This is a genomic window from Streptomyces sp. NPDC090088, from assembly GCF_044747345.1.
Lineage (GTDB): Bacteria > Actinomycetota > Actinomycetes > Streptomycetales > Streptomycetaceae > Streptomyces.
The window spans coordinates 626308-717692 of sequence record NZ_JBIVDZ010000007.1 but is presented as its reverse complement, the minus strand read 5'-3'; the positions used below and the strand labels follow the sequence as shown (position 1 = coordinate 717692).

Here is a 91385-nt window from a genome sequence, read left to right as displayed (position 1 = left end):
GTCCGTACCCCGCGCCTGAACCTCCCTGCCTCGCGTCCGAACAGCGGGAGAGGGGCGGACGGCTGCTGCCGTCCGCCCCTCTCCGTCACTCCCCTCAGCCGCGCTCCACCCGCACCGGCACACCGTGCCGCCGCAGCACCGCCGCGTCCCGCTCCCCGCCCACCAGCTCGATGCGCGCCTCGGCCGGGGTGTCGCCGCTCGACGCACCCGCGTACAGCACGATCTCGCCGGGCTCGACGATCCGGTGCCCCGCCAGCCCCGTGAAGGCCAGCCGGTCGGTGTGCACGTCGAAGCGGACCGTCGCCTCCTCGCCGGGCCCCAGCCGCACCTTGGCGAAGCCGAGCAGCGCCCGCACCGGCCGGGTGACCTGGGCGACCGGGTCGGTGAAGTACAGCTGGACGGTCTCGGCACCGGGCCGCGAACCGGTGTTCCGCACCCGCACCGAGGCCGTGAACTCCCCGTCCGTCGGCACCAGTTCGTCGTCCACGGCCAGGCCGTCGATCTCGAAGGTGGTGTAGGACAGTCCGTGCCCGAAGGGGAAGGCGGGGGTGGGGTCGAGGTTGGACAGCCAGCTCTGCCGGTCACCGAGCGGCGGATGCAGATACGTGTACGGCTGCCCCGCAGGCGAGTTGGGGATCTGCACGGGCAGCTTGCCGCTGAAGTCGGCCGCGCCGGAGAGGAGTTCGGCGACCGCGCGGCCACCCTCCTCGCCCGGCAGGAAGACCTGCACCAGGGCCGCCGCGTCCGGCGCGAACCGGCCCACGGCGTACGGCCGTCCGCTGCTGACCACGAGCACGACCGGGGTGCCGGTCGCCAGCACCGCCGCCACCAGCTCCTCCTGCACGCCGGGCAGCCGCAGATCCTCGACGTCACACCCCTCGCCGGAGGTGCCGATGCCGAACATGCCCGCCTTGTCGCCGACGACCAGCACGGCGAGGTCCGCCCCCGCGGCCACGGCGATCGCCTCCGGGATCCCGGCCCGGTCCTCGTCCCTGATCGGGCAGCCCTGAGCGAACTCCCATTCCACGTCTGGGAGTTCGGTGCCGAGCGCGGTGCGCAGCGACACCGCCTCGACACCGTTGCCGAGGTCGTCGCGGTCGGAGAGCACATGGTTGGGGAAGCTGTAGCAGCCGAACATCGTGCGCACGTCGTCCGCGCACGGGCCGATCAGGGCGATGCGGCCGGTGGACGGGAGGGGCAGTGTGCCGTCGTTCGACAGCAGGACGGCGCCGGACCGCGCGACCGCGTGGGCGAGCCGGCGGTTCTCCGGCTTGTCCAGGTCGAGTTCGCCCGCGCGCAGGGCGGGCGGTACCGGAGTCCAGCCGGGGTCCAGGAGACCGAGTGCGACCTTCTGCCGCAGTACCCGGCGCACCGCCCGGTCGACATCGGCCTCGTCGGCCGCACCGGCGCGCACGGCGGCGACCAGCACGGCGCCGAAGCCGCGCTGGTCGGGCAGTTCGACGTCCATCCCGGCGGTGAGGGCCAGTGCCCCGGCCCCGGCCAGGTCGGCCGCGACCCGGTGCGCGTTCACCAGGAACGGCAGCGACCAGTAGTCGGAGACGACCGTGCCCTCGAAGCCCCACTCCTCGCGCAGCACCCCGGTCAGCAGCCGACGGCTCGCGGCGGGGGCCTCGCCGTCGATCTCGGCGTAGGAGTTCATGACCGAGCCCACTCCGGCGGCGACGATCCGTTCGAAGGGCGGCAGGATGACGTCGTTCAGTTCGCGGCGGCCGATACCGACCGGGGCGTGGTTGCGGCCGCCCATGGAGGCGGAGTACCCGGCGAAGTGCTTGAGGGTGGCGTACACCCCCGCGCTCTGCAGGCCCAGCACATACGCCTCGCCCATCTCCCCGACGAGGTACGGGTCTTCGCCGTACGTCTCCTCGCAGCGCCCCCAGCGGTAGTCGCGGACGACGTCGACGACGGGGGCGAGGCCCTGGTGGACCCCGGCCGCGGCCATGTCGGCGCCGATGGCCGCGCCGACCCGCCGGATCAGGGCGGGGTCGAAGGTGGCCGCCATGCCCAGCGAGGTGGGGTAGATGGTGGCGCCGTAGGCGGTGAAGCCGGTGAGGCACTCGTCGTGGGCCATGGCCGGGATGCCGAAGCGGCTCTGTGCCGTGATCTGCCGCTGGCGTTCGGCCAGCAGGCGGGCGTGGTCCAGGGCGGGCCGGGGCAGGGTGCCGTAGGGGCGGGTGAGCTGGCCGAGGCCGTGCCGGGCGGTCTGGTCGAGGTCGCCGACCCGGCCGAACAGGTTGGTGCCGGGGGCGACCTCGGGGCCGGCCGGCTCCACGTCCTCCCAGGTGCTGCTCAGCTGGGCGGCCTTCTCCTCCAGGGTGAGCCGGGCGAGCAGTGCCTCGACGCGTTCGTCGGCCGGGCGGTCCGGGTCGGCCCAGGGGCGCTCGTCACCCGCCGGGGAGGGCGCGGAGTGGTCCGGCGTGGTGGTCGTCATGCACGACTCCTCGTGGGGGTTGTTCGTGGGCATGCCGAGGGAGGCCGGCGCGTCACGGCACCGGCCGACTCCTCCGCGGTATGCGTTACTTGGAGAATCCGGCGGTCAGTCCGGCGACCAGCTGCCGTCGGGCGAGGACGAAGACGACCAGCATGGGCAGGGTGGAGAGGACCACCGCGGCCATGGTGGCGGGCACGTTGATGCCGAACTCGCCCTTGTAGAGGGTGAGGGCGAGTGGCAGTACGGCCTTGTCGCCGCTCTGGGTGAGGATCAGCGGGAAGAGGAAGCCGTTCCAGACCTGGAGGCCGTCGTACACGGCGACCGTCACCAGTGCGGGCCTGGCCATCGGCGCGGCGAGCGAGAACAGCATCCGCCAGTCGCCGGCGCCGTCCACGACCATCGCCTCGAACAGCGAGCGCGGGATGTCCCGCAGGAAGCTGACCAGGATCATCACGGTGACCGGCAGCGCGAACGCCGCCGAGGGCAGCACGATCGCGAGCAGGCTGTCGTACAGGTGCATACGGATGATCAGCAGGTAGACCGGGATGATCACCGCCTGGAGGGGGATCGCCAGGCCCAGGAGGTAGAGGCGGAAGGTCAGGCGGGACCAGCGGTCGGTGTGGCGGACGATCGAGAACGCGGCCATCAGGGCGACGACGATGACGATCGCGACCGTGGCGGCGGTGACGATCACGCTGTTGACCAGGTAGGTCGTGAAGTCGCCGACGAGGACGGTCCGGTAGTTGGCGAGGCTCGGGTGGGCGGGCGGCGCCAGCGGGTTGCCGGTGGTGAAGTCGGCCTGGCCGCGGAGGCTGGTGACGACCACCCAGTACAGGGGGACGACAACCAGCGCGGTCCACAGCAGCGTGGCGCCGCCGGCGGCGGTACGGCGCAGGCTCGCGACGACGGTGCTCACATGCCCTCCTGCTGGCTGTCCATCCGGGTGAAGCCGGACAGGCGGGTGGTCAGCAGCGACAGCGCGAGGCCGAAGACCACCAGAAGGGTGGCCAGCGCGCTGGCCCGGCCCATGTCGTGGGTCTGGAAGCCGGTGATGTACATGGCCAGCGGCAGCACCCGGGTCGCGGTGCCCGGACCTCCGGTGCCGCCGGACAGGACGTAGATCAGGTCGAAGTAGGTCAGCGAGCCCACCAGCATGAGGGTGCTCGACGTGACGAAGGTGTACTTCAGCTGCGGCAGGGTGATCCGCAGCAGGCGGGTGACGGGGCCGGCGCCGTCGATGGCCGCGGCCTCGTACAGCGACACCGGGATCTGCCGCACGCCCGCCTGGTAGAGCAGGGCGTGGAAGGGCACGAACTGCCAGGCGATCACGAAGATCACCGTGTAGAGGGCGAGGTCGGGCGAGCCGAGCAGGGGCCTGGCGAGCCAGTGCAGTCCGGGGGCGGCGCCGATGCCGAAGGACGGGTCGAGCAGGGCCTGCCAGGTGAGACCGATCGCGACCGCGGAGAGCAGCAGCGGCAGGAACCACACCACGGCGAGGAACGCCCGCAGCCGGCCCCGGGGTGCCTGGAAGAGGCCGAGCGCCAGTGAGACGGGCGTCTGGACCAGCCAGCTGACCACCATCACCTTGAGGGTGAGCCACAGGGCCTGCCAGGTGGCGTCGTCGGTGAGGACGCCGGTCCAGTTGGCGAGGCCGGACCAGCCGATCGAGCCGAGGCCGTCCCAGCGGGAGAGGCTCAGCACCAGCACACCGCCCAGCGGGACCAGGCCGAACAGGCCGAACAGGAGCAGGGCGGGCGCGGCCATCAGCAGACCGCCGCGGCGGCGCCCGGAGCGGCCCGTGGCCGGGCGCGCCCTGTGGGACGCGACCGGCCGCGGGGTACGAACCACGGTGGTCACTACTGCGCCGCCTTGCTCATGTTCGTGCCGAACCCCTCGGGCGTGATCTGCCCCAGGAACGACTTGTCCACATTGGTCAGCAGCGGGTCGGCCTGGTCGGAGGGGAGCGCCTGGTCCCAGGAGAGCTGGAAGTTCGGCGAGTTCTGCACCAGGTCGTACACGAAGGTCAGCCACTTCTTGTCGTCGGCCGACGACACCGCCGCCAGCTTCGAGTCCAGCTTGTTGACCGGGGGCACGCTGCCGGCCGCCAGGTAGGCGTCGACCTGGGAGTCGTCGAGGACGTAGTCCTTGAGGTAGGTGAGCGCCGCCGGCTTGTTCTTGCTCTTCGAGTTCAGCGAGAGGAAGTTCGACGGGTTGCCGACGATGTCCTTCGGGTCGCCCTTGCCGCCGGACAGGGACGGGAAGGCGACATAGCCGAGGTCCTTCTTCGCGAAGTCCGGGGCGGCCTTGACGATGTTGGCGTACTCCCAGGTGCCCATCAGCTCCATGCCGGCCTTGCCGGTGTAGAGGAGGGCGGTGGAGGCGCCCTGGTCGTAGCTGACGGAGGAGGCGTTGTCGCCGAAGGCCCCCGCCTTGGCGAGTTCCTGGAGGCGGGTGTTGGCCGCGGTGACCGAGGCGTCCTTCCAGCCGGCGGCGGACCCGGCGGCGATCCGGTCGAACACCTGGGATCCGCCCTCGCGGTCCAGCAGGTACTCCAGGTACATCAGCGTCGGCCACTTGGAGTTGGCGGCGAGGGATATCGGGGTGACGCCGGCGCTCTTGATCTTCTTCACGTCGGTCAGCAGGTCGGCGTAGGTCTTCGGGGGCTGGACGCCCGCGTCCCTGAAGACCTTCTTGTTGTAGTAGAGGACCACCGGGGCGAGGCCGTTGGCGGGGACGCCGTAGACCTGGCCGTCGAAGGTGGCGCTCTTCAGGACGCTCGGCGTGAACCGGAGCAGGTCCACCTGGGCGTCGGTCAGGGTGTCGACCTTGCCGGCCTTGACGTAGTCGTCGAGCGCTCCGCCGCCCCAGCTGAAGAAGATGTCCGGGGCCTGGTCCGCGCCGAAGGCCACCCGCAGCTTCTGCTTGTAGTCGTCGTTCGCGAACAGCCGCAGGGTGATCTTCGCGTCCGGGTGGTCCTTGTTGTAGGCGTCGACGGACTGCTTGAGGATCGTCTGGTCGTTGAGCGCCCACATCGTCAGTCCCTTGGCCGACGAGGCCGCCGAAGGGCCGGAGCTCCCGCAGGCGGCGAGGCCGAGGGCCGCCATCACGGTGACCGCCGCCACGGCCGCGCGTCGGCGTCTCGGCGCCCCCAGGGTGCCGGGCTGTGAAACTGCGGGAATTCCGCGCATGCTCTGCCTCTCTTCTTTCGGCATGCCGTATGGGTGCCAGGGCAGAAGGGCTCCGCAGCGAAATGCTTTCGCGGTGCCTCACCACACGGTGGTCTGCCTGCTGGACCGGGACACTGGCATGCCGTTCATGGCAGGGACAAGAAGGGGAAATCGCTCGGTTACGAAACTCTTTCGGCTTCGAGGCCGTGACCTGCCCGGCCCGCGCCCGGCCGCTCGGTTCCGGACCGGATGCGGATGTCCCGCCGGGCCCGTCGGGACATGCGGGCGGCGAACGGGCACCCGTCCGCCGCGGAGCGGGCATCCGGCCCCCGGTCCGCGGGGCCCCGCACCCCCGCGTCCAGCGCCTCCGCGCTCCGGGAAGCGGGCACATTCGGTCAGCAACCGGCCTACGGCGCACCTGGTCAACGCCCGTGCTCGCCTTGTACAAATTTGGCCACCGGAGCCCGGGCGGGCCGGACTCCGGGTGCTGAGCCGGCGCGGGCGTCCTGCGCGGAGCCGGGGAACGGAGGTGTCGACGTGGACGCCGAGGAACGAAGACGCGGGATCCTGGCGACGGCGCGCCGCTCGGGTTCCGTCGACGTCGGGAAGCTCGCCGCCGGTCTCGGGGTCTCCAAGGAGACCGTGCGGCGCGATCTGAACCTCCTGGAGAACCACGGGCTGGTCCGCCGCACCCACGGCGGCGCGCACCCCGTGGAGAGCGCGGGCTTCGAGACCACGCTCGCCTTCCGCACCACCGAGCACATCCCCGAGAAGTCCCGGATCGCGGCCGCCGCGGCCGCGCTGGTCGGGGACGCCGAGACCGTCTACATCGACGAGGGCTACACCCCGCAGCTCATCGCCGCCGCCCTCCCCCGCGACCGGCCGCTGACCGTGGTCACCTCCTCGCTGGCCACGGCGGGTGACCTGGCCTCGGCCGAGAACATCACCGTGCTGCTGCTCGGCGGCCGGGTGCGGGGCGGGACGCTGGCCACGGTCGACCACTGGGCGCGGCGCATGCTGTCCGACTTCGTCATCGACCTGGCGTACGTCGGCGCCAACGGCATCTCCCGCCAGTGGGGACTCACCACCCCCGACCCCGGGGTCGGCGAGGTGAAGGCCGAGGTCATGCGGATCGCCAAGCGCCGGGTGTTCTCCGGCGTCCACACCAAGTTCGGCGCCGTGAGCTTCTGCCGGTTCGCGAACGTCACGGACTTCGAGGCCATCGTCACCGACACCGGGCTGCATTCCTCCGAGGCCCGCCGCTACGCCCTGCTGGGTCCCCAGGTCATCCAGGCCTGAGCCGCACCTCCCCTCCCCCCTTTCCGTCCCCGCAAGGCCGGGGCCCTGGTTCCGCACGCCCTCGAACACTCTCGTTGGAGTCAGTCATGCGCACACGAAGAATGGTCCACGTCCTGCTCACGGCCACCGCCGCGGGCTCGCTGCTGGTCGCCTGCAGCGGAGCGGGCGGCACCTCCGCCTCCGGGGGCGGCGGCAAGAGCATCAACGTGCTGATGGTCGGCAACCCGCAGATGGAGGACATCCAGAAGCTGACCAAGTCCACGTTCACCAAGGACACCGGCATCAAGGTCAACTTCACGATCCTCCCCGAGAACGAGCTGCGCGACAAGGTCACCCAGGACGTCGCCACCCAGGCCGGCCAGTACGACGTCGCCACCATCGGCGCCTACGAGGTGCCGATCTGGCAGAAGAACGGCTGGCTGCACGAGCTCAGCTCCTACGCCGACCAGGACACCGCGTTCGACACGGCCGACCTGCTCAAGCCGATGGTCACCGCGCTGTCCGGCTCGGACGGCAAGCTCTACGCCCTGCCGTTCTACGGCGAGTCGTCCTTCCTCATGTACAACAAGGACGTCATGAAGGCGAAGGGCGTCACGGTGCCCGAGCACCCGACCTGGCAGCAGATCGCCGGCATCGCGGCCAAGGTCGACCACGCGGAGCCCGGGATGCGGGGCATCTGCCTGCGCGGCCTGGCCGGCTGGGGCGAGCTGGGGGCGACCCTGACGACCGTGGTCAACACCTACGGCGGCACCTGGTTCACCAAGGACTGGCAGGCCCAGGTGAACAGCCCGGCCTTCAAGAAGGCGACCGACTTCTACGTCGACCTGGTCAGGAAGCACGGCGAGGCGGGCGCCGCGCAGTCCGGCTTCACCGAGTGCCTGAACGCCATGAGCCAGAAGAAGGTCGCGATGTGGTACGACGCCACCAGCGCGGCCGGCTCCCTTGAGGACCCCAGCACCAGCAAGATCGCCGGTCATGTCGGGTACGCCTACGCGCCGACCGCCGAGACCAAGAGCAGTGGCTGGCTGTGGAGTTGGGCGTGGGCCATGCCCAAGACCACCAAGAACGCCGACGCGGCCTCGAAGTTCATGCTGTGGGCGTCCAGCAAGAAGTACGAGAGCCTGGTCGGCGAGAAGCTCGGCTGGTCGCGGGTCCCGGCCGGCAAGCGGGCCAGCACGTACGCGATCCCCGCGTACCAGAAGGCCGCCGGGTCGTTCGGTGACATCACCCTGAAGTCCATCGAGCAGGCCGACCCGGCCGACCCCGGCACCCAGCCGAGGCCGACCGTGGGCGTCCAGTACGTGGCCATCCCCGAGTTCCAGGACCTGGGCACCAAGGTCACCCAGGAGATCTCCGCCGCCATCGCCGGCAGGACGAGTGTGGACAAGGCGCTCGACGACGGCCAGAAGCAGGCCGAGGACGTCGCCAAGAACTACCGGTGACCGTCACCGCCCGGCCGGCCCCGACGGCCGGCCGGGCGCCCCTCCCCCACCCCGGCTGTCACCGGCAGAGGAACTCTCCATGACCACGCTCACCGCTCCACCCCGGACGGCACCACCGCCCAACCGCGCCCGCACGTCCGCCGGCTCCGGCAAGTGGAAGCGCCGCCTCCCGCTGCTCCCGGCGCTCGTCTTCACCATCGTCGTCACGCAGTTGCCCTTCGTGGCCACCATCGTGATCTCCACGCTCCAGTGGAACATCCTCAAGCCCGGCGAACGGCACTTCGTCGGCCTGTCCAACTTCACGTTCGTCTTCACCGACGAACGGCTGCGCACCGCGGTGCTCAACACCGTCGTGCTCACCGCGTCGGTGGTGCTGATCAGCGTGGTCCTCGGCCTCGGTCTGGCGCTGCTCCTGGACCGCCGGTTCGCCGGCCGGGGACTGGCCCGGACGATGCTGATCGCGCCGTTCCTGGTGATGCCGGTCGCGGCGGCGCTGCTGTGGAAGCACGCCATCTACAACCCCGACTACGGCCTGCTCAACGGCACCCTCAACGCCGTCTACCGGCTGTTCGGCGCCGCCAACGGCCCGACGGTCGACTGGGTCTCGTCGTATCCGATGCCCGCCGTCGTCGTCTCCCTGGTGTGGCAGTGGACGCCGTTCATGATGCTGATCCTGCTGGCCGGTCTGCAGGCGCAGCCCGGTGACGTCCTGGAGGCGGCCCGCGTGGACGGCGCGTCGGCGATGGCGACCTTCCGCTTCATCACCCTGCCGCACCTGCGCCAGTACATCGAGCTGGGCGTCCTGCTCGGCACGATCTACGTCGTGCAGACCTTCGACGCGGTCTACACGATCACCCAGGGCGGCCCCGGCTCGCAGACGACGAACCTGCCCTACGAGATCTACCTGACCATGTTCCGCAAGTACGAGTACGGCCAGGCGGCCGCCGCCGGAGTGGTCGTCGTGCTCGGCTCGATCGTGATCGCGACGTTCGCGCTGCGCACCATCGCGTCGCTGTTCCGCGAGGAGGTGTCCCGATGACAGGTCTCGCGACGACCCGGGAGGACCAGGGGGCCGCGGCACGGCTGTCGCCGCTGTGGACCTTCGTCGCCTGGCTCGCCACGCTGGCGTTCTTCGCGCCGGTGGCGTGGATGGTGCTCACCTCCTTCCACCAGGAGGCGGACGCGGCGACCAACCCGCCGACGCCCTTCGCGCCGCTCACCTTCGACCAGTACCGGCTGCTGTTCAGCCGGGACATCACCCCGTTCCTGCTCAACTCGGCGATGGCCAGCGTGATTTCGACACTGCTGGTGCTGGCCCTCGCGGTGCCGACGGCCTACGCGCTGTCCATCAAGCCGGTCCGGAAGTGGACCGACGTGATGTTCTTCTTCCTGTCCACGAAGTTCCTGCCGGCCATCGCGGCCCTGCTGCCCGTGTACCTGATCGTCAAGGACGCCGGGATGCTGGACAACGTGTGGACGCTGATCGTCCTCTACACCGCGATGAACCTGCCGATCGCGGTGTGGATGATGCGCTCGTTCCTCGCCGAGGTGCCCAGGGAGATCCTGGAGGCCGCCGAGGTCGACGGCGCCGGCCTGCTGACCGTGCTGGGGCGGATCGTCGCCCCGGTCGCGGCACCGGGGCTGGCGGCCACCTCGCTGATCTGCTTCATCTTCAGCTGGAACGAGTTCATGTTCGCCGTGAACCTCACCGCGACCAACGCGTCGACGGCGCCGGTCTTCCTGGTCGGTTTCATCACCAGCGAGGGCCTCTTCCTCGCCCGGCTCTGCGCCGCCGCCACCCTGGTCTCCCTGCCGGTCCTGATCGCCGGTTTCGCCGCCCAGGACAAACTGGTCCGCGGCCTGTCCCTAGGAGCAGTCAAATGAGAGCCGCCGTCATCGAAGCCCCCGGCAGGGTCACCGTCACCACGGTGCCCGATCCCGCCCCCGGGCCGCGCGAGGTCGTGGTCGAGGTGGCGGCCTGCGGACTGTGCGGGACCGATCTGCACATCCTGCGGGGCGAGTTCGCCCCGACCCTGCCGGTCGTGCCGGGCCACGAGTTCGCCGGGCGGGTCGTGGAACGCGGCCGTGAGGTCACCGAACTCGCGATCGGCGACCGGGTCGCCGTGGACCCCTCGCTGTACTGCAACGAGTGCCGCTACTGCCGGGCCGGACGCAACAACCTCTGCGACCGCTGGCAGGCGATCGGGGTGACCGTGGCGGGCGGCGCCGCCGAGTACGCCGTGGCCCCCGTCGCCAACTGCGTACGGCTGCCGGACCACGTGGACGTCCAGGACGCGGCCCTCGTCGAGCCGCTGTCCTGCGCCGTGCGCGGCTACGACGTGCTGAGCGGCAGGCTCGGCTCCCATGTGCTGATCTACGGCAGCGGCACCATGGGCCTGATGATGCTGGAGCTGGCCAAGCGCACCGGCGCCGCCTCGGTCGACGTCGTCGACATCAACCCGGAACGACTCGCCACGGCCGCGAAGTTGGGCTCCTCGCGGACGGCTCCCTCGGCCGACGAGCTCGAACGGCCGGGCGGCTGGGACGTGGTGGTCGACGCCACCGGCAACGCGGCCGCCATCCAGGACGGCCTGGAGCGGGTGGCCAAGGCCGGCACCTTCCTCCAGTTCGGCGTCGCCGACTACGCGACCCGGGTGACCATCGACCCGTACCGCGTCTACAACCAGGAGATCACCATCACCGGCTCCATGGCCGTACTGCACAGCTACGAACGCGCGGCGGAACTCTTCGCCAACGGTGTCCTCGATCCCCAGGTCTTCATCAGCCACCGGCTGCCGCTCGCGGAGTACCCGCAGGCGCTGGAGCGGTTCGCGGCAGGGGTGGGACGGAAGATCCTGGTGGTGCCCTGACCGTCCGGCCGACCGCTCCGTGACGGTCCGTCACCCGCCCCAGATCTTCCGGTACGCCTCGCGGTAGCCCGTCGGGTCCCAGGAGGTGGCGCCGTCGGTGTTGTCGGCGGTCGACACATGCACCGGTGCCGCGTATCCACTGGCCGGGTCGCCGGCGAAGGCGCGGTTGAACTCGTCGACGATCTGCCAGCCCTGCTGGGTCAGCGGCTCGGGGACGGTGGCGGACTGGTACTGACCGCTGTTGACCCGCTGGAAGGCGGACGGGTCGCCGTCCCCCGCGCCGATGTTGTACGGCGGCCCCGCACCCGGTGCGCCGGCCGCGCGGAAGGCGGGGGCGGCGTCGGCGAAGTACAGGTCGTTGATGGCGACGGAGTGGGTCCACCGGTCGCCGAACCGGGACAGGAGGGAGGCGACCTCGCGCGGGGTACGGCTGCTCGCGTCCGGGATCGGGATGTTCTCGTACGCCAGGACGCGTACCCCCCGGCAGGTGGCGAGTTCCTTCCTGATCAGATCGGACTTGGTGCGGGCGAACGGGATCGACGCGTCGGTGAAGACCACCGCCCCGGCCCGGCCGCGCGAGTGTCCGATGATCCACTGGGCGCTGATCCGGGCCACGTCCTGGACGCGCGTGGTGACGTTGCTGAACAGCGGGGGCCGTCGGCTGGGGCCCGGCGCGGCGACCGCGTGCCAGCCGACCAGCGGGATGTGTTCGGCGCCGGCCCGGGACACCTGCTGCGAGGTGGAGTTGGGGTCGAAGCCGCCGATGACGATCCCCGAGGGCTTGAGCGCGACCGCCTGCCCCATCGCCGCCTGGATCCCGGCCGGGGTGCCCCCGCCGTCGATCACCCGGACATTCCAGCCGACGACCCGCGCCGCCTCCTTCACGCCCTGCGCGACACCCGCGACACCCGGGTTGGTCATCGTCTGCGCCACGTACACCAGGGACTTCCCCGGCACCGCACGCGGCCCGGTGGTCGGCCCCCGCCACGGCGCATCGGTCCGCTCCGCCCGCGCGACGGCCGCACGAGCGGTGTCGTAGACGGCGGGGCAACCGCTCGGACCGGTCGCCGACTCCCCCGGCCCGTCCGGCGACGAACCACGTTCACAGCCGGCCAGCACCACCACCGCCGTCACCAGCAGAACGGCGGCTCGGCGGAGGCTCCGCGAGTGGACGGTCATGCGGCGCCCCCCTCCGCCGGTTCCGGTGGGTCGGGCGGGAGGCCGGTGTCGGTGCGGAGGCGGCGGCGGGAGGCGTAGCCCGCCAGGCCGACGGCGATCAGCAGGGTGCCGCCGTAGAAGAGGGGGACGGTCCAGAAGTCGGCGCCCAGCTGGCCGATGCCGGTGAGGCCCACGGCGAGGACGGCGACGGCGACGACCGTGCCGAGGACGTTGGGGCGGCCGGGCCTGATCGCCGTCGAGCCGAGGAGGGCGGCGGCGAAGGCGGGCAGCAGGTAGTCGAGGCCGACGCTGGGGTTGCCGAGCTGCTGCTGGGCGGCGAGCAGCACCCCGGCCAGACCGACGATCAGCCCCGACGCGGTGAACGCGTACACCGTGCAGCTGCGGGTGCGGATGCCGACCAGCTCGGCCGCGCGCGGGTTGGAGCCGACGACGTACAGGTACCGGCCGAGCGGCAGCCGCTCCAGCACCAGCCAGAGCACGGCGGCCAGCGCGAGGACGTAGAAGGCGGGGATCGGCAGGCCGAGGAACCGGGAGTCGTAGAGGTCGGTGAAGGCGGGCGGCAGGCCCTGCGGTCCGGGCACGATCCGGCCGCCGCCGGTGACCCAGCCGGTGATCGCGTACATCATGCTGCCGGTGCCGAGGGTGGCGATGAAGGAGTCGATCCGCCCGAACTCCACCACGATCCCGTTGAGGACCCCGGCGAGGCCGCCGCCGACGACCACGGCGGCACAGGCGAGCGGCCAGGGCCAGCCCTCCTCGACGATCAGCTTCATCACCATGACGTGGGCGAGACCGAGGCCGTAGCCGAGGGAGAGGTCGAAGGCGCCGGTGACGACGGGGACGGTGGCGGCGAGCGCGAGGACGGCCGGGATGGACTGGGTGGACAGGATCGAGTCGGCGGTGTCGAGGGTGGGGAAGGTCCGGGGCAGCGCGAGCGAGAAGACCAGGACGAGGAGGAGGGTGAGGACCGGCAGGCCGTAGGAGCCGATCAGATGGCCGCCCGGGCGGGGCGTACGGCGGCCGGTCATGGCCGGCCGCCGGTTCCGGGCGGGGCAACGGCCGACGCCGCCCGGGTGAGTTCCGCGGCCGTGAGAGCGGCGCCGCTCAGCTCGGCCGTCACCGAACCGCGGACGAGCACGACGGCCCGCCGGCACACCTCCGCGACCTCCTCGAAGTCGGTGGAGACGAGCAGCACCGCGAGGCCGCCGGCGAGCGCCTCGTCGAGCAGCCGGTGGATCGCGCCCCGGGCGCCGATGTCGACGCTCGCGGTGGGCTCCTCCAGGATCAGCAGGCGGGGGCCCGCGCGCAGCCGGCGGCCGATCATGACCTTCTGCTGGTTGCCGCCGGAGAGCGTGGCGACGGGCGCCTCGGTGTCGCGCGGGCGCACCGCGAGCCGGTCGACCAGCGCGGCGGCCTCGGCCCGTTCCCGGCGCGGGCGGATCGGGCGCAGGGCCGGGACGCCGTCGGCGCGGGGGTTGGCGAGGAGGTTCTCGCGCACGGTCAGCCGGGGGAGGCAGCCCTCCCGCAGCCGGTCGCCGGGGACCAGGCCGACCCCGTGGGCGACGGCGTCGGCGACCGTGCGGGGGCGGTAGGGCCGGCCGGCGAGCGTGGCGGTGCCGCCGAGGACGGGCAGGGCGCCGGCGAGGGCCCGGCCCAGCTCGACGTGCCCGGCCCCGGAGAGACCGACCAGGCCGAGGGCCTCACCGGCGCTCAGCGTCAGACTCACCGGCCCCGTGCCGCTGGTACGCAGGCCGTCGAGGGTGAGGACGGCCGGTCCCTCGGCGGGGGCCGGGGCGGCGGGGTGGCGGGCGGGGGGCTGCGCGCCGACGATGTCGTGGACGAGGCGGGCGGTGCTGTACCCGGCGAGGGAGCCCCGGCTGACCAGCCGCCCGTCGCGCAGGACGGCGAAGGTGTCGGCGACCTGGTGGACCTCGTCGATGCGGTGGCTGACGTAGAGGATCGCGTGGCCGCGGTCGCGCAGCTCGTGCAGGACGTGGAAGAGCCGGGCGCAGTCGGCGGCCGGGAGCCGGGCGGTGGGCTCGTCGAGCACGATGAGACGCGCGTCGACCGCGAGGGCCCGGGCGATGGCGACCAGGGAGCGTTCGGCGGGCGCGAGCCGGGCGACCGGCGCGTCGGGGTCGAGGTGCGCGGCGACGGTCCCGAGCGCGGCGGCGCAGCGCTCCCGGGTGCGGCGCCAGGAGATCAGGCCGGCCCGGCGGCTGTAGCCGGTGCTCAGGGCGATGTTCTCGGCGACCGTCATCCAGTCCACGAGTCCCAGGTCCTGGTGGATGAAGGACATCGCGCGGGTGGCGGCATGGCTGCCGAGCGGCTGTCCGACGACGGTGATCCGTCCGGCGTCGGGGCGGTGCACACCGGCGAGCACCTTGATGAGCGTGGACTTCCCGGCGCCGTTGGGCCCGAGGAGGGCGAGGACGCTGCCGGCGGTCACGTCGAGGTCGACACCGTCCAGTGCGACGGTCCCGCCGAACCGCTTGACGAGCCCGCGGATGCCGACCACGGGGTCCGCCGCGGAGGGGGAAGCCGCATCCTGGCCGTCACGCACGGTAAGAAATTACATCAATCAGTACGATCCATACGATATGACGCACCCGACGGCGTCCCCCACCTCGTCTCACGCGCCGTCGAGTCCGCATTCGGCCCAGATGACCTTGCCCTCGGCCAGATGCCGGGTGCCCCAGGCCCGGGAGAGCTGGGCGACCAGGAAGAGGCCGCGGCCGCCCTCGTCGGTGCTGGCCGCCCGGCGCAGGTGCGGGGCGGTGTTGCTGGTGTCGGAGACCTCGCAGATCAGGGTGCGGTGGTGCAGCAGCCGTACCCGGACCGGGCCGGCTCCGTGCCGGATGGCGTTGGTGACCAGCTCGCTCAGGATCAGCTCCATCGCGAACGCGGGCTCGTCCAGGCCCCATTCGGTGAGCTTGCCGAGGGCGGCGGCGCGGACCTCGCCGACCAGGGCCGGGTCGGCGGGCAGCTCCCAGGTGGCGATCCGGTCGGGGGCCAGGGCGTGGGTGCGGACCACGAGCAGGGCGATGTCGTCGCACGGGTGGTCGGGCGCCACGCCCTCCAGGATCGCCTGGCAGGTCTCCTCCGGCGTGCGCTCCGGGCGGTGGGCCAGGGCGGCGCGCAGCCGTTCGAGTACGTCGTCCACGTCGCGGTGGCGGTCCTCGATGAGTCCGTCGGTGTAGAGGACCAGCCGGCTGTCCTCCGGCAGGTCGACCTCGACGGCGTCGAAGGGCAGCCCGCCGAGCCCGAGCGGAGGTCCGGCGGGCAGGTCGGGGTAGGAGACCACGCCGTCGGGGCGGACCAGCGCGGGCGGCGGATGGCCGGCCCGGGCCATGACGCAGCGCTGCGCGGTCGGGTCGTAGATGACGTACAGGCAGGTCGCTCCGATGATGCCGGAGCCCTCGCCGTCGGGGTCGTCGCGGTCCAGCCGGCCGACCAGGTCGTCCAGATGGCTGAGCACCTCGTCCGGCGGGAAGTCCAGCTCGGCGAAGCTGCGGGCGGCGGTGCGCAGCCGGCCCATGGTGGCCGCGGAGAGCATGCCGTGCCCCACGACATCGCCGACCAGCAGCCCGATCCGGGCGCCGGGCAGCGGGATGACGTCGTACCAGTCACCGCCGACGTCCGATTCGGCGGGCAGATACCGGTGGGCGATCTCCACGGCGTCCTGGTCGGGCAGCCCGTGCGGCAGCAGCCGGCGCTGGAGGGCCAGGACCATCGAGCGTTCGTGGGTGTAGCGGCGGGCGTTGTCGATGGAGAGGGCGGCCCGGGTGGCCAGTTCCTGGGCCAGCGAACGGTCGTCGTCGCCGAAGGGGGCGGAGTCCAGCGCCCGGTAGAAGCTGGCGATGCCCAGGACGACGCCCCGGGCCACCAGCGGTACGGCGATCAGCGACTGCACATGGGCCAGCAGCCGCTCGGTGTGCTCGGGATCCTGGGCCAGCCAGCCCGCGGCGACCTGCAGGTCCGGCTCCAGCTCCGCCCGGCCGTTGGTCAGGCAGCGCAGCTGCGGGGTGGCAGGGCCGAAGTCGATCCGTTTGCCGACCGGGGTGAAGGGCAGCCCGTCCCGGACCCCGTGCACCACCGTCCGGCGCAGGTCGCTCAGCGGGTCGTCGGCCTCCTCACCGCGCAGCACGGCGTCGGGCAGATCGACGGTCACGAAGTCGGCCAGCTTCGGCACGGCCGTCTGCGCCAGCTCCTCGGCGGTGCGGCGGACGTCGAGCGTGGTACCGATCCGCGCGCTGGCCTCGGACAGCAACTCCAGCCTGCGCCGCGCGGCAAGGGCGTAGGCACCCACCCGCGGCTCACCGAAGAGAACCAGCCGACGGGGGGCATCGGGACTCCCGGCACCGACTTCGGCACCGGCACCGGCACCGGCACCGGCCCCGGCGCCGGCGCCGGTTTCGACCCCGACTTCAACATCGGCTCCGGTTCCCGCTTCGGCTCCGGCTCCCCCTTCGGCATCGGCTCCGGCTTCGACATCGGTATGAGTTCGGGCACCGGTGCCGGCGGAAACTTCTGCGTCCCACCCCGGCCCCGGTTGCAGCGGCGGGGTCGTGGCGTGCTGGGGCTGGGGCTTGGACCGGGACTCGGACGGCCTCGTCGGTGGGGCGGCGACAGCCGGTCCGCCGTCGGGAGCGGCGGGCGGCTCCGGGCCGCCGCAGCCCACGAGAAGGCCGGGCGCGGAACGGTTCGGCGCCCCGGCCCCCGCCGCCCGGCCGGCCGGAGGCCCGAGCAGGCCCCCCTGCGCCGCGCGCCCCGGCGCCCCGAGCCACTCCCCCGCGGCGGGACCGAGCACCTCGCCCAGCCGCAGCCGATGCTGCGAGACGAGCACCGACGACCCCGCTCCCGCACCGGCTCCCGCACTCGCCTCCGCCCCCGGCAGCAGCATCTCGACCGCGAGGCCCTGCACACCGGAGGGACTGGTCACCGGGCGGCTGACGAGCGTGACCCGGCGGCCGTCGGACAGCGAGACGCCCACGGCGGCGTGCTGGGCGTGGGAGATGAGTTCGGCGGCCTTCTCCATGAGGATGGCCCGGTCGTCGGGACGCAGGTCCAGGGCCGGTTCGTCCAGGGAGAGTCCGCGGCCGAGGCCGGCGGCGGACTCGTACGCCCTGAGCAGGACGCGCTCGCGTGCGGAGCTCTGCCGCAGCAGCCGGCGTTCCACGGCCCGTGCGGCCCGGCGGATGATGTCACCGAGGACCGGGGACTCGGCGCTGCGCTGGTAGCCGAAGCAGAGCACGCCCTCCATCCACCCGCTGAGCGGGTCCCGGACCGGCAGGGCGATGCAGGCGTTGCCCTGGGCGCGTTCCGCGAAGTGCTCGGCGCCGTAGACGCGGACCAGGCCACGCTCGGCGAGGGCGAGCCCGATGCCGTTGGTGCCGGCGAACCGCTCGGCGAAGACGAAGCCCGGCTCCACCTGGATCGCGGGCAGGCTGCGGGGCATCGACGGGTCGCCGAAGCGGCGCAGCAGGACGATGCCGCTCGCGTCCGCGAGGGAGATGTTGATCTGGCTGCCCGCGAACCGGACCTGCAGCCGGTCGAGCACCGGCGCCGCCGCCCGCACGATCCGCCCGCCGGGGTCGAAGTCGTCGCGGAAGGGCAGGTCGGACCGGTCCGGCGAGAGACCCAGGGACCGGCAGCGCAGCCAGGAGTCCTTGATCGGCGCCCGCACGCCGCTCTCCACCGGCTCACCCTGCAGGAACCGCTCGCGGAAACGAGCGGGTCCCGTGTCACCCTCCCGATGCCACACAGGCACCAGTTGCCTGCCGGACCGCATCACGCCCTGCCTCACTCACGGTCGAATCATCATCATTTCGTAAAGAAACCGATATAAAAGAGAATACGGACATTGACCGCTGGAGTCATGGCCGGCCGTCACAGCACCGCCACCGGATTGACCGGCGATCCCGTCCCGCCCGGGATGTCGAGGGGCGCCACGACCAGCATGAACGTGTACCGACCCGCCTCGGCGGTCGCGGCGGACAGCGCCTCCAGGTCGAGGTTGTCCAGCAGTGGCACGCCCATCGCGGCGACGGCCAGTGCGTGCACCGGCGAGTGCACCCCGGGCACGGGCGAGGGCCGCACGTCACTGTCGCCGTCGCCGCCGAGCAGCGCGATACCGCGCTCGGCCAGCAGCGGCAGGGCATCGACATGGAAGCCCGCGCTCGACGCCCCCGAGTCCCAGGCACCGCGTTCCCGGCGGCGCCGGGCGTGCCCGGAGCGCAGCAGGACGGCGTCGCCCTCGCCGACGGTCACGCCGAGCGCCCGTTCGGCGGCGAGCACGTCCGCCGCGCGGACCGCCCGCCCCGGCTCCAGCCAGTCGACGCCGAGGACGGCGGGGATGTCGAGCAGCACGCCCGTCGTGACCAGCGGCCCGAGCGCCGACACCGATCCGAATCGGGCGCCCCCGGCATCGATGTGGTCGCGCGCGCGACGGCCGTCGTACAGCTCCCCCCGGTAGGCGACATGGCTGAGCGCGTCGAGGTGCGAGACGCCCTTGCCGTGGTAGTCGGCGGCGAGGAAGTCCTTGTGGGTGGCCGGTTCCGGGCTCTCCACGTCACCGAGGTCGGTCATGTGGTGCAGGGCGGGCTTGGGGTTGTCCGGTCCGGGCCGGGTGTTCCAGGGCAGGGCCGTCGGTACGACCGTCCCGGACCGCACCAGGGCGGCGGCCCGGCGCGCGTGCCCGGCGGTCACCCGGTTGAAGGCCCCGCGATCGGCCGGCCGCCAGCGCCCCCAGGTACGCAACGACGCGAACAGCGCGTCGAACTCCCGCCGGGAGACGGCCGGGCCGGACAGGTCAGAGGCCATCCGCTTCCGTCCCTCCGACGATCGGAACCCGGCGATCGCAACCCCGGGCCACCCCGGCTCCCCAGGCTGACATCCGTGGATGGGCCCGGCCACTCGGGCGGGGCCCGGGCGGGGGCCCGGGGCACATCTCGGCGACCTGACCCAGGACGCCGACCCCCCGTCCTTCCGGCAGGCCGACAAGACGGTGGCGGTGCTGGACGCGCACACCATCTCGACGCCGCCGGAATCCCGACCGGGCGCGCGCCGTCGGCCGAGGGCCGGCCGACGTTCCCGAGCCGGTTCGGCGCGTGGATCAGCGTGGGGCGAGTGCGGCGAAGGCCTCGTCGAGCAGGGCGACGAGGTCCAGCCGTCCGTCGGAGTCGCTCCAGTGGTCGACGGCGACGTTGAGGCAGTCCAGGGCGGCGGAGGCGCGGACCCAGTGGCCGACGGCGGGAGGCAGGGTCGAGCCTTCGCGTTCGGCGAGCGCCCGAGCCAGGGCCGGCCGCCAGCCATGCTGCTTCTCCAGCTGCCGTGCGCACAGTGCGGGGGTGTCGCGGACCAGGCGGGCCATGGCCAGGGAGGCGTTCGGGTCCTGATGGTAGGGCTCGACGGCCGTCCCGAAGGCGCGGCGCAGCGCGGTCCAGTCGTCCTCGTCGGCGGGGCGGGCGCTCAGGGCGCTCGCGACCCGTTCGCCGTGGGTGTCGAAGGCGCTGAGGACGGCGTCCTCCTTGGTGCCGAAATAGCGCAGGAACGTGCTGCGGGAAACCCCGGCAGCCTTGGCGAGGTCGTCGATGGTGACCTTGTCGAAGCCGTCGCGGCTGAAGAGCTCGAAGGCCACGAGGCCGAGTTCGGTTCGAACGGCGGCCCGCGCGATGTCCCTGATGTTCGTACGTGCTGCTGCCTCCACCGCACAATCGTACCTCCCGCAGCGGACTTCGCTTGCAGTTATGAATCCTCGTAGCTAGCCTGACACTCAGTTTCAGTAGAGATATCAGATTCCAGAACAGATGGGGTGTACGGGCGATGACGCGAACCCTCGGGCTCATCGGCAGCGGGATGATCGGCGGCGGGCTGGCCAACCTGGGAGTGGCCGCCGGACTGGACGTCGTACTGAGCAACTCCCGCGGACCGGAAAGCCTCGCGGACCTCGTGGCCCGACTCGACGGGCACGCCCGGGCGGCCACCGTGCGGGAGACCGCCCAGGACGCCGAGCTGGTCGTGGCGACCATCCCGTTGAAGAACTACGGTCTGCTGCCGGCCGACGCGCTGGCCGGCAAGATCGTGATCGACACCATGAACTACTACCCCGATCGCGACGGCCGGATCGATGCCCTGGACCTGACCGAGGTGACGTCCTCCGAGCTGGTCCAACGGCACCTGGCCGGTGCGCGGGTGGTGAAGGCGTTCAACAACATCGACTTCCGGCGGCTGTCCACCAGCGCCCGCCCCGCCGGCGCCCCGGACCGCAGCGCGCTGCCGATCGCCGGTGACGATCCGGAGGCCAAGGAGGCGGTGACCCGGCTGCTGGACGTACTCGGCTACGACGCCGTCGACACCGGCAGCCTCGCCGACAGCTGGCGCACCGAGCCGGGCACGCCGGTCTACGTCCAGCCGTACATGGCCGAGCGCCCCGAGGGGCTGGGCGCGGAGGAGACGAAGCGCTGGTTCTGGGAGACGCCGGGGGTGCCGGTGCCGGCCGCCCGGGTGCGGGACCTGGTGGGGCAGGCCGTACGGCGTCGCGCACAGGACGCCACCACCGGCGGCACCGCAAGCTGAGGAAGCGACTGCTCTCGAAGGAACGTCGGGCGCGACCGTTCAGCGGCTCGGAGTGATCAGCTGTTGCACGGCCGCGCCGTAGAGCCGCACGAGACGGCTTCGCCCGTCCCCCGTGGACGACTCGGGTTCGATGGCGTCCCAGGCCTGCACCAGACCCATCAGCTGCGCCGAGACGAGCCATGCGCGAGTCATCGCGTCGGCCCCTTCGAGGCGCGCACCGAGTTCCTCCACCATGAGCCTCGACATCGCCGCGACGAGCTCCTGCCGGAGGACAGCGTGGTCGGCCGCGCGCAGGAGGACCGTGAACGTGCGGCGCATCTCCGCGTGTTCGGGAGCGAGGAGGTAGGCGACGAGACGCTCGCCCATGGTGTCGAGCGGACCGTCGAGCTGCGGCCTGAAGTAGGTGTCGAAGCCGATCACCCTTGCGAACAGCTCCGCCTTCGAGTGGAAGTGCCGTATCACGATCGACGGGTCGACTCCGGCGGCCGAAGCGATGTCCCGGATCGACGCACCCGAGAAGCCGTGTTCGTGGAACAGGCGTTGCGCCTGTTCCGCTATCGCGCGCTGGGTGGGAGTTGCCGGAGCCCGGTTGAACTTCGAAACCGCCGAGGAAACTTCTGACACAGCTGGAGCCAACACCGTTGACACACCCTCTGTCAACAGTGTTGGCTCCAGCTGTCAACACTGTTGACACGAATCTCGCCGGCAGCGCGCCTTCGCTGCCCGCCCTGCCATGGCCTGCCGCAAAAGAACAACCATTTCGAGAGGAACGACCCATGAGTGGACGTCTTGACGGCCGTGTCGCCATCGTCACCGGTGCCGCCGGTGGCATAGGAGGAGGCGCCGCGCGTCGCTTCGCCGACGAGGGTGCCCTGCTCGCCCTGTCCGACATCAACGGCCCCGCGGTGGAGGCGGTGGCCCAGGAGATCCGGGACAAGGGCGGCCGCGCGATCGCGGTGCGGTGCGACATCGCCGTGCCGGAGCAGATCGAGGCCGTTGTCGACGCGACGATCCAGGAATACGGAACCGTGGACATCCTCGCGAACATCGCGCAGGGCGGCCTCGACGAGCACCACCTGCTTGAGGACGCCACTCCGGAAGAGGGCCTGACCGCCTACCAGACCGGTCCGCTGCAGAGCATGATCTTCATGCAGAAGTGCCTGCCGTACATGAAGGAGCGGCGCTACGGCCGCGTGATCAACACGGCGTCCGGCGCGGCGGTCAGCCCCCGGCCCGGATTCGCCACCTACGCGATGGCCAAGGGCGCCGTCATGGCCCTCACCCGAGTCGCTTCGCAGGAGTGGGGCCAGTACGGAATCACCACCAACACCTTCCTCCCGGTCGGCCGCAGCGACGCCTTCGGCCTCACCGAACAGGGGCGTGCGGCAGCCGCGCAGATCGAGACGCACAGCCCGCTGCGCCGGTTCGGGACTCCCTACGACGACGTCGCCCCGCTGCTGGTCTTCCTGGCCAGCGAGGAGGCCGGTTACATCAACGGCCAGGCGATCGGCGCGGACGGCGGGATCACCTTCATCGCCTGACGAACCTCACCTCAGGTGCGGACAGGCGGCACTCGGTCCTTCTCGGATGAAACCTCACTGGTCACGTAGCAGAATGGGTCCATGGCCCAGCGGAGAGCCCGGTCGGCGGCAGGGGCTTGCCGCACACGCTGGAGGCGAGGCCGTATGGAGCAGGGGCACGCTCCCGATGCCGAGGAGGCCGATACGGCCACCGCGGCCGTGGGTGACCACGGCGTCGTGACGAGCTGGAGTGCGGGGGCGCGGACGCTCCTGGGTTACGAGCCCGAGGACATCGTGGGCAGGTCGGCCGACGTTCTGCTCGACGCCACGATCAGCTCGGAAGAACTCCAGGAGATACGCGCGTTGCCCAGATGGGCGGGACACCTCGCGCTGCGCCACCGCGACGGGCGCAGAGTGGTCGCGTACGTCCTCGCCCACCGCCGCACAGCAGCACCGACGCCTCCGGAGTGGCTCTTCGTCGCGGCGCTCCCGACCGGCGAAGTGAACGAGGACGACGACACGCTGGCACTGGGGGGCTTCGAACAGTCCCCTTGCTGTTCCTTGTCCGTCTACGACACACACCTGCGCATGCGCAGGTCCAACACCTACTCCACGGACGCCGTGGGTCTCCCCGAGACGGGGATTCGCGGTCTGCGGATCTCCAGGATCCTTGCGAACCCGATCGGGGACAGCCTCGAAGAGGCCATGGCCCGGGTCCTGGAAACCGGTGAGTCGCAGTACCGGGAATTCGGCCGCCGGGCGTCCGCGAAGGCCCGGGCCCAGGCCTGGTCCGCCCATCTCTACCCGGTCCGGGACCGGGACGGGACCGTCCGCGGTGTGGGCGTGGCCTGCCACGACACCACGGAACAGGAACGTGCGCGCAAGCGTCTGCAGTTGCTCGACGATGCCAACAACCGCATGGGACGCAGCCTGGATGTGACGCTCACCGCCGAGGAGCTGACGAACATCGCCGTACCGCGATTCGCCGACTTCGCCGCCGTGGACCTGTTCCCGGACCCGGGCCCCACCCCTCTGGGTGCTCCGGAGGATCTTCGCGCGACGACCGTGCCGTCCCGGGTCCGGCTGCGTCGGACGGCCCATCGCTCCGTACTGTCCGGCACTCCGGAAGCCGTGGTCGCGGTCGGCGAGGTGGATCGTCACAGCGCCACGTCGGCGACGGCGGAGTGCCTGGCCACCGGCCTGCCCGTGCTGCGCTGCGCGTACGACGAGTTCTTCTCCGGCTGGCTGACGGAGGACGCACAACGCGAGGAGGTGGTACGGACCTTCGGCGTTCACTCCGTGCTGGTCGTACCGTTGCAGGCCAGAGGCACCACGCTCGGCGTCGCCCTCTACGTCCGGCACCAGCGTCCCGAGCCCTTCGGGGAGGAGGACGTGCTGCTGGCCCAGGAGATCACGACCAGAGCCGCGCTCTACATCGACAACGCCTTCCGGTACACCCACGAGCGGGGAACCGCGGCGGCGTTGCAGCGGACGCTGCTGCCCCAGGGGCTGCCCCGGCACGCCGCGGTGCTGGCCGCCTCCCGTTACCTCCCGGCGGGAGTGCGGGGCGAGGTGGGCGGTGACTGGTTCGACGTGATTCCCCTGTCCAGTGCGCGCGTGGCCCTGGTCGTCGGGGATGTCGTCGGACACGGCATCCAGGCCGCCGCCACCATGGGCCGGCTGCGGACCGCTGTCCGCACCCTCGCGGATGTCGACCTTCCACCGGACGAACTGCTCACCCATCTCGACGACCTGGTGATCCGTCTGTCGGCGGACACCGACGGCGCCTCGCCACCCGACCCGATGTCGGCCACGGCAGGCGGCTTCGGCGCCTCCTGCCTGTACGCCGTCTACGATCCGGTCTCACGCGTGTGTGTCCTGGCGAACGCCGGACACCCACCGCCCGCGCTCGTGCCCCCGGGTGGCACCGTCGACTTCCTCGACGTCCCCGCCGGTCCCCCGCTGGGCCTGGGCGGCCTGCCGTTCGAGGCCGTGGAGTTCCCCGTGCCGGAGGGCAGTGCGCTGGTGCTCTACACCGACGGTCTGATCGAGTCCCGTGAGCAGGACATCGATGCGGGCATGGCACGTCTGCGTGCGGCGCTGCACAGGTCGACCACGTCTCCGGACGAACTGTGCGACGCGGCACTGGACGTACTGCCACCCCATCACAGTGACGACGTCGCCCTGCTGATCGCCGTCACCAGGGCCCTCGACTCCGGCCACGTCGCCAGCTGGGACCTGCACGCGCAGCCGTCGGTCGTGGCCCGGGCGCGCAAGCTCGTGACCACGCAACTGACCAGCTGGGGGCTTCAGGACCTCGCTTTCGAGGCCGAACTCGTGATCAGCGAGCTGGTCACCAACGCCATCCGCTACGCCGACCCCCCGATCCAGCTCCGCCTGATCCACTCCGAACCCCCGGAGGCCCCTTCGGACGCCTCACTGCGCCGGCTCATCTGCGAGGTCTCCGACGGCAGCAGCACGGCTCCGCACCTACGCCGGGCACGCACCTACGACGAGGGCGGCCGGGGACTCCTGCTCGTAGCCCAGCTGACCCAGGCCTGGGGCACCCGCTACGCGGGTTCGGGCAAGACCATCTGGGCCGAGCTGGGCATCAGCGAGTCGGCCAGGTGAACGGCCCGCACCGGACAACGGCCATCGACAAGGGGGCCGTCTCGACATGGCAGCGTACCCAGTGTGCGTGAACCCGCATCATCGAGGCGGCCTTGGACCTGCTCGCGGAGCGGGACCGTGGCTGTCACTTCCGCCGCATGCTCAAGGCGCGACGACGCGCACGGCGGAGTCAGGCAGGGGGCGCGGTCCGCGGTGAGGAATAGAGGAACTGGTTCTTGCCCAGGGGTTGTTCCTGGACCTTGCCGCGCCACAGGAGTACGCCGTGGCGCCGCTCCCAGAAGAACGCGTACACGCCCTTGACGATTCGCTCCGGTACGAAGAAGACCGCCCACCCGATGGCCCACGGACCCCAGAGCAGGCCGAAAACCAGGGACGGCACCGCGACGATGACCATGAAGACTCCGTCGAAGCCGCGGCGGAGGGACTGACGTGGCGTGGGAAGTATCGCTTCGGGGTTGCTCAAAGGGACTGCGCACTCGAAATCGCGTCTCTCACCACCCAGCCAGGACAACCGCGTGGAAACCGCCAGCAGGCCGAAGAATGCACTGGCCCCTGCCAAGCCCAGCAAGGCAGCCACTTGGGCGCCTTCGACCTGCGGCAGGCCACGCACGCCGAAAACCACAGGCGCGGCGACAGCCATGGCTACCCCCGCCTCAAAGACGGCCGCCCATTGACAGTGAACGTAGCGCACCACGGCTTTCCCCCCTCCGCGCGCCCACCCGCGACGGACTCAGCACTCACTATGCACACCACATTCAGCCATCTCTGCCGGGAGTGCATTGCACAGCGTGCAATGGATGCCGCCCCGGCTCAGGCCCAGGCCGTCGCCGGTACGAACGAGCTGTCCTGGCGGAAGAGATCTGTGCCGGGCGTGATGTCCAGGCGGAGTTGGTAGTTGTAGTGGCGCAGGTAGTAGCCGGGGTAGTTGTAGGACTCGAAGCGGACGGCGCCGCTGGTGGAGCCGGTGCGGGCGATGAAGGTGGCGTCCTTGGCGAAGGTGGTCGTGCCGTCGTTGGTGTCGAAGCGGGCGCGGAAGTCGTAGTGGCGGAGGTAGTTGCCGGCGGAGTCGCGGAAGGAGTACGCGTTGGAGTCGGCGAGACCGGCGACGACCGTGAAGGTGGCGGCCGTCTTGTCGGCGGAGGCGCTGGAGCTGGTCACCACGGGGAGGTTGAGGAGGGAGGACTGTTCCTCCCAGTAGCGCGTGGTGTAGTTGGCCGACTGGAAGGAGCGCGTCGCGTTCTTCGTCACCGACGGGCCGCCCGACACCGTCTCCTTGATGACCGTGAAGTGGCGGGCCGTGCCGGAGAGCGTCGGCAGGGCCGTGGGAGTGCTCCAGGTGGCGAAGGTGTCGTAGCTGTCGCTGTAGTAGTAGGTGCCGTCGCCGTAGCCGTCGAAGAAGATGCGCCAGCCGCCGTTGTCGAGCTGGATGACGGACGGGCCCTCGCGGTAGCTGCCCCAGCCCGCCCAGTCGCCGGTCTCGGAGATCGTGTAGGGGCCCTTGAGAGCCGATGCCGTGCCGTACTCGATGTACTTCGCGGTCTCGTTCTTCGTGAACGCGTGATAGGTGGAGCCCACCTTCACGATGTACGTGTCGATGTGGTTCAAGCCGATGCCGGAGAGGGCGGCCGGTGACGTCCAGGCCGTGAGGGCCGAGCCGGTGGCCGTCAGGAGGTACGGGGTGAAGATCCACTCGTCGTCGGTGGTGGAGCAGGACACGATGATGTTGACGCTGCCGTCGCTGTCCACGAACCACTCGGGCGCCCAGGCCCGGGACAGGTTGGTGATCGGGACCGTGTAGTCGTACAGGAAGGTCCAGTTGACGCGGTCGGCGCTGCGGGCGAAGCCGATGGTGGTGCTCTCGTCCTCCCAGGTGTGGGTGGTGTAGGTGAGGTAGTAGTAGCCGTCCGTGTGCTTGAAGACACTGGCGTCGCGGATGCGGTTGCTGGGCGGGGTGTAGGCGGAGGACTGGAGGAGGCGGAAGTCCGTCGCGTCGTCGGACTGGTAGACGTTCACCGTGCCGTCGTCGCTGTCGAGGAACGGGACGATGGTGTAGCGGGTGGCGTAGCCGCTCGCGGGGGCGGCGGCCTCGGCCGCGCCGAGCAGTCCGGGCAGTTCACCCAGGACCAGGGCGGTGGCCGGCAGGGCGGCCAGCGCGCGCAGCAGGGTACGGCGGGACGGCGTGGGACGGGACGGGGTGGGGGGACGTGTGGTCACGGCGGCTCTCCCGGGGGCTCGTGCAGACGCGGACACAGTGCGGCGCGTCCGGTATTTCGAACTGAGTTCGAGAAGTCGCGCAGAAAGTAAGAGGAGCGACAGGTTCACGTCAATGCTTTGAACGGGACTGGGGCACAGCTGGATGCCGGCTGTGCGAAACCTGTACTGCGGGGACCGGATCGACGTTACTCTCCGGTAAATGCCGTACCGCCGGAGGTGGGTTGCCCCTATGCCGTACGACCGTTCCGCAGGTCTCGCCGAGTCCGTACGCGCCCTGGCGGCGGGTGAGGTGACGTCACGTCAGCTGGTCGAGGCGTGCCTGGCGCGGATCGAGGCCACCCAGGGTTCCCTCAACGCCTTCCGGATCGTGCGCACTTCGGCCGCGCTCACCGAAGCGGACGCCGCCGACCGGGAGTTGGCCGACGGGGTGCGCCGTCCGCTGCTCGGGGTGCCGGTCGCGGTCAAGGACGACATGGACGTGGCCGGCGAGCCGACCGCCTTCGGCTGCCGGGGCGACTTCCCGCCGGTGGCCGAGGACGGGGAAGCCGTGCGACGGCTGCGCGCGGCCGGGGCGGTGATCATCGGGAAGACCAACACCTGCGAGCTGGGCCAGTGGCCGTTCACGGAGGGGCCGGCCTTCGGCGACACCCGTAATCCGTGGCAGCTCCGGCACACCCCGGGCGGGTCCTCGGGCGGGTCGGCGGCCGCCGTCGCGGCGGGGCTCGTGCCGGCCGCGCTCGGCTCGGACGGCGCCGGATCCGTGCGCATCCCGGCCTCCTGGACGCATCTCGTCGGCATCAAACCGCAGCGCGGCCGTATCTCCACCTGGCCGCGCGGCGAGTCCTTCCAGGGCATCACCGTCAACGGCACCCTGGCCCGGACGGTCGCCGACGCCGCGCTGCTGCTCGACGCGGCGAGCGGGAACCACCCCCAGGACCCGCATCAGCCGCCCCGGTTGACCCTCGCCGACGCGGTGGGCCGCGACCCCGGGCGGCTGCGCATCGCGCTCTCCCTGAAGCCGCCGTTCACCGCGCTGCCCGCCCGCCTACAGCCGGACGTCCGCGCCCGGGTTGTCGAACTCGCCGAGAAACTGGCTGCGTTGGGCCACACGGTGGAGGAGGCCGACCCGCCCTACGGCCAGATCGGGCTCTCCTTCATGCCGCGCGCCACCGTCGGGATCGCCGAGCGCGTCCGGGAGGCACCGCACCCCCGGCTCCTCGACAAGCGCACCCTGGAGGCGGCCCGCCTGGGCCGGCTGCTCGGCGGGGTCCCGCTGCGGGCCGCCCGGCGCGCGGAGGCCGGACTGCGGCGCCGGATCGGCGGCTTCTTCACGTCGTACGACGTGGTCCTCGCGCCGACCACCGCCGCTCCCCCGCCCCGGATCGGCGCGCTGCTGGGCCTCGGCCAGTTCGCCACCGACCGGGCGATGATCGCCGCCTGCCCCTACGCCTGGCCGTGGAACGTACTGGGGTGGCCGGGGGTCAACGTGCCCGCCGGATTCGTCGGCGACGGGCTGCCGGTGGGCGCCCAGCTGCTCGGACCGGCGGACAGCGAGCCGCTGCTCGTCTCCGTCGCAGCCCAGCTGGAGGCCGCGCTGCGCTGGCACGAGCACTGGCCGCCGCGGGCCGTGCCCGCAGACTCCCCGGCCGCGTGAGGGCGGGCGGCTTTCCTGCCGGTTGACCTGCCCGTACCCTCTGACCATGGACGATGCGTCGATGGTCGGGCTCATGGGGCGGGTCACCGGAACGGTCGGGCCCGGACTCGTCGGCGAGGTGATCGTCAGGGTACGTGGGGGCGCCGAGCACTTCCTCGCGTACGCCGCCGACGGCACCGGCCGGTTCGAGCGGGGCACGGTGGTGATGGTGGTCGAGTACCTGCCGCCGAGGACGGTCTACGTCACTCCCGCATACGACAGTTGAGCGCCTGTAGCCCCAGGTGAGGGGCGTATGCGTTAAGACTGCAACAAGGATTCACCGGCGTCTTCACCCGGCGCCCACGCGGGCGCACACTCCCTTCGTTCGGTGCCGAAAGGGCACCATGCAAAGGGGGCGTATGCCGATGGTTGTCGGCGTCGTTGCGGGGGCGGCGGTTGTCGCCGTGCTCGTGTTGATCGGTCTGTTCAAGATGATGTGGCGGGTGGCCGAGCCGAACGAGGCGCTCATCATCTCCGGTTCGAAGCACCGGACCGAGGGGCTCGAAGAGGGGATGGGGTTCCGCATCGTCACGGGGCGCGGCACGCTGGTGCTGCCGGGCGTGCAGGCGGTGCGCAAGATGTCCCTCGACCTGAACGAGACCGAGTTGTCGGTGGACTGCGTGACCCAGCAGGGCATTCCGCTGAAGGTGCGGGGTGTGGTCATCTTCAAGGTGGGCGACGACTTCGTGTCGATCGCCAACGCGGGCCGCCGTTTCCTGGACCAGCAGAAGATGATGTCCGAGCGGGTGCACAACGTGTTCGCCGGTCATCTGCGGTCCATCGTGGGCGGGTTGACGGTCGAGGACATGATCCGCGACCGGGACAAGCTCACCGGGCAGACCCGGGCCGCCTGCGGCACGGAGATGGAGAAGCTGGGGCTCATCGTGGACTCCCTGCAGATCCATGAGATCGAGGACCCGACCGGGTACATCCAGAACTTGGCGATGCCGCACGCGGCGGCCGTGCAGCGGGACGCGCGGATCGCGCAGGCGGAGGCGAACCGGCTCGCCACCGAGGCGGAGCAGCAGTCGTTCGCGCGGATGGCGGAGGCCACCCGGGACAGCGAGATCCTCCAGGCCGGCTACCAGGCCCAGCGGGACAAGGCGGCGGCCCAGGCCCGCCAGGCCGGTCCGCTCGCCGACGCGGCCGCCCGGCAGGAGGTCGTCGTCCAGGAGACCCGGGTCGCCGAACTGGAGGCGCACCGGCGGGAGCAGCAGCTCCAGGCGGACGTCCGCAAGCCGGCCGACGCCCGGGCCTACGAGAAGCGGACGCTGGCCGAGGCCGAGCGTGACGCGCGGATCTCGGCGGCCCAGGCCAAGGCGAAGGAGACGGAGCTGGCGGCGGCGGCCGAGGCGACCCGGGTCAAGGCGGCCGCGGGTGCCGAGGCCGAGGCGACCAAGTCCCGGGGTGCGGCCAGCGCGGCGGCGACCCGGGCCACCGGTGAGGCCGAGGCGGCCGCGGCGCAGGCCAGGGGCCTCGCGGACGCCGAGGCGACCAAGGCCAAGGGTCTCGCGGAGGCGGAGGCGATCAAGGCCCGTGCCGCCGCCCTCGCCGAGAACCAGGAGGCGGTCGTCGCCCAGCAACTCGCCGAGAACTGGCCGGAGATCGTCAAGGCCGGCGCGTCCGCCTTCGGCAACGTCGACAACATGGTGTTGCTCAACGGCGCCGACGGCATGGCCGAGATGTTCGCCAAGGCCCTCACCATGGGCGGCACGGGCCTCGGCCTCGCCCGCCAGCTCCTGTCGTCGATGAACCAGAACGGCCAGCCGGCACCCGCCGGAAGTGCGCCGGTCCTCAACGGTGCCGCGACTCCGAAGTCGCAGAAGGTCCCGCTGGAGCAGGAGGGCGGCGAGTAACCGACAGCGGTGGGCCCCCGTTCCGATCGGGAACGGGGGCCCACTCGCGCGCACGACGCCCGCGGCCTGTCCGACCCGGCGTTCACTCCTGCGCGTTGAGCCGCCTCAGCAGCCCCAGCAGCGTCTCCCGCTCCCCCGCCGACAGCCCGGCGAAGCACTCGGCGAGGACCTCTCCGGCCACCCCGTGGCCGGCCTCCAGCGTCCGCTCCCCGTCGGCGGTGAGGTGGTGCTGGATCCGCCGCCCGTGGCCCGGCCGCCGCTCCACCAGCCCCTGTGCGGCCAGTCGGCCCACGAGCGTGCCGAAGGCCTGCTCGCTCTGGAAGGTGGCCGCGGCCAGTTCACGGGCGGAGGCGCCCGGTGACCGGTCGATGGCGCGCAGCGCGTCCCACTGCGCGAGGGTGGTGCCGACGGCCGAGAGCGCGCTGTCCATCGCCCGGTGCTGCCGGTACTGGGCCTGTTTCACCGCTCTTCCGAGAACTTGCAGGTCATCGTGCATGGGTCCACCCTACCCGACGACTAAGCTTGTTTATATAAACATCCTTAGTTAGGGTGACCGGCATGACGACGAACCGCATCGCCCAGGTGTACCCCGACCTCCCCGTCTCCCTGACCGAGGACGGTTCCGGCCGCCCCGTGCTCGTACTGCACGGAGGCGGCGGCCCCGCCACGGTCGCCGGCCTCGCCGCCCGCCTCGCCGGGTCGGCCCACTCCATCGCCCCGGTCCACCCTGGCTGGGACGGCACACCCCGCCCCGACTGGCTCACCGGCGTCGACGACCTCGCCGTCGCCTACCTCCACCTGCTCCAGGACGACGAGTTGAACGACGTCCTGGTCATCGGCTCCTCGCTGGGCGGCCGTATCGCCACCGAGATGGCGATACGCGACACGGCCGGACTCATCACCGGCCTGGTCCTCATCAACGCGGTCGGCGCGGACATCGAGGGCGAGGAGGTCACCGACTTCTTCGCGCTGGACCCGCGCGCCCAGGCCGAGCACTCCTGGCACGACCCGGACCGCTTCTACGTCGACCCGGCCGCCCTTCCCGCAGCCGAACTCGCCCGCCGCCAGGCCAACATGGCGACCATGCGGCTGCTCACGGACGGCGGCCGGATGACCGACCCGAAGCTGCTCCCCCGGCTGGGCCGGGTGCGGCAGCCCGCGCTGGTGATCTGGGGCGAGAGCGACCGCGTCGTCACGCCCGCGTACGGAGCCGCCTACGCGAAGGCCTTCCCGCAGGGCCGGTTCGAGCCGATTCCGGAGGCCGGTCACCTGCCGCACCTCGAACGCCCCGAGGTCACCGCCGAGTTGATCGAGGCCGAGCTGCGCCGTACCGGCACCCCGCCTGTTCTCGCAGGCTGAGGCCCCTTAGGGTGCCCTCGTGACTGCGTTTACCGACGACGAGAGCGTCCCCGGCCGTTACGGCCCCACCGCGACCACCGAGGCCGACCCGCAGAAGGTCGGCAGGGTGCGCACCGAGTACTCCCCCGCCCACGACGGCGACCCCGACCCCGGCGAGATCGTGTGGACCTGGGTGCCCTTCGAGGAGAATGACGGGCGGGGCAAGGACCGGCCGGTGCTGGTCGTCGCCCGCGAGGCGGCCGGCACCCTGCTGGCCGTGCAGCTGTCCAGCAAGCGGCACGACAACGACCGCGAGTGGGTGGCGATCGGCAGCGGACCGTGGGACCGCTCCGGCCGCGACTCCTGGATCGACGTGGACCGCGTGCTGCGGCTGCACGAGGACGGGATGCGCCGGGAGGCCTGCGCGCTCGACCGGGGCCGCTTCAACCTCGTACGCAACCGGCTGCACGAGCGCTACGGCTGGAAGTGAGGCCTCAGCCCGCGGCCAGAGCCTGAAACGCGTCGGCGAAGGCCGCCCGGACCGCCGATCCCGGCGTACGGTCCAGGACCCCGAACACCACGTGGTCGAAGGTCCCCGCGAACCGTCCGCCGGGGGCGATCAGCCCCCGGAAGGCCCCCGCGACCTGCGCGGGGTCGTTCTGGAAGACCCCGCAGCCCCAGGCGCCGAGGACCAGCCGCCGGTAGCCGTGCGCGGCGGCCACCTCCAGGACCCGCTCGGCGCGTACGGCGAGGGCGCCCGGCAGCGCGCCGGTGCGTTCCGGGGCCGTACGGCGGACGACCCCCGCGTTGGGCGCGGCGGCCGTCAGGAAGCCCACGCGGTAGGGCTCGGCGAGGAGCCGGCCCCGGTCGTCGCGGAAGACCGGGACGGCCGGGGAGTGGATCACGCGGTCCGTGTAGAAGGGGTCGCGGTGGGCGCGGTGATGGTCGTAGTACTCGGGGACCTCGCGCAGGCACGTGTAGAGCGCGGAGGCGCGGCACAGGGCCTCCTCCTGGGCCTGGGCGCCGTTGAGGTATCCGCCACCCGGGATGGGGGTCCCCCCGGCTCGAACGTAGTTGAGAGCTGGGGGAGGGCGGAGGCGAAGTTCAGGACGGCCACCGGGGCGTCGGCCAGCCGGCGGGCGGCCTCCAGGCTGCTCTCGCCGGTGACCTCGACGACCGGCTCCACGGGAGCGGCGGGCGGTTCCGGTACGGGCACCGGTTCCGGGCCGTACATGCGCGTGCCCTGCCGCGCGGCCGCGATGCCGGCCGCCAGGACGATCTCCCGGCCGTCGGGTGCGGGATAGCGCCCCGCCGCCACGATCCGTTCGTTCTGCTGGGCGATGCCGCGCAGGCGCGCACTCATGGCGCCACCCCCGTGGACGCCATGACCGCGGCCCGCGCGGCCTCCCCCGTCGTGCTCATACCAGCATCCTGAGCGATGCTGGTGATGCCGTGCAACGGAGTTTCCTGCGCCCAAAACGGTCGGAAACGCACAAGGAAGCAGAGGTTACCGATCTAGAACGTCCCCATGGGCACCCTTGTGCGAATCGACGCGAAGGTCTTGGCTGGGACGGACGATGCCGCCCCGGACCCCTCCACGGCCGGGCCGGCGACATGGTGGAATCTCAGGAGGATCCCGACATGTCCGACTCAATATCCGACAGCGGCGACTGTACCGGCGGGTCGGTGCGAACCGACTTCTCGGACGACCGCACCGCCGTCACCGAGGCCGAGGTGGAGGCCCTGGTCAAGGGCATCTGCTTCAAGACCGGCCCGCCCCGCACCCTCGGGGTCGAAGTGGAATGGCTGGTCCACGAGCTGCGCCGGCCGCAGCTCCCCGTCACATCCGAACGACTCGAAGCGGCCTACGCCGCACTGCGCACGGTGCCCCTGGGGTCGGCGCTCACCGTCGAACCCGGCGGCCAGCTGGAGCTCAGCTCGCCGCCCGCCGCCTCCCTCACGGAGTGCATCGGCACCGTCTCCGCCGACCTGGACGCCGTCCGTACGGTCCTCGCCGAACAGGACCTCGGGCTTGTGGGCGTCGGTCACGATCCCTGGCACACCCCCCGCCGCTTCCTGCGCGAACCGCGCTACGACGCGATGGAGACCTGCCTGGACCGCACCGGCCCGGCGGGCCGCCACATGATGTGCGCCTCCGCCTCCGTCCAGGTCTGCCTGGACGCCGGCCACGAGGAACCCGGCCCGCTGGGGCACACCCGACGCTGGTGGCTGGCCCATCAGCTGGGCCCGGTGCTGGTGGCCGCGTTCGCCAACTCCCCGATGGTCGGCCGTCGTCCCACCGGCTGGCTCTCCACCCGCCAGCTGCTGTGGCTGGAGATCGGCGCGGGCCGCGCGGGCGCACCCCCGCTGGACGGCGACCCCCGGGCCGCCTGGGCCCGGCACGTCCTGGACTCCCCGGTGATGTGCGTACGGCGGGACGACGGCCCCTGGGAGGTGCCCGAGGGCCTGACCTTCCGGGAGTGGACCCGGTCGGGGGCGCCCACCAGGGCGGATCTCGACTACCACGTCACCACGCTGTTCCCGCCGGTCCGGCCGCGCGGCCACCTGGAGCTGCGGATGATCGACGCGCAGCCCGGCGACGACGGGTGGATCGTGCCGCTGGCGGTGACGGCGGCGCTGTTCGACGACCCGGTGGCCGCCGAGACCGCCTACCGGACGGTGAAGCCGCTGGCCGAGCGCGCGATGGCGCTGCCCGCCCCGCACAACCCGCTGTGGATCGACGCCGCCCGGTCCGGGCTCGGCGACCCGGAGCTGCACGAGGCGGCCGTCGCCTGTTTCGCGGCGGCGCTGGAGGCCCTGCCCCGGCTCGGCGCGACTCCCGAGGTCGTGGCGGCCGTTCGGGCGTACCGGGACCGGTACGTCCTGCGGGGCCGCTGCCCGGCCGACGACCTGCTGGACCGACTGCGCGGCACCGCCGGTCGCGCCCAGGGGAAGGAAATCAGCGCATGAGCGAGACCGAGACCGACATCGATATCGAGACGCTGCGTGACCGGGCGCTGAAGTCCCTCACCACCGCACGCGACCGCACCACGCTGCTGACCAGCTGCGTCGAGGAGCCCGATCTCACCGCCCAGCACTCCCCGCTGATGTCCCCGCTGGTCTGGGACCTCGCGCACATCGGCAACCAGGAGGAGCTCTGGCTGCTGCGCAACGTCGGCGGCCGGGAGCCGATGCGCCCCGAGATCGACACGCTGTACGACGCCTTCGAGCACCCGCGTTCCGAGCGGCCCTCGCTGCCGCTGCTGCCGCCCGCCGAGGCACGGCAGTACGCGGCGGAGGTGCGCGGCCGGGCGCTGGACCTGCTGGAGGGCGCGGCGTTCGGCGGCACCCGGCTGACCGAGGCGGGCTTCGCCTTCGGGATGATCGCGCAGCACGAACAGCAGCACGACGAGACGATGCTGATCACCCATCAGCTCCGCACGGGCCCGCAGGCCCTGACCGCCCCCGACCCGGACCCGGCGCCGCCGTTCACCGGCCCGGCCGAAGTCCTGGTCCCCGGCGGCCCGTTCACCATGGGCACCTCCACCGAGCCCTGGGCGCTGGACAACGAACGCCCCGCGCACCGGCGGGAGGTGGCCGCCTACTGGATCGACACCACCCCGGTCACCAACGGCCAGTACCTGGCGTTCATCGAGGACGGCGGCTACGAGCAGGAGCGCTGGTGGACCCCGGAGGGCTGGGCGCACATCCGGCGGCACGCCGTCTCGGCGCCGCAGTTCTGGCACCGGGAGGACGGCCAGTGGCTGCGCCGCCGGTTCGGGGTCACCGAGGTCGTCCCGCCCGAGGAGCCGGTGCTGCACGTGTGCTGGTACGAGGCGGACGCCTACGCCCGTTGGGCCGGACGGCGGCTGCCCACCGAGGCCGAGTGGGAGAAGGCGGCCCGGCACGACCCGGTCGAGAACCGCTCGCGCCGCTATCCCTGGGGCGACGCCGACCCGGCCCCGGCCCACGCCAACCTCGGCCAGCGGCATCTGCGCCCGGCCCCGGCCGGCAGCTATCCCGAGGGTGAATCGCCGCTGGGTGTGCGGCAGTTGATCGGCGACGTGTGGGAGTGGACCTCCAGCGACCTGCTCCCGTACCCGGGCTTCAGCGCCTTCCCGTACAAGGAGTACTCGGAGGTGTTCTTCGGCCCCGAGTACAAGGTGCTGCGCGGCGGTTCGTTCGCGGTGGACCCGGTGGCCTGCCGGGGCACGTTCCGCAACTGGGACTACCCGATCCGGCGGCAGATCTTCTCCGGCTTCCGCACCGCCCGTGACGCGGAGACCGCCTGATGTGCCGTCATCTGGCCTGTGTGGGACCCGAGGAGCCGCTCGGCCGGCTCCTCGTGGACCCCGAGCACTCCCTGTACCGGCAGTCGTGGGCGCCCCGGCGGCAGCGGTACGGGACGGTCAACGCCGACGGTTTCGGGGTGGGCTGGTACGCCCCGGAGGATCCGCAGCCGGCCCGATACCGGCGGGCGGTGCCGATCTGGGGCGACCCGTCCTTCGCGGACCTCGCCCGGGTCGTCCGCACCGGCGCGCTGCTCGCCGCCGTACGGGACGCGACGCTGGCGGGCGCGGACGGGGAGGCCGCGGCGGCGCCGTTCGCCGCGGGCCGCTGGCTGTTCAGCCACAACGGGGCGATCCCGGGCTGGCCGCACTCCATGGCCCCGCTGGTCCCCCTGCTGCCCCCGGCCGACCTGCTGTCCATGGAGGCGCGCACCGACTCGGCGTTCGTCTGGGCGCTGGTCCTGCACCGGCTGCGGTCCGGCGCGGAACCGGGCCCCGCCCTTGCCGAAACGGTTCTCCAGGTGGCCGGGGCCGCCCCCGCCGCCCGCCTCAACCTCCTCCTCACCGACGGCGAGACCATCGCCGCCACCGCCTGGGGCGACAGCCTCTGCCACCTCTCGGAACCCGGCCGCACCGTCGTCGCCTCCGAGCCGTACGACGACGACCCGCGCTGGCGGGAGGTCCCCGACCGCACCCTGCTCACCGCGAGCCGCACGGGCGTCGTACTCGCCCCGATCGAGCCCGCCCCCGTCGAGGACCCGGCATCCGCATCCCCGAAGGAGCCCTGTACGTGAGTCCCCTCCGTGTCACCCGCACCCTCCCCGAGGACGCCACGGACGCCGCGCTGCGCGCCGATGTCCTGAACGGCCTCACCGCCTCCCCGAAGACGCTGCCGCCGAAGTGGTTCTACGACGCCCGGGGCAGCGAGCTCTTCGAGGAGATCACCGAACTGCCCGAGTACTACCCGACCCGGGCCGAGCGGGAGATCCTGCTCGCCCGGTCCGGCGAGATCGCCGCCGCGAGCGGTGCCCGCACCCTGGTGGAGCTGGGCTCGGGCTCCTCCGAGAAGACCCGGCTGCTCATCGACGCGCTCACCGGTCTTGAGGTGTACGTGCCGGTCGACGTCAGCGAGAGCGCGCTCACCCAGGCCGGGGAGGCGCTCATCCAGGAGCGGCCCGGCCTGTCCGTGCACGCCCTGATCGCCGACTTCACCGGCCGGATGGAGCTGCCCGAGACCCCGGGGCCCCGGCTGCTGGCGTTCCTCGGCGGCACGATCGGCAATCTGCTGCCCGCCGAGCGCGCCGTGTTCCTGGCCCGGATGCGCCGGGTACTCGCCCCCGGCGACGCGCTGCTGCTCGGCACCGACCTGGTCAAGGACGAGGAGGTCCTGGTCCGGGCGTACGACGACGCGGCCGGGGTGACGGCCGCCTTCAACAAGAACGTCCTGGCCGTCGTCGACCGTGAGCTGGACGCCGACTTCGACCCGGACGCCTTCGACCACGTCGCCCTGTGGGACGCGGAGCAGGAGTGGATCGAGATGCGGCTGCGCTCGCGGGTCGCGCAGACCGTGAAGGTGCCCGCGCTCGACCTGGCGGTGGACTTCGCGGCCGGCGAGGAGCTGCGGACCGAGGTGTCCGCGAAGTTCCGGCGGCCGGGCGTGACCGCCGAACTGGCCTCGGCGGGACTGGAACTGACCCACTGGTGGACGGACAGGGAGGGGCGCTTCGCGCTGTCGCTGAGCATGGCGCGCTGAGCCACCGGGGTGGCCCGGGACACCCGTGTCACTCGGGACACCCGGGTCACCCGAAGTTCGGTGCCAGCAGTTCGGTGATCCGCCGCGAGGCGCGGCGGGCCTCGGTCGCGGGGTCCGCTCCGCCGAGCACCTTGGTCATGTAGCCCTTGATCGGGTTGTCGGCCTCCACCGCCGGCCAGTCCGGGGTGTGCGGGGTCGCCCGTCCCCGCGCGGCTCCGGCCGCCATGGCGGCGACCCCCTGCTCCCCGGCGACCGCACCGGCCAGCGTCGTCTTGTTGGGCACGTAGTTCATGGTGCGGGCCAGTTCGGTGTCCCACTTGGCGCCGGTGAGGGCGCCGACGACGGCGGTCGCGTCGTAGGGCCGGTCGGTGTTCTGCGGTACGACGAGGTCGGAGCCGCCGGTGAAGACGGCGCCGGGGCGCGCGGCGGTGAGCCCCGGCACCGGGAAGTACCCGATCTCGTCCTTGAGCCGCGGGTTCGCCTGGACGACGGACTGGGCGAGGCCGGGCACCGCGATGATCTGCGCGACGTCGCCGCCCGCGAACACCCCGGCCTGGGGCGGGTGTTCCTCGTCCGCGTCCGCGGGTCCCTTGCCGAGCGCCTGGAGCTGCCGGTAGAAGTCCATGCCGCGCAGCGCGGCCGGGCTGTCCAGGGTTCCCTTCCAGGTGGCGTCCGTCTGCTCGGCGAGGTCACCGCCCTCGTCCCAGATGAACCCGGAGAGGGTGTACCAGTCCTGTCCGGCCAGGTAGATCCCCTGGTTTCCGCCGGAGTTGAGCTTCTCGGTGTCGGCCAGCCACTGCTCGCGCGTCTTCGGCGGGGAGGTGATGCCGGCCTTCTCGAAGAGGTCCTTGCGGTAGATGACGACCCGGTTGGCGGCGTACCAGGGGATGCCGTACTGGCGGGAGTCGTCCCGGCCGGGTTCGGCGAGACCCGGCAGCCAGTGCTCCTTGCCCCAGTCGCGCATCGACTCCAGGGTGAGGTCGGTGAGCCGGCCGTCCTCGACGTACTGCGGGACCTGGGTGTTGCCGACCTCGATGACATCGGGGCCGTCGTCGGAGTCGCCCTTGAGCGCGGTCTGGACCTTGTCCACGATCCCGGTCCACTGCTGGACGCGGATGTCGAGCCGGATGTCCTTGTGGGTGCGCTCGAAGTCCTCGGTGAACCGGCGCAGGAACTCCTTGGACGCGCTGTTCTGCATCAGCCAGACCGTGACCGTGTGCCGCCCGCCGTCGCCGCCCGGCAGGACGCTGCAGGCGCTCAGCAGAGCGGCGGACACACAGACGAGGGCGAGCGGACGACGTCTCACGAGGGGTTCCTGTTCTGGCCGACGCACAGGGAAGGGCCCGACGTGGGGGAACGAGCACCGGGGCTCATACGGGTGTACCGGATTTTGGTATGGACCAATGCGGAGGGTCAAGGGGTACCGCGGAACGGAACCGACGCCTCGCGCTCCGCTTCCGGATGCGGCACGGTGGAGTGACGACGAGAGGAGCACTCCCGATGACGAACCACACCTACCGGGTCACCGAGATCGTCGGCACCTCGCACGAGGGCATCGACCAGGCCATCCGCAACGGCGTCACCCGCGCGAGCCAGACCCTGCGCAACCTGGACTGGTTCGAGGTGACGCAGGTCAGGGGCCAGATCGAGAACGGCCAGATCGAGCACTACCAGGTGGGCCTGAAGGTGGGCTTCCGCATCGAGGACGAGGACTGACGAGGACTGACGAAAGGGTCCTCAGGTCCGCCCCTCACCCTCCTGGGCCTGCTCCAGCGCGGCCGAGCGGTCGGCCCAGCGGGCCCGTACGACGGTGAACCCGGCCCGCTCGGCGTCGTCGCACACGAGCTCGTCGTCATCGACGAGGACCCGCACCTCGCGCCGTTCGGCGAGGCGGCGCAGGATCTCCAGCTTGGTGTGCCGGGCGGGCCTGCGGTCCGCGTTGCGCCGCATGTGCACGCGCCCCTCGGGCAGCCCGTGCTCCTCGAGCCAGGCCAGGGTGTCGCGCCGGCAGCGCTCGGGACGCCCGGTGAGGTAGACGATCTCGCACTCCTCCGCGCTCGCCACGGCCAGCGCGACCCCCTCGGCGATCGGCGGGTCGTGCGGCGCCGCCGCGAAGAACGCGTCCCAGTCCCGGGGTTTGCGCTCCAGGAACCGCTGCCGGTGCGCGGTGTCGGCGAGGGTGTTGTCGATGTCGAACACGGCGATCGGACGTCTGCTGATCTCTGCCACCCGGCCACCCTATCAACTGCTAATGGGATCCATTTTCATATAGTGTCCCGGTGTCCGCCCGCCCCTCACGGCACCGAGGAGAAGCCCATGGCCGTCCCCAAACGCAGGATGTCCCGCAGCAACACCCGCCACCGCCGCGCCCGGTGGAAGGCGAGCACCCCGCCGCTCGTACCGTTGACGGTCGACGGCGTCCGGTACCTGGTCCCGCAGCACCTGGTCAGGGCCTACGAGCGCGGACTGCTGCGGCCCGGAGGCTGAGCGCCCGCGGGAATCCTGTGGCCGCCCCGGTGTTGAACCCTCTGTGAACGCGCTGACCTCCCGGACCCGGTTCTCCGTCCTCGACCGCTCCCGCACCCGGGAGGGCCACCCGCCCGCCGAGGCGCTGCGGGACACCGTGGCGCTGGCGCGGGAGCTGGAGGCGCTGGGCTATCACCGCTTCTGGGTGTCGGAGCACCACGGGGTGCCCGGGGTCGCCGGTTCCGCGCCGACCGTGCTGGCCGCCGCCGTGGCCGCCGCGACCCGGACCATCCGGGTCGGGACCGGCGGCGTGATGCTGCCGAACCATCAACCCCTCGTCGTGGCCGAGCAGTTCGGCGTGCTGGAGTCGCTGTACCCGGGGCGGATCGACATGGGGCTGGGCCGGTCGGTGGGTTTCACCGGCGGGGTGCGCAAGGCCCTGGGCCGCGACCGGGACGACGCCGAGGACTTCGCGGCACAGCTCGGCGAGCTCCTCGGCTGGTTCGAGGGGACCTCGCCGACCGGGGTGCGGGCCCGTCCGGCGGAGGGGCTGCGCGTGCCGCCGTTCGTGCTGGCGATGGGCGAGGGCGCCGGCATCGCGGCCCGCGCCGGGCTGCCGATGGTCATCGGCGACCTGCGCAACAGGGAGAAGATGCGGCGCGGCATCGACCACTACCGCGACCGCTTCCGCCCCTCCCCATGGGCGGCCGAACCCTATGTCGTGATCTCGGGGACGGTCGCCGTCGCCGACACCCCCGAGGCGGCCCGCCGGCTGCTCGTCCCGGAGGCCTGGTCGATGGCGTACTCCCGCACCCACGGCTCCTTCCCGCCCCTCCCCCCGGCCGAGTCGGTCGCGACCCGGCCCATGACCGCGAAGGAACGCGGCTTCTACGAGTCCGGCCTCACCGGCCACCTCGCCGGCACCGAGGAGCAGGTGGCCGACGAGCTGGAGACGGTCCTGAAGGAGACGGCCGCCGACGAGGTGCTGGTCACCACCAGCACCTACGACCGGACGGCCCTGCTGGACTCCTACCGGCGGCTCGCCTCGATCGTGCGCCCCTAGACCGGTGTGGACCGTCCGGACCGTCTAGACCGTCGCGGGCTTGTCCGAGCGGATCACGATCTGGCCGTCGGCCGCGTCCACCACCGCGCGGTCGCCCGCGACGAGCTGGCCGGAGAGCAGGAGGTCGGCGAGGCGGTCGTCGACCTCGCGCTGGATGGTGCGGCGCAGCGGGCGGGCGCCGAAGTCGGGCTCGTGGCCGAGGTTGGCGAGCAGCGCGGCGGCCGCGTCGGTGACGTCGAGACTGACGTCCTGGGCGTGCAGCCGGCGCCGGGTGTGTTCCAGCAACAGGTCGACGATCTCCCGCAGTTGGGTGCGGTCCAGGCCGCGGAAGACGATGATCTCGTCGATCCGGTTGAGGAACTCGGGCCGGAAGTGCTGCTGCAGGGCCGGCATGACCGCCTCGCGGACCTTGGTGTAGTCCTCCGTGCCGGCGGCCAGGATGCGGTCGGCGCCGATGTTCGACGTCATGATGACGACCGTGTTCTTGAAGTCGACGGTACGGCCCTGGGAGTCGGTGAGGCGGCCGTCGTCGAGGAGCTGGAGCAGGGTGTTGAAGACGTCCGGGTGCGCCTTCTCCACCTCGTCGAGGAGCAGCACGGCGTACGGCTGTCTGCGCACCGCCTCGGTGAGCTGGCCGGCCTCCTCGTGGCCGACGTATCCGGGCGGGGCGCCGACCAGCCGGGAGACCGTGTGCCGTTCCTGGAACTCGCTCATGTCGAGGCGGATCATGCGGGTCTCGTCGCCGAACAGGGCGGCGGCCAGGGCGCGGGCCAGTTCGGTCTTGCCGACGCCGGTCGGGCCGAGGAAGAGGAAGCTGCCGACGGGGCGGTTCGGGTCGCTCATGCCGGCGCGAGCGCGGCGGACCGCGCGGGCGACGGCGGTGATCGCCTCGTCCTGGCCGACGACCCGCTCGTGGAGGTGCTCCTCCAGCTTCATCAGCCGCTCCCGCTCCTCCTCGGTGAGCTGGGCGACCGGGATGCCGGTGGTGCGGGAGACGACCTCGGCGATGTCCTCGGCGGTCACCTTCGGCGCCTGTTCCTCGGCCTTGCCCGCCTGCTCCAGCTCACCCTCGGCCGCCTTGATGCGGTCGCGCAGCTCCTTGGCTCGCTCGTACTCCTCGTCGGCGACGGCCTGGTCCTTCTCCCGGTTCAGGGCGGCGAGCCGGTCCTCTACGTCCCGGGTGTCGGCCGGCGGGGTCTTGGACCGCAGCCGGACCCGGGCCGCCGCCTGGTCCATCAGGTCGATCGCCTTGTCGGGCAGGAACCGGGAGGTGATGTACCGGTCGGACAGCTCGGCGGCCGCCACGACCGCCTCGTCGGTGATCCGGACCTGGTGGTGGGCCTCGTAGCGGTCGCGCAGTCCGCGCAGGATCTCGATGGTGTCGTCGACGGTGGGTTCGCCGACCAGGATGGGCGCGAACCGGCGTTCCAGGGCCGCGTCCTTCTCGATGTGCTTGCGGTACTCGTCGACGGTGGTCGCGCCGATCAGGTGCAACTCGCCCCGGGCGAGGGCGGGTTTGAGGATGTTGCCGGCGTCCAGCGATCCCTCGCCGCCCCCGCCGGCCCCGACCACGGTGTGCAACTCGTCGAGGAAGAGCACCAGTTCGTCGCCGTGTTCCTTGACCTCGTCGAGCAGCTTCTTCAGCCGCTCCTCGAACTCGCCCCGGTACTTGGTGCCGGCCACCATCCCGGCCAGGTCCAGGGAGACCAGCCGCTTGCCCTCCAGGGTCTTGGGCACGTCCCCGGCGACGATCCGCTGGGCGATCCCCTCCACGATGGCCGTCTTGCCGACGCCGGGGTCGCCGATCAGCACCGGGTTGTTCTTGCTGCGCCGGGAGAGCACCTCGATGGTCTGCTCGACCTCCTCGTCCCGGCCGATCACCGGGTCCAGGCGGCCGGCCCGGGCGTCCTCGGTGAGGTCACGGCCGTACTCGTCGACGGTCGGCGTGGTGCTGGGCTTCTTGCGCTCCGGCGCGCCCTCGGCCGGCATCCGGGTCGGTTCCCAGCCGCTGTCGCCGAGCGCCCGCCCGGCCGTCGACTCCGGGTTCGCGGCGAGCGCGCGCAGCAGGTGCTCGGGGCCGATGTAGGAGGCGCCCTCCGCGCGGGAGATCTGGTAGGCGTCGAGCAGGGCCCGCTTGGCGGCCGGGGTGAGAGCGGTGGGCTCGGTCTTCTCGCCGCCGCCGTGGCCGGCGGTGAGCCGCTCGCGGAGCTGGTCCGGGTCGGCGCCCGCCTCGGCGAGCAGCCGCCGGGTGGAGTCGTGACCGGTGGCGGCGGCCAGCAGATGCCGGGCGTCCAGTTCCTCGCTGCCCTCGACGGCCGCCAGGTCACGCGCCTCGGCGACCAGCTCCCGGGCCCGCTCGGAGAGCAGGCTGCCGATGTCGACGCGCTGCGGGCGGCGGGCCGGGGTGCCCGGTCCGGATCCGCCGAAGAAGCGGGACATCAGCTCGTCGAACTCTTCGAAGGGACTGCGTCCGAATCCGAAACCGGGAGTGCTCATGGGGCCGGGCCTTTCTGCGGACGGCGCTGGGGTCGGCTCTGCGGTCGGCGGGAATCCGCGTCTTCCAAGCTCGCACAGGCATGCCGGGCCCGCACGGGGACCGCCGCCGAGATGCGGACCGGGCCCTGGGCGGTGACGCTGGGAGCGGAAGCCTCAACCAACGAGGAGGGCTGCCATGTCCATGCTGGACAAGCTCAAGGGGATGCTCAAAGGCCACGAGGACCAGGCCAAGAAGGGCGTCGAGAAGGCCGGCGACACCATCGACCAGCGGACCGGCAACAAGTACCAGTCCCAGGTCGACATGGCCCAGAAGCAGGCCGACGACTACATCGACCGCTCCCGCAACCAGGGCAACCCTCCGCAGTAGCGGCGGTTCACGAGGGGCGGGCTAGGATCGCGGGGTTTGTCCCTGGCCCCGCGAGTCACCCGTCACGGAGTTCCGCCCGATGCACAGCCCCCACGACCCGTACGTCCGTGTCCGGGGCGCCCGTGAGCACAATCTCAAGGGCGTCGACGTGGACATTCCCCGGGATGTGCTGGCGGTCTTCACCGGTGTGTCCGGCTCGGGGAAGTCGTCGCTGGCCTTCGGCACGATCTACGCCGAGGCCCAGCGGCGCTACTTCGAGTCGGTCGCGCCGTACGCGCGCAGACTGATCCACCAGGTCGGGGCGCCGAAGGTCGGGGAGATCAGCGGGCTGCCGCCGGCGGTGTCGCTGCAGCAGCGGCGCTCCGCCCCCACCTCCCGCTCCTCGGTCGGCACGGTCACCAACCTGTCCAACTCGCTGCGCATGCTGTTCTCGCGGGCGGGCGACCACCCGCCGGGTGCCGAGCGGCTCGATTCCGACGCGTTCTCCCCCAACACGGCGGCGGGGGCCTGCCCCGAGTGCCACGGTCTGGGCCGGGTGCACCGGGCGACCGAGGAGTCGCTGGTCCCCGACCCGTCGCTGTCCGTCCGCGACGGCGCGATCGCCGCCTGGCCGGGGGCCTGGCAGGGCAAGAACCTCCGGGACATCCTGGACGCGCTCGGCCACGACGTCGACCGCCCCTGGCGTGAACTCCCCGCCGAGCAGCGTGAGTGGATCCTGTTCACCGACGAGCAGCCGGTGGTCACCGTGCACCCGGTCCGGGACGCCGACCGCATCCAACGCCCTTACCAGGGCACGTACATGAGCGCCCGCCGGTATGTGCTGAAGACCTTCTCGGACTCCAGGAGCCCGGCTCTCAGGGCGCGGGCGGAGCGGTTCCTGACCAGCGCGCCCTGCCCGGTGTGCGGCGGTGGCCGGCTGCGTCCTGAGGCCCTCGCGGTGACCTTCGGGGGCCGTACGATCGCCGAGCTGGCCGCGCTGCCGCTGACCGGGCTGGCCGCGCTGCTCGACGGCGGCCCCGCCTCGGAGACCGCACGGGTCCTCACCGCCGACCTCACCTCCCGGATCGCCCCGGTCGTCGAGCTGGGCCTCGGCTATCTCAGCCTCGACCGGGCCACCCCCACCCTCTCCGCGGGCGAGCTGCAACGCCTGCGCCTGGCCACCCAGTTGCGCTCCGGGCTGTTCGGTGTCGTCTACGTCCTGGACGAGCCGTCGGCCGGGCTGCACCCGGCGGACACCGAGGCGCTGCTCACGGTCCTGGACCGGCTGAAGGCGGCCGGGAACTCGGTGTTCGTGGTGGAGCACCACCTGGACGTCGTGCGCGGCGCCGACTGGCTGGTGGACGTGGGTCCCGGGGCCGGCGAGCACGGCGGGGAGGTGCTGCACAGCGGACCGGTGGCGGAGCTGGCCGGGGTGGCGGAGTCGGCCACGGCCCGCTGCCTGTTCGCGCCGCAACCCGCTCCCCCGCGTGAACTCCGCTCCGCCAAGGGGTCGTTGAAGGTCGGCCCGGTCACCCGGCACAACCTGCGCGCGGTCACCGCCGAGTTCCCGCTGGGCGTGCTCACCGCCGTGACCGGTGTGTCCGGGTCCGGCAAGTCGACGCTGATCGGCGAGATCACCGAGGAACTGGACGGCGTCGGCCGCCTGGTGTCGGTCGACCAGAAGCCGATCGGCCGCACGCCACGCTCCAACCTGGCTACCTACACCGGTCTGTTCGACGTCGTACGGAAGGTGTTCGCGGCCACCGGCGAGGCCCGGGAGCGCGGGTACGGCGTCGGGCGTTTCTCCTTCAACGTGGCCGGCGGACGCTGCGAGACCTGCCAGGGCGAGGGGTTCGTCAGCGTGGAGCTGCTGTTCCTGCCCAGCACCTACGCGCCCTGCCCGGACTGCGGCGGGGCCCGCTACAACCCGGAGACACTCGAAGTGCCGTACCGGGGACGGAACATCGCCGAGGTGCTGGACCTGACCGTGGAGAGCGCGGCGGCCTTCTTCGCCGACACCCCGGCCGCGGCGCGCAGCCTGGGGACCCTGCTGGACGTGGGCCTCGGCTATCTGCGACTGGGCCAGCCCGCAACCGAGTTGTCCGGCGGCGAGGCCCAACGGATCAAGCTGGCGAGCGAATTGCAGCGCGGCCGGCGCGGCCACACCCTGTACGTGCTGGACGAGCCGACGACGGGACTGCATCCGGCGGACGTCGAGGTGCTGATGCGGCAGCTGCACGGGCTGGTGGACGCCGGGCACACGGTCGTGGTCGTCGAGCACGACATGACCGTGGTGGCGGGCGCGGACTGGGTGATCGACCTGGGTCCGGGGGGCGGGGACCGGGGCGGCCGGATCGTGGCGGCGGGCCCGCCGGCCGAGGTGGCACGGGCGGCGGACAGCGTCACGGCGCCCTATCTGGCCCGTTCCCTGCCCTGACGATCTTCAGGATCGCTTCAGGTTGCTTCGGAAGTTTGGGGGAATGCACGGACACCACCCCCGCACCCCCGAAGCCGAGCGCTCCCGCCGCTGGTTCATGAACAAGGCGCTGCTGACCGGCGGGATCGCCGCGCTGGCGACCATGACCGGCTGCTCGGACGGCTCCGACGGCTCCTCGAACACGTCCGGTTCGCCCTCCGGCGCCCCGAGCGGCGGCATGCCCTCGGGCGGCCCCGGCGGCATGGGCCCCGGCCAGAGCGAGGTCAAGTACAAGGACTTCACGGGCCTCACCACGGACGGCAAGGTCGTCGACGACCTGTACACGATCCACTCCACCGACGTCTCCACGGACAAGGTCGTCAAGGCCGCGCAGGCGTTCCTGGACGGCCTCAGCCAGAAGGAGCGCACGTCCTGCACCTTCGACGTGGACGACGACGAGTGGCTGGCCTGGAGCAACGTCGACGGGTACGAGCGCAAGGGCGTCCGGATGGGCGACATCACGGACAAGAAGCGGGACTTGGGCTTCGCGCTGCTCGGTGCCGCGCTGTCCGCGAAGGGTCTCGCCCAGACCCGCAACATCATGAAGCTCAACCAGTTCCTGGGCGACTACAACGGCGGCAACCGGGACACCCTCACCGAGGGCGCCTACTTCTTCACCTTCATGGGCACCCCGTCGACCAGCAAGCCCTGGGGCTTCCAGTACGAGGGCCACCACGTGGCGATCAACTACTTCGTGCTGGGCGACCAGGTCGTGATGACCCCGACCTTCATGGGTTCCGAGCCGACCTCGGCCACCTACGAGGGCGAGAAGATCACCCTCTTCAAGCCGGAGACCAAGGCCGGTCTGGCCCTGATCCGCTCCCTCACCTCGGCCCAGCGCGCCAAGGTGATCGACTCCAAGGTGAGCAAGTCCGGCACCGACATGAAGGCGGGCGCGGGCTCCGACAACCTGAAGCTCGCCTACCAGGGCCTGCCCGGCTCCGAACTCACCTCGGCCCAGCGGGACAAGCTCCTGGACCTGGTCCGCGTGTACGTCGGCTACATGGACGACGGCCACGCCGAGGTGAGGATGACGGAGGTGGAGAAGCACCTGGACCAGACGTACTTCTACTGGCTGGGCAAGACCAAGGACACCTCGGCCTTCTACTACCGGGTGCACAGCCCCGTCGTCCTCATCGAGTACGACGCCCAGTCGCCGCTCGCCTACGGCACAAAGACCGGCACGGGCGGCGGGCAGCCCTCGGGCCAACCCACCGGGCAGCCGACCGGTGGGATGCCCACCGGCCAGCCGGGCGGCGGCGGTGGGATGGGCGGTCCGGGCGGCACGCCGACCCAGCAGCACATCCACACCATCATCCGCACGCCCAACGGCGGCGACTACGGCGTCGACTTGCTCAAGCTCCACTTGGAGACCGACCACTGAGAGCCCCGCCCGGGGCTCACCAGAGCCGCGTGCGTCCAGGCCGGCTCGTGGGTCACCGGCTGGGCGGCGCCGGCGAGGGTACGACGATCCGGGTGGGTGCCGGCCGGTATCAGCGGCCGTATGTCCACCTCGGCCACCAGGCCGCGGGTCGTCACCACTCGCCACAGGGAGGCCAGCAGCGTGTCCTCGCCGACGTAGGCGGGCACGGTGCTGGCCTCTCCCGCGGCCAGCCGGTACTGCAGCCGCACCGGCTGCACGGGCGCGTCGGCGTCCAGCGCGGCCTGGAACACGGCCCGGCGGAACCGGCCCTGGGCCCGGCCGCACCAGGTGCTGCCTTCCGGGAAGGCGACCACCGCGGCCCCCTCCCGCAGCGCCCCGGCGATCCGGCCGACCGTGTCCGGCAGGGCCCGCAGCCGGTCCCGGTCGATGAACAGGGCCCCGGCCCCGGCCACCAGCGCGCCGGCCACCGGCCACTCGCGGATCTCCTTCTTGGCGAGCATCCGCGCGGGCCGTACGGCGGCCAGCAGCGGGATGTCCATCCAGGAGATGTGGTTGGCGACCAGCAGGACCCCGCCGGTGTCCGGCGCGCTGCCGGTGATCCGGATCCGGACCCCGGCGGCCCGGACCAGCGTCCTGGAGAACCGCCGCACCCACTCGGCGGGGATCCTCCCGCCAAGCGGGAGCAGCGCGATCGCGACGAGCATCAGGAACACCACCGCGGTGAACCGCAGCACGGCCCGGGGCAGGGCCGTGAGGGTCCCCGCGCGCTCCACGCAGGCGCCCGGGGTGCAGGGCGCGCTGGGCAGCCAGACGCTCATCAGGCCGGGACGAGCGAGAGGAAGTGCCGCAGATAGCGCGCGTTGACCCGGCGCATCGACAGCAGCACGTACATGTCGGCGACCCCGAAGTCCGGGTCGTGCGCGGGCTCGCCGCACACCCAGGCGCCTAGGCGGATGTAGCCGCGCAGCAGGGCGGGCAGCTCGGTGCGGCCCTCGGCGGCCGGCACGGTGGGGACCCAGGGGTTCAGGGGCCGTACCCGGAACTCCTCCGGTGCGAGGTGCTTGGCCCGCACCCGGTCCCAGGTGGCGGCGGCGAGGGCGCCGCCGTCGGCGAGCGGGACGGAGCAGCAGCCCGCCAGCCACTCGTGGCCGCGGTCGACCATGTACCGGGCTATCCCGGCCCAGATCAGGCCGATGACGGCGCCGTCGCGGTGGGCGGGGTGCACGCAGGAGCGGCCGACCTCGACCAGTCCGGAGCGGATGGGGGCGAGCCTGCTCAGGTCGAACTCGCCCTCGGAGTAGAGGCGGCCGGCGACCGCGGCGCGCTCCGGCGGGAGGAGCCGGTAGGTGCCGACGACCTCGCCGGTGAGGGCCTCGCGGATGAGCAGGTGGTCGCAGTACGCGTCGAACGCGTCCACGTCCAGACCCGGCTCCGGCCCGTCGAGCCGGGCGCCCATCTCTCCGGCGAACACCTGGTAGCGCAGCCGCTGTGCGGCCCGGACGTCGTCCTCGTCACGGGCGAGCTGCACCAGATAGCCGGAGTCCCCGGCTGGGGCGGCGAGAGCGGGGGGTGAGGCGGGCATGGCGGTCATGGAGGTCTCCTGCGCCGAGCGGAAGCTGAGGAAATCTGCACCTGCTTTCTTCCGTGGCAGGCTGGACTCGGCGTGACATGCGCGGGACCCGTGGATGTGCGACTGCTGAATGCCGGGCGTCGGACCCTTTCCGGTCACTCACAGACGCCCGAGAGTAACCCTACCGTGATCAAACGGCCGTAAAGAACGCGAGACGGGGCCGGTGAGCACCACTCCCCGACCCCGCCCGTCCGCACCTCTCGGCGAACGACTGTGACTTTTCTACGCCCCTAAGGACAGCGCCCCGCCAGGGGCGCGGGGAACTGCGCGACCGGCCACGACGGCGCAGCAGTCCCCGACGGCGCTACCGCTTCCCCACCTTCCGGGTGGCCCGCAGCCACTCCCGATTCATACTGGTGATCGACACGAGCGGAATCCCCTTCGGGCAGGCCGTCGCACACTCCCCCGCCAGCGTGCACCCCCCGAACCCCTCCTCATCCATCTGCGCCACCATGTCCAGCACCCGCGTCTCCCGCTCGGGCGCCCCCTGCGGCAGCACGTTCAGGTGATTCACCTTGGCGGACGTGAACAGCATCGCCGCACCGTTGGGACAGGCCGCGACACACGCCCCGCACCCGATGCACTCCGCGTGCTCGAAGGCGAAGTCTGCGTCGGCCTTCGGCACCGCCGTCGCGTGGGCCTCCGGCGCCGCCCCGGTCGGCGCGGTGACGTACCCGCCCGCCTGGATGATCCGGTCGAACGCCGACCGGTCCACCACCAGGTCCTTGATCACCGGGAACGCGGACGCCCGCCACGGCTCGATGTCGATCGTGTCGCCGTCCTGGAAGGACCGCATGTGCAACTGGCACGTCGTGGTGCGCTCCGGCCCGTGCGCGTCCCCGTTGATCACCAGGGAGCACGCGCCGCAGATGCCCTCGCGGCAGTCGTGGTCGAAGGCGACGGGATCCTCACCGCGCAGGATGAGTTCCTCGTTGAGCGTGTCGAGCATCTCCAGGAACGACATGTCGGTGGAGATGCCGTCCACCTCGTACGTGGACATCGCTCCGTCGGCGTCGGCGTTCCGCTGCCGCCAGACGCGCAGGGTGAGCTTCATGCGTAGCTCCGCTGGGTGGGGTGGACGTACTCGAAGACCAGGTCTTCCTTGTGCAGCACCGGGGCGTCCCCGGTACCGGTGAACTCCCAGGCCGCCACGTAGGCGAACTCGTCGTCCCGGCGGGCGGCCTCGCCGTCCGGTGTCTGGGACTCCTCCCGGAAGTGGCCGCCGCAGGACTCGGCGCGGTGCAGCGCGTCGAGGCACATCAGCTCGGCGAGCTCCAGGTAGTCGACGATCCGGTTGGCCTTCTCCAGGGACTGGTTGAACTCCTCGCCGGTGCCGGGCACCTTGATCCGCCGCCAGAACTCCTCCCGGATCTGCGGGATGCGCTCAAGTGCCTTGCGCAGCCCCGCGTCCGTGCGGGCCATGCCGCAGAACTCCCACATGAGTTCACCGAGTTCGCGGTGGAAGGAGTCCGGCGTACGGTCGCCGTCGACGGACAGCAGCAGGTTCAGCCGGTCCTCGGTCTCGGCCAGCACCTCCTGGACGACGGGGTGTTCGTCGGTCATCGCCTCCTGGTGGGGGTTGCGGGCGAGGTAGTCGTTGATGGTGGCCGGCAGGACGAAGTAGCCGTCGGCCAGGCCCTGCATCAGCGCACTGGCGCCGAGCCGGTTGGCGCCGTGGTCGGAGAAGTTGGCCTCGCCGACCGCGAACAGGCCGGGGACGGTGGTCTGGAGGTCGTAGTCGACCCACAGTCCGCCCATCGTGTAGTGCACGGCGGGGTAGATCCGCATCGGCACCTCGTACGGATCCTCGTCCGTGATCCGCTGGTACATGTCGAAGAGGTTGCCGTACTTCGCCTCGACCGCCTCGCGCCCCATCCGCCTGATCGCGTCGGCGAAGTCCAGATAGACACCCTGCCCGCCCGGGCCGACGCCCCGTCCCTCGTCGCAGACGTTCTTCGCGGCGCGGGAGGCGATGTCGCGCGGGACGAGGTTGCCGAAGGACGGGTAGATGCGCTCCAGGTAGTAGTCGCGCTCGTCCTCGGGGATCTGGTTCGCGGGCCGGGTGTCGCCCGTGGCCTTGGGGACCCAGATCCGGCCGTCGTTGCGCAGCGACTCGCTCATCAGGGTGAGCTTGGACTGGTGGTCGCCGGTGCGCGGGATGCAGGTGGGGTGGATCTGGGTGAAGCACGGGTTGGCGAAGTAGGCGCCGCGCCGGTGCGCCCGCCAGATCGCGGTGGCGTTGGAGTTCATGGCGTTCGTCGACAGGTAGAAGACGTTGCCGTAGCCGCCGCTCGCCAGTACGACGGCGTCGGCGAAGTACGTGTCGATACGACCCGTGATCAGGTCCCGGGCCACGATCCCGCGGGCCCGTCCGTCGACGACGATCACGTCGAGCATCTCGGTGCGCGGATGCATCTCCACGTTCCCGGCGGCGATCTGCCGGCTGAGCGCCTGGTAGGCGCCGAGCAGCAGCTGCTGTCCCGTCTGGCCGCGGGCATAGAAGGTGCGGGACACCTGGACACCGCCGAAGGACCGGGTGTCGAGCAGTCCGCCGTACTCGCGCGCGAACGGCACGCCCTGGGCCACGCACTGGTCGATGATCTCGACGGAGATCTGGGCGAGGCGGTGCACGTTGGACTCGCGGGCCCGGAAGTCGCCGCCCTTGACGGTGTCGTAGAACAGCCGGTGGACGGAGTCGCCGTCGTTGCGGTAGTTCTTCGCCGCGTTGATACCGCCCTGGGCGGCGATGGAGTGGGCGCGGCGCGGGGAGTCCTGGTAGCAGAACTGGACGACGTGGTAGCCCTGTTCGGCGAGGGTGGCCCCGGCGGAACCACCGGCCAGGCCGGTGCCGACGACGATCACCGTGTGCTTGCGCCGGTTGGCGGGGTTGACCAGCCTGGCCTCGAAACGGCGCTTGTCCCAGCGCTCGTTGACGGGGCCGGCGGGGGCTTTGCCGTCGGTGACGGCCTCGCCGGTCGTGTAGTTCGCGTAGTCGGTCATGTCAGCTCACCACTCCGGTCATGACGCCCACGGGGACGGCGATGAAACCGGCCGTGAGCAGCAGCGCGAGAACGTTCGCGACGGTCTTCAGGGCACGGTCGCGGGTGCGGCTGCCGACGCCGAGGGTCTGGGCGGCGCTCCAGAAGCCGTGCCGCACGTGCAGGCCGAGCGCGAGCATCGCGACGATGTAGATGACGTTGCCGTACCAGGTGGAGAAGGTGTCCACGACGTTCTGGTACGGGTGGCCCTCCTGGAAACCGCCGGAGTGCACGGTGCCGGTGGTCAGGTCGAGGATGTGCCAGACGATGAACAGGGCGAGGATGATCCCGCCCCAGCGCATGGTGCGGGTCGCGTAGGACGCCCGGGGCTTCTTGTGCACGTACTTGCTGGGGCGTGCCTTGATGTCACGGCGGCTGAGCTGGTAGGCGGACGTGGCGTGGACGACCACGGCGACGACCAGGACGATCCGGATGAGCCAGAGCGTCCACTCGTAGTGCATGAAGGGTTCGCCGATGGTGCGCAGCCAGTGGGCGTAGTGGTTGAACTCGCCGGCCCCGAAGTAGATCTTCAGGTTCCCGATCATGTGCACGACCAGGTAGAGCAGCATGATCAGGCCGCTGACGGCCATCACCGTCTTCTTGCCGACGGAGCTGTCCCACATCGTGCGCGCCATGGACGGCCGTCGGTCCGTCCGCGTTGCCAGAGCCATGGGGATGACGCTAGGGCCGGACGACCCGATCGGTCCAAGACATGGTACGGCTGGATTCCATAGCCTGAAGCTATCGTGTCACCATGCAGTTCCAGCAGCTTCAGTACTTCGTCGCCGTGGCCGAGACCCGGCACTTCACCCGGGCCGCCGAGCTGGTCCATGTCGCCCAGCCGTCGCTGTCCCAGCAGATCAAGGCGCTGGAGCGGGAGCTCGGGGCGGATCTGTTCCTGCGGGCGCGCGGGAACATCACCCTGACCGACGCGGGCGAGGCGCTGCTCCCGCTGGCCCGGCGGATCCTCGCGGACGCGGACACCGCCCGGCACGAGGTGCAGGAACTGGTGCAGCTGCGGAGCGGGCGGGTGCGGCTGGGGGCGACGCCCAGTCTGTGCACCGGGCTGCTGCCGGACGTGCTGCGGGCCTTCCACGACCGGTACCCGGGGATCCAGCTGCTGATTGAGGAGAGCGGCTCGCACGATCTCGTACGGGAGCTGGCGCGCGGGGCGCTGGACCTGGCGCTGATCGTGCTGCCGCTGCCGCCGGCGTCGCCCGCGCTGACGACCGTGGAGCTGCTGCGGGAGGACCTCGTGGTGGTCTCCTCCCCCGAGGCGACGGTGCCCGGGCGGGGGCGGGGCGGGGTGCACATCGCCGATCTGGAGGGGGAGCGGCTGGTGATGTTCCGGCACGGGTACGACCTGCGGGAGCTGACCGTCGCCGCGTGCCGCTCCGCGGGGTTCGAGCCGGGGTTCGCCGTCGAGGGGGGTGAGATGGACGCGGTGCTGGGGTTCGTGCGGGCGGGGCTGGGGGTGGCCGTGGTGCCCCGGATGGTGGCGGCTCGGTCGGGGCGGGGGCTGCGGGTCACTCCGTTGGCCCGGCCGGGGTTGCACCGGACGATCGCGTTGGCGCACCGGAGTGACGTGGCGCCGCCTCGGGCCGCTCGGGAGCTTCAGAGGATGCTGTTGGAGAGGTGACGGAGCGTGGTCGGGTGCGGGTGCGTGGGGGCTGGTCGCGCAGTTCCCCGCGCCCCTTTCAGGGGCGTCCACCTGGCGCCCCTTCAGGGGCGCGGGGAACTGCGCGAGCAACCACCCACAACCCGCGGGTCAGCCCGTCGCATCCACCAATGCGAGGTCGTGCAGTCTCTCCGGCGGGCCCGGGCGGGCGTAGTACCAGCCCTGGGCCGTGTCGCAGCCCAGTATGCGGAGCTGCTCGGCCTGGGCGCCGGTCTCCACGCCCTCGACCGTGACCGCGAGGTCGAGGCTGTGGGCCAGTGAGACGATCCCCTCGACGATCTTGAGGTCGACGGGGTCCGCCGGGAACTGCTGCATGCTCTGGGTGAAGGAGCGGTCCAGTTTGAGGATGCTCACCGGGAGGCGGCGGAGGTTGGCGAGGTTGGAGTAGCCGGTGCCGAAGTCGTCGAGGGCGATGTCGACGCCCATCTCGGCAAGGCGCCGCAGGGGCTTGAGGAGGTCGTCGTCGGCGCCGATCAGGGCCGACTCGGTGACCTCCAGGCACAGGGCGTCGGGGGCCACTCCGGAGCGCTCCAGGATCTCCACCGTGTCCTGGACCAGGCCGGGGTGGGTGAGCTGGCACGGGGAGAGGTTCACGTTGATGCGCAGCGGGCCGGCGCCGGCCTGCTCGCCGTAGCGTTCTCGCCACTCGCGGGCCTGGCGGATCGACTCCTCCAGGACCCAGCGGCCCAACGGCACGATGAGACCGGTGTGTTCGGCGAGCGGGATGAACCGGTCGGGGCCGAGCACGCCGTGCTGCGGGTGCAGCCAGCGGACCAGGGCCTCGGCGCCGCGGACGCTGCCGTCGCCGAGGTGGACCAGCGGCTGGTACTCGATGAAGAACTCGCCCCGGTCCAGGGCGGCGGGCAGCGCGGTGGTGAGGCCGTGCCGGGTGATGGCGCGGGCGTCGGCCTCCGGGTCCGCCAGCTCGGAGCGGTTGCCGCCCGCCGACTTGGCCCGGTACATCGTGATGTCGGCGCTGCGCAGCACCTCGGCCGGGGTGCGCTCGCCGGCCGGGCCCTCGACGATGCCGATGGAGCCGCGGACCATGAGGTCACGGCCGTCGATGCTGATCGGGGTGACGAGCGCGTTCATGATGCGGTCGGCCAGGTCGTCGACCTCGCGCTGGGTGGCCGGTCCGGTGGTCAGCGCCACGAACTCGTCGCCGCCGAGCCGGGCGACCATCTCGCCGGGCGCGGTCGCGCAGGACTGCAGCCGGTCGGCGACCTCCACGAGGAGCCGGTCGCCGGCCGAGTGGCCGAGGCTGTCGTTGACGGTCTTGAAGCCGTCCAGGTCGAGGTAGCACAGCCCGAACCGCTGGCCCTCGCCCGCCGCCAGGGCCTTCTCCAGACGCTCGAAGAACAGCGTCCGGTTGGGCAGGCCGGTGAGCGCGTCGTGGGTGGCCTCGTAGCGGAGCCGGAGGTTGAGCAGCCGCCGCTCGGTGGTGTCCTCCATGAGGGCCAGCTGGTACTGCGGCTCGCCGTCGGCGTCCCGGAGCAGGGAGACGGTCAGGTTGGTCCACAGGACCGTACCGTCGGAGCGGTTGAACGCCTTCTCCACGTGGTAGTGCTCGCGGTCGCCGCGCACCAGCTCCTCGTAGAGCCGCCAGGTCTGGGGCGCGTCCTCGGGGTGCGCCCACTCCAGGACGTTGCGGCTGCGCAGCATCTGCTCGGAGCCGCCGAACATGCGCAGCAGCGCACCGTTCACCTGGAGGACGTTGCCCTCCAGGTCGGCGATGCCGATCCCTATCGCCGCGCCCTCGAAGACGGCTCGGAAGCGGGCCTCGCTCGCGTGCAGCGCCTGTGCGACCACGCCCTGGGCGCGCAACGCGGCCTGGGCGATGGCCTCCTGCTCGGCCAGCGTGCGCTCCCGCAGCGCCTGGGCGAACCCGGCGGCCATCGCGTGCTGGATCCGCGAGGAGCGCATCCGCAGCTCCTCCTGGGGGCCGTCCTCGCCGCAGTACAGCGCCAGGTACGCGTCGACGCAGTCGAGGGTGCGGGTGAGCGCCTCCGGGTCGGTGCAGTGCGCGTCGATCAGCGCCGCGCCCACCTGCCGGGCCTCGTCGGCGTCGAAGCCGTGCGCGAGCAGCACCTCGCTGAGCCTGCGGGCGAGCGGCAGGAGCTGTTCCTCGAACTCCGGCCGGGTCAGGGACGTCGAGGTCACCGGGAACACCGCCCGGCTCCAGATCGTCGCGAACCGGCGCAGTCTGTCCTCCGGCCCGTCCGGCTCCGCGCTCACGCCGCGATCCCCACGCCGGCGAATCCGGAGAAGGCATAAGGATCCTCGTCCTCCGGTGCCGACTCCGGCCGCCAGTGCGGCATCGGCACCAGTCCGGGTTCCACCATGTCGTACCCCTCGAAGAACCTTGCGATCTCGGCGCGCGAGCGCATGATGAGCGGGTTGCGAATGTCCTTGTATACGTCCACCGCGCCCTCGGCCCGCTCGGCCGGCAGCGGGATTCCCTCGTACGAGGCATGGGTGAGAACAAGCAGGCTGCCGGGCGCGAGTGCGTCGCGCAGCTGTGCCACTGCTTCGTACGGGTCGTCCGCGTCTTCCACGAAGTGCAGTATGGCAACGAGGAGCAGGGCGACTGGCCGATTCAGGTCGATGAGACGCTCTACCTGAGGGCTCGAAAGGATCTCCTGGGGCTTGCGGAGGTCCGCGGCGACCACGTCCGCGTCCTCGTTGCCCGTGAGCACGGCCTCGCTGTGCGCCACGGCCACCGGGTCGTGGTCGACGTACACCACACGGGCGCCGGGGTTCGCGGTCTGGGCGACCTCGTGGACGTTGCCGAAGGTGGGAATGCCGGAGCCGATGTCCAGGAACTGGTCGATGCCGGCGCCCACGGCGTAGCGGACGGCGCGGCGCATGAAGGCGCGGTTGGCCTGCATGATCTTCGGCAGGCCCGGCAGGTGCTGCATCGCCTTGCGGGCCGCCTCCCGGTCGACCTCGAAATTGTGCGAACCGCCCAGGTAGTAGTCGTAGATACGCGAAACGCTCGGCACCGAGATGTCGATGCTCCGTGGGGCCCAGGCGGGACGCTCCATGTATCTCTCCAAGGGCTTAGGCGATCCGGTGTTCGAGCAGAGGCTACTGATCGCCTGCGAACAGGGCGAGCCGAAACGGAAATTGACCGTCCGTTCCCGGTCAGGAGCTGGGAATTCGGTGTTCGGTTTGGGGGAGTTCGGGGGGCGCCCGGGAACGCGAAGGAGCCCGCCCCCTCCGTGCGGTGTGGAGGGGGCGGGCGGTCGTACGCGCCGTTGTGTCGTCGTCCGGGACTCTCGCTGGCCTCTGCCCTCCCTTCCGCGATGCGCGAATGTGGATATGGGCGGGGCGATCAACCCTGGGGAGGTGATCCCTAATTGCTCGGCGCGCCGACCAGCTTTCCTTCGGGCGAGACGGCGTACCAGGTGCCGCCGACGCCCTGACCGTTGGTGTCCCCGGCCTTCGCGTCACCGGAGAAGGTGTAGATCGGCCAGCAGTCGACCGTCTGCTGCTTCTCGCCGTTGTCGGGGCGGGTGAAGCCCATCAGGCCCTTCTTGACGATGCCCTTGGTGTCGTCCGAGGAGACCTCGCCGACGGCCGGCCACTTGGCCAGGCAGTCACCGGTGCAGTTCGAGACGACCTTGGGCCACGCCTTGTCCTTGATGAAGCGGTAGACCGTCATGCCGTTCTTGTCGACGACGATGTCGCCGAGCTTGGCGTCCTTGCGCACGGAGAGGCCGGGCAGGTCGGCCAGGGTGGCCTTCTTGCCGTCGGGGGCCAGTGCGAACCACTTGCCGCCCACGCCCTGGCCGTTGACGTCACCGGCGTTGACGTCCTTGGCGTAGCGGTACACCGGCCAGCCGCCCACGGTCAGCTGCTTGCTGCCGTCGGTGCGGGTGACCTCACCGAGCAGCGCCTTGTCGATCCCCGCGCCGGCCGCGGCGTCGTCGGCGGGAACCGGCGGCCAGGTGGTCGCGCAGTCGCCGTCGCAGTTCGACTTCGGCGGGTTCGCGGTGTCCGCGTCGAAGCGGTAGAGGGTCAGACCGCTGCCGTCGGTCAGCACATTGCCCAGGTCGGGGTTGCTGGCAACGGTCAGCTTGCCCGCGGGCTGCACCGCGGCCGGGGAGCTGGAGGCCTGGCTGCCGTCGGCGCCGTAGCCGTTGCCCGCGCCGGTGGAGGCGGACGGGTCGGTGATGCTGCCGATCCCGGCCGGCGCCGTGGCACCCACGTTCTGCGCCGCCGAGGACGGGGTGGTCGTGTTGTCCTGACCGCACGCCGTCGTCAGCGCCAGCACGCCCGCGGCCGTGGCCACCAAAGAGGCGCTCCTCCAGGAGGTCTTCATTTCCAACTCCCCATAATCGCCTGGATATTGCAGCGCCTCTGCGCCGCCGCACGACACCAGGTACGGATGCTGGGGGCCGGAGTGTTCAACGGGCGCACAAATTTCTTTCGGGACACTGTGGCCGCGGGCCCCGTCCCGCACGGGCGTACGCTTCGCGCCAATCGACGGCCGGTCTGATTCAAACCGGTTTACGCCGCCTGTCCCCCGTTCGGGCCAATCCATCCGTACTCCGGCGTGCGACGGCGCCCGACGCCTCATGATCTCCGTCGTGCATGCACCCGAAGCGACCCGAGTCGCGCCCGCTCCAAGGGTGTTGGCCCTGCTGGCGCTGACGTGGACCCTGGTGGGCTGCCCGGTCGGCACGGCGTCGGCCGACGCCTGCGCCTACGCGTCGACGGGCCCCGACGGCATCCACGCCGTGGCCGTCGCCGGCGACTCCTGGCCCACTCCCCCGCCCTGTCCGCCTCCCACCCCGCCACCGTGCCCCACACCCACTCCGACGCCCACCCCTGCACCGACACCCACACCGACTCCCACCCCGCCGCCGAAACCGCCCCCCAAGCCCAGGCCGACCCCCAAGCCCAAGCCGCCGGCCCCGGCACCACCACCGCCGCCCCGGCGGGCACCGGCCCCCAAGCCGACACCCACACCCACCCCGCCACCGGCCCCCCGGCCCGCGCCACGACCTGCGCCGACGCCGACGCCGACCCCCACCTCGCCGCCCAAGCCCACCCCGCGGCCCTCACCGACCCCGGTGGTCTACCCGCCGTACCACGTCCGGTCGACCGGTGCGACGGCCCCGAACCGCACCTCTCCGGTCACCTACGTCCTGCTCATCGCCGTACCCGCGATCATCGCCGTCGCCGCGTTCCGCGCGCGCTGACGGCCGCCGCACCGAATTCTGGAGGCTTCCGTTGCCGGATTGGCTTGTTCTCGTCCTCGCGATGCTCGCGGCCTGCGCCGTGGTGGTCATCATCACCCTCGTACGGCACAAGACGGCGGCGGAGGACGAGGATCCCTCCGAGACGCCGGACGTCATCGAGTACATGACCATGTGGATCGGCGTCATCTACGCCATCGTGCTCGGTCTGGCGGTGGCCGGGGTGTGGGAGGCCCGCAGCGCCGCCCAGGACCATGTACAGGCGGAGGCGCAGGCGCTGCACGAGATCTACGAGCGGGTACGGGTGTATCCGCCCGACGTCCGTGACCGGATCCGGGCGGACGTGGACGCCTACGCGAAACAGGTCGTCGACAAGGAGTGGAAGGTGATGGCCCACAAGGGCCGGCTGACCCCGCAGGGGGCCGAGCTGCTCGCGAAGATCCGCGAGGACGTCACCGACTACGAGCCGAAGACCGACTTCCAGGCGCAGGCCTACCAGCCGCTGGTGGACCAGGTGGCCGCGGTCGACCAGTCGCGCAGCGCCCGGGCCGACTCGACGGGGGCGACCATGCCGAACGTGGTGTGGTTCGGCCTGCTGACCGGGGCCGTGGTCACCATCGGCATGGTGTTCGCCCTGCAGATCAGGCGCACCCGGCGCGAGCTGATCCTGGCGGGGCTGTTCTCCGCGACCATCACCTTCATGCTCTTCCTGATCTGGGACTTCGACGAGCCCTACAGCCGGGGCATCACGGCGACCTCGCAGCCCTTCCTGAACCTCTTCCCGCACCTCAGGGGATAGCGGCCGCGCCCGCACGCCACGGGCCGCCCGGGGGAACCGCACCGCGCCACGCCGTCGATGTCCCCTGGGCGGCCCAGTCGTCTCACCCGTTCGACCGACTACGTTCGCGCGCGTGTGCGGATGTTCCTAGCGTTCCGAACATCGAGGTGCATTTCCGGCACAGGCGGAACAGGTCCGCATGCTGCTCCTCGGGACCGGAGGAACCACCATGCGCGCGATACGCGTCGCTTCGGCCGCACTGCTGGGCGTCGGCGCCCTCGTCCTCTCCGCTCCGGCCGCCCACGCGACCGACGGCGGCTGCCGGGCCGCCACGACGGTCACCTCCGGCCTGTTCGGTACGGTCCTGATCCCGCCGGAGCAGGGCGCGGGGGCCCTGAACTCCGGGTCGCGGGCCCTGTACCCGATGCTGTTCACCTGCGCCGGGCTCAGCGCCCCGGCCGAACCGGCCCGCGCGGCAAGCGGTTCGGACGGACACGAGAGCGGAAACGGGAACGACCACGGGACCAGCCACGAGAACGGCCGTGGCGACGACCAGACAGGCGGCCGGACCGACGACCAGACCGGTGACCGCACGGACGGCCGGACCGACGACGACGGCGGCAGCAGCGGTACCGACGGCGGCCGGACCGAGGACAGCGGCACCGGCAGCGACAGCGACAGCGACAGCGACAGCGACAGCGACAGCGACAGCGGTACGAACGGCCGTGAGGAGCTCAACCCGCAGCCGCTTCCGCCCAGTCGCGGTGTGCAGGCCGGTGAGGGCGGCAGCTTCGGGGGGTTCGACCTGAAGGAGATCGGGCTCGGCGCGGCGCTCGTCGTGGGCGCGGTCGGTACGGCGTACCGCGTCTCGCGCAGGCCGTCCGCCGAGGACGGCGCCTGACCGTCACCCGGCCGCGCGGGTCTTCCCTCCGGCCCCCTCGGCGGGGACGGGAGCGAAGACCCGCTGACGGCGCGCGGCGGTCAGACGCGCTTCTCGTGCCGGCGGCGCAGCCAGAACCCGCAGCCGGCCAGCACGGACACGCCCACCAGCCCGCCGCCGATCGCCATGTCGGCCGGGGTGGCGCCGTCGGAGACACTGCCGCCGAGCCCGCCGCGCACCCCGCCGAGCACGGAGAAGGCGGCCGGCCGGGTCAGGGTCCGGCCGTTGTCGCAGCGGACCGTCAGGTCGTAGGGGCCGGGGCGGGCGTCCCGGTCGATGGTGGCGACACCGCGGGCCATCTCGCCGCCGAACGGGAACAGCGACGTGGTGCGGAAGGCGCGGGAGGACATGACGCCGCTGCGGCAGCCGTTGACGGTGACGGTGAGCCGGGCGCCGCTGGAGATCACGCTCGGCTGGGCGACGATGTTGCGCACGCCGTTGCCCCGGCCGCCGAAGTCGTCGAACCGACCGTCGTCCCCGCGGCCGCCGAAGTCGTCGAAGCCCTCGTTGCCCCGTCCGCCGAAGCCGTCGTTCCCCCGGCCGTTGTCGAACCCGTTGCCGCCCCGGCCGCCGAACCCTTCGTTGCCCCGTCCGCCGAAGCCTTCGTTGCCCCGTCCGCCGTAGCCGTTGTTGAACCCGTTGCCGCCGACGCCGAAGCCGGGAACGACGACGCCGGGGACCGCCGCGATGCCCGGGGCGACCCCGACACCGCCGACTCCGACGCCGGGAGCGACCCCGACGCCGCCGACTCCGGGGGCGACGCCGGTCCCCGGGGCGACGCCCGTCCCTCCGACGACCGGGGCCTGGGTGTTGGCCGGGCCGCCGCCGTTGCCCATGCCGTCCGCGACGGCCACGGGGGCGGCGGCTCCGAGTACGGCGACCACTGTGCACGCGGCCGCCAGGGCACGTGAGTTTCGCATCTCTTCCTCCGCGGAAGGCGCCCCGGGAACCGTCCCCGGAAGATCGGCGAGAAAGCACCTCCCGGATAGACCCTCAGATGCCCTGAACACGCCCGCATTTCGAGAATGGTCCGTCCTGGTGAGGGGACACGCCGTCAGAAAAGCGCACAATCGGATATTGCCGCAGGTCACGGACCGTCAGAAAAATCCTGTGAACGGCAACTCGGATGGCGCACCGGAATGCGCGCGGGCCACCCGTTCGCCCGTCGCCCCGTCGCCGCTCGCGCGCGCGGGACTTAGCGTTTCCCCATGCGCGACACGGAGATCGCGACGGCCGCGTCGAGAGGGGAAGGCGAATGTCCGCGTCCGAACTTTCCGAGCTGGCCGAAGAGGAGGAACGGCGCAGAAAGCGTGCCCCCTGGGGCGTGATAGCGCTGGTTCTGCTGACCGGTCTGGCACTCATCCGCAACGGCTCGGGAGAGTTCGACACCGGTCCGCCGCAGCCGGCGTCGGCGGCCGCCCCGGACAGTCGTACCACGGTCCCGGACACCTTCGCCACGGCATCCGCGACGCTCCCCTACTCGCCGGCGAACCACATCAGGATCGCCTCGATCCGGGTCGACGCGCCCGTGATGCCGGTGGGCCTGGACGCCGACGGCTGGATCGCGGCGCCGCCGCCGGACGACCCCAATCTGGCCGGCTGGTTCAACGGGGGTGTCTCGCCCGGGGAGAAGGGCACGTCCGTCGTCGTGGGCCATGTGGACAACACGAAGGGCCCGGCGGTCTTCTACGGACTCGGTTCCCTGAAGAAGGGGAACAAGGTCGAGATCGACCGCGCCGACGGACGGACCGCGGTGTTCGAGATCTACGGCATCGAGGTCTTCGCGAAGGCCGATTTCCCCGGCGACCGGGTCTACGGTTCCAAGGGCACGCCGGAGTTGCGGGTCATCACCTGCGGCGGCGGTTTCTCGAAGCAGAACGGCTACGACGGGAACGTGGTGGTCTTCGCCCGCCTGGTGGAGGTCCGCTGAGGCCGCCACCGGGCGGGCGAGGACCCGTCAGACCCGGCGGCGCGGCACGGTCAGGTGATAGCCGTTGTCCAGCAGGTGGGGCAGGTACTCGCGCAGGGCCTTGACGCTCTGCGAGCGGTCGCCCCCGGCGTCGTGGGAGAGGACCACGACACCGGGGGCGGCGCCGTTCTCGATCGTGTCGACGATGGTGCGGGTGCCCGGGACGGTCCAGTCGGTGCTGTCCACGGTCCAGGCCATCGGCTCCATGCCCATCTCGGCGCCGAGCTGGAAGGCCGCGCGGTTCCAGGCGCCGTAGGGGGCGCGGAACCACTGGGGACGCTCGCCGTAGGTGTCCTCGATGGCGTCGCTGGTGCTCACCATCTCGTCGCGGATCTCGCTGCGGTTCAGCGTGGTCAGCAGCGGATGCGTCCAGGTGTGGTTGCCCACGACATGGCCCTCGTCGGCCATCCGGGCGACCAGCTCCCGGTTCACGACGATGCACTCCCCGCACAGGAAGAACATCGCCCGCACGTCGTACTTGGCGAGGGTGTCCAGGATGTGCGGGGTGTAGTTCGGGTTGGGACCGTCGTCGAAGGTGAGCATCATGCGCTTGCCGCTGCCGTCGATCTCCGTGATGGGTTGCCTGCGGACCTTGAGCCTGCCCGGCCTGGTGGGCGGCGGCCCGTATCCGGTGAGCGGCTGGAGCCGGAAGGCGGAGGACTTGAGCGCCTGGCGGGGCGGCGGTCCGGCGGCGGCCGCCACGGTGCCGGCCGCCTCCTCGCCGTCGCTCGCCACCACGACCCCCGCGGTGGCCGCGGCCCCGAGTGCGGCGGCGGAGGCGAGCAGCAGCCGGCGGCGGGTGAACAACTGATCCTTCTGCATGACTCATCAGTCGCCCGGCCGGGGTCCGGCGCACCACATCGACACCGGTGCGGCGGCAGGAAAGCACCCGCACGGCCCAGAGCCGGAAGGTTTCAGCAGCCCGTTCGCGCGAACCTCGGCGGCTCAGCGGCGGCGGACCAGCGGGAACGGCAGCGTCTCACGGATGGTCAGGCCGGTGAGGAACATGACCAGCCGGTCGACGCCGAGGCCGAGCCCGCCGGTGGGCGGCATCGCGTACTCGAGGGCGTCGAGGAAGTCCTCGTCGAGTTCCATCGCCTCGGGGTCCCCGCCGGCGGCGAGCAGCGACTGGGCGGTGAGCCGGCGGCGCTGTTCGACCGGGTCGGTCAGCTCGGAGTAGGCGGTGCCGAGTTCGGTGCCGAAGGCGACCAGGTCCCAGCGTTCGGCGAGCCGCGGGTCGGTGCGGTGCTGCCGGGTGAGCGGGGAGACGTCGGTCGGGAAGTCCTTGTAGAAGGTGGGCAGCCCGGTCCGCGCCTCCACCAGCCGCTCGTACATCTCCAGGACGACGTCGCCCGGCCCGTCGTCGCCGGTGTACGGCACCCCGACGCGGTCGCAGTGCCGGTGCAGCCGGAGCAGTTCGGTGCCGGGGCCGATCTCCTCGCCCAGCGCCTCCGAGATGGCCCCGTACACGGTCTTGACCGGCCAGGCGCCCGAGATGTCGTGTTCCAGCCCGTCCTTGCGGGCCACCGGGGCGCCGAAGGCGGCGGTCGCGGCGCCCTGGACCAGTTCGCGGGCCAGGTCGAGCATCACGTCGTAGTCGGCGTACGCCTGGTAGGCCTCCAGCATCGTGAACTCGGGGTTGTGTTTGTAGGAGACGCCCTCGTTGCGGAAGGTGCGGCCGAGTTCGAAGACCCTCTCCATCCCGCCGACGCACAGCCGCTTCAGGTAGAGCTCGGGGGCGATGCGCAGGTGGAGGTCGAGGTCGTAGGCGTTGATGTGGGTGCTGAACGGGCGGGCGTTGGCGCCGCCGTGGATCTGCTGGAGCATCGGGGTCTCGACCTCCAGGTAGCCACGGTCCAGGAGGCCCTGGCGCAGCGCCTGTACGGCGGTGGAGCGGGCCCGGACGACGGCCCGGGCGGCGGGGCTGGTGGCGAGGTCGAGGTAGCGGCGGCGGACCTTTGCCTCGGGGTCGGCGAGGCCGCGGTACTTGTCGGGCAGCGGGCGCAGGCACTTGGCGGTGAGCTGCCAGTCGGTGACGAAGAGGGTGGGCTCGCCCCGGTCGCTGACGCCGGCCCGGCCGGTCGCGGTGATCTGGTCGCCGATGTCGGTGTCGGCGGTGAACCGGTCGAGGACGGCCCCGGATCGGTCCCGGGTGAGGGCGAGCTGGTGGTCGCCGGACCAGTCGCGCAGCACGGCGAAGACGATGCCGCCGAAGTCGCGGACCAGCATGATCCGTCCGGCGACGGTGGCCGTCTCGCCCTCGCGCAGGTCGGCGAGGGCACGGGTGGGCCGTACCGTCGCCACCGGGTAGGGGTCGACGCCCGCCGCGCGCAGCCGGTCCAGGGTCCGGCGGCGGACGCGGAACTGCTCGGGCAGCTCGCTGTCCCGGCCACCGGGCCCGGCCCCCTCCCCTCCGTCGGGACCGGGCACCGGCGAAGACGGCGGCCCCTCCGGGAGCGCGGGCCGCGGTCCGGTCTTCGGGTGCCCCTTTCCCCAGAGTTTGCGCAAGGACGGTACGGAGACGAAGCCTTCGGCGATTCCGGAGGCGAGGCCGACCCGGGCGAGGGAGCCTGCATCGCCGTAGCAGAGGAAGCGCGGGTACCACTCGGGGTGGTACTTGGCGTTGGAGCGGTACAGGGCCTCCAGCTGCCACCAGCGGGAGAAGAACAGCAGCAGCCGGCGCCACATCCGCAGCACCGGACCGGCGCCGATGCGGGCGCCCTCCTCGAAGACCGAGCGGAAGACGGCGAAGTTCAGCGAGACGCGGCGGACGCCCAGTTTGGGGGCGGCCGCGCACAGGTCGGCGACCATGAACTCCATGACCCCGTTGGGGGCGGCCCGGTCACGGCGCATCAGGTCGAGGGAGACGCCGTCGCCGCCCCAGGGCACGAAGGAGAGCAGGGCGAGCAGCCGGCCGTCCTCCGCGAGGGCCTCGACCAGCAGGCAGTCGCCGTCGGCGGGGTCGCCCAGCCGGTCCAGGGCCATGGAGAAGCCGCGCTCGGTCTCGGTGTCTCGCCAGGCATCGGCCTTGTCGACGACCTCCTCCATCTCCGCCTCGGTGAGGGTGGCGTGCCGGCGCACCCGGCAGGTGGCTCCGGTGCGGCGGACCCGGTTGACGGCCTGCCGGGTGACCCGCATCTCGCGGCCGCCGAGGTCGAAGGCGGCGACGTGCAGGATCGCCTCGTCGCCGAGCTGGAGGGCGCCGAGTCCGGCGCGGACGTAGGCCCGGGCGCCGTCCTCGGAGGCGCCCATCACCGCGGGCACCCAGGCGTGCCGGCGGGCGCGGTCCAGCCAGGCGGCGACGGCGTGCGGCCAGGCCTCCGGATCGCCGACGGGGTCGCCGCTGGCCAGGCAGACGCCGGCCTCGACGCGGTAGGTGACGGCGGCCTTGCCGCTGGCCGAGAAGACCACGGCCTTGTCGCGGCGGGTGGCGAAGTAGCCGAGGGAGTCCCGGTCGCCGTAGGCCTTGAGGAGGGCGCGGATGCGGGCCTCCTCGTCGCCGTGCAGGGCGGCCTCCAGGCGCTGCGAACGGAACAGGGTGGCGGCGGCGTTGAGCAGCGCCAGGGCGCCGAAGAGGCCGAGGAGGAAGGCGACGAAGCGGGGCGGGCGGCCGCCGTAGCTGTAGCCGGAGACCAGGCCGCCGCAGACCCGGTCGGCGGCCCAGGCCAGGTGCTGGCCGTGCGGCAGGGAGCCGGGGAAGAGCGAGACCAGGCCCCAGCCGGCCAGGATCGCCACGAGCAGCCCCACCACGAGGACACCGAGGGCCCGGCGTACGGCGGCCTTGCGGGAGGCGGCGTAGAACTCCCGTCTCGCCACGATCAGCAGGGCGAGGGCGAGTCCGCACACCACCAATGAGCTGAACGGGTACCAGTCGAAGCCGAAGGCGACCGTCAGGACGTCGGCCAGCACCAGCAGGCCGAGGTAGATCACCACCAGCCACCAGGCGACCTTCTTGCGGGCAGCGGTGGCGCCGCCGAGCAGGAACAGGAAGACGGCGTAGGCCAGATTGGGGCTGACCGGCACGACGACGGCGTTCAGGAAGTGCACCACCGGATGGAGCAGTACGCGCAGCGGGGCGACGAAGGAGAGCAGCGCGCACAGCAGGGCGAGGGCGCCGAAGAACGTCCCGAAGGCTTCCGGAACCCAGGACAACCGCCTGCCGCGGGGCGGGCGTATCGGGCCCGCCGGCTCCCTGCTGGTGGCGGGCTCCGCGGCGGCAGTCATGCCTCCGACTCTAGGAAGGGGGCGGCGGGCCCGCCCGTCGAGCGACCTCGGCCGCCGTACGGGTGCGGGCCCGGTGGGGGCTGGTCGCGCAGTTCCCCGCGCCCCTTTCAGGGGCGTCCACCTGGCGCCCCTTCAGGGGCGCGGGGAACTGCGCGAGCAACCACCCACAACCCGCACCCGGACGGCGCACGGCTGACCCGGCGGGAGGCCCCGGGCACTGACCGGACCTGCGGATTCCGATAGCCTCGGAGGGTGGCGGAACAACACCAGTTCGAGCGGGGCACGGACGGCCCCAAGGTCATCGTCGTCGGGGTGGACGGCTCGGACTCCTCGTGGCGCGCGGCGTCGTACGCAGCCGGTCTGGCCCGGCGCCAGCACGCGCTGCTCGCCATCGTGTACGTGCAGCCGGTGCTGGCGGCCGGGGCGGCGCTCGGCGCTCCGGTGGCGGAGACGACCGACGAGATCGCGGAGGGCCTGGTCGCCGAGATCAGGGACGCGACCGAGCGGCTCAAGGGGATATTCGAGGTGCGCTGGGAGTTCCACACCTTCCGCGGTGACGCCTACAACGGCATGGTGAAGGCGGCCGACGAACTGAAGGCGGACGCGGTCGTGGTGGGCGCCTCGGAGCAGGCCGGCCACCGTTTCATCGGCTCGGTCGCGATCCGTCTGGTGAAGGCGGGACGGTGGCCGGTGACGGTGGTGCCGTAACCTCTCGGGGTTCCCGCAGGAGCAGCACCGGGGTCGCGAGGAGCAGGACTCCGGCGACGGCGATCGCGGTGCGCGGCCCGGTGAGCGTCGCCAGCAGACCCCACAGCGCGGTCAGGACGGCCGTGGTGGCCTTGCCGGTGATCGACCAGGCGGACAGGGTGCGGGCGACCCGGTCGTCCGGGGTGCACTCCAGACGGCGGGTGACGTACACCGGGTTGTAGACGCCGGAGCTGGTGATCACCCCGAACTCGACGGCCATCACCAGCAGCAGGCCGGGCAGCCCGGGCCCGACGAAGGCCAGCCCCACCGGCCAGACGGCCCGCAGCACACCCGCGGTGCGCAGTACCCGCAGCTGTCCGTACCGGGCGACGAGCGGGCGGGCCAGCCGGGAGCCGAGGAGACCGCCGAGGCAGGGCACGGCGAAGGCGAGGCCGTACTGCCAGGGGGCGAAGCCCAGCGTGCCGAGCATCAGGACGGCCAGCGGTGGTGTGGCGACCATGATCAGGGCGTTGCCCGCGAGGTTGTTGAAGAAAAGCGGCCGCAGCGCCGGGCTGGAGAGGATGTGCCGCCAGCCGTCGAGCAGGTCGGTGGCGCGCAGCCGCTCCACCCGGGTGTGCTCGGGGCGGGGCTCGCCGCCGCCGACGGCCCGGATGCCGAGGGCCGACAGCAGGAAGCTGACCGCGTTCGCGACGACCGTGGTGACCGGCCCGAACAGGCCGATCGCGGCGCCGCCGAGCGGTGGTCCGAGGATCAGCGCGGTCCAGTTGGTGGACTCGAACCGGGAGTTCGCGGTGAGCAGCCGGTCGGCCGGGACCAGGCGCTTGAGGAAGGCGCCGGAGGCCGCGTTGAAGGTGATGTCGGCGGCCGCCACCACGACGGACACGAGCAGCATCTGGCCGAGCCCGAGGCCGCCGAGCGCGTAGGCGACCGGGATGGTGAGCAGCGCGGCGAACCTGAGCAGGTCCATGCCGATCATCACGGGGCGCTTGCGCCGGAACTCCACCCACGGCCCGAGCGGCACCGCCGCCACGGCGCCGACGGCGGGCCCGGTCGCGGCGAGCAGCGCCACCTCGGCGGATCCGGCGTGCAGCGCGATGACCGCGATCACCGAGAACGCGTCGAAGGCGAGATAGGTGCCGAGCGCACTCGCCGAGTACGCGGCCCACAGCCACCCGAACCGCCGTCCCATGCACAACCTCCCGTTGACCCGGGACATGAAAACGTGCAGGTGGCCGCCGAATCAAACAACTGCCGGGCGCTCTGCCACAACCACGGGTTGTACGGTGACGACGTGGACCTCAAGGCAGTGCGCACCTTCGTCACCGTGGCCGACTCGGGGCAGTTCCAGGAGGCCGCCGCCGTCCTGGCGATCACCCAGCAGGCGGTCTCCAAGCGGATCGCGGCGCTGGAGAAGGAGCTGGGCGTGCGGCTGTTCGTGCGGACCGGCCGGGGCGCCGCCCTGACCGTCGACGGCGACACCTTCCTGCCGTACGCCCGTGAGCTGCTGCTGGCCGAGGAGCGCGCGATGGCCTCGGTGCGGCCGGGGCGGCAGGCCCTGCGGGTCGACGTGGTCGGCGCGCGGCTGGCCCCGGCCGCGCTGCTGCGCGACTTCCACCAGGCGCACCCGGAGATCGCCCTGGACGTCGTCACCCTCTTCGACGTGGACTCGGCGCTCACCGCCCTGCGCTCCGGGTCGGTCGACGCCTCCTTCCGCGCCGTCGCCATGCCCGGCCGGCCGCTGCCGAGGGGCGTGGAGGCCGTCCGGGTGTACGACGAGCCCGTGCAGCTGCTCACCGGCCCGGGGCACGCCCTGGCCGGGCGCGGGTCGGTCTCGCCCGGGGAGCTGGCCGGGCACCGGATCTGGATGCCGGGGCTGGTGGACGGCACCGAGTGGGCCGCCTACTACGCCTCGCTGGCCGCCGAGTTCGGGCTCACCATCGACTCCTCGGGCCCCAACTTCACCGGGGCGGTGCAGGACGCGGTCGCCGCCTCCGACACGCTGGCGACCCTGGTGAGCGAGCGGACCCGGCTGGTCTGGCCGGACGCCCACGACCTGCGCCGCATCCCGCTGGCCGACCCGACCCCGGTCTACCCGCACTCCCTGCTGTGGTCGACCGCCAACCCGCATCCGGGGCTCGCCGCGCTGCGCGCCCATCTGGCCGACGCGCGGCCGGCGCCCACCGGTGCCCGGACCTGGACTCCCCACTGGGCTTTGCGTGGCGCCTTCCGTCCGTGACGCGCCTGGGCCATCATGATCGGCCGTCAGCCGTTCGCGATCGGCGAAGAGGTGAGGCACATGGCCAAGCTCCGCATGGGTGAAGGAATTCTCCGTCGCAAACCCATCGAACACATCGAGGAGACGGAGGTCGCCGAGGGCCCCCGGCTCGACCGGTCGCTGGGGCTGGTCCAGCTGACGGCGATCGGCGTGGGCGGCATCATCGGCGCGGGCATCTTCACCCTCGCCGGCACCGTGGCCAACGAGACGGCCGGTCCCGCCGTCCTGGTCTCCTTCCTCATCGCCGGTCTGGCGAGCGCCTGCGCCGCGCTGTCGTACGCCGAGTTCGCCGGGCTGATCCCGAAGGCGGGGTCGGCGTACACGTACGGCTACGCGGTGCTCGGCGAGTTCGCGGGCTGGTTCATCGGCTGGGACCTGCTCCTGGAGTACACGGCGATCGTGGCGGTGGTCGCGATCGGCATCTCCGGGTACTTCGGCTTCCTGGTCGAGGAGATGGGGGCGAACCTGCCGGACTGGATGCTGGGCGCACCTGGCACCGGGGCGGGCCACCGGGTGGACCTGTTCGCCGCCGTGCTCTGTCTGCTGATCGCCTACCTGCTGAACCGGGGCATCCGCAGCGCGGCCCGCTTCGAGACGTTCGTGGTGGTGCTCAAGGTCCTCGTGGTGCTGCTGGTGATCGGGGTCGGCGTGTTCCACATCAGCACGGCGAACTACCACCCCTTCTTCCCCTTCGGCGTCAGCGGCGCGTTCACCGGGGCGGCGACGGTGTTCTTCGCGGTCTTCGGGTACGACGCGATGTCGACGGCGGCCGAGGAGTCCAAGGACGCCCAGCGGCACATGCCGAAGGCGATCATCTACTCGCTGGCGATCTCGATGGTGCTCTACGTGGCGGCCTGTCTGGTGCTGACCGGCATGCAGAACTACAAGGACATCGACCCGGAGAGCGGCTTCTCGACGGCGTTCAAGTCGGTGGGGCTGAGCGGGCTCGCCGATGTGATCGCGGTGGGCGCGATCATCGGCATCCTCACGGTCATGTTCACGTTCATGCTGGGAGTGACCCGGGTGTGGTTCGCCATGTCCAGGGACGGGCTGCTGCCCGCGTGGTTCGCGAAGACCCACCCGACGCGGCACGTGCCGACCCGGGTGACCTGGATCGTCGGGGTGGCGTCGGCGCTGCTCGCCGGGTTCGTGCCGATCGGCGAGGCGGCCGAGCTCACCAACATCGGCATCCTGCTGGCGTTCGTGGTGGTGTGCGTGGCGGTGATCGTGCTGCGCTACCGGCAGCCCGAGCTGCCGCGCTCCTTCCGCACGCCGTGGATGCCGTTCGTGCCTGCGCTGGGTGTGGTCTTCTCCATCTGGCTGATCACGTTCCTGAAGTGGGAGACCTGGGTGCGGTTCGCCGTCTGGTTCGTGGTCGGGTGCGTGATCTACTTCGGCTACTCGTACAAGAGGTCGCGGCTGGCCGGGCGTTAGAGCGCGCGGAGGAAGTCGAGCAGGAGGGCGTTGAAGACCTCCGGCTTCTCCAGGTTCGGATAGTGGCCGACTCCTTCGACGACCTCGGCGCGGCCGTCCGGGACCTCGCGGGCGAGGCGCTCGGCGGCGGCGAGCAGGTCGGCGGGTTCCAGGCCGCCGTTGACCGCGAGCACCGGGACGTCGATCTCGGGCACCCGGGGCCAGGAGTCGGTCACCTGGACGTGGTGGTTCGGCTCGCCGGGGGTGTGCTTGGAGATCGTGTGCAGGGCCATCTCCCGCAGTCGGCGCGGGATGTCCGGGTCGAGGTCGGCGACGGCCCGGTGCTCGCCCGCCACGCCCCGCAGGAAGGCGTCGAGCCAGCCCTCGATGTCACCGGCGCCGAGAGTGCGGGCGTTCTCGGCCTGGAGGCCCTTGTGCCAGCAGTCGGTGTACTGGAAGTCGCCGGTGACGGCACCGCAGGTGACCACCGCGCGGACCAGTTCCGGGTGTTCCAGCACGGTGTCGGTCGCGATCACGCCGCCCATGGACAGGCCGACGAGCACGGCGGGCCCGGCGTCGAGCCGACGCAGCAGTTCGGCGAGGTCGTCGGCCCAGCGGAAGGGCCTGCTCGCGTTGGCGGACCGGCCGTGGCCGCGCACGTCGGGGGCGATGACCCGGTACCCGGCGGCGAGCGCCGGGATCTGCCGATGCCAGACGCCGTGGTCGACGTACCCGGAGTGGAGCAGGACCACCGGGTCGCCGGAGCCGGTGTCGAGGTAGGCGAGGTCGCCGTCGGAGGACGGGAGGAAGCGGAGGTCCGCTGCACCATTCATGACAACCAAGGTGTCATCTTCCCGGGATTTTGACAACCGAGTTGTCATGATGGCCGGGGTGCATGATGGCCGGGTGAACGACATCGACAAGCCCCTCCCCCCGGACGAGCTGGGCGACCGCATCACCGAGGTGTTCGATCTGATCGGCCCGCTCTACCGGCGCGCCTTCCGCAAGATCGAGCAGGGCGAGCAGATCGAGGGGGCCTCCGTCGGCGTGCGCTCCGTGCTGGACCTGCTGCGCCGGTACGAGCCCATGACGGTCCCGCAGATGGGCCGGATCATGGCGCTGAGCCGGCAGTTCGTGCAGCGCACGGTGAACGACGCGGTGGCGCGCGGCTGGGCGGAGGTGACCCCCAACCCGGCGCACCAGCGCTCCTCCCTGATCCGGCTCACCGACGAGGGCCGGGCCGTCATCACCGCCGTCCTCGCCCGCGAGCACGCCCTGAACCGGCAGGTCGGCGGCGATCTGACCGACGCCGAGATCACGGCGTGCGTGCGGGTGCTGAAGCAGCTGCTGAGGACGTTCGACCACGTGGACGTGGAGTGAGGGCCGCTACTCCCCCATCACCAGGCCGTCCTTCTCGGCCCCGCGGCTGAGCACGATGTCCCGGATGCTGTCGCGGGCAGCGGTGTAGTCGGCGCCCTGGGCGATGGCCGCGTTGAGGTCGACGACCCGGCCCGCGTCCAGGTCGTACAGCTGCGGGACGAACTCGGCCTTGGCCACCTCCCAGCGGCCGCCCGGGCGCGCGGGCGGGGCGAAGGTGAAGCGGGCGAGGGTGGACTCGTTGCCGCGCGGGTCCTGGCGGCCCTGGCTGTTGTACATCTCGCCGGCGATCTGGTCGCCGAGGCTGTAGACCACCCAGGTGCCGTTGATCTTCTCGTACGCCTGCGGGATGTGGGCGTGGGTGCCGAGGATCAGGTCGATGTCGGGGCGGCCGCCGGTGCGTGACGCGGTGAGTTGCTTGGCGAGGGTGAGCTGCTGCTGGTCCGGGGCGTCCTTGCCCTCGGTGCCCCAGTGCACGGAGACCACGACCACGTCGGCGCCGGCCTTCCGGGCGGCGCGGGCGTCGCCGAGGACGCGGTTCTCGTCGAGCAGGGCGACCGCCCAGGGTTGTCCCGGCGGCAGCGAGTTGCCGTTGACGTCGAAGGTGTACGAGAGGTGGGCGACCCGGGCGCGGCCCGCGGTCAGCAGGGTGAGGGTGCCCGCCTCGGACTCGGTGCGGGCGGTGCCCGCGTGTCTGAGGCCCACCTGGTCCATGACGGCGAGGGTGCGCTGGACACCGGCGAAGCCGTCGTCCAGGGCGCGGTCGGAGGCGGTGGAGCAGCCGTCGTAGCCGGCCGCGGCCAGTGCCTGGACGAGCTGCGGCGGCGAGGTGCGGCCGGACTCGTCGCCGACCGTGCCGGAGACGGTCGCCAGGTGACAGAGCGCCAGGTCGGCGCGGGAGACCACGGGTTGGACGCCGGCGAGCATCGGGCCGAAGTCGTGGCCGTTGCCGCCCGCGTCGAGGTTCGCGTGGTCGATCGCGGACTTCTGCGGCAGCACGTCCCCGGAGGCGACGAGAGTGAAGCGGCCGGCGGCCGCCACCGACGGTGCCGGTGGGCCGGGCGGAGCGCCGCCCTCCTGCCGCTCGTGGTTCTGGCAGGCGGCCGCGGTGGCGAGGAGGGCGGTCAGGGCCAGGGCCGCCTGTCGTCTGCGATTGATCATCAGGAGCACCCCAGAGTCGCAAGGCTCGTCCTATTTACAGATCAATGGGTACGAAGGTGAGCGGGACCGCAAACAACTCAGGCGCCCCGATTGACCCATCCGGGTCGGGTACGGGGGGTGACGGACCGTTCGTCGCACCGTTCGCCGACGCGATCGACCGTCCGCCGCAGATCCCTGTGCGGCCCCTGTCCCCCGGCCCGGCCCTGCGATGCCATACGGCCATGACGGCCGGAACAACCCTTTCCCATGGGCTTCCCCAAGGGCTTCCCCACGGACTTCCTCACGGACTTCCCCACGGGACGACGACCGCCGAGCACGAGCTCGCCGCGCTCCAGCGCGAGCACGGCCGACCCCTCTTCGCGCTGCTGCTGCGGCTCAGCGACGGGGACCGGCAGCGGGCCGAGGACCTCGTCCAGGAGACCCTCGTACGCGCCTGGCAGCATCCCGAGGCGCTGCGCGCCGACGCCTTCGACTCCGTACGGCCCTGGCTGCTGACGGTCGGCAGGCGGCTCGCCATCGACGCGCGCCGGGCCCGGCAGGCCCGGCCGCCCGAGGTGCCCGACGCGGTGCTGGAGAACACCCGGGCCGTCGGCGACCACGCCGAACGCGCCGCCGCGGCGCTGGACGTGCGGGAGGCTGTGAAGACTCTCACTCCCGAACACCGTGAAGTCCTGGTGCTGGTGTACTTCCAGGGGGCGAGTGTGGCGGAGGCCGCCGAGGCCCTGGGCATCCCACCCGGTACCGTGAAATCGCGCGCTTACTACGCGCTGCGCGCCCTGCGCCGGGTCCTACCCGGTTACGCACCCGACCTGCGATGAAACCGTAAGCCAGGTCAAACCTCGGTAAAGCGCCTTGCTGAGGACCGTGTTTGAGCAATCAGCTGTCTTCATCCGTGTTCCGCACCGGGAGAGGGACGGACCCGGGGTCGGGGCCACGCGCGCACCGGAGGAAGGCAGGACGGGATGCTGCACAGAGGTCAAGAGAGCACGGACGGGGCCGGGAGCGGGGAACTCGCGGTCCCGATGGCGTGGTTGTACGCCGAGTACATCGCCGACGAGCTGCTGCGCACCGGCGATCTCATGCCACCGACGTCCTTCGAGTTCCGGGCCGGCCGTGACGCGCTGGCGCTGACCATCTTTCTCTCCGACACGGACGGCGAACTGTCGGGCATCCGGGTCGTCTCCCAGTTGGAGAACTGGCTTTCGCTCACGGCGTACGACCAGCCGTGGCAGGAGTGGGTCGCGGAACGTATGAACGGATTGAGCGCCGAGGCCGTCCGGTCGGGCGGCCCGTCACCGGACCTGGATCTGGCCGAGGCCGCCTGGCGCTGGCTGGAGGAGACGGAGCTGCTCGCGCCCGATCTGGACGCGGTGCCGGGCGGTGGTTCGGTCTTCGGCGAGGACGACGGACCGAAGGTGTGGACCCCCGCCTGGCGGCTCGGTCTGCCCCTCGGGCATCTCGCCATCCATCTTTTTTGATTCAGGACCAATCCGCGGGCCCGGCCGCTCCGAATCCGTTGATTACGATTCTGTACGTGGCTTGAGTGAAACGGCTGCCGACTGCGTACGGGTGGGGGCAAGGAACAACGAGTGACCCCACCCCCACCCTTCGGCACGAGGATTCGTCATGAGGTCCCTGGAAAGGCATCGCGACGTCGGCGCGTACGCGCTCGGCGTGCTGGACGAGGCGGAGGCCTTCCGCTTCGAGGACCACCTCATGGAGTGCCCTCGTTGCGCGGCACACGTGACTGAATTCGGCCCCGCGGCACGGCAGTTGATGCTGTACCGCCGGGCCACGCCGCGCTTCGTGCACCCCATGGCCCAGCCGGGACCCCGCCTGCTGGACCGGTTGCTGGCCGAGGTCGCCACCCGGCACCGCGCCAAGCGCCGCCGGCTGCTCTACGGCCTCGCCGCCTCCGTGGTGTTCGCGGTCGCCGGGCCCGGCATCGCGAGCTACGTCGGCCACGACACCGCCCCGACCGTGCAGGTCGCGGCGACCACCGACGCGCAGTCGGGCGTGTGGGCGCAGGTGAAGGCGGCGGACACCGACTCGGGCACCGACATCGAGCTGCAGGTGAAGGACGCGGACGGGCCGCGCTCCTGCCGGCTGATCGCGATCGGCCGGGACGGCTCCGAGCAGATCGTGACCACCTGGGCCGAGCGGGACCACGACGCCCGGGTGAGCACCATGACGGGCGGCTCCTCGATGCACCCCGACGAGATCGACCACTACGAGGTGCGCAACGCCGACGGGCAGCGCCTCGTGAGCATCGACCCCAAATGACCGGCGGCTACTTGAGCAGCCGGGACATCCGGCGGTCCGCGAGCGGCTTGCCACCGGTCTGGCAGGTCGGGCAGTACTGCAGCGAGGAGTCGCTGAAGGACACCTCGCGGATGGTGTCGCCGCAGACCGGACAGGGCTCGCCGGTCCGGCCGTGGACCCGCAGCCCGCTCTTCTTCTCCGCCTTGAGCCGGCCCGCCGCCAGGCCGTGGGAGCGCTCCACCGCCTCGGCGAGGGTGGTGCGCAGTGCCTCGTACAGCCCGTGGACCTCCTCGGGCGTCAGCGACGCGGCCAGCTTGAACGGGGACATCCTCGCGGCGTGCAGGATCTCGTCGCTGTAGGCGTTGCCCACCCCGGCGATCAGGCTCTGGTCGCGCAGGGCGCCCTTGAGCTGCCGCCGCTCGTCCTTCAGCAGGGCGGCGAGCCGGGCCTCGTCGAAGTCGGCGGCGAGCGGGTCGGGACCGAGCCGGGCGATGCCCGGGACCTCCCGCGGATCCCGTACGACGTACACGGCGAGCTTCTTCTGGGTGCCGGCCTCGGTGAGGTCGAAGCCCGCACCGGTCTCCAGCGCCACCCGTAGCGCCAGCGGGCCCTTTCCGGGCCGGGGCGGACCGTCCGGCAGCCGGTCCTTCCACTGGAGCCAGCCCGCGCGGGCCAGATGGGTGACGAACCGCAGCCCGCCGTCGGCCTCGACGTCCAGGAACTTGCCGTGCCGGTGCACGGCGACGACCTCGCGGCCCTCGAAGGCGGTGACCGGAGGGTCGTACGTCTTCAGGACACTGATGGCGACCGGCAGGACGCGCACGACCTCGTGGCCGACCAGGTTCTCGGTCAGGAAGTCCTTGAGCGCTTCGACCTCGGGCAGTTCGGGCATGCGTCCAGAGTGCCACCCGGGGCTCCCGGGGTCAGTCCCCGTCGCCCTTCTCCGGCATGCGGAACTCGCACCAGACCGCCTTGCCGCCGCCGCGCGCCTCCACGCCCCACACGTCGGCGAGCTGGTCGACGAGGAGCAGGCCGCGCCCGGACACCCCGTCCTCCCCGGCCTCGCGCCGGCGCGGCAGGGCGCTGGAGGAGTCCTCGACCTCGACCCGGAGCCGGCGGTCGCTGCCGCCGAGGACCCGGAGCGTGACGATCGCCGAGCCCTCGGTGTGCATCAGCGCGTTGGTGATCAGTTCGTCGGCGACCAGCTCGATCTCGTCGGCCCGGTCCTCGGCGCCCCAGGCGCGGACGGCGGCGCGGACCATGTGCCGGGCCAGCGCGAGCGCCTCCGGGTCGCCGGAGGCCACGTGCTGCTGGAGGCGCCCGACGGCCTGCGCGCTGTCCAGGCCGCGGCGGCGCAGCAGGAGCAGGGCCACGTCGTCGTCGCCGCCCCGGTCCTCGGCGATGTCGATCAGCAGGTCGGCCAGGTCCCGTACGTCCTCCGGCCCCCCGGCGACCTGCTCGGTCAGGGCCCGCATCCCCTCGCCGAGGTCGGTACCGGGCTGCTCGACCAGCCCGTCGGTGCACAGCAGCAGGGTCTCGCCGGGGTCGAGTTCCAGGGTGGACACGGGGTATTCGAGGCTCCGGAACTCGGCGGACAGGCCGAGCGGCAGCCCGCCCTCCACGGGGACCCGGCGGCAGCCGCCGTCGGCGGCCCGGAGCAGCGGGTCGATGTGCCCGGCACGGACCACCTGGACGACCCCCGTGGCGAGGTCGGCCTCGGCGTACAGGCAGGTGGCGAACCGGTCGGTGTCGAGTTCGTCCAGGAAGACGGAGGCGCGGGCCATCACGGTGGCCGGGGCGTGGCCCTCGGCGGCGTAGGCGCGCAGCACGATGCGCAGCTGGCCCATGACGGCCGCCGCGTGGGTGTCGTGGCCCTGGACGTCGCCGATGACCGCGCCGACCCGGCCGCCGGGCAGCGGGATCAGGTCGTACCAGTCGCCGCCGATGTCCCGGCCCAGCGAGCCGCCGGCGACCGCGGAGCGGTAGCGGACGGCGACGTCGGCGCCGCGCACGCTGGGGATGGTGCGGGGCAGCATCGCCTGCTGGAGGCCCTGGGCGAGGTCCTTCTCCTGCTCGAAGAGCATGGCCCGCTGCAGGCTCTGGGCGATGCTGCTGCCGAGGGCGACCAGGACGGCGCGTTCCTCGGCGGAGAAGCCGAGCCGGTCGTTGTAGAGCAGGCCCATGGCGCCGATCGGGCGGGCCTGCGCGATCAGCGGCAGATAGGCGGCCGAGGTGATCCGCAGGTCCGTGATGTGCGGCCACAGTATGGGGTAGCCGTCGGCGAACTCCTCCGGGGACTCGATGAAGCGCGGGCTGAGGGTGCGCACCACCTCGCCCATCGGGTAGGGCTCGTCTATCCGGGTGATCCGGGTGCCCGGCACGAAGCTGCCCACCGGCCCCTCGGCGACCAGCCGGATCCGGCCGGCCTCGACCAGGCCCATCACCAGGCTGGTCGCGCCCAGGTTGGGGATGCCGTGGGTGTCCTTGAGGACGTCGATGACCTCCTGGACGCTGCGGGCGTGCGCGAGGGCGGCGGTGACCACCTGGACGACGCCGGTCTGCTGGCGCAGCGCCTCGTCCTGGGCGGCCCGCAGACTGCGCGCCTCGCTGTCCTCCAGCTCCTGGGTGGCGTCCCGGACGATCCCGACGACCCGGCGCGGGCGGCCGGTCGCGTCGCGCCGGATGTAGCCCTGGGTGTGGGTCCAGCGCGGGGTGCCGTCGCGGCGGCGGATGCGGAAGTACGCCCCGTAGTTCTCGCTGCCGTCCTTGATGGCCCGGGACACCACCGCGTCCAGCCTGCTGGACTCCGCCGACGGCACCCGGACCGCGAGGCTCTCGGGGCGCCCGTCGTACTCCTCGGGGGTCAGGTCGAACACCTCGTGCGCCTGGGCGTCCATGTGGAACAGACCGGTGTCCAGGTCCCAGTCGAAGGTCCCCATGTGGTTGAGCGCCAGGATCGGGTGGTCCGGATGGGCGGGCCAGTCGTCCGGGAGAGACGGAGCGCGCGCTCCCCGATCAGCCATGGGGCCACCATGCCAGGGGAACCCCCTATGGGCAATTCCTCCCCTATTGTCCACATCACTCGCTCGGGTTACGCAAGCGGGGAGGCGCGGTACACAGGGTGACAGGCCCGTCCGGACTCCGGGGCCGCACCATGGAGAAGGCAGGAGCGCACGGCCGTGGACTGGTTCACCGCACCCGGGTACTGGCTGAGCCGGCTGGTCTTCCAGCGGGCCCTGGCCGGGGTGTACCTCTGCGCGTTCCTGGTGGCGGCGCTGCAGTTCCGGGCGCTGCTGGGCGAGCGCGGGATGCTGCCGATCCCCCGGTACGTCGAACGGATGCCGTTCCGCCGGGCTCCGAGCCTGTTCCACCTGTACTACTCGGACCGGTTCTTCGCGGCCTGCGCCTGGGCGGGCTGCGCGGTGTCGGCGGCCCTGCTGGCGGGCGCGGACTCGCTGCTCCCCCTGTGGGCCGGGATGCTGCTGTGGCTGCTCCCCTGGGCCCTGTACCTCTCGATCGTCAACGTCGGCCAGACCTGGTACGCGTTCGGCTGGGAGTCCCTGCTCCTGGAGACCGGCTTCCTCGCCGTCTTCCTGGGCAACGACGAGGTGGCCCCGCCGGTCGTCGTGCTGTTCCTGCTGCGCTGGATCCTGTTCCGGGTGGAGTTCGGTGCGGGCCTGATCAAGATGCGCGGGGACGCCTGCTGGCGGAAGCTGACCTGCCTCCACTACCACCACGAGACCCAGCCGATGCCGGGCCCGCTGAGCTGGTTCTTCCACCACCTGCCCGGGCCGGTGCACAAGGCCGAGGTGGCCGCGAACCACGTCACCCAGCTCGTGGTCCCGGTCCTGCTGTTCACCCCCCAGCCGGTCGCGACGGCGGCCGCGTCCCTGATGATCCTCACCCAGCTCTGGCTGGTGGTCTCCGGCAACTTCTCCTGGCTGAACTGGATCACCATCGTGCTGGCCCTGTCGGCCGTCCGGCTGCCCACCGGCCACCGCACGGCGCCGCCCGTCCCGCTCTGGTACGAGGTGGCCGTCCTCGCCGTGACCGCCCTGCTGCTCTTCCTCAGCTACCACCCGGTGCGGAACATGATCTCCCGCCGGCAGGTCATGAACCGCTCCTTCGACCCGCTCCACCTGGTCAACACCTACGGCGCGTTCGGCAGCGTCAGCCGGATCCGCTACGAGGTGGTGGTCGAGGGCACCCTGGACCGGACCCCGCGCGAGGACGCGGAGTGGCGGGAGTACGAGTTCAAGGGCAAGCCGGGCGATCCCCGGCACTGGCCGCGCCAGTTCGCCCCCTACCACCTCCGCCTGGACTGGCTGATGTGGTTCGCGGCCCTCTCCCCCGCGTACGCCGGGGAGTGGTTCGGCGGCCTGGTCGAACGTCTCCTGGCGAACGACCGCGACACCCTGCGGCTGCTGCGCCGCTCCCCCTTCCCGCCGGACCGGCCCCCGCACTTCGTGCGCGCCCGCCTCTTCCGCTACCGGTACACCAGTTGGCGGGAGCTGAGGGAGACGGGCGCGTGCTGGCAGCGGACATACGTACGGGAGTTCCTGCCGCCGACGCGGCTGGCGGACGACGGCCGGTCTCAGAGGCCGTAGACGCGGGTGGCGGTGGTCTCGAGGACGGCGGTGCGGTCGGCCGGTGCGATCAGCCGGGTGGTCGCGTCGAGGACCTCGCCGTACGTCGCGGCCGCGGTGCACACCGGCCAGTCCGAGCCGAACATCAGGCGGTCCGGGCCGAAGGCGTCCAGGACCGTGTCGGCGTACGGGCGCAGGTCGTCGACCGTCCAGGAGGCGGGGTCGGCCTCGGTGACCATGCCGGAGAGCTTGCAGAAGGTGTTCGGGAGAGCGGCGAGGGAGCGTACGGCGGTGGCCCAGGGGTCCAGGGCGCCGGAGGCGATGGGGGGCTTGCCCAGATGGTCCAGGACGAAGGTGAGGCGGGGGTGGGCCTCCGCCGCCTTGACGGCGGCCGGCAGCTGGTGCGGCCGGACGATCAGGTCGTAGACGAGCCCCGCGTCCGCGAGCGCGGTCAGGCCCCGGTGCACGTCCGGGCGCAGCAGCCACTCCGGGTCCGGTTCCCCCTGGACCTGGTGGCGGATCCCCTTCAGGTACCTGCCGCCGGGGAGTTCGCGCAGGCGGGCGAGTTCGTCGGCGACGGCGGGGCGGGTGAGGTCGGTCCAGCCGACCACCGCGGCGATCAGGTCGTGGGTGTCGGCGAGGGCCAGGAACTCGGGCGTCTCCGCCGCGGCGGTGACCGTCTGGACGAGGACGGTGCCGGTGACTCCGGCCGCTCTCGCCTCCGGTGCGAGGTCGGCCGGCAGGAAGTTCCGCCGGATCGGGCTGTCTTCGGGGATCCAGTCCTGGTCCCGTACCGAGAGGTCCCAGACGTGGTGGTGGGCGTCGATGGTCACGGCAGCTCCCACACGACGGGCAGGCCGGCGTCCGCGCCCGCCTCGGAGTAGTCGTGGACGACGTCGAGGAGTTCGGCCATCCGGGCCTGCCAGGCGATGTTGACCGGGAGCTTCTCCAGTTCGCCGAGGAGCCGGCCGTAGTCCGCGCAGTCCAGGACGTGGAAGAGGTCGGTACCGCTGCGCCAGATGGTCCAGGAGGTGACACCGGCCGCCCGGATGGCGTCGGTGAGTTCGACGGGAACCTCGCGGTGGGCGGCCTCGTAGGCGGCGACGCGGTCCGCCCTGACCCTGGTGTGCAGGGCGACTCTCATGCCGGGCCCTCCGTCGGCAGGGGGGCGTCGGCGGGCAGCAGGCCGGTGGCACGCAGTTCCTGCCAGAAGGCGGCGGGCACCGGCGTGGCGAACTGCCGTGCGCCGTCCTCGATCTCGGCCGCCGAGCGGGCGCCGACCAGGACGCTCGCCACGGCCGGGTGGGCGGCGCAGAAGGCGAGGGCGGCTGCACGCAGGGTCGTGCCGTGCTGTTCGGCGAGCGCCTTGAGGCGCAGCGCGCGGGAGAGCAACTCGTCCGGCGCCTGGGTGTAGTTGTAGGTCGCGTCCGGCGTCGGGTTGGCCAGCAGGCCGGAGTTGAAGGCGCCGCCGATCACCACCGAGGCGCCGCGTTCCCCGGCGGCCGGCAGCAGGTCGGCGAGGGCGCTCTGGTCGAGGAGGGTGTAGCGGCCCGCGCACAGCACCACGTCGACGTCGGTGTCGCGGACGAACCGGGTGAGCATGGCCGTCTGGTTCATACCGGCGCCGATCGCGCCCACGACCCCCTCGGAGCGGAGCTTCTCCAGGGCCGGGTAGCCCTCGCGGAAGGCCTGTTCGGCGTGGTCGTCGGGGTCGTGCAGGTAGACGACGTCGACCCGGTCGAGGCCGAGCCGCTCCAGGCTGGCCTCCAGGGTGCGGCGGACGCCGTCGGCGGTGAAGTCCCAGACCCGGCGGAGGGTGTCGGGCACGGCGAAGCCGTTGGCGAGGTCGTCGCCGTCTCCGGGCCCGGGCTCCAGGCGCCGGCCGACCTTGGTGGAGAGCGTGTAGGCCGTACGGTCGTACTCCCGCAGCGCCTCGCCCAGCCGCCGTTCGGACAGGCCGAGGCCGTAGTGCGGGGCGGTGTCGAAGTAGCGGATGCCCTGCTGCCAGGCGGCGCCGACGGTGGCGTGCGCCTGCTCGTCCGGGACCTCGGTGTACAGGTTGCCGATGACGGCGGCGCCGAGGCCCAGGGGGCTGACCCGGACGCCGCTCCGGCCGAGGGCGTTCACCGGCCCGCCGGGCGCAGCCGCAGGCCCTGCATGCCGCCGTCGACGGCGAGGGAGGTGCCGGTGGTGGCGCCGGACAGGGGGCTCGCCAGGTAGGCGATGGCGAGGGCCACTTCGGGGGCGGAGACCAGGCGGCCGGTGGGCTGGCGGGCCTCCAGGGCGGCGCGTTCGGCGGCCGGGTCGGCGGCCTTGCCGAGCAGCCGGCCGATCCACGGGGTGTCGACCGTGCCGGGGTTGACGCAGTTGACGCGGACGCCCTCGCGGACGTGGTCGGCGGCCATGGCCAGGGTGAGCGAGTGGACCGCGCCCTTGGTGGCGCTGTACAGGGCGCGCTGGGGCAGCCCGGCGGTGGCGGCGATGGAGCAGGTGTTGACAACGGCCGCGTGCGCGGAGCGGCGCAGGTGCGGGAGGGCGGCGCGGGCGGTGCGGACCATGCCCAGGACGTTGACGTCGAAGACGCGGTGCCATTCGGCGTCGTCGTTGTCCTCGACGGTGCCCTGGGCGCCGATGCCCGCGTTGTTGATCAGCACGTCGAGGCCGCCCAGTGCTTCCACGGCGCTCGCCACGGCCGTCCGCACGGAGGTGTCGTCGGTGACGTCGGCCCGGAAGCCGAGCAGCGGCTTCTCCACGGAGGACGGGTCGAGGTCGAGGACGGCGACCTGGGCGCCGCGCTCGGCGAGGAGTTCGGCGGTGGCCCGCCCGATGCCGGAGGCGCCGCCGGTGACCAGGGCCCTGAGGCCCTCGAAGTCGGTCATGCCGCCTGTCCCTTCTGAGTCTCGGGGTCGGCGGCCCAGAAGGTGCCGCCGGGGTAGGTGTACTCCGCGACGGACTCCGGTCGCAGGGCGGCCGAGAAGCCCGGTGCGGTGGGTGCCGCGTAATGACCTTCGCGGATCACCACCGGATCGAGGAAGTGGTCGTGCAGATGGTCGACGTACTCGATGACCCGGTCCTCGGTGGTGCCGGAGACGGCCAGGTAGTCGAACATCGAGAGGTGCTGGACGAGTTCGCACAGTCCGACCCCGCCCGCGTGCGGGCAGACCGGGACGCCGAACTTGGCGGCCAGCAGCAGGATGGCGAGGTTCTCGTTGACGCCGCCGACCCGGGCCGCGTCGATCTGGACGACGTCGAGGGCGCCGGCCTGGAGCATCTGCTTGAAGACGATCCGGTTCTGGACGTGCTCGCCGGTGGCGACCTTGACCGGGGCGACCGCCCGGCGGATCGCGGCGTGGCCGAGGATGTCGTCGGGGCTGGTGGGCTCCTCGATCCAGTACGGGTCGAACTCGGCGAGGGCCTGGGTCCAGCGGATCGCCTCGTCGACGTCCCAGCGCTGGTTGGCGTCGATGGCCATCCGGATGTCCGGGCCGACGACGGCGCGGGCCACCCGGCAGCGCCGGATGTCGTCGGCCAGGTCGGCGCCGACCTTCAGCTTGATCTGCCGGAAGCCGTCGGCGACCGCCTCGGCGGCCAGCCGGGTGAGCTTCTCGTCGTCGTAGCCGAGCCAGCCCGCGGAGGTGGTGTAGGCGGGGAAGCCGCGCTCCAGGAGGCGGGCCCGGCGCTCCCCGGCGCCCTCGCGGCCCCGGCGCAGAAGGCCGAGGGCCTCTTCGGGGGTGAGGGCGTCGGTGAGGTAGCGGAAGTCGATCTGGCGGACGATCCACTCGGGTTCGGCGTCGGCGAGCAGCTGCCACAGCGGCTTTCCGGCACGGCGGGCGGCGAGGTCCCAGACGGCGTTGATCACCGCGCCGATCGCCATGTGCATCACACCCTTCTCGGGGCCGAGCCAGCGCAGCTGACTGTCCCCGATCAGGTCCTGGAAGAGCGATCCGGGGTCGTCGCAGATCTCGTCGACCGGGCGCCCGAGCACATGGTTCCGCAGCGCGTCGATCGCGGCGACCTGGACGTCGTTGCCCCGCCCGATGGTGAACGTGAACCCGTGCCCCTCGTGCCCGTCGCCCGCGTCGGTGCGCAGCACGACATAGGCCGCCGAGTAGTCGGGGTCCGGGTTCATCGCGTCGGAGCCGTCCAGCTCGCGCGAGGTGGGGAAGCGGATGTCATAGGTGTCGACCGCGGTGACGCGACCAGAGGAACCGGGGCTCGGGGACACGGACTGCCTTTCCGTCGGGGGGAGTTCGGGGCGCGGGGGATCAGTCCTGCGCCCGTCCCGTGGTGACACGGGCGATCATGAGGGCGACCAGGATGATGCCGCCGTAGATGGCCTGGATCCAGAACGACGGCACCTGCGCCAGGGTGAGCAGGTTCTGGACGACACCCAGAAGGAGTACGCCGGTCAGGGCGCCGAACATGGTGCCCTTGCCGCCGTCCAGGCTGATGCCGCCGATCACCGCCGCCGCGAACACCGTGAAGATCATGTTGTTGCCCTGGTTGGCGCTGATCGCGCCCACGTACCCGGTCTGCATGATGCCGCCGACCGAGGCGAGCACCCCGGCCACCACGAAGACCCCGAGCATCACCCGGTCGACGCGGATACCGGCGGCGCGGGCCGCGTCGGCGTTGCCGCCGATGGCGTAGAGGGCGCGGCCGACGCGGTGGTACCTGAGGACGAGCCCGGTGACCGCGAAGGCGACCGCGGCCAGCCACACCGACATGGGCACGTTGAGGAAGGTGGTGGTGGCCAGGGTGAAGAAGCTGTCGGGCATCCCGAACAGCGTCTTGCCCTTGGTGGCGCCGACCAGCACACCGCGCAGCACGATCAGCATCGCCAGCGTCACGATGAACGCGTTGAGCTTGAACTTCACGACCAGGATGCCGTTGAAGGCGCCGACGGCCGCGCCGACCACCAGGATCGCCAGCAGGGCGAGGGGGGCCGGGAACTCCGTGCCCCAGCCGGACTCCGCGGAGGGCAGCACGAGCAGCGCGCCGACGGCGGGCGCGATGCCGACGACCGACTCCAGGGAGAGGTCGAACTTGCCGGTGATCAGCACCAGCGACTCGGCGAGCACCACCATCGCGAGGGCCGCGGAGGCGCCGAGGATGGAGATCAGGTTGCGCTCGGTGAGGAACGAGTCGTTGACCACCGCGCCGAGCACCATCAGCAGCAACAGGGCGGGGACGAGGGCGAGTTCACGGGCCCGGCGCAGCAGGACGGTACGGGCCGCGCGCGGGTCCGGGGAGCGCACCGGGGTGAGCGGCGGAGCCTTGGTCTCAGCCATGGTCCACTCCTTCTATGGAGGCGATCAGCTCGTGGTCGTGCCAGCCGGCCGGGTGCTCGGCGACGATCCGGCCGTGGAAGAGGACGAGGACGCGGTCGCAGCGCCGCAGGTCGTCGAGTTCGTCGGAGACGACCAGCACGGCGGTGCCGTCCTCGCGGGCGCTGTCCACCCGGGCCAGCAGGGACTCCTTGGACTTCACGTCCACGCCCGCGGTGGGGTTGACCAGGACGAGCAGCCGGGGGTCGGAGGCCAGGGCGCGGGCCATGACGACCTTCTGCGCGTTGCCGCCGGACAGGTCGGAGACGGGCTGTTCGGGTCCCTCGGCGTGGATGTCGAGGCGTTCGATCAGCCCGGTGGCGAACCCGCGCTTGCGGTCGGTGCCGACGAACCCGTGCCGGCCCAGCCGGTCGAGCACGGTCATGGTGGCGTTGTCGCCGATGCTCATGCCGGGGACCAGGCCCTGGTCGTGCCGGTCGCGGGGCACGAAGCCGACACCGGCCCTGAGCGCGGCCCGTACGTCGCCGAACGGCAGCTGCTCGTCCCGCAGTCGCGCGGTCCCGCCGGTCGGGGTGCGCAGCCCGGCGATGGTCTCGGCGAGTTCGATCTTGCCGCTGCCGCTGGTGCCGGCCAGGCCGACGACCTCGCCGCCGCGGACGGTGAGATCGATGCCGTCGTACGCCTCCGACGTGAGCCCGCTGGTGCTGAGGACGACGGGTGCCCCGGCGGGCACCGCGTCCCGCGCCCGCTGCTCCTGCCCGGTCACCGCCTCCCCCGCCATCGCCTCCACCAGGGCGGCCCTGGGCAGGTCGGCGACGGGGGCGGTGGTGATCCAGCGGGCGTCGCGGAGGACGGTGACGGTCTGGCAGACCTCGTAGACCTCCTGGAGGTGGTGCGAGATGAACAGGAAGGTCACGCCCGAGTCCTGCAGCGCCCGCATCCGGCCGAACAGCCGCTCGATCTCCCGGTTGTCGAGCTGCGCGGTCGGTTCGTCGAGGACGATGAACCGGGCGCCGAAGCTCAACGCCCTTGCGATCTCGACCATCTGCCGGTCCTCGACCTTGAGGTCGGCGGTGCGGGCCTCGGGGTCGACGTGCACGTCCCAGGTGTCGAGCAGCGCGGCGGCTTCCCGATGGAGCCGCCGCCAGCTGATGAACCCCCGGTGCAGCGGCTGCCGGTTGATGAACAGGTTCTCGGCGACCGTCAGTTCCGGTACGACGGTCGGCTTCTGGTAGACGCAGGCCACCTTGCGCCGCCAGGCGTCCCGGTCGGCGAGCGCGGGCGCGGGTTCGCCGTCGAAGCGGACCGTGCCCTCGTCCGGGGCCTGCAGGCCGGTGAGGACGTTGACCAGGGTGGACTTGCCGGCGCCGTTGCGGCCGACGAGGGCGTGGGACTCGCCGGGCAGCACGGTGAGCCGGCCGTCGGCGAGGGCGACGGTGGGGCCGTACCGCTTGACGATGTCCCGGGCCTCAACGAGTGGCGTGATCATTTGACCGTGTTGCCCCAGAGCTTCGGGTCGTCCACGTTGTCCTTGGTGACCAGGGGCGCGGGCAGCTGGTCCTCCAGGATGCCGCTGGACAGCTTGACGATCGTGGAGTCGTGGTCGGTCGGACCCGGCTTGAACGTCTTCCCCTCCATCGCCGCCTTGATGTAGTACATGCCGTACTTGGCGTAGGCGTCGGCGGGCTGGGAGACGGTCGCGTCGATCTGGCCCTTGCGGATGGCGTCGAACTCCTGCGGGATGCCGTCGTTGGAGACGATCACTATGTGCCCGCTCTGCCCGGCCGTCTTGAGCATGCCCTTGGACTTCAGGGTCTGCAGGGTCGGGGCGAGGTAGACACCGCCGGCCTGCATGTAGATGCCCTTGATGTCGGGGTTGGCGTTGAGCAGGGTGCCCAGCTGGGAGGCGGCCGTGTCGGACTCCCACTTGGCGGGGATCTCCAGGACCTTGAGCTTCGGGTACTTCTTCTTCACACAGGACCGGAACGCCTCGGAGCGGTCCCGGCCGTTGACCGAGGCCAGGTCGCCCATGATCTGCACGACCTTGCCGCTGGTGATGTGCGCGCCGAGGTAGTCGCAGGCCTTCTCGCCGTAGGCGACGTTGTCGGCGCGTACGACCATGGCGACCTTGCCCTTGTCGGGCGCCACGTCCACGGCGACCACGGGCACGCCCTTGCGCTCGGCCTGGTCGAGGCCGGCCTCGATGGCGGCGCTGTCCAGCGGGGCGACGACGAGACCCTTCACGCCCTGGTTGAGCTCGTTGTTGATGTCGGTGATCTGCTGCGAGGGGTCACTGTTGGAGTTGACCGTCTTCAGCGCGTCGACCCCCTCGGACTTCGCCATCTTCGGCACGTAGTCGTTGTACGACTGCCAGAACGGCGAGGTCAGCAGGGGCAGGATCACCCCGACCTTGCCGGTGCCGCCGCCACCGGCGCTGCCGCTGCCGGTGTCCTTGGTGCTGCCGCACGCGGCGAGCATCAGCGAGGCACCGACGGCCAGGGCCGCCGCTCCGGTGATCCGGTACCTGTTCCGCTTCCTCAGTGTTCTGCCGGGCATCTGGCAGCTCCTCATCGAGCGTGTTCGAGCAGATGCCCGCATACTTATCAGACCACTCGACGCTTTCAACACCCTGCGGACGCGATTTTCCCGTCGAACGAGCCATAGTGGTCCGACCACCTCGCTGGCTAGACTGCGGCCCACCGGCGACAGGAGGAGCGGTGTGGACGAGACAGCCCCGCAGAAGGGCACGGTGACGCAGCGCGCCATCGAGCAGATCAAGGCGATGATCGGGGAGGGCCGCCTGGAACCGGGCCAGCGACTGCCGACGGAACGGGATCTCGCCGCCCAGCTAGGCATCTCCCGCAGCTCGATGCGCGAGGCGATCCGCGCGCTGACGGTCCTCGGCGTACTGGAGGCCCGGCACGGCTCCGGCATCTACGTCACCCAGCTGGAGGCGGGTGACCTGCTGGAGACGTTCGGGGTGGTCGCCGATCTGTCCCGCGGGCCTCGGCTGGTGGAGCTGCTGGAGGTGCGGCGGGTGCTGGAGTCGACGGCGACGGCGCTGGCCGCCGCGCGGATCAGCGCCGATCAGCTGGCCGAGGTGGAGAAGCATCTTGCCGCGATGAACGCGACGGACGATCCCGAGGAGATCCTCGCGCACGATCTCGCGTTCCATCGGGTGATCGCGGGGGCGGCCGGGAACGACACGATGGCCGCGATTCTGGAGGGGCTGTCGTCGCGGACGTTCCGGGCCCGGGTGTGGCGGGGGTATCAGGAGGAGGGGGCGTTCGCGCGGACGCGGCGGGAGCATGCGGCGATCCACCGGGCGTTGGTGGCCAGGGATCCGGAGGCGGCGCGTGCGGCGGCCGCCGCGCATGTCGGTGAGGTGGAGGAGTGGCTGCGCGCACAGCGGATAGGGGGTTAGACCGTTGTGATGTCGGGTGTGGGTGGGTGGGGGCTGGGCGCGCAGTTCCCCGCGCCCCTAGAGGGGCGCCAAGCGGAGCGTTACTAGTTCGAAGGGGCGGAGTCGCAGCGAAACGCGGTTGCCGTCCCGGTCCGGGGTCCGTTCGTCCAGTGGGCGCTCCAACAGATCTGTCGCCGTGACCTCCGAAACCTCGAAGCCCGCCGTGAGGGTCGCTCGCGCTCTGCCGCCGTGGGCCTCGTGGAAGCGGACCACCACGTCGCCGGTGCCGTCGTCGGCCAGTTTCACGGCCGTGATGACCACCGCCTCGTTGTCGACGGTGACCAGCGGGGTCACGTCCTGCCCGCCCGTCAGTGCGCGCTCCGGCAGGTTGATCCGCCATCCCTCCCGGACGGCGTCCGCGATGTCGGCGCCCGGGACCAGGGCGTGCCGGAAGCGGTGGATGCCCTGGTCGGTCTCGGGGTCGGGGAAGCGGGGGGCGCGGAGGAGGGAGACGCGGACGGTGGTCGTCGTGGATCGGTCGCCGTCGGTGCGGACGCTGCGCGTCACGTCGTGGCCGTAGGTGGAGTCGTTGACGACGGCCACGCCCCAGCCGGGTTCGGCCAGCTGGATGAAGCGGTGGTTGCAGGCCTCGAACTTGGCGGCCTCCCAGGAGGTGTTGGTGTGGGTGGGGCGGTGGAAGTGCCCGAACTGGGTCTCGGACGCGTACCGTTCGGCGTGCACGTCCAGCGGGAACGCCAGCTTCAGGAACTTCTCCGTCTCGTGCCAGTCCACCTCCGTGTCGATCAGGAGCCGGCGTTCGCCGGGTGCCAGTGACAGCACCTGGGTGACCCGGGACGAGCCGAAGGACCGTACGATCCGGACGCCCTGGTCGTCGGCGGTCAGCTCGTCGGTGTCCGTGAGGTCGGTGACGGCGTTGCGGTAG

The 91385-nt window shown here is 71.8% G+C and carries 79 protein-coding genes and 1 pseudogene (1 of these 80 running past the window's edge); 37 read left to right on the top strand and 43 right to left on the bottom strand.

What is annotated here, in order from left to right:
• Positions 1-94: 94 nt before the first annotated feature.
• The 4 genes from ACIPSJ_RS34085 to ACIPSJ_RS34070 all read right to left on the bottom strand — a co-directional run bounded on the left by ACIPSJ_RS34085 (position 95) and on the right by ACIPSJ_RS34070 (position 5637).
• Positions 95-2449, bottom strand: a complete 2355-nt coding sequence (locus ACIPSJ_RS34085) for a glycoside hydrolase family 3 N-terminal domain-containing protein (protein ID WP_401351539.1) — start codon at positions 2447-2449, stop codon at positions 95-97.
• An 85-nt stretch (positions 2450-2534) separates the two neighbouring features.
• Entirely contained in the window at positions 2535-3365 is an 831-nt protein-coding gene (locus tag ACIPSJ_RS34080; protein WP_401351537.1) for a carbohydrate ABC transporter permease, read from the bottom strand.
• Positions 3362-4213, bottom strand: a complete 852-nt coding sequence (locus ACIPSJ_RS34075) for a carbohydrate ABC transporter permease (RefSeq protein ID WP_401351576.1) — start codon at positions 4211-4213, stop codon at positions 3362-3364. The genes ACIPSJ_RS34080 and ACIPSJ_RS34075 overlap by 4 nt, the downstream gene beginning before the upstream one ends.
• A 92-nt stretch (positions 4214-4305) precedes the next feature.
• Positions 4306-5637, bottom strand: a complete 1332-nt coding sequence (locus ACIPSJ_RS34070) for an extracellular solute-binding protein (protein ID WP_401351535.1) — start codon at positions 5635-5637, stop codon at positions 4306-4308.
• A 516-nt stretch (positions 5638-6153) separates the two neighbouring features.
• Between ACIPSJ_RS34070 and ACIPSJ_RS34065 the strand changes: the two genes are divergently transcribed.
• The 5 genes from ACIPSJ_RS34065 to ACIPSJ_RS34045 all read left to right on the top strand — a co-directional run bounded on the left by ACIPSJ_RS34065 (position 6154) and on the right by ACIPSJ_RS34045 (position 11227).
• Positions 6154-6915, top strand: a complete 762-nt coding sequence (locus ACIPSJ_RS34065; RefSeq protein WP_359212306.1) for a DeoR/GlpR family DNA-binding transcription regulator — start codon at positions 6154-6156, stop codon at positions 6913-6915.
• Positions 6916-7001: 86 nt separating this feature from the next.
• On the top strand, positions 7002-8357 hold the full coding sequence (locus ACIPSJ_RS34060; protein ID WP_401351533.1) for an ABC transporter substrate-binding protein: 1356 nt from the start codon (positions 7002-7004) through the stop codon (positions 8355-8357).
• Between the two features lie 79 nt (positions 8358-8436).
• Positions 8437-9396, top strand: a complete 960-nt coding sequence (locus ACIPSJ_RS34055) for a carbohydrate ABC transporter permease (RefSeq protein WP_401351531.1) — start codon at positions 8437-8439, stop codon at positions 9394-9396.
• On the top strand, positions 9393-10241 hold the full coding sequence (locus ACIPSJ_RS34050) for a carbohydrate ABC transporter permease (RefSeq protein WP_359212300.1): 849 nt from the start codon (positions 9393-9395) through the stop codon (positions 10239-10241). The genes ACIPSJ_RS34055 and ACIPSJ_RS34050 overlap by 4 nt, the downstream gene beginning before the upstream one ends.
• Complete coding sequence (locus ACIPSJ_RS34045) at positions 10238-11227, top strand: zinc-dependent alcohol dehydrogenase family protein (protein WP_401351529.1); 990 nt, start codon at positions 10238-10240, stop codon at positions 11225-11227. Before ACIPSJ_RS34050 ends, ACIPSJ_RS34045 begins: the two co-directional genes overlap by 4 nt.
• A 30-nt stretch (positions 11228-11257) precedes the next feature.
• Here ACIPSJ_RS34045 and ACIPSJ_RS34040 read toward each other — a convergent pair whose 3' ends face one another.
• From ACIPSJ_RS34040 to ACIPSJ_RS34015, 6 genes are all read right to left on the bottom strand, one after another.
• Positions 11258-12406, bottom strand: a complete 1149-nt coding sequence (locus ACIPSJ_RS34040; RefSeq protein ID WP_401351527.1) for a substrate-binding domain-containing protein — start codon at positions 12404-12406, stop codon at positions 11258-11260.
• Positions 12403-13434: an ABC transporter permease gene (locus ACIPSJ_RS34035; RefSeq protein ID WP_359212291.1), complete on the bottom strand. Its 1032-nt coding sequence runs from the start codon at positions 13432-13434 to the stop codon at positions 12403-12405. Before ACIPSJ_RS34035 ends, ACIPSJ_RS34040 begins: the two co-directional genes overlap by 4 nt.
• On the bottom strand, positions 13431-14969 hold the full coding sequence (locus ACIPSJ_RS34030; RefSeq protein WP_401351526.1) for a sugar ABC transporter ATP-binding protein: 1539 nt from the start codon (positions 14967-14969) through the stop codon (positions 13431-13433). Before ACIPSJ_RS34030 ends, ACIPSJ_RS34035 begins: the two co-directional genes overlap by 4 nt.
• A gap of 69 nt (positions 14970-15038) precedes the next feature.
• Entirely contained in the window at positions 15039-18197 is a 3159-nt protein-coding gene (locus ACIPSJ_RS34025) for a SpoIIE family protein phosphatase (protein WP_401351525.1), read from the bottom strand.
• A 98-nt stretch (positions 18198-18295) separates the two neighbouring features.
• Positions 18296-19228, bottom strand: coding sequence for a cyclase family protein (locus ACIPSJ_RS34020; RefSeq protein WP_401351524.1), 933 nt, complete (start codon positions 19226-19228; stop codon positions 18296-18298).
• Between the two features lie 292 nt (positions 19229-19520).
• The gene (locus tag ACIPSJ_RS34015; protein WP_401351523.1) at positions 19521-20114 is read right to left on the bottom strand and encodes a TetR family transcriptional regulator; all 594 of its coding nucleotides are present in this window, start codon (positions 20112-20114) and stop codon (positions 19521-19523) included.
• A 116-nt stretch (positions 20115-20230) separates the two neighbouring features.
• Between ACIPSJ_RS34015 and ACIPSJ_RS34010 the strand changes: the two genes are divergently transcribed.
• Positions 20231-20983 carry an NADPH-dependent F420 reductase gene (locus tag ACIPSJ_RS34010; protein ID WP_401351522.1) on the top strand — a complete coding sequence of 251 codons (753 nt, stop codon included), beginning with the start codon at positions 20231-20233 and terminating at the stop codon, positions 20981-20983.
• 39 nt (positions 20984-21022) lie between these two features.
• Here the strand turns inward: ACIPSJ_RS34010 and ACIPSJ_RS34005 are convergent, their stop codons facing one another.
• Positions 21023-21607, bottom strand: a complete 585-nt coding sequence (locus ACIPSJ_RS34005) for a TetR family transcriptional regulator (protein ID WP_359212276.1) — start codon at positions 21605-21607, stop codon at positions 21023-21025.
• Positions 21608-21759: 152 nt separating this feature from the next.
• Here ACIPSJ_RS34005 and ACIPSJ_RS34000 point away from each other — a divergent pair, with 152 nt between their 5' ends.
• Together ACIPSJ_RS34000 and ACIPSJ_RS33995 are read left to right on the top strand one after the other, a co-directional pair.
• Positions 21760-22524 (top strand): SDR family NAD(P)-dependent oxidoreductase, encoded by a 765-nt coding sequence (locus ACIPSJ_RS34000; RefSeq protein ID WP_401351520.1) that lies wholly within the window; start codon positions 21760-21762, stop codon positions 22522-22524.
• Positions 22525-22668: 144 nt separating this feature from the next.
• Positions 22669-25134, top strand: coding sequence for a SpoIIE family protein phosphatase (locus tag ACIPSJ_RS33995; RefSeq protein WP_401351519.1), 2466 nt, complete (start codon positions 22669-22671; stop codon positions 25132-25134).
• 169 nt (positions 25135-25303) lie between these two features.
• On the opposite strand, the gene ACIPSJ_RS33990 is transcribed toward ACIPSJ_RS33995, so the two are convergent.
• Both ACIPSJ_RS33990 and ACIPSJ_RS33985 read right to left on the bottom strand, forming a co-directional pair.
• Entirely contained in the window at positions 25304-25774 is a 471-nt protein-coding gene (locus ACIPSJ_RS33990; RefSeq protein WP_401351517.1) for a hypothetical protein, read from the bottom strand.
• Positions 25775-25944: 170 nt separating this feature from the next.
• Complete coding sequence (locus tag ACIPSJ_RS33985; protein ID WP_401351515.1) at positions 25945-27348, bottom strand: AbfB domain-containing protein; 1404 nt, start codon at positions 27346-27348, stop codon at positions 25945-25947.
• Positions 27349-27577: 229 nt separating this feature from the next.
• On the opposite strand from ACIPSJ_RS33985, the gene ACIPSJ_RS33980 reads away from it, so the two are divergent.
• The 3 genes from ACIPSJ_RS33980 to ACIPSJ_RS33970 all read left to right on the top strand — a co-directional run bounded on the left by ACIPSJ_RS33980 (position 27578) and on the right by ACIPSJ_RS33970 (position 30897).
• The gene (locus ACIPSJ_RS33980; RefSeq protein WP_401351513.1) at positions 27578-29002 is read left to right on the top strand and encodes an amidase; all 1425 of its coding nucleotides are present in this window, start codon (positions 27578-27580) and stop codon (positions 29000-29002) included.
• A 46-nt stretch (positions 29003-29048) separates the two neighbouring features.
• A complete protein-coding gene (locus tag ACIPSJ_RS33975) occupies positions 29049-29267 on the top strand; it encodes a hypothetical protein (RefSeq protein ID WP_206306337.1) in 219 nt (72 codons plus the stop codon).
• 133 nt (positions 29268-29400) lie between these two features.
• Positions 29401-30897 (top strand): SPFH domain-containing protein, encoded by a 1497-nt coding sequence (locus tag ACIPSJ_RS33970; RefSeq protein ID WP_359212257.1) that lies wholly within the window; start codon positions 29401-29403, stop codon positions 30895-30897.
• Between the two features lie 82 nt (positions 30898-30979).
• On the opposite strand, the gene ACIPSJ_RS33965 is transcribed toward ACIPSJ_RS33970, so the two are convergent.
• A complete protein-coding gene (locus ACIPSJ_RS33965; protein WP_359212255.1) occupies positions 30980-31393 on the bottom strand; it encodes a MarR family winged helix-turn-helix transcriptional regulator in 414 nt (137 codons plus the stop codon).
• Between the two features lie 62 nt (positions 31394-31455).
• Here ACIPSJ_RS33965 and ACIPSJ_RS33960 point away from each other — a divergent pair, with 62 nt between their 5' ends.
• Together ACIPSJ_RS33960 and ACIPSJ_RS33955 are read left to right on the top strand one after the other, a co-directional pair.
• A complete protein-coding gene (locus tag ACIPSJ_RS33960) occupies positions 31456-32256 on the top strand; it encodes an alpha/beta fold hydrolase (RefSeq protein ID WP_401351511.1) in 801 nt (266 codons plus the stop codon).
• Positions 32257-32275: 19 nt separating this feature from the next.
• A complete protein-coding gene (locus ACIPSJ_RS33955; protein ID WP_401351510.1) occupies positions 32276-32725 on the top strand; it encodes a type II toxin-antitoxin system PemK/MazF family toxin in 450 nt (149 codons plus the stop codon).
• Between the two features lie 4 nt (positions 32726-32729).
• On the opposite strand, the pseudogene ACIPSJ_RS33950 reads toward ACIPSJ_RS33955, so the two are convergent.
• A pseudogene (locus tag ACIPSJ_RS33950) lies at positions 32730-33598 on the bottom strand (TIGR02452 family protein).
• Positions 33599-33876: 278 nt separating this feature from the next.
• On the opposite strand from ACIPSJ_RS33950, the gene egtA reads away from it, so the two are divergent.
• The 4 genes from egtA to egtD are packed head-to-tail and all read left to right on the top strand — an operon-like array spanning position 33877 to position 38277.
• Positions 33877-35205, top strand: coding sequence for an ergothioneine biosynthesis glutamate--cysteine ligase EgtA (egtA, locus tag ACIPSJ_RS33945; protein ID WP_401351509.1), 1329 nt, complete (start codon positions 33877-33879; stop codon positions 35203-35205).
• Entirely contained in the window at positions 35202-36527 is a 1326-nt protein-coding gene (gene egtB / locus ACIPSJ_RS33940; protein WP_401351508.1) for an ergothioneine biosynthesis protein EgtB, read from the top strand. Before egtA ends, egtB begins: the two co-directional genes overlap by 4 nt.
• A complete protein-coding gene (egtC, locus tag ACIPSJ_RS33935) occupies positions 36527-37318 on the top strand; it encodes an ergothioneine biosynthesis protein EgtC (RefSeq protein ID WP_401351507.1) in 792 nt (263 codons plus the stop codon). Before egtB ends, egtC begins: the two co-directional genes overlap by 1 nt.
• Positions 37315-38277, top strand: coding sequence for an L-histidine N(alpha)-methyltransferase (gene egtD / locus ACIPSJ_RS33930; RefSeq protein ID WP_401351505.1), 963 nt, complete (start codon positions 37315-37317; stop codon positions 38275-38277). Before egtC ends, egtD begins: the two co-directional genes overlap by 4 nt.
• 46 nt (positions 38278-38323) lie before the next feature.
• Here the strand turns inward: egtD and ACIPSJ_RS33925 are convergent, their stop codons facing one another.
• On the bottom strand, positions 38324-39583 hold the full coding sequence (locus tag ACIPSJ_RS33925) for an extracellular solute-binding protein (RefSeq protein WP_401351504.1): 1260 nt from the start codon (positions 39581-39583) through the stop codon (positions 38324-38326).
• Positions 39584-39777: 194 nt separating this feature from the next.
• On the opposite strand from ACIPSJ_RS33925, the gene ACIPSJ_RS33920 reads away from it, so the two are divergent.
• Positions 39778-39993, top strand: a complete 216-nt coding sequence (locus ACIPSJ_RS33920) for a dodecin (protein WP_355711072.1) — start codon at positions 39778-39780, stop codon at positions 39991-39993.
• A 21-nt stretch (positions 39994-40014) separates the two neighbouring features.
• On the opposite strand, the gene ACIPSJ_RS33915 is transcribed toward ACIPSJ_RS33920, so the two are convergent.
• Positions 40015-40506 carry a hypothetical protein gene (locus ACIPSJ_RS33915; RefSeq protein WP_401351502.1) on the bottom strand — a complete coding sequence of 164 codons (492 nt, stop codon included), beginning with the start codon at positions 40504-40506 and terminating at the stop codon, positions 40015-40017.
• An 87-nt stretch (positions 40507-40593) separates the two neighbouring features.
• Between ACIPSJ_RS33915 and rpmF the strand changes: the two genes are divergently transcribed.
• Positions 40594-40764: a 50S ribosomal protein L32 gene (gene rpmF / locus ACIPSJ_RS33910; protein WP_401351500.1), complete on the top strand. Its 171-nt coding sequence runs from the start codon at positions 40594-40596 to the stop codon at positions 40762-40764.
• Between the two features lie 52 nt (positions 40765-40816).
• Complete coding sequence (locus ACIPSJ_RS33905; RefSeq protein ID WP_401351574.1) at positions 40817-41806, top strand: LLM class flavin-dependent oxidoreductase; 990 nt, start codon at positions 40817-40819, stop codon at positions 41804-41806.
• 24 nt (positions 41807-41830) lie between these two features.
• Here ACIPSJ_RS33905 and ACIPSJ_RS33900 read toward each other — a convergent pair whose 3' ends face one another.
• On the bottom strand, positions 41831-44302 hold the full coding sequence (locus tag ACIPSJ_RS33900) for an ATP-dependent Clp protease ATP-binding subunit (protein ID WP_359212219.1): 2472 nt from the start codon (positions 44300-44302) through the stop codon (positions 41831-41833).
• 175 nt (positions 44303-44477) lie between these two features.
• Here ACIPSJ_RS33900 and ACIPSJ_RS33895 point away from each other — a divergent pair, with 175 nt between their 5' ends.
• From ACIPSJ_RS33895 to ACIPSJ_RS33885, 3 genes are all read left to right on the top strand, one after another.
• Positions 44478-44669, top strand: coding sequence for an antitoxin (locus ACIPSJ_RS33895; protein WP_359212216.1), 192 nt, complete (start codon positions 44478-44480; stop codon positions 44667-44669).
• A gap of 79 nt (positions 44670-44748) precedes the next feature.
• Complete coding sequence (locus tag ACIPSJ_RS33890; RefSeq protein ID WP_401351499.1) at positions 44749-47085, top strand: ATP-binding cassette domain-containing protein; 2337 nt, start codon at positions 44749-44751, stop codon at positions 47083-47085.
• Positions 47086-47128: 43 nt separating this feature from the next.
• The gene (locus ACIPSJ_RS33885; RefSeq protein ID WP_401351497.1) at positions 47129-48508 is read left to right on the top strand and encodes a DUF3500 domain-containing protein; all 1380 of its coding nucleotides are present in this window, start codon (positions 47129-47131) and stop codon (positions 48506-48508) included.
• Here ACIPSJ_RS33885 and ACIPSJ_RS33880 read toward each other — a convergent pair.
• From ACIPSJ_RS33880 to ACIPSJ_RS33860, 5 genes are all read right to left on the bottom strand, one after another.
• On the bottom strand, positions 48463-49326 hold the full coding sequence (locus ACIPSJ_RS33880; protein WP_401351496.1) for a lysophospholipid acyltransferase family protein: 864 nt from the start codon (positions 49324-49326) through the stop codon (positions 48463-48465). The genes ACIPSJ_RS33885 and ACIPSJ_RS33880 overlap by 46 nt on opposite strands.
• Positions 49326-50099 carry a GNAT family N-acetyltransferase gene (locus ACIPSJ_RS33875; RefSeq protein ID WP_401351494.1) on the bottom strand — a complete coding sequence of 258 codons (774 nt, stop codon included), beginning with the start codon at positions 50097-50099 and terminating at the stop codon, positions 49326-49328. The genes ACIPSJ_RS33880 and ACIPSJ_RS33875 overlap by 1 nt, the downstream gene beginning before the upstream one ends.
• Positions 50100-50442: 343 nt before the next feature.
• On the bottom strand, positions 50443-51192 hold the full coding sequence (locus tag ACIPSJ_RS33870) for a succinate dehydrogenase/fumarate reductase iron-sulfur subunit (RefSeq protein ID WP_401351492.1): 750 nt from the start codon (positions 51190-51192) through the stop codon (positions 50443-50445).
• Positions 51189-53138 (bottom strand): fumarate reductase/succinate dehydrogenase flavoprotein subunit, encoded by a 1950-nt coding sequence (locus ACIPSJ_RS33865; RefSeq protein WP_401351490.1) that lies wholly within the window; start codon positions 53136-53138, stop codon positions 51189-51191. Before ACIPSJ_RS33865 ends, ACIPSJ_RS33870 begins: the two co-directional genes overlap by 4 nt.
• A 1-nt stretch (position 53139) precedes the next feature.
• Complete coding sequence (locus ACIPSJ_RS33860; protein ID WP_401351573.1) at positions 53140-53811, bottom strand: succinate dehydrogenase; 672 nt, start codon at positions 53809-53811, stop codon at positions 53140-53142.
• Positions 53812-53930: 119 nt separating this feature from the next.
• Here ACIPSJ_RS33860 and ACIPSJ_RS33855 point away from each other — a divergent pair, with 119 nt between their 5' ends.
• On the top strand, positions 53931-54815 hold the full coding sequence (locus ACIPSJ_RS33855; RefSeq protein WP_359212199.1) for a LysR substrate-binding domain-containing protein: 885 nt from the start codon (positions 53931-53933) through the stop codon (positions 54813-54815).
• Positions 54816-54944: 129 nt separating this feature from the next.
• Here the strand turns inward: ACIPSJ_RS33855 and ACIPSJ_RS33850 are convergent, their stop codons facing one another.
• From ACIPSJ_RS33850 to ACIPSJ_RS33840, 3 genes are all read right to left on the bottom strand, one after another.
• Positions 54945-57089 (bottom strand): EAL domain-containing protein, encoded by a 2145-nt coding sequence (locus tag ACIPSJ_RS33850; RefSeq protein ID WP_359227196.1) that lies wholly within the window; start codon positions 57087-57089, stop codon positions 54945-54947.
• Entirely contained in the window at positions 57086-57898 is an 813-nt protein-coding gene (locus ACIPSJ_RS33845) for an SAM-dependent methyltransferase (RefSeq protein WP_359227194.1), read from the bottom strand. Before ACIPSJ_RS33845 ends, ACIPSJ_RS33850 begins: the two co-directional genes overlap by 4 nt.
• A gap of 311 nt (positions 57899-58209) precedes the next feature.
• Positions 58210-59178 (bottom strand): SCO0930 family lipoprotein, encoded by a 969-nt coding sequence (locus ACIPSJ_RS33840; RefSeq protein ID WP_359227192.1) that lies wholly within the window; start codon positions 59176-59178, stop codon positions 58210-58212.
• A 754-nt stretch (positions 59179-59932) separates the two neighbouring features.
• Between ACIPSJ_RS33840 and ACIPSJ_RS33835 the strand changes: the two genes are divergently transcribed.
• The 3 genes from ACIPSJ_RS33835 (at position 59933) to ACIPSJ_RS33825 (ending at position 61737) form a co-directional block, all read left to right on the top strand.
• Entirely contained in the window at positions 59933-60061 is a 129-nt protein-coding gene (locus ACIPSJ_RS33835; protein ID WP_359227190.1) for a hypothetical protein, read from the top strand.
• Positions 60062-60092: 31 nt separating this feature from the next.
• Positions 60093-60857: a DUF4239 domain-containing protein gene (locus ACIPSJ_RS33830; RefSeq protein ID WP_359227188.1), complete on the top strand. Its 765-nt coding sequence runs from the start codon at positions 60093-60095 to the stop codon at positions 60855-60857.
• A gap of 208 nt (positions 60858-61065) precedes the next feature.
• Positions 61066-61737, top strand: coding sequence for a hypothetical protein (locus tag ACIPSJ_RS33825; protein ID WP_401351488.1), 672 nt, complete (start codon positions 61066-61068; stop codon positions 61735-61737).
• 80 nt (positions 61738-61817) lie between these two features.
• Here ACIPSJ_RS33825 and ACIPSJ_RS33820 read toward each other — a convergent pair whose 3' ends face one another.
• Positions 61818-62696, bottom strand: a complete 879-nt coding sequence (locus ACIPSJ_RS33820; protein WP_401351486.1) for a hypothetical protein — start codon at positions 62694-62696, stop codon at positions 61818-61820.
• A gap of 335 nt (positions 62697-63031) precedes the next feature.
• Here ACIPSJ_RS33820 and ACIPSJ_RS33815 point away from each other — a divergent pair, with 335 nt between their 5' ends.
• Positions 63032-63706, top strand: a complete 675-nt coding sequence (locus ACIPSJ_RS33815; RefSeq protein ID WP_359227183.1) for a class F sortase — start codon at positions 63032-63034, stop codon at positions 63704-63706.
• A 27-nt stretch (positions 63707-63733) separates the two neighbouring features.
• On the opposite strand, the gene ACIPSJ_RS33810 is transcribed toward ACIPSJ_RS33815, so the two are convergent.
• Both ACIPSJ_RS33810 and lysX read right to left on the bottom strand, forming a co-directional pair.
• Positions 63734-64567 (bottom strand): polysaccharide deacetylase family protein, encoded by an 834-nt coding sequence (locus tag ACIPSJ_RS33810; protein ID WP_401351484.1) that lies wholly within the window; start codon positions 64565-64567, stop codon positions 63734-63736.
• Positions 64568-64690: 123 nt separating this feature from the next.
• Positions 64691-67969 carry a bifunctional lysylphosphatidylglycerol synthetase/lysine--tRNA ligase LysX gene (gene lysX / locus ACIPSJ_RS33805; protein WP_401351482.1) on the bottom strand — a complete coding sequence of 1093 codons (3279 nt, stop codon included), beginning with the start codon at positions 67967-67969 and terminating at the stop codon, positions 64691-64693.
• A gap of 252 nt (positions 67970-68221) precedes the next feature.
• On the opposite strand from lysX, the gene ACIPSJ_RS33800 reads away from it, so the two are divergent.
• Positions 68222-68677: a universal stress protein gene (locus ACIPSJ_RS33800; RefSeq protein WP_365683273.1), complete on the top strand. Its 456-nt coding sequence runs from the start codon at positions 68222-68224 to the stop codon at positions 68675-68677.
• Here ACIPSJ_RS33800 and ACIPSJ_RS33795 read toward each other — a convergent pair.
• The gene (locus ACIPSJ_RS33795; protein WP_401351480.1) at positions 68613-69866 is read right to left on the bottom strand and encodes an MFS transporter; all 1254 of its coding nucleotides are present in this window, start codon (positions 69864-69866) and stop codon (positions 68613-68615) included. The genes ACIPSJ_RS33800 and ACIPSJ_RS33795 overlap by 65 nt on opposite strands.
• 102 nt (positions 69867-69968) lie before the next feature.
• Here ACIPSJ_RS33795 and ACIPSJ_RS33790 point away from each other — a divergent pair, with 102 nt between their 5' ends.
• Both ACIPSJ_RS33790 and ACIPSJ_RS33785 read left to right on the top strand, forming a co-directional pair.
• Positions 69969-70913: a LysR family transcriptional regulator gene (locus tag ACIPSJ_RS33790; RefSeq protein WP_401351479.1), complete on the top strand. Its 945-nt coding sequence runs from the start codon at positions 69969-69971 to the stop codon at positions 70911-70913.
• Positions 70914-70973: 60 nt separating this feature from the next.
• On the top strand, positions 70974-72386 hold the full coding sequence (locus tag ACIPSJ_RS33785; protein WP_401351477.1) for an amino acid permease: 1413 nt from the start codon (positions 70974-70976) through the stop codon (positions 72384-72386).
• Here the strand turns inward: ACIPSJ_RS33785 and ACIPSJ_RS33780 are convergent.
• A complete protein-coding gene (locus tag ACIPSJ_RS33780; RefSeq protein ID WP_401351475.1) occupies positions 72383-73198 on the bottom strand; it encodes an alpha/beta fold hydrolase in 816 nt (271 codons plus the stop codon). The two genes, ACIPSJ_RS33785 and ACIPSJ_RS33780, sit on opposite strands and share 4 nt — an antisense overlap.
• Positions 73199-73271: 73 nt before the next feature.
• Here ACIPSJ_RS33780 and ACIPSJ_RS33775 point away from each other — a divergent pair, with 73 nt between their 5' ends.
• Entirely contained in the window at positions 73272-73745 is a 474-nt protein-coding gene (locus ACIPSJ_RS33775) for a MarR family winged helix-turn-helix transcriptional regulator (protein ID WP_401351473.1), read from the top strand.
• 6 nt (positions 73746-73751) lie between these two features.
• On the opposite strand, the gene ACIPSJ_RS33770 is transcribed toward ACIPSJ_RS33775, so the two are convergent.
• The gene (locus ACIPSJ_RS33770; RefSeq protein ID WP_359225741.1) at positions 73752-74903 is read right to left on the bottom strand and encodes a CapA family protein; all 1152 of its coding nucleotides are present in this window, start codon (positions 74901-74903) and stop codon (positions 73752-73754) included.
• 221 nt (positions 74904-75124) lie between these two features.
• On the opposite strand from ACIPSJ_RS33770, the gene ACIPSJ_RS33765 reads away from it, so the two are divergent.
• From ACIPSJ_RS33765 to ACIPSJ_RS33755, 3 genes are all read left to right on the top strand, one after another.
• Entirely contained in the window at positions 75125-75721 is a 597-nt protein-coding gene (locus tag ACIPSJ_RS33765; RefSeq protein WP_401351471.1) for a sigma-70 family RNA polymerase sigma factor, read from the top strand.
• A gap of 144 nt (positions 75722-75865) precedes the next feature.
• Complete coding sequence (locus tag ACIPSJ_RS33760) at positions 75866-76381, top strand: hypothetical protein (protein WP_355711101.1); 516 nt, start codon at positions 75866-75868, stop codon at positions 76379-76381.
• Between the two features lie 148 nt (positions 76382-76529).
• On the top strand, positions 76530-77186 hold the full coding sequence (locus ACIPSJ_RS33755) for a zf-HC2 domain-containing protein (RefSeq protein WP_359225735.1): 657 nt from the start codon (positions 76530-76532) through the stop codon (positions 77184-77186).
• Between the two features lie 7 nt (positions 77187-77193).
• Here the strand turns inward: ACIPSJ_RS33755 and ACIPSJ_RS33750 are convergent, their stop codons facing one another.
• Together ACIPSJ_RS33750 and ACIPSJ_RS33745 are read right to left on the bottom strand one after the other, a co-directional pair.
• Positions 77194-78057, bottom strand: coding sequence for a DNA-formamidopyrimidine glycosylase family protein (locus ACIPSJ_RS33750; protein WP_359225733.1), 864 nt, complete (start codon positions 78055-78057; stop codon positions 77194-77196).
• A 31-nt stretch (positions 78058-78088) separates the two neighbouring features.
• A complete protein-coding gene (locus tag ACIPSJ_RS33745) occupies positions 78089-80188 on the bottom strand; it encodes a SpoIIE family protein phosphatase (protein WP_359225730.1) in 2100 nt (699 codons plus the stop codon).
• A 156-nt stretch (positions 80189-80344) separates the two neighbouring features.
• On the opposite strand from ACIPSJ_RS33745, the gene ACIPSJ_RS33740 reads away from it, so the two are divergent.
• On the top strand, positions 80345-81772 hold the full coding sequence (locus ACIPSJ_RS33740) for a lipase maturation factor family protein (protein WP_401351469.1): 1428 nt from the start codon (positions 80345-80347) through the stop codon (positions 81770-81772).
• Here ACIPSJ_RS33740 and ACIPSJ_RS33735 read toward each other — a convergent pair.
• The 8 genes from ACIPSJ_RS33735 to ACIPSJ_RS33700 are packed head-to-tail and all read right to left on the bottom strand — an operon-like array spanning position 81760 to position 89595.
• The gene (locus ACIPSJ_RS33735) at positions 81760-82584 is read right to left on the bottom strand and encodes an amidohydrolase family protein (protein WP_401351467.1); all 825 of its coding nucleotides are present in this window, start codon (positions 82582-82584) and stop codon (positions 81760-81762) included. The two genes, ACIPSJ_RS33740 and ACIPSJ_RS33735, sit on opposite strands and share 13 nt — an antisense overlap.
• The gene (locus ACIPSJ_RS33730) at positions 82581-82895 is read right to left on the bottom strand and encodes an L-rhamnose mutarotase (protein ID WP_359225723.1); all 315 of its coding nucleotides are present in this window, start codon (positions 82893-82895) and stop codon (positions 82581-82583) included. The genes ACIPSJ_RS33735 and ACIPSJ_RS33730 overlap by 4 nt, the downstream gene beginning before the upstream one ends.
• Positions 82892-83878, bottom strand: a complete 987-nt coding sequence (locus ACIPSJ_RS33725) for an aldo/keto reductase (protein WP_401351465.1) — start codon at positions 83876-83878, stop codon at positions 82892-82894. Before ACIPSJ_RS33725 ends, ACIPSJ_RS33730 begins: the two co-directional genes overlap by 4 nt.
• Entirely contained in the window at positions 83875-84630 is a 756-nt protein-coding gene (locus ACIPSJ_RS33720; RefSeq protein WP_359225719.1) for an SDR family oxidoreductase, read from the bottom strand. Before ACIPSJ_RS33720 ends, ACIPSJ_RS33725 begins: the two co-directional genes overlap by 4 nt.
• Entirely contained in the window at positions 84627-85976 is a 1350-nt protein-coding gene (locus ACIPSJ_RS33715) for an L-fuconate dehydratase (RefSeq protein WP_359225716.1), read from the bottom strand. The genes ACIPSJ_RS33720 and ACIPSJ_RS33715 overlap by 4 nt, the downstream gene beginning before the upstream one ends.
• Before the next feature lie 40 nt (positions 85977-86016).
• Complete coding sequence (locus ACIPSJ_RS33710) at positions 86017-87042, bottom strand: ABC transporter permease (RefSeq protein ID WP_355711111.1); 1026 nt, start codon at positions 87040-87042, stop codon at positions 86017-86019.
• Complete coding sequence (locus tag ACIPSJ_RS33705; RefSeq protein WP_401351463.1) at positions 87035-88528, bottom strand: sugar ABC transporter ATP-binding protein; 1494 nt, start codon at positions 88526-88528, stop codon at positions 87035-87037. The genes ACIPSJ_RS33710 and ACIPSJ_RS33705 overlap by 8 nt, the downstream gene beginning before the upstream one ends.
• The gene (locus ACIPSJ_RS33700) at positions 88525-89595 is read right to left on the bottom strand and encodes a sugar ABC transporter substrate-binding protein (RefSeq protein ID WP_401351462.1); all 1071 of its coding nucleotides are present in this window, start codon (positions 89593-89595) and stop codon (positions 88525-88527) included. The genes ACIPSJ_RS33705 and ACIPSJ_RS33700 overlap by 4 nt, the downstream gene beginning before the upstream one ends.
• Before the next feature lie 163 nt (positions 89596-89758).
• Here ACIPSJ_RS33700 and ACIPSJ_RS33695 point away from each other — a divergent pair, with 163 nt between their 5' ends.
• A complete protein-coding gene (locus ACIPSJ_RS33695) occupies positions 89759-90463 on the top strand; it encodes a FadR/GntR family transcriptional regulator (RefSeq protein ID WP_359225707.1) in 705 nt (234 codons plus the stop codon).
• A gap of 57 nt (positions 90464-90520) precedes the next feature.
• On the opposite strand, the gene ACIPSJ_RS33690 is transcribed toward ACIPSJ_RS33695, so the two are convergent.
• Positions 90521-91385, bottom strand: the 3' portion of a protein-coding gene (locus ACIPSJ_RS33690) for an alpha-mannosidase (protein WP_401351460.1). It continues 2147 nt past the right edge of the window; the window shows 865 of its 3012 coding nt (coding positions 2148-3012); its start codon lies beyond the right edge, outside the window; the stop codon is at positions 90521-90523.

Coding starts and splice junctions, on each gene's coding strand:
- ACIPSJ_RS33995 (WP_401351519.1), top strand. CDS start 22,669: ATGGAGCAGGGGCACGCTCCCGATGCCGAGGAGGCCGATACGGCCACC.
- ACIPSJ_RS33855 (WP_359212199.1), top strand. CDS start 53,931: ATGCAGTTCCAGCAGCTTCAGTACTTCGTCGCCGTGGCCGAGACCCGG.
- lysX (WP_401351482.1), bottom strand. CDS start 67,969: ATGACTGCCGCCGCGGAGCCCGCCACCAGCAGGGAGCCGGCGGGCCCG.
- ACIPSJ_RS33745 (WP_359225730.1), bottom strand. CDS start 80,188: ATGGCTGATCGGGGAGCGCGCGCTCCGTCTCTCCCGGACGACTGGCCC.
- ACIPSJ_RS33780 (WP_401351475.1), bottom strand. CDS start 73,198: ATGAATGGTGCAGCGGACCTCCGCTTCCTCCCGTCCTCCGACGGCGAC.
- ACIPSJ_RS33720 (WP_359225719.1), bottom strand. CDS start 84,630: ATGACCGACTTCGAGGGCCTCAGGGCCCTGGTCACCGGCGGCGCCTCC.
- ACIPSJ_RS34045 (WP_401351529.1), top strand. CDS start 10,238: ATGAGAGCCGCCGTCATCGAAGCCCCCGGCAGGGTCACCGTCACCACG.
- ACIPSJ_RS33900 (WP_359212219.1), bottom strand. CDS start 44,302: ATGAGCACTCCCGGTTTCGGATTCGGACGCAGTCCCTTCGAAGAGTTC.
- ACIPSJ_RS34070 (WP_401351535.1), bottom strand. CDS start 5,637: ATGCGCGGAATTCCCGCAGTTTCACAGCCCGGCACCCTGGGGGCGCCG.
- ACIPSJ_RS34010 (WP_401351522.1), top strand. CDS start 20,231: ATGACGCGAACCCTCGGGCTCATCGGCAGCGGGATGATCGGCGGCGGG.
- ACIPSJ_RS33710 (WP_355711111.1), bottom strand. CDS start 87,042: ATGGCTGAGACCAAGGCTCCGCCGCTCACCCCGGTGCGCTCCCCGGAC.
- ACIPSJ_RS33845 (WP_359227194.1), bottom strand. CDS start 57,898: ATGGAGCGTCCCGCCTGGGCCCCACGGAGCATCGACATCTCGGTGCCG.
- ACIPSJ_RS33840 (WP_359227192.1), bottom strand. CDS start 59,178: ATGAAGACCTCCTGGAGGAGCGCCTCTTTGGTGGCCACGGCCGCGGGC.
- egtC (WP_401351507.1), top strand. CDS start 36,527: ATGTGCCGTCATCTGGCCTGTGTGGGACCCGAGGAGCCGCTCGGCCGG.
- ACIPSJ_RS33700 (WP_401351462.1), bottom strand. CDS start 89,595: ATGCCCGGCAGAACACTGAGGAAGCGGAACAGGTACCGGATCACCGGA.
- ACIPSJ_RS33875 (WP_401351494.1), bottom strand. CDS start 50,099: ATGACCGCCATGCCCGCCTCACCCCCCGCTCTCGCCGCCCCAGCCGGG.
- ACIPSJ_RS33750 (WP_359225733.1), bottom strand. CDS start 78,057: ATGCCCGAACTGCCCGAGGTCGAAGCGCTCAAGGACTTCCTGACCGAG.
- ACIPSJ_RS33860 (WP_401351573.1), bottom strand. CDS start 53,811: ATGGCGCGCACGATGTGGGACAGCTCCGTCGGCAAGAAGACGGTGATG.
- ACIPSJ_RS33730 (WP_359225723.1), bottom strand. CDS start 82,895: ATGAGAGTCGCCCTGCACACCAGGGTCAGGGCGGACCGCGTCGCCGCC.
- ACIPSJ_RS33960 (WP_401351511.1), top strand. CDS start 31,456: ATGACGACGAACCGCATCGCCCAGGTGTACCCCGACCTCCCCGTCTCC.
- rpmF (WP_401351500.1), top strand. CDS start 40,594: ATGGCCGTCCCCAAACGCAGGATGTCCCGCAGCAACACCCGCCACCGC.
- ACIPSJ_RS33870 (WP_401351492.1), bottom strand. CDS start 51,192: ATGAAGCTCACCCTGCGCGTCTGGCGGCAGCGGAACGCCGACGCCGAC.
- egtB (WP_401351508.1), top strand. CDS start 35,202: ATGAGCGAGACCGAGACCGACATCGATATCGAGACGCTGCGTGACCGG.
- ACIPSJ_RS33765 (WP_401351471.1), top strand. CDS start 75,125: ATGACGGCCGGAACAACCCTTTCCCATGGGCTTCCCCAAGGGCTTCCC.
- ACIPSJ_RS33920 (WP_355711072.1), top strand. CDS start 39,778: ATGACGAACCACACCTACCGGGTCACCGAGATCGTCGGCACCTCGCAC.
- ACIPSJ_RS33820 (WP_401351486.1), bottom strand. CDS start 62,696: ATGCGAAACTCACGTGCCCTGGCGGCCGCGTGCACAGTGGTCGCCGTA.
- ACIPSJ_RS33990 (WP_401351517.1), bottom strand. CDS start 25,774: ATGGCTGTCGCCGCGCCTGTGGTTTTCGGCGTGCGTGGCCTGCCGCAG.
- ACIPSJ_RS33785 (WP_401351477.1), top strand. CDS start 70,974: ATGGCCAAGCTCCGCATGGGTGAAGGAATTCTCCGTCGCAAACCCATC.
- ACIPSJ_RS34075 (WP_401351576.1), bottom strand. CDS start 4,213: ATGGCCGCGCCCGCCCTGCTCCTGTTCGGCCTGTTCGGCCTGGTCCCG.
- ACIPSJ_RS33965 (WP_359212255.1), bottom strand. CDS start 31,393: ATGCACGATGACCTGCAAGTTCTCGGAAGAGCGGTGAAACAGGCCCAG.
- egtA (WP_401351509.1), top strand. CDS start 33,877: ATGTCCGACTCAATATCCGACAGCGGCGACTGTACCGGCGGGTCGGTG.
- ACIPSJ_RS33770 (WP_359225741.1), bottom strand. CDS start 74,903: ATGATCAATCGCAGACGACAGGCGGCCCTGGCCCTGACCGCCCTCCTC.
- ACIPSJ_RS33890 (WP_401351499.1), top strand. CDS start 44,749: ATGCACAGCCCCCACGACCCGTACGTCCGTGTCCGGGGCGCCCGTGAG.
- ACIPSJ_RS33810 (WP_401351484.1), bottom strand. CDS start 64,567: ATGCAGAAGGATCAGTTGTTCACCCGCCGCCGGCTGCTGCTCGCCTCC.
- ACIPSJ_RS33975 (WP_206306337.1), top strand. CDS start 29,049: ATGGACGATGCGTCGATGGTCGGGCTCATGGGGCGGGTCACCGGAACG.
- ACIPSJ_RS33895 (WP_359212216.1), top strand. CDS start 44,478: ATGTCCATGCTGGACAAGCTCAAGGGGATGCTCAAAGGCCACGAGGAC.
- ACIPSJ_RS33760 (WP_355711101.1), top strand. CDS start 75,866: ATGCTGCACAGAGGTCAAGAGAGCACGGACGGGGCCGGGAGCGGGGAA.
- ACIPSJ_RS33755 (WP_359225735.1), top strand. CDS start 76,530: ATGAGGTCCCTGGAAAGGCATCGCGACGTCGGCGCGTACGCGCTCGGC.
- ACIPSJ_RS34085 (WP_401351539.1), bottom strand. CDS start 2,449: ATGACGACCACCACGCCGGACCACTCCGCGCCCTCCCCGGCGGGTGAC.
- ACIPSJ_RS34060 (WP_401351533.1), top strand. CDS start 7,002: ATGCGCACACGAAGAATGGTCCACGTCCTGCTCACGGCCACCGCCGCG.
- ACIPSJ_RS33970 (WP_359212257.1), top strand. CDS start 29,401: ATGCCGATGGTTGTCGGCGTCGTTGCGGGGGCGGCGGTTGTCGCCGTG.
- ACIPSJ_RS34035 (WP_359212291.1), bottom strand. CDS start 13,434: ATGACCGGCCGCCGTACGCCCCGCCCGGGCGGCCATCTGATCGGCTCC.
- ACIPSJ_RS33980 (WP_401351513.1), top strand. CDS start 27,578: ATGCCGTACGACCGTTCCGCAGGTCTCGCCGAGTCCGTACGCGCCCTG.
- ACIPSJ_RS33885 (WP_401351497.1), top strand. CDS start 47,129: ATGCACGGACACCACCCCCGCACCCCCGAAGCCGAGCGCTCCCGCCGC.
- ACIPSJ_RS33865 (WP_401351490.1), bottom strand. CDS start 53,138: ATGACCGACTACGCGAACTACACGACCGGCGAGGCCGTCACCGACGGC.
- ACIPSJ_RS33705 (WP_401351463.1), bottom strand. CDS start 88,528: ATGATCACGCCACTCGTTGAGGCCCGGGACATCGTCAAGCGGTACGGC.
- ACIPSJ_RS34000 (WP_401351520.1), top strand. CDS start 21,760: ATGAGTGGACGTCTTGACGGCCGTGTCGCCATCGTCACCGGTGCCGCC.
- ACIPSJ_RS34055 (WP_401351531.1), top strand. CDS start 8,437: ATGACCACGCTCACCGCTCCACCCCGGACGGCACCACCGCCCAACCGC.
- ACIPSJ_RS34025 (WP_401351525.1), bottom strand. CDS start 18,197: ATGCGGTCCGGCAGGCAACTGGTGCCTGTGTGGCATCGGGAGGGTGAC.
- ACIPSJ_RS34040 (WP_401351527.1), bottom strand. CDS start 12,406: ATGACCGTCCACTCGCGGAGCCTCCGCCGAGCCGCCGTTCTGCTGGTG.
- ACIPSJ_RS34050 (WP_359212300.1), top strand. CDS start 9,393: ATGACAGGTCTCGCGACGACCCGGGAGGACCAGGGGGCCGCGGCACGG.
- ACIPSJ_RS34020 (WP_401351524.1), bottom strand. CDS start 19,228: ATGGCCTCTGACCTGTCCGGCCCGGCCGTCTCCCGGCGGGAGTTCGAC.
- ACIPSJ_RS33880 (WP_401351496.1), bottom strand. CDS start 49,326: ATGAGCGTCTGGCTGCCCAGCGCGCCCTGCACCCCGGGCGCCTGCGTG.
- ACIPSJ_RS33815 (WP_359227183.1), top strand. CDS start 63,032: ATGTCCGCGTCCGAACTTTCCGAGCTGGCCGAAGAGGAGGAACGGCGC.
- ACIPSJ_RS33795 (WP_401351480.1), bottom strand. CDS start 69,866: ATGGGACGGCGGTTCGGGTGGCTGTGGGCCGCGTACTCGGCGAGTGCG.
- ACIPSJ_RS33825 (WP_401351488.1), top strand. CDS start 61,066: ATGCGCGCGATACGCGTCGCTTCGGCCGCACTGCTGGGCGTCGGCGCC.